70 protein-coding genes, 2 tRNA genes, 3 pseudogenes, 1 riboswitch and 1 other annotated feature (1 of these 77 running past the window's edge) are annotated in these 80,899 nt (G+C 33.4%); of the genes and pseudogenes, 17 read left to right on the forward strand and 58 right to left on the reverse strand.

What is annotated here, in order from left to right; translation table 11 throughout:
- The 8 genes from DWY01_RS00565 to DWY01_RS00600 form a co-directional block, all read right to left on the reverse strand.
- A protein-coding gene (locus DWY01_RS00565; protein ID WP_117992404.1) for an ATPase crosses the window boundary here: on the reverse strand, nucleotides 1-480 show its start. Its footprint begins 1,866 nt before the window's first position; the window shows 480 of its 2,346 coding nt (coding positions 1-480); the start codon lies at nucleotides 478-480; its stop codon lies off the left edge, out of view.
- Between the two features lie 26 nt (nucleotides 481-506).
- Entirely contained in the window at nucleotides 507-1,127 is a 621-nt protein-coding gene (locus tag DWY01_RS00570) for a hypothetical protein (RefSeq protein ID WP_117992405.1), read from the reverse strand.
- Between the two features lie 4 nt (nucleotides 1,128-1,131).
- The gene (locus DWY01_RS00575; protein ID WP_117992406.1) at nucleotides 1,132-1,731 is read right to left on the reverse strand and encodes a hypothetical protein; all 600 of its coding nucleotides are present in this window, start codon (nucleotides 1,729-1,731) and stop codon (nucleotides 1,132-1,134) included.
- Between the two features lie 315 nt (nucleotides 1,732-2,046).
- Nucleotides 2,047-3,492 carry a helix-turn-helix domain-containing protein gene (locus tag DWY01_RS00580; protein ID WP_117992407.1) on the reverse strand — a complete coding sequence of 482 codons (1,446 nt, stop codon included), beginning with the start codon at nucleotides 3,490-3,492 and terminating at the stop codon, nucleotides 2,047-2,049.
- A 342-nt stretch (nucleotides 3,493-3,834) separates the two neighbouring features.
- On the reverse strand, nucleotides 3,835-5,178 hold the full coding sequence (locus DWY01_RS00585; RefSeq protein WP_147332138.1) for an ABC transporter permease subunit: 1,344 nt from the start codon (nucleotides 5,176-5,178) through the stop codon (nucleotides 3,835-3,837).
- Between the two features lie 23 nt (nucleotides 5,179-5,201).
- On the reverse strand, nucleotides 5,202-6,293 hold the full coding sequence (locus DWY01_RS00590; RefSeq protein WP_147332139.1) for an ABC transporter permease: 1,092 nt from the start codon (nucleotides 6,291-6,293) through the stop codon (nucleotides 5,202-5,204).
- A 4-nt stretch (nucleotides 6,294-6,297) separates the two neighbouring features.
- Entirely contained in the window at nucleotides 6,298-7,176 is an 879-nt protein-coding gene (locus tag DWY01_RS00595) for an ABC transporter ATP-binding protein (protein WP_117992410.1), read from the reverse strand.
- A gap of 549 nt (nucleotides 7,177-7,725) precedes the next feature.
- The gene (locus DWY01_RS00600) at nucleotides 7,726-8,889 is read right to left on the reverse strand and encodes an MFS transporter (RefSeq protein ID WP_158553621.1); all 1,164 of its coding nucleotides are present in this window, start codon (nucleotides 8,887-8,889) and stop codon (nucleotides 7,726-7,728) included.
- A 503-nt stretch (nucleotides 8,890-9,392) separates the two neighbouring features.
- Between DWY01_RS00600 and DWY01_RS00605 the strand changes: the two genes are divergently transcribed.
- The gene (locus DWY01_RS00605) at nucleotides 9,393-10,613 is read left to right on the forward strand and encodes a helix-turn-helix transcriptional regulator (protein ID WP_117992412.1); all 1,221 of its coding nucleotides are present in this window, start codon (nucleotides 9,393-9,395) and stop codon (nucleotides 10,611-10,613) included.
- Nucleotides 10,614-10,793: 180 nt separating this feature from the next.
- On the opposite strand, the gene DWY01_RS00610 is transcribed toward DWY01_RS00605, so the two are convergent.
- The 3 genes from DWY01_RS00610 to DWY01_RS00620 form a co-directional block, all read right to left on the reverse strand.
- On the reverse strand, nucleotides 10,794-12,404 hold the full coding sequence (locus tag DWY01_RS00610) for an ABC transporter ATP-binding protein (RefSeq protein WP_117992413.1): 1,611 nt from the start codon (nucleotides 12,402-12,404) through the stop codon (nucleotides 10,794-10,796).
- 132 nt (nucleotides 12,405-12,536) lie between these two features.
- Nucleotides 12,537-13,634, reverse strand: a complete 1,098-nt coding sequence (locus tag DWY01_RS00615) for a helix-turn-helix domain-containing protein (protein WP_117992414.1) — start codon at nucleotides 13,632-13,634, stop codon at nucleotides 12,537-12,539.
- Nucleotides 13,635-13,726: 92 nt separating this feature from the next.
- Nucleotides 13,727-15,358 carry an ABC transporter ATP-binding protein gene (locus tag DWY01_RS00620; RefSeq protein WP_158553622.1) on the reverse strand — a complete coding sequence of 544 codons (1,632 nt, stop codon included), beginning with the start codon at nucleotides 15,356-15,358 and terminating at the stop codon, nucleotides 13,727-13,729.
- A gap of 144 nt (nucleotides 15,359-15,502) precedes the next feature.
- Between DWY01_RS00620 and DWY01_RS00625 the strand changes: the two genes are divergently transcribed.
- From DWY01_RS00625 to DWY01_RS00655, 7 genes and pseudogenes are all read left to right on the forward strand, one after another.
- Nucleotides 15,503-16,765, forward strand: coding sequence for a hypothetical protein (locus DWY01_RS00625; protein WP_117992416.1), 1,263 nt, complete (start codon nucleotides 15,503-15,505; stop codon nucleotides 16,763-16,765).
- Nucleotides 16,766-16,848: 83 nt separating this feature from the next.
- Nucleotides 16,849-17,217: a hypothetical protein gene (locus tag DWY01_RS00630; protein ID WP_117992417.1), complete on the forward strand. Its 369-nt coding sequence runs from the start codon at nucleotides 16,849-16,851 to the stop codon at nucleotides 17,215-17,217.
- Between the two features lie 39 nt (nucleotides 17,218-17,256).
- A riboswitch (TPP riboswitch) is annotated at nucleotides 17,257-17,356 on the forward strand.
- A gap of 116 nt (nucleotides 17,357-17,472) precedes the next feature.
- Complete coding sequence (thiD, locus tag DWY01_RS00635) at nucleotides 17,473-18,282, forward strand: bifunctional hydroxymethylpyrimidine kinase/phosphomethylpyrimidine kinase (RefSeq protein ID WP_117992418.1); 810 nt, start codon at nucleotides 17,473-17,475, stop codon at nucleotides 18,280-18,282.
- Nucleotides 18,279-19,442, forward strand: coding sequence for a putative hydroxymethylpyrimidine transporter CytX (gene cytX, locus DWY01_RS00640; protein ID WP_117992419.1), 1,164 nt, complete (start codon nucleotides 18,279-18,281; stop codon nucleotides 19,440-19,442). Before thiD ends, cytX begins: the two co-directional genes overlap by 4 nt.
- Nucleotides 19,443-19,553: 111 nt before the next feature.
- Nucleotides 19,554-19,792, forward strand: a binding site (T-box leader).
- Between the two features lie 41 nt (nucleotides 19,793-19,833).
- Nucleotides 19,834-20,340, forward strand: a pseudogene (locus tag DWY01_RS00645) (branched-chain amino acid transport system II carrier protein); the annotation flags it as partial.
- 10 nt (nucleotides 20,341-20,350) lie between these two features.
- A complete protein-coding gene (locus DWY01_RS00650; RefSeq protein ID WP_243001928.1) occupies nucleotides 20,351-21,247 on the forward strand; it encodes a site-specific integrase in 897 nt (298 codons plus the stop codon).
- Nucleotides 21,210-21,542 (forward strand): hypothetical protein, encoded by a 333-nt coding sequence (locus tag DWY01_RS00655; RefSeq protein ID WP_040466342.1) that lies wholly within the window; start codon nucleotides 21,210-21,212, stop codon nucleotides 21,540-21,542. Before DWY01_RS00650 ends, DWY01_RS00655 begins: the two co-directional genes overlap by 38 nt.
- A gap of 641 nt (nucleotides 21,543-22,183) precedes the next feature.
- Here the strand turns inward: DWY01_RS00655 and guaA are convergent.
- The 12 genes from guaA to pyrE form a co-directional block, all read right to left on the reverse strand.
- The gene (guaA, locus tag DWY01_RS00665; protein ID WP_117992422.1) at nucleotides 22,184-23,731 is read right to left on the reverse strand and encodes a glutamine-hydrolyzing GMP synthase; all 1,548 of its coding nucleotides are present in this window, start codon (nucleotides 23,729-23,731) and stop codon (nucleotides 22,184-22,186) included.
- Between the two features lie 48 nt (nucleotides 23,732-23,779).
- Nucleotides 23,780-25,279 carry an HAD-IA family hydrolase gene (locus tag DWY01_RS00670; protein ID WP_117992423.1) on the reverse strand — a complete coding sequence of 500 codons (1,500 nt, stop codon included), beginning with the start codon at nucleotides 25,277-25,279 and terminating at the stop codon, nucleotides 23,780-23,782.
- Between the two features lies 1 nt (nucleotide 25,280).
- Nucleotides 25,281-26,402, reverse strand: coding sequence for an Mbeg1-like protein (locus DWY01_RS00675; RefSeq protein WP_117992424.1), 1,122 nt, complete (start codon nucleotides 26,400-26,402; stop codon nucleotides 25,281-25,283).
- A 52-nt stretch (nucleotides 26,403-26,454) separates the two neighbouring features.
- A complete protein-coding gene (locus tag DWY01_RS11465; RefSeq protein ID WP_158553623.1) occupies nucleotides 26,455-27,411 on the reverse strand; it encodes a GNAT family N-acetyltransferase in 957 nt (318 codons plus the stop codon).
- 8 nt (nucleotides 27,412-27,419) lie between these two features.
- A complete protein-coding gene (gene tsaD, locus DWY01_RS00685; protein WP_117992425.1) occupies nucleotides 27,420-28,421 on the reverse strand; it encodes a tRNA (adenosine(37)-N6)-threonylcarbamoyltransferase complex transferase subunit TsaD in 1,002 nt (333 codons plus the stop codon).
- Between the two features lie 9 nt (nucleotides 28,422-28,430).
- On the reverse strand, nucleotides 28,431-28,865 hold the full coding sequence (rimI, locus tag DWY01_RS00690; protein ID WP_117992426.1) for a ribosomal protein S18-alanine N-acetyltransferase: 435 nt from the start codon (nucleotides 28,863-28,865) through the stop codon (nucleotides 28,431-28,433).
- Complete coding sequence (tsaB, locus tag DWY01_RS00695; RefSeq protein ID WP_117992427.1) at nucleotides 28,862-29,455, reverse strand: tRNA (adenosine(37)-N6)-threonylcarbamoyltransferase complex dimerization subunit type 1 TsaB; 594 nt, start codon at nucleotides 29,453-29,455, stop codon at nucleotides 28,862-28,864. The genes rimI and tsaB overlap by 4 nt, the downstream gene beginning before the upstream one ends.
- On the reverse strand, nucleotides 29,448-29,900 hold the full coding sequence (gene tsaE / locus DWY01_RS00700; RefSeq protein ID WP_117992428.1) for a tRNA (adenosine(37)-N6)-threonylcarbamoyltransferase complex ATPase subunit type 1 TsaE: 453 nt from the start codon (nucleotides 29,898-29,900) through the stop codon (nucleotides 29,448-29,450). The genes tsaB and tsaE overlap by 8 nt, the downstream gene beginning before the upstream one ends.
- Nucleotides 29,901-29,999: 99 nt before the next feature.
- On the reverse strand, nucleotides 30,000-31,343 hold the full coding sequence (locus DWY01_RS00705; RefSeq protein ID WP_117992429.1) for a replication-associated recombination protein A: 1,344 nt from the start codon (nucleotides 31,341-31,343) through the stop codon (nucleotides 30,000-30,002).
- A 56-nt stretch (nucleotides 31,344-31,399) separates the two neighbouring features.
- Nucleotides 31,400-32,752 carry an MATE family efflux transporter gene (locus DWY01_RS00710; RefSeq protein ID WP_117992430.1) on the reverse strand — a complete coding sequence of 451 codons (1,353 nt, stop codon included), beginning with the start codon at nucleotides 32,750-32,752 and terminating at the stop codon, nucleotides 31,400-31,402.
- Nucleotides 32,753-32,927: 175 nt separating this feature from the next.
- Nucleotides 32,928-33,494 (reverse strand): AAA family ATPase, encoded by a 567-nt coding sequence (locus DWY01_RS00715; protein WP_117992431.1) that lies wholly within the window; start codon nucleotides 33,492-33,494, stop codon nucleotides 32,928-32,930.
- Nucleotides 33,495-33,838: 344 nt separating this feature from the next.
- Nucleotides 33,839-34,498 carry an orotate phosphoribosyltransferase gene (pyrE, locus tag DWY01_RS00720; protein WP_117992432.1) on the reverse strand — a complete coding sequence of 220 codons (660 nt, stop codon included), beginning with the start codon at nucleotides 34,496-34,498 and terminating at the stop codon, nucleotides 33,839-33,841.
- 112 nt (nucleotides 34,499-34,610) lie between these two features.
- Here pyrE and DWY01_RS00725 point away from each other — a divergent pair, with 112 nt between their 5' ends.
- From DWY01_RS00725 to DWY01_RS00740, 4 genes are all read left to right on the forward strand, one after another.
- On the forward strand, nucleotides 34,611-35,033 hold the full coding sequence (locus DWY01_RS00725) for a CBS domain-containing protein (protein WP_003865459.1): 423 nt from the start codon (nucleotides 34,611-34,613) through the stop codon (nucleotides 35,031-35,033).
- Nucleotides 35,034-35,179: 146 nt separating this feature from the next.
- Entirely contained in the window at nucleotides 35,180-36,370 is a 1,191-nt protein-coding gene (locus tag DWY01_RS00730; RefSeq protein ID WP_117992433.1) for a hemolysin family protein, read from the forward strand.
- On the forward strand, nucleotides 36,339-36,911 hold the full coding sequence (locus tag DWY01_RS00735) for a xanthine phosphoribosyltransferase (protein WP_117992434.1): 573 nt from the start codon (nucleotides 36,339-36,341) through the stop codon (nucleotides 36,909-36,911). Before DWY01_RS00730 ends, DWY01_RS00735 begins: the two co-directional genes overlap by 32 nt.
- A gap of 31 nt (nucleotides 36,912-36,942) precedes the next feature.
- A complete protein-coding gene (locus DWY01_RS00740) occupies nucleotides 36,943-38,691 on the forward strand; it encodes a DUF885 family protein (RefSeq protein WP_158553624.1) in 1,749 nt (582 codons plus the stop codon).
- A gap of 19 nt (nucleotides 38,692-38,710) precedes the next feature.
- Here the strand turns inward: DWY01_RS00740 and DWY01_RS00745 are convergent, their stop codons facing one another.
- The 3 genes and pseudogenes from DWY01_RS00745 to DWY01_RS00755 all read right to left on the reverse strand — a co-directional run bounded on the left by DWY01_RS00745 (nucleotide 38,711) and on the right by DWY01_RS00755 (nucleotide 41,806).
- Nucleotides 38,711-40,024 carry an ATP-binding protein gene (locus DWY01_RS00745; protein ID WP_117992436.1) on the reverse strand — a complete coding sequence of 438 codons (1,314 nt, stop codon included), beginning with the start codon at nucleotides 40,022-40,024 and terminating at the stop codon, nucleotides 38,711-38,713.
- A gap of 424 nt (nucleotides 40,025-40,448) precedes the next feature.
- Nucleotides 40,449-40,775: pseudogene (locus DWY01_RS00750) on the reverse strand (glucuronate isomerase); the annotation flags it as partial.
- 35 nt (nucleotides 40,776-40,810) lie between these two features.
- Nucleotides 40,811-41,806: a LacI family DNA-binding transcriptional regulator gene (locus tag DWY01_RS00755; RefSeq protein ID WP_117992437.1), complete on the reverse strand. Its 996-nt coding sequence runs from the start codon at nucleotides 41,804-41,806 to the stop codon at nucleotides 40,811-40,813.
- A 486-nt stretch (nucleotides 41,807-42,292) separates the two neighbouring features.
- On the opposite strand from DWY01_RS00755, the pseudogene DWY01_RS00765 reads away from it, so the two are divergent.
- Nucleotides 42,293-42,616 (forward strand): annotated as a pseudogene (locus DWY01_RS00765) (sugar kinase); the annotation flags it as partial.
- Nucleotides 42,617-42,775: 159 nt separating this feature from the next.
- On the opposite strand, the gene DWY01_RS00770 reads toward DWY01_RS00765, so the two are convergent.
- The 7 genes from DWY01_RS00770 to DWY01_RS00800 all read right to left on the reverse strand — a co-directional run bounded on the left by DWY01_RS00770 (nucleotide 42,776) and on the right by DWY01_RS00800 (nucleotide 49,643).
- Nucleotides 42,776-43,666, reverse strand: coding sequence for an ROK family protein (locus DWY01_RS00770; RefSeq protein ID WP_117992439.1), 891 nt, complete (start codon nucleotides 43,664-43,666; stop codon nucleotides 42,776-42,778).
- Nucleotides 43,667-43,739: 73 nt separating this feature from the next.
- Nucleotides 43,740-44,609, reverse strand: a complete 870-nt coding sequence (locus DWY01_RS00775; RefSeq protein WP_117992440.1) for a ketose-bisphosphate aldolase — start codon at nucleotides 44,607-44,609, stop codon at nucleotides 43,740-43,742.
- 22 nt (nucleotides 44,610-44,631) lie between these two features.
- Nucleotides 44,632-45,486: a class II fructose-bisphosphate aldolase gene (locus tag DWY01_RS00780; protein ID WP_117992441.1), complete on the reverse strand. Its 855-nt coding sequence runs from the start codon at nucleotides 45,484-45,486 to the stop codon at nucleotides 44,632-44,634.
- Between the two features lie 34 nt (nucleotides 45,487-45,520).
- Complete coding sequence (locus tag DWY01_RS00785; RefSeq protein ID WP_117992442.1) at nucleotides 45,521-46,615, reverse strand: PTS fructose transporter subunit IIC; 1,095 nt, start codon at nucleotides 46,613-46,615, stop codon at nucleotides 45,521-45,523.
- A 28-nt stretch (nucleotides 46,616-46,643) separates the two neighbouring features.
- Nucleotides 46,644-46,961 carry a PTS fructose transporter subunit IIB gene (locus tag DWY01_RS00790; RefSeq protein WP_117992443.1) on the reverse strand — a complete coding sequence of 106 codons (318 nt, stop codon included), beginning with the start codon at nucleotides 46,959-46,961 and terminating at the stop codon, nucleotides 46,644-46,646.
- 254 nt (nucleotides 46,962-47,215) lie between these two features.
- Complete coding sequence (locus tag DWY01_RS00795; protein ID WP_117992444.1) at nucleotides 47,216-47,665, reverse strand: PTS sugar transporter subunit IIA; 450 nt, start codon at nucleotides 47,663-47,665, stop codon at nucleotides 47,216-47,218.
- 13 nt (nucleotides 47,666-47,678) lie between these two features.
- Nucleotides 47,679-49,643 carry a transcription antiterminator gene (locus DWY01_RS00800; RefSeq protein WP_117992445.1) on the reverse strand — a complete coding sequence of 655 codons (1,965 nt, stop codon included), beginning with the start codon at nucleotides 49,641-49,643 and terminating at the stop codon, nucleotides 47,679-47,681.
- 283 nt (nucleotides 49,644-49,926) lie between these two features.
- On the opposite strand from DWY01_RS00800, the gene DWY01_RS00805 reads away from it, so the two are divergent.
- Nucleotides 49,927-50,250 (forward strand): acylphosphatase, encoded by a 324-nt coding sequence (locus DWY01_RS00805; protein ID WP_117992446.1) that lies wholly within the window; start codon nucleotides 49,927-49,929, stop codon nucleotides 50,248-50,250.
- A gap of 41 nt (nucleotides 50,251-50,291) precedes the next feature.
- Here the strand turns inward: DWY01_RS00805 and DWY01_RS00810 are convergent, their stop codons facing one another.
- Entirely contained in the window at nucleotides 50,292-51,311 is a 1,020-nt protein-coding gene (locus DWY01_RS00810) for a sugar kinase (RefSeq protein ID WP_117992447.1), read from the reverse strand.
- A gap of 133 nt (nucleotides 51,312-51,444) precedes the next feature.
- Between DWY01_RS00810 and ftsH the strand changes: the two genes are divergently transcribed.
- Nucleotides 51,445-53,313: an ATP-dependent zinc metalloprotease FtsH gene (ftsH, locus tag DWY01_RS00815; protein ID WP_117992448.1), complete on the forward strand. Its 1,869-nt coding sequence runs from the start codon at nucleotides 51,445-51,447 to the stop codon at nucleotides 53,311-53,313.
- A gap of 15 nt (nucleotides 53,314-53,328) precedes the next feature.
- Here the strand turns inward: ftsH and DWY01_RS00820 are convergent, their stop codons facing one another.
- The 4 genes from DWY01_RS00820 to DWY01_RS00835 form a co-directional block, all read right to left on the reverse strand.
- Nucleotides 53,329-56,532 (reverse strand): PAS domain-containing hybrid sensor histidine kinase/response regulator, encoded by a 3,204-nt coding sequence (locus tag DWY01_RS00820; protein ID WP_117992449.1) that lies wholly within the window; start codon nucleotides 56,530-56,532, stop codon nucleotides 53,329-53,331.
- A 110-nt stretch (nucleotides 56,533-56,642) separates the two neighbouring features.
- Nucleotides 56,643-57,674 (reverse strand): 3-deoxy-7-phosphoheptulonate synthase, encoded by a 1,032-nt coding sequence (locus DWY01_RS00825; RefSeq protein WP_199519810.1) that lies wholly within the window; start codon nucleotides 57,672-57,674, stop codon nucleotides 56,643-56,645.
- 60 nt (nucleotides 57,675-57,734) lie between these two features.
- Nucleotides 57,735-58,244, reverse strand: coding sequence for a GNAT family N-acetyltransferase (locus DWY01_RS00830; protein WP_117992450.1), 510 nt, complete (start codon nucleotides 58,242-58,244; stop codon nucleotides 57,735-57,737).
- Nucleotides 58,231-58,731 (reverse strand): nitroreductase family protein, encoded by a 501-nt coding sequence (locus DWY01_RS00835; RefSeq protein ID WP_117992451.1) that lies wholly within the window; start codon nucleotides 58,729-58,731, stop codon nucleotides 58,231-58,233. Before DWY01_RS00835 ends, DWY01_RS00830 begins: the two co-directional genes overlap by 14 nt.
- Before the next feature lie 107 nt (nucleotides 58,732-58,838).
- Here DWY01_RS00835 and DWY01_RS00840 point away from each other — a divergent pair, with 107 nt between their 5' ends.
- The gene (locus DWY01_RS00840) at nucleotides 58,839-60,335 is read left to right on the forward strand and encodes a carboxypeptidase M32 (RefSeq protein ID WP_117992452.1); all 1,497 of its coding nucleotides are present in this window, start codon (nucleotides 58,839-58,841) and stop codon (nucleotides 60,333-60,335) included.
- 38 nt (nucleotides 60,336-60,373) lie between these two features.
- On the opposite strand, the gene DWY01_RS00845 is transcribed toward DWY01_RS00840, so the two are convergent.
- The 15 genes from DWY01_RS00845 to DWY01_RS00915 all read right to left on the reverse strand — a co-directional run bounded on the left by DWY01_RS00845 (nucleotide 60,374) and on the right by DWY01_RS00915 (nucleotide 72,443).
- Complete coding sequence (locus tag DWY01_RS00845; RefSeq protein WP_371412807.1) at nucleotides 60,374-60,613, reverse strand: hypothetical protein; 240 nt, start codon at nucleotides 60,611-60,613, stop codon at nucleotides 60,374-60,376.
- A gap of 283 nt (nucleotides 60,614-60,896) precedes the next feature.
- Nucleotides 60,897-61,796: a ketopantoate reductase family protein gene (locus DWY01_RS00850; RefSeq protein WP_117992453.1), complete on the reverse strand. Its 900-nt coding sequence runs from the start codon at nucleotides 61,794-61,796 to the stop codon at nucleotides 60,897-60,899.
- Entirely contained in the window at nucleotides 61,786-62,370 is a 585-nt protein-coding gene (locus DWY01_RS00855; RefSeq protein WP_117992454.1) for a VanZ family protein, read from the reverse strand. Before DWY01_RS00855 ends, DWY01_RS00850 begins: the two co-directional genes overlap by 11 nt.
- Nucleotides 62,371-62,424: 54 nt before the next feature.
- Nucleotides 62,425-62,835, reverse strand: a complete 411-nt coding sequence (locus DWY01_RS00860; protein ID WP_117992455.1) for a gamma-glutamylcyclotransferase family protein — start codon at nucleotides 62,833-62,835, stop codon at nucleotides 62,425-62,427.
- Between the two features lie 35 nt (nucleotides 62,836-62,870).
- The gene (gene trxA, locus DWY01_RS00865) at nucleotides 62,871-63,179 is read right to left on the reverse strand and encodes a thioredoxin (RefSeq protein WP_117992456.1); all 309 of its coding nucleotides are present in this window, start codon (nucleotides 63,177-63,179) and stop codon (nucleotides 62,871-62,873) included.
- Between the two features lie 28 nt (nucleotides 63,180-63,207).
- The gene (locus DWY01_RS00870) at nucleotides 63,208-64,092 is read right to left on the reverse strand and encodes a Cof-type HAD-IIB family hydrolase (RefSeq protein ID WP_117992457.1); all 885 of its coding nucleotides are present in this window, start codon (nucleotides 64,090-64,092) and stop codon (nucleotides 63,208-63,210) included.
- A gap of 2 nt (nucleotides 64,093-64,094) precedes the next feature.
- Nucleotides 64,095-65,474: an amidophosphoribosyltransferase gene (gene purF / locus DWY01_RS00875; protein ID WP_117992458.1), complete on the reverse strand. Its 1,380-nt coding sequence runs from the start codon at nucleotides 65,472-65,474 to the stop codon at nucleotides 64,095-64,097.
- 61 nt (nucleotides 65,475-65,535) lie between these two features.
- Complete coding sequence (locus DWY01_RS00880) at nucleotides 65,536-66,642, reverse strand: AI-2E family transporter (protein WP_117992459.1); 1,107 nt, start codon at nucleotides 66,640-66,642, stop codon at nucleotides 65,536-65,538.
- Nucleotides 66,643-66,690: 48 nt separating this feature from the next.
- A complete protein-coding gene (locus tag DWY01_RS00885; protein ID WP_117992460.1) occupies nucleotides 66,691-67,410 on the reverse strand; it encodes a sugar isomerase domain-containing protein in 720 nt (239 codons plus the stop codon).
- A 95-nt stretch (nucleotides 67,411-67,505) separates the two neighbouring features.
- Nucleotides 67,506-67,581 (reverse strand) — tRNA-Thr (locus DWY01_RS00890).
- Between the two features lie 10 nt (nucleotides 67,582-67,591).
- Nucleotides 67,592-67,677 (reverse strand) — tRNA-Leu (locus DWY01_RS00895).
- A gap of 65 nt (nucleotides 67,678-67,742) precedes the next feature.
- Nucleotides 67,743-68,987 (reverse strand): peptidase T, encoded by a 1,245-nt coding sequence (gene pepT / locus DWY01_RS00900; protein ID WP_117992461.1) that lies wholly within the window; start codon nucleotides 68,985-68,987, stop codon nucleotides 67,743-67,745.
- 85 nt (nucleotides 68,988-69,072) lie between these two features.
- Nucleotides 69,073-70,743 carry a formate--tetrahydrofolate ligase gene (locus DWY01_RS00905; protein ID WP_117992462.1) on the reverse strand — a complete coding sequence of 557 codons (1,671 nt, stop codon included), beginning with the start codon at nucleotides 70,741-70,743 and terminating at the stop codon, nucleotides 69,073-69,075.
- Between the two features lies 1 nt (nucleotide 70,744).
- Nucleotides 70,745-71,977: a phosphoribosylamine--glycine ligase gene (gene purD, locus DWY01_RS00910; RefSeq protein WP_117992463.1), complete on the reverse strand. Its 1,233-nt coding sequence runs from the start codon at nucleotides 71,975-71,977 to the stop codon at nucleotides 70,745-70,747.
- Nucleotides 71,978-72,119: 142 nt separating this feature from the next.
- On the reverse strand, nucleotides 72,120-72,443 hold the full coding sequence (locus DWY01_RS00915) for a cyclic-di-AMP receptor (RefSeq protein ID WP_117992464.1): 324 nt from the start codon (nucleotides 72,441-72,443) through the stop codon (nucleotides 72,120-72,122).
- 196 nt (nucleotides 72,444-72,639) lie between these two features.
- On the opposite strand from DWY01_RS00915, the gene DWY01_RS00920 reads away from it, so the two are divergent.
- Nucleotides 72,640-74,013, forward strand: coding sequence for a polysaccharide deacetylase (locus DWY01_RS00920; protein ID WP_117992465.1), 1,374 nt, complete (start codon nucleotides 72,640-72,642; stop codon nucleotides 74,011-74,013).
- 45 nt (nucleotides 74,014-74,058) lie between these two features.
- Here the strand turns inward: DWY01_RS00920 and DWY01_RS00925 are convergent, their stop codons facing one another.
- The 5 genes from DWY01_RS00925 to uvrA form a co-directional block, all read right to left on the reverse strand.
- Nucleotides 74,059-74,550 (reverse strand): PocR ligand-binding domain-containing protein, encoded by a 492-nt coding sequence (locus DWY01_RS00925; protein ID WP_117992466.1) that lies wholly within the window; start codon nucleotides 74,548-74,550, stop codon nucleotides 74,059-74,061.
- 82 nt (nucleotides 74,551-74,632) lie between these two features.
- Nucleotides 74,633-75,547 (reverse strand): thioredoxin-disulfide reductase, encoded by a 915-nt coding sequence (trxB, locus tag DWY01_RS00930; protein WP_117992467.1) that lies wholly within the window; start codon nucleotides 75,545-75,547, stop codon nucleotides 74,633-74,635.
- Nucleotides 75,523-76,980: a prolipoprotein diacylglyceryl transferase gene (gene lgt, locus DWY01_RS00935; RefSeq protein ID WP_117992468.1), complete on the reverse strand. Its 1,458-nt coding sequence runs from the start codon at nucleotides 76,978-76,980 to the stop codon at nucleotides 75,523-75,525. The genes trxB and lgt overlap by 25 nt, the downstream gene beginning before the upstream one ends.
- The gene (gene hprK, locus DWY01_RS00940; RefSeq protein ID WP_117992469.1) at nucleotides 76,961-77,920 is read right to left on the reverse strand and encodes an HPr(Ser) kinase/phosphatase; all 960 of its coding nucleotides are present in this window, start codon (nucleotides 77,918-77,920) and stop codon (nucleotides 76,961-76,963) included. Before hprK ends, lgt begins: the two co-directional genes overlap by 20 nt.
- On the reverse strand, nucleotides 77,898-80,747 hold the full coding sequence (uvrA, locus tag DWY01_RS00945) for an excinuclease ABC subunit UvrA (protein ID WP_117992470.1): 2,850 nt from the start codon (nucleotides 80,745-80,747) through the stop codon (nucleotides 77,898-77,900). The genes hprK and uvrA overlap by 23 nt, the downstream gene beginning before the upstream one ends.
- Between the last annotated feature and the right edge of the window lie 152 nt (nucleotides 80,748-80,899).

Below are 80,899 nucleotides of genomic sequence, written 5' to 3' on the forward strand. Positions count from 1 at the left end.
TCGTGGAAATGATTTGTCAAAAGTACAATGTGACTGTCCTCCATGAGGCAACATTAAATAATCATATTTATCAAATGACTTAGAGATTTCTTCTAAACTAGGTATATAATCATTACCTGTAACCATACATTTATTTTTGTATAATGTCTTAAGAATGCCGTTTATTGAATCAATGTTTTCTAGAATGCAATCTCGAGATATATCGAAATAAATATGGCAATGGTATGGTTTGCATTCCGGATAATTTCTTACATGCAATTCCACACCCAATAATACATTAATATCACTGCTATTTATTAATTTTGTATAGGCATTTTTGTTAACCACATTATGATCCGTTAATGAAATCAATATATCTGTGCATTCAACTCCACTATATGTTTTTATATGTTTAATTAAGGTATCTACATCATAATTCGAATTTAACTTGTCAGCATTTTCAGATGTATGGATATGTAAATCTGTATATATTGCATTCACGTGAAATCCTCCTTCCAGTGCGAAAACTATTTTAGCTTGTCAGCTTGTTCTATTTGAACTTGATCAACTTTAGAATAAAAATTATTTGTATAATTATAAATACATTTGTTTATAGATGCTATTTCTTTTTCTTCATTATTGAATGATAAACCTACTCCAACAATACCATTTTCTTCTAATAAGATTGCCCAATCTAAAATTTTGTTTCTTACAGCACATAAAATTCTGTTTAATTCAGATTTTGATGTCTGCATACAATACTTTGTTTGACCATTACAACTTTTATTTAGAAATTGTGTAACTATGCCGTTAAGTGTTAGTGATATATTTCCATCGCTATTTTTGTAAGCATCTGATATAGATGCAATTGATGTACCTATTGGCATAGTGGATAATATATCTTTAAATTCTCCATTCATAATTACTGGCACCCAACCATGATATGGATTCCAACCGTAAATTTCTCCATGAATCATTCTATAATCGGGGACCTTACTTTTATATCCATTCTGTTCTTCTAATATCCATTTCTTAAAATCTTCTAAATTTAGTTTTCTAGCTACTAAAAAAGCTTTTCTTAATAGTGTTTCAATATCAATAGAGTCATCTAATGCATCCTTTTGAAGTTGTATAACAATTCCTTCCATATGTTTACACCAAGGATTGAATAGCTTGTATAACCCCAGCAGCTATTAGGCTACCACTTGCATTAACAAATACTTCTTTTATAAAATGCAGAATTTCTTTTGATTTTGAAATATTATCTTCTTGATTGCTTTGTTGTAGCTCGCTAATTTGATTTCTGATTAAATCAGCATTTTTTTGACCAATATCTTTTTCTAAAATAGAATCATATTCTTTTAATTTTAAAATTAAATCATCTATCTTCCTGGTATATTCTAAATTATTATTAGTTACAACTTGATTAGAATTAGAAGAGTTTTGTTGGATTTGAGCATTAGTTACTGTTCCATAGAAGTTATTTGTGAATATATTTTTTGATGAGTCATCATAAAGCTTTTTCTTATTAAAATATGTTTGCCAGTTAGATAATATTTCAATATGGTAGGGGATATTGTCAGCCCAATAGACTTTTATTAAGTTTGCATCTACTAATTCCTTAAATAAAGTTCTTAATGCAATATCTTCAGAAGAATTAAGGGTTTCAAAACGTTTTTCCCAATAAGCGTTTTTATTGATATTGTTAATTATTTCCTGAAATAATTCCTCTGCTTTTTCCGAAATCATCATAATATCTCATCTCCTATTTTCAAAAAATTTTTTTTACAATCATATGGCCTAATTTGAATTCCTGTTTGAATTAAACAGTAGTTATCACTCGGAAGAGAAAGTTATAACGTAAACATTATTGTTTACTATATATACGCAAATTACACTATTTATATACAATTAACATGTATTATATATCTTTACTATTTTTATTGGTATCATTTTGGTAGCAGCTAGATACCTACAAGCAAATTTAAATATGTTTTAAATTATTTCACATGTATTCTTTTTTAAAAGCTACTATTTAAGTACTCTTCCGCATCCATTATTTTAAGATTAATATGTCAAAGTAACTTCCCAATAACCATTTTTCGGCGATCCATGTCGTATAAGAATACCAAGCTCTTTTAATTTCTTAATATTACTTTCTATATTTCGACTGGCAATGCCTATTCTATCAGCCAGTTTAATAGCTGATAATTGATTATCTTCCAAAAGCAGTTTAATAATCTTTTGCTGCGTATCGTTAAGTTCTATTTGTTTTTTTATTCCCGATACTTCTCCGATGCTTCTCCGATGCTTCTCCGATGTTTCTCCGATGTCTCTGCTTTCTTTCATCATCGGAAATGAATTACGGAATAATTCTACACGAAACATATTATCGAACTCCTGAAATCTAGGTTTCGGAAGTCCATACTCTTCAGCAGCGTTCAGGATTCTTTTTATTCCACTTCCCCATGCCTCAACGAGTCCCATTTGGCTAAATATATTGGCAATGCCTTTATTACGAATTTTCGAATGACCATTCATGACTTCCTCATAAGTCAATCCGTTATATAAGCCTCCCGGAGATGTCACTTCCAACCTGTCATCATAAATTGCAACCTGAATACAAGATTCATCCAACAGGTTACGATGGCAATGGGCATTAATGATCATTTCTCTGATTGCTTCCGGTGGTAGCTCATATCTCTCTTTTCGCACCAATCCGTCGATCGTTGCTCCGAGTCGAATGTTTCTCAATACAAAATCTACAGCTTCTTCGATTTGTGTATAAATCGGTCCTTTAAGTTCTCTCTTATCCAAGAATACCGCACGATCTGTTCCTTTGAACACCGCACATTGCGTTTTTGAAAACGAAAAATAATCTGATGTCAACAATGCATAAGCATTTGTTGCCAGAAGTTGTCCCTCACTCTGCTTTAAGATTTTCCAATTTATAAGTTGTTCTTTATTTACAGAATGATCCGGCATTCCTGCTTTTTTTCGGAACCTTTCAATATCCTGACAAAGCTTCTCCGTAGCATCTTTTGAAACAGGATAACCTACACAGGTAAGTTCATCCCATGAGATTCTAGCACCTTCCATTTCCAGCTCTTTTATCTTCTCCGGAAATGCCAGTCTTGATGTACCTGCCACACGTATATAAGTACCATTGTCTTTTCCCTTTGATTTCAGATAATACGGTCTGTTTTTCCCCGCTTCTACAGATACAACAACAACTGTTTTGCCATCTACTGTCTGTGGCTCAATATCAGGAATAATCTGAGGCACACAGGAATCAGAAACTGCATTAGCAATTCCATCCATCAATTGAAACAACACATCATTTTCAACACCAACAATTTGATGTGTTTTATCATCCACTCCAACAATCAGCTTACCACCTTGGGTATTGGCAAAAGCTACGATTGTCTTCATGTACTTTTCACTTTTATCTGGTAAAGTAACTTTATATTCAATATTTTTCGATTCTCCCGAAAATATAGTGTCTTTCACCATTATTTCACTCCTAATCTATACTCACACCATTGGTGCGAATAATTCTATTTCCAGAGTAAATTTCTCTGTATCATCAATATCATTATACGTTCCAGCCTCCTTTCCTAGCAAGTAAGAAAAAAACGTTTGTATTTTCAATTATGCTCATGGCCGATCAACATATAGTGTACAATTACCACATATTTTGCACTCGTTTTGGAGTCATTGTGAGTACATATTGAGTACAAGAGTGCGTCAGTTTAACACAATTCGATGAATTATTAGTGTCATTGTTTGATTATAATGCAAATATGTTTTTTTTATACTGCAACAAGAATGGATAATAATTCATTATGTCATAATCTATTTTACATCACTTTTATTAAATATCACCAAGGTTGCACAATACATTAGAATAGACCATACTACTAACATTAATACTGCATTTAGTGATGTCTGTGTTCCATTTCCTACTATCACAGTTAGACTGGCAAGAATACTAAATGGATTTAACATAGGAAAGAATTCGATTGAATATGTTATTTGTTGAGAATATATGTGAATAAGCACAATGAATAATCCTAATGCATAGCTAACCCATGATTTTCTGACAGAAATTGAGCACAACAATCCTAAATTTACTGTAAATATTATTTTCATCATCCCTAACCCCAAAGATAGAATTAAAGGAATAAAAATATATGTATTCTCCATATTAATAGGCACATAATTATCCATCGAAATAAGGTGCTCATAAAACATAGAATTTGCATATCCATAATTGTAAGAAGTCAGATTTGTTTTAAAGCCAACAAAATTATTCCAGTCAATCAACATATATGAGTTTAGCCCATCAAATCCATGTCGAAATCCTAGAATCAGCGCAGGAACAAACAAAGAGATAAATATTATCAGGGTATAACTGATTCCTATTTCTATAATTCTTGATAGTAAAAATCTGTTTGAGCTTCTTGAATTCAAATAGGATAACTCAAAACTTTTACTTTGCTTTTGCTGCCAAATAACAATTAATGTATAAAAAACACCAATTGGAATAACCATCAATGAAAATAGACTCCCTAGACGTAATTGGCGGCACAAATACATCCATGGACCTTGCGCAATATTCAATATATTTTTATTGTTTGCTGTTGCTATTTCATGAAATGCATTCTGAAGATTCATATAGGTATGATGATATGCATCTTCATAATCTCGGTTAAAGAACTTTTGCATGTCATTTAATAACGATGCATCAAAAGATATATCAGGATATCCTATTTTAGCAAGTTCATCTTTAAACACCACTTGACTTAACTGCTTATCCGTTTTTGCGAAACAATCCATTTCAAACATCTGATTCCACAAGTCATACTTCTTTATATCAGGATAATTTTCAAATCCTTTAACGCCCTCTTTTTTTAAACAATCAATTGCTTCATTTGCATTTTTACTCTTCCAATTTAAATATTCTTTATAATTATTTAACACTTCAACCTGTTCAGGTTTTATTGTTTCACCCAATTGTTTTTTTATAACATCGATTTGAGAAATTGAGTTTTGACTCTCTGCAATCAATTGCTCATTATAAATGATATTCCTTTCCACATCATTCTCCAGGTTTAAAAAGTTCATTGAAAACATATTTACTATCAAAAAGATCAATAAGCATACTAAGCTAGCTTTGCTCCTTAAAATACTTTTCATCTCATATTCCATATCTTTTTCTCCTAATTTGCCCCATTTAGATCGATTCTTTCTAAATATTTAACCATACAAAAATGAATGATTACGATTAATAAAATAATAATCCAAAGAATCAAAGAATTTATTGAGAAGATAGAACTAAATAAATTAATGTCTGTTAATAAAACGAGCAGACATAGACAAGGAACTAATAGACTTATACCACTGTTTTTTGTAAGAAGTGAAAGCACTTGAATCATAGTTGATAGAAAAGCTAGTAATACGATTGTTATCATTAAATTATTCATACACCATATGCTAATAGGCACGAATGTGTTTTTAACTATAACAAATACTTCATCTCCTAAGCCATAAGCGAAATATCCTAATACAAATAAAATACTGATCATCATCAAACTCATAATCATTGTAGCTATTGATGTTACAATTGTTCTTGATAAATAAATTTTCGTTCTTGAACCCGTCATTGTGAACAGTAATTTATAAGTATTTGATTCAAAATCTTTAGACCAGCAGTCAAAATTAGATAATATGACACATGCAAGTATTACAATAATTGGGATCCCACCAAAAACAAAAAAATTAGATAACATATAATATGCTGTTGGCATTTTTTCGTATACAAAATCGTAGAATTGATTTTTCATATACATATCTTGAAGTTTGATTCGATTTTTTAGATCTCTTTCATCATTACGCAGCATGATTGAATATGATGAAAGATCTCCACCTTCATCAATCACTTTTTGAAGGAGCTTATCTCTTTTTATCATTGTTTCAGCGATACAATGTGCGTTTTCATGTTCAAGATTATAAGACACCAGTCTGCAATTTTCTAAATCTGCCTGCCAAAAATCTCTGGATTTTTCTAGTTTCTCTGTGTCTTCACCAATTTCTTTCATCCTATTAATCTGCTCTGTTATTATTTTAGATCTAGTTGCATCTGAAGTCACCATTTGCTCGTAATAATGAACTTGACTCGAAATATAATTATTGTGCTTTGGCACAAAGTAGAAACAAAAAATCAAAATCATAGAAAGGCATCCTACGATAAAAATGCCTATATTTCTTTTTGAAAAGAAAATACGGATTTCATTATAAATCAACGTTTTCATATGCTTATCCTTGGTATAAATTTTGATAATATTTCTCCAGATCTTCTCCTTTGTCTTCAATCGAATAAATAGAAATATTATTTTTAACTAATAAGTTGATTACGTTAGAAAAATCATTATCTGAACCACATTCTAATCTTATATATTCGTTATCGTTCGTTACAATATAGTCTTTTAAAATCTTTTGTGCATATTGATTATCTGAAGTTTTGATACACGAAATATGTTTTTGATGAAGCTCGTCTATTGTCTTATGTGCAATAAGCTGACCATCTTTTATAAAAATAATTCGATCTACTAACTTATCTACTTCACTTAATTGATGACTCGATAAAAGAATACTTGTACCATCATTACGTATATCCAGAAGTTTCTTTCTTAAATCAATAATAGCCTGTGGATCCAATCTATTTGTCGGCTCATCCAATATAAGCAGTTTGGGCTTGGTCATCATTGCCAACGATAAAATCAAACGTTGTTTCATACCCATGGAATAATGCCTAACTTCTTTTTTCAATTCACTATTTAGGCCACTAAAATCTTCCATTTCTTTAATTCTGTTTTTATCCAGTTTTTTCCATTTTGCGACCATTTTAAAATGATCCTTACCTGTAAGATTGGGATAAAGAGCTGGATACTCGATACTAACACCCATGTTAGATAAAGCATTTACCCGATCTTTATCTATGTCATATCCATTAATTGTTATTTCACCTGAAGTTGGATGATATAAACCAGCAATACACTTCATTATGGTAGATTTACCTGAACCGTTAGGCCCAATCAATCCTAATATTTCATTTTCATTAATACTGAAAGAGATATCTTTTAAAATATTTACTTTGTTTATTGATTTAAACAATCCATTTACCATTAAAACCATAGTGCACCTCCTTTGTGTATATTTTATATAAATTTATCATAACACTTTTCTAAAGTCACAAATATAACAAATCATTCTGTTTCAATCCATCTTCATTAAATTCAAAATACATCATCATAGGCTATACTCCTTCTTAAGGTAATTCTATTTTATCATGGATCAGCTGGCATATTTTTGAACAAGAGAAATAATAAAATGAGTGCCTTTTCATACCTTTTACGTACCTCAAGGTATTAAAAAAGCTAGAATGTACTTTATATAAAGCACTTCTAGCATATATTCTTTATTCAAACTCAATTTTGTGTACTTTTAAATCCATGCAACTTATACATTATATGGTTATTTATACAATTATTTCTTGTATTATTTTATATTCCAAATCTTTTATGTATATTTTGTACTCATTTTGGAGTCACTGTGAGTACATATTGAGTACAAGCATTTTAATATCTAGTACTATCACCATTAAAGAATGGGAATGAATCAGCCTAACACAATAAAATATGCAATGGTCAAAAAATTATCAAATATCCGTTGTTTAAAGAAAAATCATATTTTTTTGGCCAAAATAGAAGTTATAAATAACAAACTCAAACAAATCATTCCGCAGTATAAAAATGTTGTAGAGAATCCATATATATCAGAAAAATGTCCAACCAATGGAGAAATAAGCATGCCTGTTACAGCAATCAATAAACTACGTAAAGAAAGAATCGTACCACGATTTGTATCTTCTATACTTTTTTGAAGACATGAATTGTATGAAATATTATTAATGCTCATTAAACTTGCACAACAAACATAAAGTAGCCAGGATAATAATATATGTCCTTGAAAAATAGACATTATTATAAATAAAGCAACTATAATAAAAGGCAGTTTTCTAACACTAAAGTCATATCCTAATTTAGAATTGATTTTTTGAGCACAAATTCCAAATACCGATTGTGAAAACATTACACAACTGAACATAAAACCAATTACGTTTTCAGTGATGTTATGTGACTTTAGTAATACAGAATAATAATCCTCATAAGGAAGGAAGCATATTGCTAAAATTGCAGGTAACAGAATCAAATATATAACTTTGTAATTTAAAAAATCAAAACCACGAAAAAATCGAAAACACTCTTTATGTTCTTTTATCTGATTGTTATTGAACATCCGTGTTTCTTTAAATATAAATATAAAAATAAAGCTTATAATTTGTATAGCGATATCAAAGTAGAATACAGTAGCATAGCTATATCTAGCCAAAAAGCCACCAATTATACTAGACAATCCAATACTACAATAGAACAATATTTTATCAATGCCCATATAGTAATCCATTTTATCTGGACAACATTTTAAAATAGACTCACTAAAAATACAGTCAGTAGTTCCGGATAAAAACGCAAAAGAGATTCCTCGTATGATAGAAATCAATAATAAGGAGTTATATGAACGTGTAATAAGAGTAGAGATCAAAAAAGCAATTAGTGAAAACTGCCCAATAAAAGCACATGTTTTCCTACCATATTTATCAGAAAAAACACCACTCGGAATCTCAAAAATAAGTTTTGAAATCTGATAAGCTGAAATGATAAATCCGATTTGTGTTAAAGATATGTTTTGTTGCTTAAGAAAAAGCGCATAAATAAAGCTTAATGGTGATAAATTCGTTAAAAAATCAAATATTAAGAATAAACATATATTTCTTTTATACTCCATTTGCATTTTCCTCCAATAAATTCTTTATAAACAATTCTATTAGGTTAATAATTTCTTTTTGGCTTGATTGATTGTTTTCAATGGCAACCACTACCACATGTTGGTTTAAGTAACATGATTTACATATATAATCATTCGTATAATATGCTACTTCAGCATTCTATCAATCATTTTCACCGTTAATATTTTTAAAATATTTTCCAATATCAATCTTATTTATACACGCTTTAAACAAATATTTTAAGAAATGTTTCCTTATTTATGCTTTTTAAATTATTTTCAAATTAGCAAAAAAGCGCTAACAGCATAAAATCAATAATACCTTTCAATTTTATAAGTATTAAAAATGACTTTTTTGATTATGACAAGCGACTCTTTTGAACATTTCAAAAAAAAAAATAGTTTTTCATTGATAGTAAAATATTGAAATTCAATTTTTTGAAAAGCAGATCTATGATAAAATCGAATATATATTATAAATATTTTTTTGGAGATGAATGTATATGGTAAATTACGGTAAATATATAAAAATCAATCGATATCTACAGAAAAAATCAATCTCAGAATTATGCGATGGAATATGTACCCCTTCAACATTGAGTAAAATAGAAAATAACAAAAGTAATATTAATCCTAAGATTATCAATCAAATATTAGAAAGGTTGAGTAATATAAATATTGATATTTTAGAGTCAAATACAAATCGTCTTAAACCTGTAACAGAGTTATTTATACAAAGACTTATGTTAAATTTGGATAGATCAAATTTAATGGCAAAAATAGAGGAGGAGCAATTTAATTATCTTCATTCGGAATATATTCTCTTTTTTTATACTGCAAAACTCTTTTCTAACTTTGATTTATATCATATAAATAATCAAGATATTGATGAGAAAATCTTAGATTTGATAAGCGAAGTGATTGAGTTTGGGGATTTTAACGAGTTATATTTTTATAATTTATTAAAAATTATAAGATACAAGAATACCAATAATAGACTCAGAGATTTTGAAAAAATTATTGATGGAGACAGATATGGATGGTTGAACTATTTTTATTGTGATACCTTATTTCATAGTGGGAACATAAACGAATCTTATATGGGCACAAAAAAATGTTATGAATTGGCTTGTGAAAACTGTAATATCAATCTAATGTATGGCTGTCTACTTCTCTTGGGACTATGCTCTTTGGAATTAAGCAATACTAATGAATCTGTAAAGTATTTTAAAAAGCTTGAAAATCTTGCTCCATTTATGAAATATGATATTAATTTTGTCATCAATTATAACTTGGGAGCAACTATGCTTGAAAAGAAAAACATAGAAAAAGCAAAATATTATTTAGAAGCATTAGAAGCAAATAAGTACAATTATTCGCTAAGCTCTTTTTTTGTAGTTCATAAACTTGGATATCTATATACCGAATTAAAAAAATATGAAAAAGCAAATTATTATATTAATTGGATAAATGAATTCGCCTCAAAGCAAGATAGTAAAATATCAAATCTTTTAAAGAAGATATCAGATTCATTGACTATTAAGTTAAAAGAGCCTAATTATTTATGTAATAAAAAATACCAAGAAGATATTGAGTTTATTTTTCAAAATAGCCAAAGTATATTTTCATATGGATTTCAAAAATTTTATCTAGCTGATCTAGAGGAAGTGTACTTAATTCAAAGAAGATATAAGGAGCTTTATTACATATATAAAAACAGATAAAAGTCATGTGCATCAATCATTACCAAAACTTTAATTTTTTTATAATTTTGGTAATGATTTTTATGTTTCTGAATTATTGAATATTCCATAGTGGCAGAGTCAACACGAAATATTCAGGTAGCAGGTAGATACCTGGAAATAGATTTAAATACGTTTTAAAATACATGATACTTATTCTTCTTAAAAGCTACTATTTATATATTCTTCTACATCCATAGATACAATCTTTTTGTTTTCAAACAGTAAGACTTTATCGTATAAAGAAACTGTTACTTTATGTTCAATAGATAGTACTGTAAGATCTGGATTGGATAAAATGAATTGATGTATTCGATCTGAATTTGTTTTATCGATTGCAGAAAAAGCCTCATCCAAGAAAAGCCATTTTTTATTTCTGTACATTGCTCTTGCCAAACAAATACGTTGCTTCTCTCCACCGCTTAAATTCAAATGTTCAAAATCAAGATTGTCTCTTTCCTTATCAAATATTGATTCTAAATTAAATATAGTTACTAAATCTTTCAAGGAATATTTACTCATTTTCCTTCCTAAAGTAATATTTTGTTCAAAGGAAAACGGTAATAAGTCATTGTTTTGATTCACATAAGAAAACTTATCGGCATATGTGCTAAATTGAACATCCTTCAAATCCTTATCGTTCACATAAATGCCATCTGCTTTCTTCTGCTTTGTTAAAATGTCTAAAAACGTACTCTTACCATCTCCACTTTTTCCAATGACTAAATACTTTTTTCCCTGATCTATTACCAAATTATTTAAATCCAATATTTGACGAACACCATAAGAATAACTTAAATGCTTAATCTTAATGTGATGAATTTGTTCATCAAAAACAATGGGTTCATTTTCTTCATAACATATTGAATTATCCAACAGTTTTTGTAGAACCGGCTTAGAAGATTGAATCATATTTCGAAGATTTGCATAATTAACGATTGGCATGATCACCATATTACTAGCTTGTGCAATTCCTAATAATTGTCCAACTGTTAATCGATTATAATGTATTAATACAATGCCAAAGAGCAATGTCAAAAAAAACATGGCTTGAGAAATAAAAGAATTTATAGAAGTAAGTATTTTTATAAATCCATTATTTTTTAGAGTACTTTGTTCTAAATTCTTATTTTCAATGTCCAGACCGTCACAAAATACTTTTTCCAAATTTAAAATCTTTATATCATTAAAACAACGACACAGATTTTTAATAGAACAAAGCCATTGCTTCATTGAATCCAAATAATTCATTTGATTCTTCTTTAAACTGTTTTTAAAAATACTATTTATAAAAATCGTTATAAAAGCACAAAAGAGCAGAAACATTAATATTTCTACACTTAGATTTGCGATATATAGACTTCCCAATATCAATGAAATGGTTAATGAGAACACATTTAATTTTGAAGAAACATAATTATCAATTACCACATTCACTTCATTATTAAATTCATTCAATATCTCACTGCTATCCTTTTTTTGAAACGATTCTATATTTCTGGAAGCATACGATTGATACAAATTTTGATTAAAACTATAACGTATTTTATTCTTCAACACCTCAACTACATATTGTTGCAAAGAGGAAACAATTAAATAGACACCTAAAAATACCAATACGATCACTATAAGGCTTGAAATTGAATTTAGAAGATGATCATCAAATATATAGCTCATTAAGATTGATTTCAATAGATCCACTACTGAATATGAAACAATGAGAATAAGCGAAATAAAATATAATACTTTATGATTCTGAACAAGTTTAAACATAAATAACCCCTTTTCCTTATGGTTATTATTTTTCAAGACAAAAGAAAAGACAAGAAACTGTCATTGAGAAATAAAGGAGTTTCTTGTCTATATTAAGTTCAATTTATCGTGTGATCTTGCACAAAACTAATATTAAATAAAATTATTTGCGACACAAATCTCTTTATATTTATGCAAGTATTCACAATTTTTTATGAATAAAAATTTAAACAAAGAAGAATCATTCTTTAATTCTTTTAATCGATTCTGATAGTCTAAATTCAATTGATAATCCTCATTTAGCATCATAGAGAAAACATCAATATAGCTAGAATCATCTAATTCTTTGATTAATCTTTTTGCGTCGAGTATATTTTCTTTTAGAATTGTATATACAAATAAAGCCTCTTTATATTTGACTGCAAAAAAGGCATCCGTACATGATTTTAATCCTTTCTTTAAATATTGATTTCCCTTTTCCATACAGTCCTTATGCTGTATCATAGTTGCTCCTAGATTAAAAAAAGCCAACATTTTATATTGTGAGTCATACTGAGCCGCACTTGTATAATATTTTTCAGCTTGATTTAAATCTATATCAAGACAAAGCCATCCTAATGAGCAAAGGATTTCCGCAATCAATTTTTTATTACCTAATTCCACCGCATAATTTAAACATGTTTTGTACAGATCATATGCCGCAAAAGTCTTTTTTTGATACGCATATAGATTGGCTTTGGCCTTCAACTTTCGTATAAATATCCATTCCTCATTATCAGATAGTTCCATATTTCCAGAAGATAATCTAAACAAATTTAAATATTCTCTTTGCGAATCATCCATGTATGAATAATACGCTTCCACTTCAGCAAGTGATATATTGATTTGAGAATTCATTTCGGAAGCATACAGTAAAAACAATTGATATTGAACAAATAAACAGGATGACACAACCTCATCTTTATATTCCAACAATTCATCCATTACCTTAAATATTTTTGAATCCGATGACATAAAGTATTTAAAGAAAAGATCCAACATCTGTTTAATTTTTTCTTCTTTAATTGTATCCATCGTAGAAATCCCTAATTTTTTAAACAACAAATTGTATATATCATCATTTGCGACCAAGATATTATTTTCAATTTTAGAAAGATATGAAGGAGAACAAACCCCATGTGATAAAGCTTCTAATGATATGTCTAACTCTTTTCGTTGTTTCTTAATCAATAATCCTCTGTAATCATTCATGCACTGCCCACCTACTAATCCAAAAAGTAATTCATTATTTGTTCCTAATTATATCACGAATTGAACCTCATCACTGAATGTTGAAAGAGGTTCTAAATACGTCCCTTGTTTTTTAAGCTAAAGAAGTCCCCTTTATTTTTCATAAGTTCTTCAAATGATCCCTGTTCAACAATCCGTCCTTGTTTAAATACAAGAATACAATCAAACTTCTTTAGTGTTTCGTCAAAATATTTATGTGTTACATATAATACAGTTTCTTCTTTTAAATCCAATATTCGATTTTCAATTTCGATGGCCGTCTGTGCATCTAGACTTGCTGTTATTTCATCACACAAAAGTACCTCTTTTAAATGTGCGATCGTACGCGCAATCCCTATTCGTTGAACTTGCCCACCAGAAAGATTACTTCCATCCTCACAAATATTCTGGTCTAATTTAAATTCTGGTAAATCTACAAATTCCATACATTTTAACAGTGTTTCATCTGTTTGTACAAGCTCCATATTCAAGTTATTTCGGATTGTGTCATCAAATATATGACTTTCCTGATGAATCATAGAAACATTCTTAGAATCCAAAACACTCACATTTCCTTTTTGAACTGGATAATATCCTAAAATCATTTTTAAAATTGTAGATTTTCCAGAACCACTCGGACCAACAATCGCATACTTTTTCCCCTTTTCAAATTTGAAAGATAAATCATCAATAATCATCTTACTTTCAGTATAGCCAAAAGATACATGTTCCAAATAGATATTTCCATCATAGTTCGACACAAACTTATTTGCCTGTCCATGAGAATCGATAATATTCAGTAATTTCGAATTCACGTCCGACACCGACTTAAATCCAGCAAGATTGCTTGAAATATCATTTAAATTCGAAATAAAATTATTAGAAACATTTACAATTGGCATCATATATATCATATCTAAATGTCCATATAATATCATCAATCCAATCACCAACATGAAAATCAATTGAAAAGTGGCCGCAATACAATTAGCCCAGTTTCCCGTCAAAGATATTGCCATATTTACATTTCTTTGTTTATATTCCATGTTTTCAATCCATTCTTTTCCTTTATCCACGAACTGTTTTAGAACGCCCAAATCCAATATGATATCGAAATTTTGAAATATCTCCTTTAATTTTGAATTATATATACCTGAATAAGAAGACAATTGGTTCGAATACTTTTTCAATCTTTTTTCCATCATCTTCGGCACCAAAAGTGTTGCTACTGCAATCACAACCATCATGAGTCCTACAAATACATGAATACGAAGAATGTATATTAAAATAATAACAGACACAATGATATCGACAATCATACTTAATATTGGATAAAAGTAATATTCATCTACCATTTTTATATCATTGGTAAATAGAGATAACTGATTTCCTATCTTCTCTTTTTTAAACGTAGAATACGATTGATTCATCAAACTAGAATAGAGCTCTTCACCCAAATCTGTTTTTAATTTTTTCCTATAAGTTGACTTCATTATTGAATTAATAGAAGTCGTCATCAATGTATATACAAGAAATAAAACACTTGCAAAAAGACATGTACCTGCTTTTTCAAAATGATTATTAAATGCAACATCCGATATTAATTGGATTACATACGCCAAAAACAAAGGTACGACACCCGCAAATAAACTAGTACACAGTGTACCTATAAAATATTTTTTATTTCTCAATATATATCGACACATTCTCATCCATCCTCTACTTATTTAATAGTATATACCTACCACATCCCGTTATCTTTCTTTTTTAACAATTTGCTTCAACAATTGATTCTTCTATACATATATGAAAAGTGTTAAAATTAAGTGAATTATGAAGCGAGGAATACTATGCATTATTTAAAAATCAACGATTCCGATAAGAAGAAAATTGGATACCTAATCCATCTATATCGAACTCAACAATTTAAACATCTATCGCAGAATTCTTTTTTGTTAAATGAGTATAATGAGCCAATATGCACTCGACAAACACTTAGTAAAATAGAACAGGGTATTATTATTAAAAACGACTCTATTTATGAAGAATTACTAAAAAAGGTGAATCTAAAATTCAATACAGATTATTGTATTGAAGAATTCCTACCAACTTCCATTTTTTTCGATTTATTAAATGCTTGCGATTATTATAATTTAGAAAAGCTTATATCCATCTCTGAATCCTATATAAAACAATTAAATCCATTCAAAGAATACATTTTCTTTCATGAATACTACGAGTGTTTCAAATGGATCTACACCTATTATTCCTCATTTGAACTTCCGACTCTTCAAAGTACTGAATATATTATCTCCCTAAAAAACATTATCAATTCTAACCTCTATGAGGTCATGATGGATCTAGTTTTTAAAAAACGAACAATTAGTGGAATTTATGATTTTTCCTATTTTGATTTTAAAAATTCAAACAGCATGATTAATCGTGGAAACCATATGATGATTTTATATAATCAATCCAAATTGTCTGAAATGCTTGATTATTGTCAAGATTTAGAAGAGGAATATTCCAGTAAAAACAATTACATTCGTCTTCTCGACATTTATTCTCTAAAAGGATTTGCCTTTTCAAATACAGAAAAAGAAAAATTTGAAAAATTAGTTTCTCAAATAAATCATACAGTAGAAGCACACAATTCAAACATACCTAAAATTAAAATATCTCAACTTCTAAAGAATATCGGTCTACAAGCCTTTAGAATTGATATGTACGATATAGCCATAAATTATCTTGAACAATATATAGCTATGGATTCACCTTATGCGAATATTGTAGGTATCGATTTATGCATTTCTTATCAAAAGACAAATAAAATCAATCAACTTAAATCCTTTATACAATCCAAAAAAGTATACAAAGGTGATAGCCAATACGAAAATCTTTTGAACTACTTCATTTTGAAATATAAATATCAAACTGACAATGATGAACTATCCTATTTTATAGTGAATAAAGTACCTATTATAATCGATAATACTATGGGGAAATATAAACAATTCTTTTATGAAGAACTAAGTATGCTTGTCGAACAAACCAAGCGTTATAAAGACTTGAAAACATATTTAGATTCAACCAGTGATATGTTACCAATTTGAAAAAGGAGCAGCAAAGAGGTAATGATTGTATTTTCATCAGTGGGCATAATGAACATGTTGCAAAATGGGGAAGTTATGACTCTATGGGGAAACTGTTATCAAATCAATATAGATATTATGTGATTGGAACAAACTTCTATAAGACAAGATGCAATTTACCTGAAGGAAATCATAAACGTACCATACAGACATTTTATTCTCATGATCCACTTGCAAAAACAGCGAAATTAGCCGGCTTTAAAATGTGCTGGATTGATTTTTCTTCTCTTGAAGAAGGTACAGAAATTAAAAGGCGTGCAGATGCATATACCTATATGGGAACGCTAGGAGAACGCTACTCTATCATGAATCGCTTTCTGCCTCCTAGCTATCGCATGTTTCAGCCACCCACAACGCTTTATGACAGTATGATTTATGTCTCAAATGCATCACCAACAAAGATTATTGAATGATTATTGATTTACATGTTACAAAGGAACTATAATAAACATGTTGAAAAAATGGGGAGCTGAGTGGCTGAGAGTAGGTTCGACCTTGACCCTGAAACCTGATTTGGATAATGCCAACGTAAGGATGATATCTTTATTGTATGTTAGCTGCAGATTAGGTTTTTCTGCAGCTTTTTGTTTTTTGATCAGAATATGGCGGCAAATTGGGGGCACCACCTTATGTCGCATTAAAAAAGTAATGCAGGAAGGAGATAGAAAATGAAAACAGCATTAACAATCGCTGGAAGTGATTCCAGCGGAGGCGCTGGTATCCAGGCGGATATCAAAACAATGTGCGCAAATCACGTATTTGCGACGAGTGCAATTACAGCACTAACGGCACAGAATACATTAGGTGTTACAGGAATTATGGAAGTAACGCCAGAATTTCTTGGAGAGCAGCTGGATGCAGTCTTTACAGATATTTATCCAGATGCTGTGAAGATTGGAATGGTTTCTAGTTCTGATCTGATTCGTATGATTGCTTCAAAACTGCAGGAATATAAGGCAGCTAATATTGTTGTGGATCCGGTGATGGTCGCAACAAGCGGCGCAAAACTTATTAGTGATGATGCAATTGAAACATTGAAAAAAGAATTGTTGCCTTTAGCAACAGTCATTACACCAAATATTCCAGAAGCAGAAGTTCTAGCGGATATGAAGATTGCAAATGAAGAAGAAATGATTATCGCTGCTGAAAAAATTTCTAAGAAATTTGGATGTGCAATTCTGGTAAAAGGTGGTCATCAAATCAATGATGCAAATGATCTGTTGTATAGAGATGACGCATATACATGGTTTCATGGAAAACGTATTAACAACTCTAATACACATGGAACAGGATGTACATTATCCAGTGCTATCGCATCCAATCTTGCAAAGGGATATGATTTGGATACATCCGTAAAACGTGCAAAGGATTATATCTCTGGAGCATTGAATGCAATGCTTGATCTTGGTAACGGATCTGGACCAATGGATCATTCATTCGCAATTGATAATGAATATGCAAAGGAGAATGTTCAATGAAGAAAACTTCTTTGTTTGAAAATGCATTGATCTGGTTTGGTGCAGGTGTTTCTATTGCAGAAATACTGACAGGTACATATCTTGCACCTTTAGGATTGAAAAATGGTATTTTAGCCATTGTGGCTGGACATGTCATTGGCTGTATCTTATTGTTCCTGGCTGGTGTTATTGGTGGGAAAATGCGCTTAAGTGCGATGGATTCTACAAAGATGAGCTTTGGACAGAAAGGTTGTCTTTTGTTTGCGGCATTAAATGTACTGCAGCTTGTTGGATGGACAGCAATCATGATTTATGATGGTGCACTTGCGGCAGATGGTATTATGCATACAGGTGCATGGATCTGGTGTTTGATTATTGGTATCTTGATTCTTGTATGGATTGGTGTTGGTATTACAAACCTTGGAAAAATCAATACAGTTGCGATGGTTGCTTTATTTGTTTTAACTTTAATGCTTAGTAAATTTATCTTCTTTGATGGAAACAGTGCAGTTGTATGTACAGAAGCAATGACGTTTGGTGCGGGTGTTGAACTTGCAATTGCGATGCCTTTGAGCTGGCTGCCTTTGATCAGTGACTATACACGTGAAGCGGAAGATCCTGTGAAGGCTAGTTTAGTTAGTAGTATTGTGTATGGAATCGTTAGCTGCTGGATGTATTTGATTGGTTTAGGTGCGGCTTTATTTACAGGAGAATATGATATTGCACAGATCATGTTGAAAGCAGGTTTGGGTATTGCGGGATTATTGATCATTGTATTCTCTACAGTTACAACAACATTCCTGGATGCTTATTCTGCAGGTATTTCTAATGAATCTATCGTGCCAAAGTGGAATGGAAAACACGTAGCAATGGTTGTAACTGTTGTTGGTACAATTGCGGCAATTGTATATCCAATGGATAATATTACTGATTTCCTGTATTTGATTGGTTCTGTATTTGCTCCTATGATTGCAATCCAGATTGCTGATTTCTTTATTCTAAAGAATGATAAAAGAAATGTAGAATTTGATGTACTGAATCTTGTATTATGGCTTGTCGGATTTGTTGTGTATCGCTGTTTTATGCAGATTGATACACCTGTTGGAAATACAATTCCATGTATGATCATTACAATTCTGTTAAGTGTTGTAATTCACAAGATTACCAAAAAGAACAATTAAAATATAGATTTATGAAAAAATGAAAAAGGATGGAATGGAATTCTTGAAAATGGACTTTATTCGATCCTTTTTATATTGACGGTACATATTTGCTTCAGTATAGTTGAAGTATCAAAGGCAATGACGAAGAGCACTGTTTTGCTAAGAAACTAATAAGAGAGTCCGACATTTGGTGAAAGCGGATAGTGGAAACAAAATCAGTAAATCACTTCTGAGCTTGTGTGCTGAAATATAGTAAGTATACACCTAATAAATCACGTTACAGGTTTCGGACTTGTTGGAGTCTAGTAGAGTGGCATAGTTTTCTATGCAAATTGAGTGGTACCGCGGATATCAGATTCGTCTCATGATTTGGGATGAATCTTTTTTTGTGTGCTGGAGGAAAAAAGAAATGAAATTAAGCAAAAAGAATATGGTGGTTATCAGTTTTATGTTGTTCTCACTGTTCTTTGGAGCTGGAAATTTAATCTTTCCACCATTCTTAGGACAAAATGCAGGAGAACATACGTTTACTGCGATGGCTGGTTTTTTATTAACAGCGGTTGTATTGCCAGTGCTTGGTGTCATTTTTGTTGCTAGATTTGATGGATTAGATAAGTTAAGTGGAAAAGCTGGAAAACGTTTTGCATTCATATTTACAGTATTGATTTATCTTTCTATTGGACCTGGTCTAGGTATTCCGCGTGCAGCTTCTGTTCCGTTTGAAATGGCAGTTTCACCATATTTGCCAAACGATGCAAATCGTACGCTATGGATGGTTTTATACTCTGTTCTTTTCTTTCTTGTTGCGTTATGGCTGTGTTTGAATCCTGGTAAACTTGTGCAGCGTATTGGAAGGGTATTAACACCTAGCTTATTGATTTTGCTTGTTCTTTTGTTTATCAGTTTTGTGACAAAAGGAAATGTCAATGGAACATCGTATTAAAGAAAATACGTTGATGACCAAACAAAATATCTTTTATCATCATATCGTTCCCTATCTTGGTGAAATGAAACTAGATGAAATTACTCCAAAAGATATTATCCATTGGCAAGATCAAGTCATGAAAGATAACAACTATAAACAGACGTATCTTAAAACGATCCATAATCAACTCAGTGCTTTATTTAATTATGCTGTTAGATTTTATGGATTAAAAAACAATCCTGCTAGACTTGCCGGTAACATGGGTAAAGAAGAAGTTAGTGAAATGAAGTTCTGGGCTAAGGAAGAACATCTTACTTTCTCTAGAGCAATGATGAATAAAGAAGAAAGTTATCATGCATTTGAAATCTTGTATTGGTGTGGCATACGTCTTGGTGAGCTGCTTGCCTTAACAGCTGAAGATTTTGATTTTGAAAAGAAAACTTTAAGAATTAACAAATCCTATCAGCATATTAAAGGTAAAGATGTTATCACAACGCCTAAAACTAGAAAAAGTAATCGCGTATTAACACTTCCTGATTTTCTATCCGATGAGATGCAAGATTATATCTCTAGACTCCTCTACTTAAAAGTTGATGATCGTATCTTTACAATCACTAAATCCGGTCTTCATCATGAAATGGATCGAGGATGCAGAGAAACCGGTGTTAAAAGAATACGTGTCCATGATTTAAGACATTCCCACGTATCTATGCTGATTGAAATGGGATTTAGTGCTGTAGATATCGCAAATCGTGTTGGACATGAAAGTGTTAAAGTAACCTATCGATACGCGCATATGTTTCCTAATAAAGATCTAATGATTGCTAAAAAATTAAACATTTCAAGAAATGGTGAAAAAGATGAGCAAGAAGAACCTGGATCAAAATGGGAGACTTAGAAACGTAGTTGTAGGATTTAGAATGTCTGAAGAAGAAGTTGATCTGCTAAATCGTAGAGTTCTAATTTCAGGACTCACAAAGCAAGAATTTATAATCAACTCTATACTAGGAAAAGAAGTAACAGTTTATGGCAATCCATATGTATTCAGAAGTCTACAAGATGAACTTATTAAGTTTATCAAACTTTATGGCAAAGGATTGGAAGATGAAAATGATGATGAAATGCTTGAATTAACACTAAAAACGATACTTGCGATGCGAAAAAAAGGAAAGACAGAAGTTTATCCTGTGTAAGCAAACTCTCACGAAAGCCTTATTTTAAAGGCTTTTTTAATGTTTTTACGAACCTGTAAACCGTGGTTAACCTCCGATTAACAAGTTGGGCTATTTTTAACCAAAATCACCCTATTTTGACTCAAAAAGCAGTCAATTTTCGTGATTTTTGCCTGAGCTTTTGAAAAAACGTCAATTTTGGACCCTTATGAAAGCCTTTAGTTAAGGCCCTAAATACAAAATACGTTTTCAAAATGTTTTCAGCACCACTTGAGACATTAAAAAAAGCCCTTGAATAAAGGACTTTTTCAACTTTTGATTGATCATTTGTAGCCGATTCCCCGTATTTTTCGTAAATATCCTCCCGCCATATTCGTTGATTTAACACCAATTTTTACTTTCTTTTTTCAGTATTTTTTTCGATAATTATCTCAAAGGTTTCGTATAGGATAATTTACTTTTATTAACGGAAAACCGCATAAACACAAGGCTTCTCGATACTTTCTTTTGTTTTTTTACCAAACAAAAAGACCCTGCATTTTTTCAACGCAAGGTCTCATTTTTTATTTCTTATTTAGTTTTCTAAGTAGTTCTTAGATCAGTTCCCATGGAAAATGAAAATTACATATTCGTGGGGATTGATGTTGGATTCTACATTGATATTATTCGAACTCGATTGTTCCAGGAGGCTTACTAGTAAGGTCATACATTACACGGTTAACCCCACGAACCTCATTGATAATACGAGACATAACTTTATTTAATACTTCATATGGAATCTGAGCAGATTCAGCAGTCATAAAGTCAATTGTATTAACGGCACGTAAAGCGATGGCATAATCATATGTTCTTTCATCACCCATAACACCTACTGAACGCATGTTTGTCAATGCTGCAAAGTATTGACCGATTGAACGATCCAATCCAGCATTTGCGATTTCTTCACGATAAATGGCATCTGCATCTTGGACAATTTTTACTTTTTCTTCAGTAACTTCACCAATGATACGAATTCCTAAACCAGGTCCTGGGAAAGGTTGTCTGAATACTAAGTATTCAGGAATACCTAATTCCAAACCAGCTTTACGAACTTCATCCTTGAATAAGTCACGTAATGGTTCAATGATTTCCTTGAAATCTACATGATCAGGAAGTCCACCAACGTTGTGGTGAGATTTAATTACAGCAGATTCTCCACCTAAACCACTCTCAACAACATCTGGATAAATTGTTCCTTGAACTAAGAAATCCACTTTTCCAATTTTCTTAGCCTCTTCTTCAAATACACGAATGAATTCTTCACCAATGATCTTACGCTTTGCTTCTGGTTCTTCAACACCCTTTAGCTTTTCATAATATCTTTGTTGCGCATTTACACGAATGAAATTTAATTCATATGGACCTTCTGGACCAAATACAGCCTCTACTTCATCCCCTTCGTTTTTACGAAGTAAACCATGATCAACAAATACACATGTCAATTGGTTACCAATTGCTTTTGATAATAATACAGCTGCAACAGAAGAGTCTACACCACCACTAAGGGCACATAAAACTTTTCCATCTCCAACCTTTTCACGAATAGCTTTAATTTGTTCTTCAACAAAGTTATCCATTCTCCAGTCACCACAGCATCCACAAACACCACGAACGAAGTTGTATAACATTTTTGAACCTTCTTGTGTATGTAATACTTCTGGATGGAACTGAATAGCATATAATCCTTTTTCTGCATTTTCACTTGATGCACAAGGACAATTATCTGTATGAGACGTAATTTCAAAACCAGGTGCTACCTGTGAAATATAGTCAAAGTGTGACATCCAGCAAATTGTTTTTTCAGATACACCCTCAAAGATTTTAGAAGAAGTCTTATCCACAAGAACCTCTGTCTTACCATATTCACGGTGATCTGCTTTTTCTACTTTTCCACCCAATACATGCATCATCAATTGTGCGCCATAGCAAAGGCCAAGAACTGGAATACCCAATTCAAACAATTCTTTTGAATATGTAGGTGAATCTGGTTCATAACAACTATTTGGTCCTCCAGTTAAGATGATTCCCTTTGGATTCATAGCTTTGATTTTTTCTAAATCTGTTTTATATGAATAAATTTCACAATATACATTGCACTCACGAACACGACGTGCAACCAACTGATTATATTGTCCTCCAAAATCAAGAACAATGACTAATTCTTTTTTCATTGCGTCCTCCTAATGTTTCCCTAAACAATATTATAAAGTAGCAACCAATTATTTACAACGCTTTAAATAATCAATTACCCCATTTAAATCCTTACACGAATCTTGAATATATTCCTTCATCTCGTCATCTGGCGCAATCTGATCTTGAATAAAGATGGAATGCATCTTCGCATTGGCCGCTGCCATAATTCCATGCTTACTGTCCTCTAACACTAAACAATTTTCTGGTTCCATCCCTAATCTTTCAGCAGCTGCCAAGAAAACATCTGGAGCCGGCTTTGATTTATATCCCTCTTTAGAAGAAACAATCACATTTGGACTTAACACAAAACCAGCATGCGACAAGAACTTTTTGATAGCCTGAGGATGCGAACTAGAAGCAACCGCATAAGGAATCTTATTCTCTTCAATATACTCAATTAGATTCTGCAAGCCAATCATGTTAGCACTACCTGGCTCTTTAAAGTATTTAAAGAAATAATCCACGCGCTCTTCTTGAATTTCTTCCATAACTCTTGTCACACCTGGATACATCATTTCAAACTCTGCAACCTTTCTTGAATCACAACCAATTAATGGCTCTGGAAAATAGTCTGGACAAGAAACACCCAATTCTTTAGCCTTCTCTTTAAATTCATCCTTAAACATAATTTCCGTATTAAACATCAAACCATCCATATCAAAGATGACCGCTTTAATTTTTGGCTTTCTAAAAAACTCAATCAAACATTGCGTACCCAAATCTGCCATGCCACGATCCATTAAATCCACATATTCTTCGATAACACGATTTACACCATACAAAGGAAAGCTTGCCTCTTGTACCGCAATCTTTAAATCCTTCACAAAATGCTTCACATAAAAACCAGGCGCATAATCATTTTCTAACATCTTCTTACCTTGAAAATCCAATTGTTTAGATCCCGCTGCTCCATTACGCAAGAAACGATATACAAAAGATTCATCCACATCTTTACAATTCAAATATGACATGGCTTCACAAATACCTTGTAGCGTATTCGCAATCATAATTTGATTTGCCATCTTGACATGTTGTCCACAACCTGCCAAACCACAATATTCAATTTGTGTTCCAAACGCTTCAAAGATTTCTTTATTCGTTTCAAAATCCTCTTTATCTGCACCAACCAATACAGTTAAAGTACCATTCTTAGCTCCCGTATCTCCACCAGTGACTGGCGCATCCAATACATGAACACCCGATTCTTTACCTTTTGTATATAATTCTTTAGCTAATTTTGGACTTGAAGTTGTAAAATCAATACAAGTTTTACCCGCTTCAATACAACCAAAAATCACATCATATACTTCTTTAACATCACTAGGAAAACCGACCATTGTACAAACTACATCTACATTGGATGTCAAAGACTCAATCGATTCTTCTAAAATAGCACCTGCATTTTTAGCTTGTTCTACCCTTTCTGGATGTCTTGCGTATACATGCACTTCATACCCCTTATTCAACAAATGAATCACCATTGGCTGGCCCATAATGCCAGCACCTATCCAACCTATTTTTCTCATTTTACTTTCTTCCCTTCACTAATATTGGAGCGGATTGCACCGCAATAAATTTTACAACTTCCAACATAAACTTAATTTCTTCTGCATTCAATTGACGAATCTCCTTAATTCCAGATAACGCCTGTTTAAATGAAAATTCAGTTAAATCCGCAATTGTACGAATTTCCATACGATCAAATAATTCCCCAATTAAATGACAATAGCGTTCCTTCTCTTCAATTGAGCGATTTAATAATAGTTTGTTTAAATATTCTAACATATCATCACTTTCTTTAGTAAGAGAATCACAATAATTAAAGTCTTTTACATCCACGCTCCACATCAGTGTATCATGCTGAACTAGACCAGAACCTTGGGCATCCATGATTTTCGTTTGTTCTCGATGATGTAAGACACGCCCCACTATACTATCCTTAGGAATATAGTTTGTGATTTTAGATACATCCTCATCACCTTGCCAAAAGCCATCCACAAAGCCAGGCCCATCAAAACTTTTCACACCTTCAATATATCTTTGTAATTCTGGATTTTTTAAAAAGGCATACATCGCCAGATTTCCACCCTTCGAATGCCCCGTTAAGTATATCTTTGGATATACCTTTTTCTTTTTCAATCCAAACAAATAACTTGTTTCAGGAATATTCTCAATGGTTTCTTTGACATAATCTTTAGCCAATTTTTGACAAGGAAGATCCGATTTATATGTCATCATCAAATTTTCTTTCCAACCCGTAATACTGCCATCTGTACCACTAAAAGAAACAACGAATGATCCATCTGGCAATACAAGTGTTACAACATTAAATTGAATCACGTCTTCATCGCTATAAACTTTTTTATAGTTCTTCAACTTTATACTTCCATAACGAATCGTATCTTGCAACGCATCAATCAAATGTGGAAGATTCATTGAAAATGTGTACTTACTCTTTAATTCCTCTTCACTATTTAAAGAAAGATATTTACGACATGCTTCCTCTAAAGAAACCTCTTCCTTATCCACAATGCCATCCCAATCCACATAAGATAGATCGGCACATACTAACATATCCACCTCGTTAAAGGGGCGAACAGAGAAGTCAATATCTCTTCTTAAATGTGCATAATTTAATAAGTTTTCCATAGTCAACCTCACTACAAAGATTTTACAATATATAAAAGGATCAGCCAAATGACTAACCCAATTTTTTCGATAATTTTATATAATGTTCTGCATTTGAAAGAATGTCAGAAATCTGAGATTCTGAAGTCTTCTTAATGATCTTAGCTGGCACTCCAACCACAACACTCCTTTGTGGAATCACCATGTTTTCAGGCACAACACAACCCGCACCAATTACACTATGCTTTCCTATATGGGCTCCATTTAAAACAACAGCCCCCATACCAATAAGCACCTCATTCTCAATCGTACAACCATGCACAATGGCCCCATGACCAATCGTAACACGATCACCAATTTTTAATGGATAGCCACAATCCGTATGCAAAACACACTGATCTTGAATATTGGTTTCTTGCCCAATTTCAATCGTTTCTTCTTCACTACGAATCACGGCATTATACCAAACACTTGAACCTTCACCAATTGAAACATTGCCCAAGATGGTTGCATTACTTGCGCAGGTAAAATCGTTTTTAACTTCATCCAATCTCTTACAAAGCCAAACTACACCATGCCATGCATCAAATTTCATACCACAAGATGGTAGTGCCCCATACATTGTAAATCCATGCTTTTTATGAAAAGCTATACTTTCTTCATTCGAATCTGTTATGCATGAAATGATCCAACGCACGTTTAGCTTTCTACAATCTGCTTCAAGCTGATCTAACATTTTTGAAGGCAAACCATAATGTTTTCCTTCTTTAAAATAAATAGTAAGTTCTACACAATACTTATACGCTTCCTTTGAAAAAGCCGGATGCACATATCCATAGCCAATTAAAACATTGTCATAAAGTGCCACATAAAATGGATGCGTCTTTGAAATTTTCATCATATGTTCTTTAAATACATTAAAAGAATCTGGCACAAGATCAAAAATCGCAACACTCGTTTTTACATAATGTACATAGATAGGATACATACTTTCTAAATCTTTTTCTTGAAGTAAACGTAACTCTTGCATAAAACCTCCTATTGGATTTCTAGACTTGAATCCGCTGTTAAACTCGCATCCCCTCTTCTGCCAGAAAGATACGCAATCGTTCCAGCAACACCGATCATGCTTGCATTGTCTGTACAACAATACATTGGAGGTACAGTAAATTCGACTTCTGGATATTCATTCCTTAATTCTTCTACTTTTTCACGAAGTCTTGAGTTGGCACTTACTCCACCACCCACTACAAAGTGACGAATATCTTTATGATCATCTAGTACGGCTCTTACTCGAGAGAAAATTTCATCCAATGCACATTCTTGGAACGAACAAGCTAAATCAGCCATGTCAAATGTCTTGCCCTGTCTTTCCATACGCTTTGTAAATTGTAGAACACTACTCTTCAATCCAGAAAAGCTAAAATCATAACGTCCCTGTGTCTTCGGTTTTGCGAGTTCATATACCGGCTTTCCTTCTCTTGCCAATTTATCAATTTTAGGACCACCCGGATATCCAAGACCCAATACTCGAGCCACCTTATCAAAGGCTTCTCCTATCGCATCATCCTGCGTTTCTCCTAAGATTTCAAAACTTGTCTCATCCTTCATATAAACAAGTTCCGTATTTCCTCCAGAAACAACAAGTGCCAATACAGGATACTTCATATCCACCACTAATTCATTGGCATAAATATGTCCTGCCAAGTGATGTACAGGAACTAATGGTTTGTGGTAGGCAAAAGCCAAAGTCTTCGCTGCCTGCACACCCACATGTAAACATCCAATTAAGCCAGGGCCCTGCGTAACAGCAACGGCATCCACATCTTCCATAGTGATATTGGCATCCTTCAATGCTTTTTCAATACAATACGAAATATTTTCTACATGAATACGGCTCGCAACTTCGGGTACGACCCCACCAAATTCTGTATGTACATCAATTTGGCTTGCGACTACACTCGATAATACTTCCTTCTTATCTTTAACAACCGCAACGGCTGTTTCATCACAACTACTTTCAATTCCGATAATAATCATATAATCCTCCTACAATGCCAATGTCATCACAATGGCATCTTCTCCATCCGGATAATAACTCCTAGATACATTGACTTGAATAAAGCCCATTTTCTTGTATAAATTCAATGCTGCCTCATTACTGGCACGAACCTCTAATGTCATAAACTCACAAGCTACTTCTCTTGCTCGATCAAACAAATGCATCATCAATTCTTTTCCATATCCTCTTTTTCTTAAGTTTGGATCGACTCCAATACGAGCTAACTGCGCCATTTCAAAGGTTTCCCATAAAAACGCATAGCCTACAATTGCATCTTCATCTTCTAAGATCCAACCATGAGAAAAAGGATTCTCATTCAATTCATATAAACAGTCTTTTTCGAGCCAAGGCTGTTTAAAACATGCTTGTTCAAGTTCTAAAACACGACTTAGATCCGTGTCTTTCATTTCTTTAAAAATCATGCTTTATAAGCATCGCTTTCTTTTAAATATTGAGGAACTAAGGCATGTACATTTTCAATTGTACGACTTGGCACTTCAATAAAATTCTTCAAGAAATCACAACTTGCAGCTTCTTGATTTACTAAATAGCCATCCCCATATAATGTCCCAGGATGTTCATTTAAGAAATCTTCTAATTGATCGACTTCTAAAATTTGTGTTTCACCAACCACAACACCCTTTTCTAAGTGTGCTACATAGGCTCTTTTACTACGCGCATCCAAAATAACATTAGCACTTTCATCCATGCCCGCAAACAACTGCATTGTACTAATGCACTTTAATGTTTTATGCATCTGTGTACAGAATACTTTCGCAATTGTCATCGCAATACGAATACCCGTATAAGATCCAGGACCATCTGTGATAATCACTTCATCGACATCTTTATAGTCTAAACCTGTCTTTTCAAACAATTGATTTAATTCCACAAAGATTGTTTCACTTTGTTTTTTAAATGCTTCAATAGATACACCATCAATCAATGTTCCTTCTTTATATAAACCTAACACTAATGCTTTATAAGCACTATCCATACATAAACTAATCATGATATGCCTCCACAATACTCTTTGATACAGGACCCGTATATTCTAATGTCACTGTACGATTTTCATCGATACCTTCTTCAAAAGAAATTTTAATATGGTCCTGAGGCAATTGTTCCTCAATAAATTCTGACCATTCTACTACAGTAATTCCTTCATCAAAACAATCTTCAAAACCTAAGTCCTGACATTTTCCTTCTAAACGATACGCATCAATATGATGGAAAGGGACTCCACCTTCTTGTTTATAATCCTTTAAGATTGTAAAAGTTGGTGAATTGATCACATTCTTTACACCCAAAGCTTTCCCGAAGCTCTTTGTCCAAGTTGTTTTACCTGCACCCAAATCTCCATCTAATGTAATAACTAATTGTTTATTTCTACAAAGATCTGCCATTTTAGTAGCAAATTCCTGTGTTTCTTTTAAACTATGAATCTCTATTTTCATGTAATCCTCCAAGTTTTGTTTGTATCTCATAAAGTGGTTTCCACTTTAACACTCCTTTATTTCATAAAATACACTATTCTTAATTCTAGTTTTTTTCAACTACTTTTTCTTCATCATACGATTTCTATGCACCATTGCCTTGATTTGTTTGATCTGCGCAAGACGATTTCGCACCTTCACTTCAGATCCTTGATCACTTGGTACATAATATTCTTTACCAACTAAAGCATCCGGAAGGCACTGCATATCCGTCATATGGTATTCATAATCATGTGAATACTCATATCCTTTACTGTAGCCTAAATCTTTCATTAACTTTGTTGGTGCATTACGAATATGTAAAGGCACTGGCTGATCTAATGTTTTTAGCGCATCACTTTTCGCATTATTATAAGCCACTTCTAAAGCATTTGATTTTGGTGCTAAAGCCAAATAAACAGCTGCATGTGTTAAGTGTACGTTACATTCTGGGACACCCAAATAGTGACATGCCTGATAGGCTGCCACACAGATTTCTAAAGCTCTAGAATCTGCCATACCAATATCTTCACTTGCCATACGAACAAATCTTCTTGCGATATATAAAGGATCTTCTCCAGCCTCTAACATACGTGCTAACCAATATACAGCGGCCTGTACATCGGAGTTTCGTACACTTTTATGTAGAGCCGAAATAATATTATAGTGTTCCTCCCCTTTTTTGTCATACAATAACGACCTTTTTTGAAGGCATTGCTTCAATATATCCTGCGAAACATGAATCCCATCCAATTCACTTGGACTATTATAAACAACCATCTCTAGTGTATTTAAACAAAAGCGGGCATCTCCACCTGAAAATGCGGCAATTGCTTCAATATCTTCATCCTTAATATGTATTTTTAAATTGCCTAATCCTTTTGAGCTGGAAATAGCACGAATAATCAAATCCTTTAAATCCTCCGTATTCAAACTGTTTAGTACAAACACTCTACACCTAGATAAAAGAGCGGAATTGATCTCAAAACTAGGATTTTCTGTTGTAGCACCAATTAGAATGATACTTCCCTTTTCAACATAGGGTAAAAACGCATCTTGTTGAGCCTTATTAAAACGATGGATTTCATCTACGAATAGAATTGTTCTTTGTCCCAAGGCCCTACGCGTATCTGCCTGCTTCATAACTTCCTTGATTTCTTTTATACCACTTGTAACCGCAGAAAAATCTACAAAATAACTCTTTGTCTGATGTGCAATAATACGTGCCAATGTCGTTTTTCCAACTCCAGGTGGCCCCCAGAAAATCATCGATGTCACTTGATCATGTTCAATCATTTGCCACAAAAGATTTCCTTTGGCAACAAGCTGTTTTTGTCCCACATATTCATCTAATGTTTCCGGGCGCATACGATCCGCTAAAGGCCTTGTATCTTCTTGTATTGAAAATAGAGAATCTTGTTCCATATGTTTCCTCCATATGTATTTTATTATACACCACACAAAAGAAAAAGTGTTTGACCTTAATCAAACACCATCTTCTTTTTCTCAATTCGTCTTAAAAATACCCATCCCACAATACAAGATAAAACTTCCGTAATCACAAATGCATACCAAATCAAAGATACATCCATATCATATTGAATGACAAGTTTTGAAAATCCCCAAGCCAAAGGTAAAATGAAAATGGCTTGTCGAAGTAAGGATACAATTAAGGATTCCATACCTCCATTCAAAGCTTGATACACACCTTGAAATGCGATATTCACACCCGCAAACACAAAACTGATGGAAATGATTCGAACAGCACTGATAAAATACATTCTAGATTGTCCCGCATTAAATAGTGTGGCAAAGAAATTTGGGAATAGTTCTGTAATTAGAGTGCCCAAGACCATTAATACTATAGTATATATTAAGCCATATTTAATTCCATCTTTAACACGCTTCTTATTTTGCATACCATACGAAAAGGCAATGATTGGTGTAATCGCATCTCTTAAACCGAATGCCATAAATAATACAAATTGTTGCACTTTATAGAAAAGGCCATAGGCCGTTTGTGCAGATGCATCAAATTTTAGAATTAAGTTCATCGCATACACCATAAATGACATCAATGCCTGAGCAATAATGGCTGGAAGTCCGATCGAATATATTTCTTTGATAATACGCTTATTTGGTTTTGTATAAGTAAGACCATGATCAAATTCCTTATTAAAACGCATATGAAACACAAATAATAATAAAGCCGACAATATTTGTCCAATGACTGTCGCATAAGCCGCTCCTTGCACACCTAAATTAAAGCCATAAATCAAGATAGGGTCTAGAATCATATTGATTACGGCTCCTGTAACTTGTCCAATTGTAGAATATAAGGAGCGTCCTGTAGCTTGGAGTAGTTTTTCAAATATAGAAAAGAACACAACACCAAAAGATAATAGGCAACAAATTCTTAGATAATCGATACTCATCGATAACACAAGAGCATCACTTGTTTGAGAAGATATATAGGCTTTAATACCAAACAAACCGAATAATACGCAAATAATATAAATAACTGTAGCTAGAAACAAACCATTTCCGGCTACTTTAGAAGCTTTTTCACGATTTCTTTGCCCTAAAGTTCTTGCTAGTAAGGCATTAACTCCAACGCCTGTACCAATAGCTAAGGCCACCATCAACATCTGGATAGGGAAAACTAAGGTAAGTGCATTTAATGCGGCTTCACTTCCTTCTTTCATATTTCCTACAAAGGCACTGTCCACAATATTATAGACAGCTTGCAAAGCCATAGATAAAATCATAGGCACACCCATTTGAAGCATCAACTTATTGACTGGCTCATTTTTCATTTTGTTGTTTTCTTCCATTCTTTACCTCCATAAAACACAAAAAAGTGCATTGCCTACATAAGTTGGACTTACGCTTTTAAGCAACACACTTTACAAAAATATAAAAAAGTAGCAGAAAACTGGATTTACGCTGTTTCTGCCACTCGTTACGAAGTGATTATATTTTTATTTTTTTTAATTTGTCAAAGTAAAATTACATGGCTTTTTCAATTAATTCCACACACTTATCAATACCCAAAACACCACTGTCTAAACACAATTGATAGTTTTTAGCATCCGCCCATTTACGATCTGTGTAATATTTATAGTAAGCAATACGACGTTTATCTTTGTCCTTGATTCGTTTGTCTGGCGCAAATTCATTTTGTCCATAAACCGAAACAACACGATTCTTTCGATATTCAAAGTCTGCATGAATAAATACATTCAATACGTCTTTACGATCACGAAGAATATAGTCTGAACATCTTCCTACAATAACGCAGTTGCCTTTATCAGCCAATTCGCAAATAACGTTTCTTTGTGCAACATAGAGTTCATCCGATAAGTTATATCCATAATTATTCCAAATAAAACCAAATGTACTTGTGCTTGATGCATCTTCCCCATTTTCTTCAATATACTCTTTCGCAAAACCACTTTCTTGAGCAATTTGTTGCACAATTTCATAATCATAATAAGCATAGCCTAGTTTTTCAGCTAATTTCTTGGCAATGGTTCTTCCACCACTTCCAAATTCACGTGTAATTGTAATTATCATAAGATACCTCCTAATATACAAAAATCGAGCCTTCTACAACTGGAATTATATCCCGTAAGAAGACTCGTTGTTGTAGACATTTTACCAAAATTATAAATTTTTTGTAAGAATTATTATTTGTCTTTTCCTTAAAGTCATGGTACAGCATATTATATACACCATCACCTCGCTTTTATATACTGCACTATCTACTTCTATTTTAGTTCAGAACAAGTGAAAAGTAACGTGAAATGTTGCATTTTAACACAAGAAAAGCAGAACGTTTAAATTTGTTTTATATAAAGCACTTATATATACATACCGCAGTGCGCAAAGTAAACAAAAAAGAATAGAATCTTTCGACTCTATTCCTTAGCTCCATATTCTTCATAATATGCATCAATTCTAGATTTTAATTCAGGATCTAATTTATCTCCTAAATATTCAATCACTTCTGGCATGGATACGATTGCAGCAGTAGGGAAACCATATAATTCACTAACTTCAGTTAATGCAGTTTTTTCACCTTTTCCCTTTTCATTACGATTTAAAGAAACCATCAATCCAACAATTTCAACATTTGCTGCACCACGAACCTTTGGTACTGTTTCTTCCATTGATTTTCCAGATGTCGTAACATCTTCAATCATAACGACACGATCTCCATCTTGTAGTTTTGTTCCTAAGAAACTTCCCTTGTCAGCTCCATGATCTTTTTCTTCTTTACGATCTGAACAATAACGAACTTCCATTCCATATAAATTATCTAATGCGATTGTCGTCGCAACAGCCAATGGAATTCCCTTATATGCAGGTCCGAATAATACATCGAAGTCTTTACCATATTTATCAACGATTGCCTTTGCGTAATATTCGCCTAATCTTTTTAACTGATTACCTGTAACATATCCACCAGCATTCATAAAGAATGGAGATTTACGTCCTGATTTTAGTGTAAAATCACCAAATTTTAATACTTTAGATTCCAACATGAAATCAATAAACTCTTTTTTATATTGTTCCATTTTCTTGCCTCCACTTTTATAGAAATTCTATCATACTTCTGCACAATTTCCCATAATTGTATGATTTTTAAATGATAATTATTATGATATTATTACGTTGAGGTGATAGACAATGCAGGAAAATGTTTTCTTTTTTCTGAAGGCTAAAAATAGTGTTAAATATTTATACGATAATATCAGTGTTGAAGATGGGCTTGCCCTCATGCGCAAGCACAAATATACAGCCATGCCCATTATTAATAAGGAAGGAGTTTATGTAGGAACCATTACAGAGGGGGATTTTCTTTGGTACTTATTAGACCATCCTTCAATTCATAAAGAAGATCTAGAACAAATGGAGATTCGTGAACTAATTCGTGGAGACTTTACGCCACCAGTTCAAATCGATGTTCCAGTCGATCAATTGTTCGCTCAATCTTTGAAACAAAACTTCGTACCCGTAGTCGATGATCGCCAGATTTTTATTGGTATTGTGACACGACAATCCATCATTCAATATTTAATGAATAATGCCGATAAATACATGCAACAATAAAACAGCCGGACTTATTCTGGTTGTTTTCTTTATCACATTGAAAAAAGCCTTTAAATTGTGTATGATAATGGGTATTAATGAAGGAGTGATAGTTTCATGAATCCGGATGATTCAGTCCCGTTACAGTATAGTTTAGGAGGGTTAATATGAGCCTTCCCATCTTAATTTTATTTACATTTATTCTAAACATCTTGTTTTCAATGACAAGCAGCATCGTTTCTACAAATAAAGAAATCGAAGATGATTCTTATAAATACCAAGCTACATTAAAATGGTTATCCCTATGCATGGAAGTATTTGGCATTGTGATGAGTGTAATCTATTTACAACCCATGATCCATACTCCATTACTTTATGTAGTCGTACTTCTATTGGTGTATGTATATATTTTATTGAGTGATTTATTACCAAGAAAATTTGCGAATGTACATAAGAATCAGTTTGAAAAACCATTTATGTCCATTGCGAAAGGTGTTCAAACCTTATTCACACCATTTACTTTCTTCCTTCGCTTTGAAGTAGAAAAAGAACAGGAAGACTATTCCGAAGAAGATATTTATGAAGTAATCAACGGTGGTGGTGTTGAACCAAGTCAAAAAGAATTTATCGAGAACTTATTTGAATTTGATGATACACCTGTTGAAGAAATTTGTACGCATCGAAGTGAAGTTGTTTGTCTATATCTAAATGATGATAAAGAAACTTGGAAACAAACCATTCTAGAAAATCGCCACACATTATATCCTGTATGTGATGAGGATAATGATGATGTCGTAGGTATTCTAGATACACGTGATTATTTCCGTTTAGATTCGATTGAACAAGATAACGTCATCAATAAAGCAATGGATCAGCCTTTCTTTATTTCACAAAATATGAAGGCCGATGTTTTATTGAAAGAAATGAAAATCAAAAAAGTATACTTTGCGGTTTTACTTGATGAATATGGAGGAATGACCGGTATCGTGACTTTACACGATATTATTGAAACCCTTCTTGGTGAAATCCAAGAAGATGATGATATTGATGAGCCAGATCCAATCCAACAAATTGATGCAGATCAATTTCGAATTTATGGCTCTGCCGACATTGAAGATGTTGAAAAAGCTTTAAACATTTCATTAGAAAACGAGGATTGTGACACATTTGGAGGATACATCCTAAATCATTATGGACAAATTCCTGATGAAGGTTCACATTTTAAAGTCAGTCTAGACTTAATGGATGTATATGTTAAGGAAGTAAAGAATCATCGTATCGGACAAACTATTGTACAAATAAAGCGAAAAGAGGAAGGAAAGCAAAATGAAAGCACTGAAAAACGCAATCGAGACTAGAGGACATTTTATTAATGATGAGGTATTAAAGGTTGATGCTTTTTTAAATCATCAAATCGACTGTTCTTTAGTAGATGAAATGGGAAATGAATTTTATGAACACTTTAAAGACAAAGGCATCACAAAAGTAGTAACCATTGAATCTAGTGGTATTGCCCCAGCCTATGCGACTGCCATCCGTTTGAATGTACCATTGATTTTCATCAAGAAAACACAGCCGAGCACAATGATCGATCCTGCTTTTGCGGAAGTCTTCTCTTTCACAAAGAATAAAACATATCCAATTTGTATTGAAAAAGAATACTTAAAAAAAGGCGATAAAGTATTATTCATTGATGACTTCTTGGCAAATGGTGAAGCGTTCAAGGGAACAGAAAACTTAATTGCGCAGGCACAAGCTGAAATTGTTGGTGTTGGAATGGTAATTGAAAAAGCTTTCCAAAAAGGGCATGCATATATTGTTGAAAAGGGATATGACCTTTTGGCATTGGCATCTATTGCAGGTGTTAAGAATAAGAAAATTACATGGGCTGATGAATAATCAGTCCTTTTTTGAAAATAAGGGGATTCTCATGAAAAATACATTCAAAAAACTATTTATTAGCTTTACCGTATTATCACTCACTGCATGTGGCTCAACGACTATGCAAGATAACACGTTTGCAGCTAAAGAAAACAAGGACTTCACAAAATACACAAACCAGTTAGTTGTTGAATATGCCGAAAACGACTATACAACGATGCACCAATTCTTTGAACATCCAGAAGACTATGGTATTGATATCAATAAAGTAGAGGTAAGTCTTGGCGAATTTTATACGGACAATACAGAAGAAATCAAAGAAGATCAAAAGAAATTAAACAAGTTTAATCGCAGTACTTTAGACAAGACACAACAAACTATCTACGATGAATTAAAGTATGAGAATGAATTGAGTTTAAAAACAGAAAACAAGAAATTTCAGTATTTGAATAATTGTTGGAGCACAATGAGTGGACTTCACCAAAACTTGATTTCTGTTTTTTCAGAATACATTTTACGCAGTGAAAAAGACATCCAAGATTTGATTACACTCATCAACGATGTGCCTCGCTATACAAATGATGTGTTGGAATACACAAAAGAACAAGCAGATAAGAATACGTTACAATTTGACTATGATTCTGTTACACAAGACATTCAAGACGTAATCAATAATAAAGAGAATAGTTCAGTCACAAGTGCATTATATAATGCGATTGAAACTTTAAATCTGGATGAAGAAAAAACAACATCTTATAAAGCACAAGTCAAAGAAGCTATGGATACAAATTTCTTTCCAAGTTATCAGGCTATGTTAGATACGTTAACTCCTCTTCAATCCAAAGTACAGCCATTACAAGGATTATCCAACTATAAAAATGGTAAGAAATACTATGAAGTATTAGTTGAAAATGCGACAAGTTCTACTGATTCTATTTCTACAATTAAAGAGAATACACAATCCGCAATCAATTCGGCCATCACTAAATTCCAAAAACTATATAAAGCCAATCCCATGATTGCGTATGAACTAGACTCTGCTTCAACGGATTTTACAGATGTAAATCAAATTCTAGAAAGCCTTCAAAAGAACTATAAAAAGGATTTTCCAGAAGTAGAAACCATGAAATATGATTTAAAGGCACTACCAGAAGATCAATCTGTCAGTGGAATTGTTGCCTACTTTATTACACCCGCATTGGATTATTCACAAAACTATCAGATGCGCTACAACAAACGTGATTATGGCGATGATCCATCCAGCTTAACACTTTATCAAACATTGGCTCATGAAGGTATTGCCGGACATATGTATCAAGCGCAATACAATAAGGAACATTTAAAATATCCAATTCAATTCTTCTACAACAATCTAGGTATGTCTGAAGGATGGGCTACTTATATGGAAAGCATGTCTTTACATTATTTAGATAATAATGAAGATTTATTAGAAGCCTATAACTTAAACAATATTCTTACCAATCTATACATTGTCTTAATGGATATTAGCATTCATTATGATGGTATGTCACTCAATGATTTTAAAAATGAATATGGTGATATGTTTGGTTCAGACGGATTAGAAAGTATTTATAATCAATTGGCAGACAATCCAACTGTATTCTTATCTTACTATTATGGATATCTTCAAATCGTAGATTTAAAGAGTACAGCCAAATCTAGATTAAGATCTAAATTTGACAATGTAGACTTCCATAATGCCCTACTACAATATGGTGAAGTCAACTTCAATATTGTCAAACAAAGCGTAAATGAATATATCAATGAAAACAGGTAGAACCTAAAAAGATGTTGGTTTAAATTTCCAACATCTTTTCTTTATACATTAATATCCATTCATCCACATCATACAAAGGAATATTTATGATTTGTTTAAAAGTACGATATGAAGACATTGAAAATTTCCACCCTTCCATATCCTCATTCTCATTTAATAATGTATTCATACTTTTTGATTTTAAATTCTCTTCTGCCTTAACCTCAATTGGATATACATTTCCTAATTGAACTACAAAGTCAATTTCATTTGTTGAATTTTCATTATTATAGTATTTTGGAGTTACATTACAAGCCACTATTTGTTGAGCAACATATTGCTCCGTAAAAGCACCCTTATATTCTTTAAAAACGTTATCTCCTATTAAAATGTTTTTTGCGGGAGCATCCACCATTGCGCCAAGAAGTCCTAGATCGAGCAGATACAGTTTAAATGCATTGAACTCCTCATAAAACTTAAGTGGCATACATACTTTATTTATGCGATTTACCCTAAACACCAAGCCTGCATCCACAAGCCATTGAATCGCATCCTCGAACTCTTTTGCACGCCCACCCTTTTTTAGCATTCCATATATAAATTTTTTGTTTTCCTTTGCCAATTGTGCAGGAACAGAATCCCACACTAAATTTACTTTGGTCAATAAATTTCCTGGTATATGTTTTGAAAAATCTTGTCGATAGTTTAAAAGAATTCTATTTTGTATTTCGCGAACATGAAATATTTCCTTGGTTTGAGCATAATATTTAACAACTTCAGGCATACCACCAACATAATAATATTGCCTTAAATAATTCTTTAACTTTTCATGGAACACATCCATCTCTTTCCAATTATGGTGTTCCATCTGTTCTACCAATATATCTTCATTTAAAGCCAACAAGAATTCTTTAAATGACATGGGATACAACGTTAATTGATCCACTTTTCCCACTGGAAATCCTGTTGATTGGTGTAAAGTGATACCTAATAAGCTTCCTGCCACAACAATATGATATTCCGAGGCTTCTTCTTGGAAATATTTCAATGCCGTTAATCCTAATGGACATTCCTGTATTTCATCTAAAATAATCAATGTATTTTCTTTTTCAATTCGCGTATTTGTAAGAGCTGAAAAGCTTAAGATCAAACGATTCACATCGAAATCATAGAACATTTCTTTCATCTCATTATTATTGTCACAATTAATATACACTACATTTTTATATTCTTTTTTCCCAAATTCATTTAAAATCCAAGTCTTTCCCGTTTGTCTTGCACCATTTAAAATCAAAGGTTTGCGGTAGCTATTATTTTTCCATTCGACTAAATCATTATATATATATCGATACATAGAATCTTCCTCCTTTAATCTGATTTTACATTTTTCTAGGGGAATATTCCACTGTATTTAACACTTTTCTAGGGGAATATTTAAATAAAATTACATTTTTCTAGGGGAAACATGAAGATGAGTTTAAATCACACAATTTTTTAGCATGCTCAAAATCCAAAAAAATGCCATAATTTCAAATATTGAATCATTTCACTTCTTTTTAAGCATGTTTTGGTTCAAAATTTTAAATTTTGACTCATTTCACTACTTTTTTAGCGTGTTTTGGTTCATAATTTCAGATTTTGACACCTTTTTATGCTTTTTTACCCCGTTTTGAGTCAGACTTGACTCATTTTGACTTCATTTCAATAGAAAAAGTGTCATATTTTTAAATTATGACACTAAAAAAGAGAACCTTGAATCAAAGTTCTCTCAAAAACTATTATAAATCAAATCCAAAATAACGAACGGCATTGTTGTAAGAGATACCCTTAACGATTTCAGTTAAGTTTTCTTTATCATAAGGATACTCTCCATTTTCTACCCATGTACCAATTAAGTTACACATGATTCGACGGAAATATTCATGTCTTGAATAAGACAAGAAGCTTCTTGAATCTGTCAACATACCTAAGAAATTACCTAATAATCCTAGGTTTGCCAAAGACGTCATTTGTTTTTCCATACCTGTTTTATTGTCATTGAACCACCATGCTGATCCTTGTTGAATCTTTCCAATCGCATCACTATTTTGGAAACATCCAAGTACTTTTTTATTCGACTTCACAGTAATCCTCTTAATATTTAGAACTGTGTTGTATTTCGCCTAAAAAATATACATGGAATCTCCATTTTTTGTCGAACTGATTTTCCCGCAAGAACTTTAATAAGCGAATCAACCGCAATTTCACTTAATTCTTCTTCTTGTGAATCAATAGAACTCATTTCAGGATTGCAACAAACACATAGTTCTGAGTTGTTGAATCCAACGATATTGACATCTTCAGGAATCGACTTATTGATTTGATGCACATATTTAAGTGCACCAACAGCCATCGCATCATCACTGGCAATCACGGCATCAAAATCCAATTTTTTCTTTGCCAATAAATCTCTTGCCTTTAATACATTATTTGGCATAAGCACCTTGTATTCTTCCTGCACCTTTAAACCATTATCAATCAGTGCATCTTGATATACCTCTAATTTTTTTGTTGTGCTGTACGAATTGGCATCATACAAAAACACAATTTTCTTCCTTCCAACTTCGATTAGATTACATACAGTATCATAAACCGCTTTATAATTATCTGTTAAAACACAATATACACCCGGTACACGAACGTAACCATTCATAAGTACGACAGGAACTTTTTCGGCAGCATCCTGTAGGTATTGAATATCATCCTGTCCACAATCTCCTGCATAATGTGATCCAACCAATATCATCGCATCGATTCTTCGATCCAATAATATTTTTACAGCTTCTACTTTTCCTTCATAATCAAAGCCACTACACATCAAAATTGAATCATATCCATACTTGCGTAAATTCTTTTCTAAATACGCAATTGCACTCGCCATATAACGATCGGATACATCTGGGCAAACTAGCCCAACCGTTTTAACCGAATTTAAACCTAAACCTCTGGCAAATACGTTGGGTGTGTAATCATACTCATTCATAACGTCCCAGACTTTCTTTTTTGTCTTTTCTGAAACCTTAGGACTGTTATTGATTACACGCGATACAGTCGCAATGGATACGCCTGATAATTTGGCAATGTCATAAATATTCATATTTGTTTCACTCCTCAACCCTATTCCAACATGTTGAGAATTGCAAGTACTTACATCATATTTCTTGTTGTAGCCACTCACATTTCATAAGTCAAGTTTTTTTTGGAATCGTTTTCACACTTGTATTTAAGGGGTTATTATCTCTTTTTCTATATTTTATCAAAAAACAGATATGAAACATACTTATTTGTAAGCTTTTTAAATTTTTCTATTGCTTTATTCAAAAAACAGGGTTGTTCTATGTAAGTACTTACATCTAACATTTAAAATATAGTCAGGTAGAAATGGTGCAAAAATTTATAAGATTCATTTTAACGACTTGGTAGCTGTTGCACTATATTCTCTAGAAAAAGGGACTATATGTAATGTCGATGGTCAAGAGACTACACTTATTGAAGATATTGCCCAAGGACATAAATTTACGTTGAAAGATATTAAAAAGGATCAGCCTATTATTAAATATGGATATCCTATTGGAATCGCGAAGGATATAAGGAAGTAGCTATCACATTAAGAGAGTCTATCAATGCGAATATCAACAACTGGTCAGCCATGTTGTATGATGGAAAAGATTACTATTTCTCAAAAAGATATAATATGCAGATTGTAGACAGAGTCAGTAGTGGAGATAGCTTTGGTGTTGGATTGATTGCAGCCAGTCTAGAAGGATATGATGCAAAGTCAATAATCGAATTTTCGGTAGTCGCAAGTTGTTTAAAACACTCTGTCGAAGGTGATTTCAACATGGTAAGCATGAACGAAGTGTTGAAGTTAGCTGGTGGAGACGGTTCAGGCCGCGTTCAAAGATAAACCAATTATTGGTAGCAACAGATTACTATCATGTATTTATTTCTCCTATTCACAACAATATACTTACATTAAAATGTCTAACTTTTAGTCGTCTGTTACTATATATAACAAAATGACCGATATTTCACTCCCACTGAATATCGGTCATTTTATTGTGTATTAACTATTAAATGCTAAACAAGCAGCTCCTAATAGTCCGCTATCTTCATTTAGAGTTGATTTTCTTACTTTTACTAATGGTTCAACTACTGGATATACCTTTGTCTTCACTAAGCTTTCAACTTCTTCTACAAATCCAGGAATCTTTAAAGCTACAGATCCACCAAGAATTACGATTTCTGGATCAATAAATGCTTGAATACCGGCAATAAAGTTTGCCAAATACAATTTAGCATCGTCCATAATCTTTTGTGCTTCTAAATTTCCTTTTAAAGCTAAATCATTAACTTCTCCTGCATGAGCTACAATTAATCCTGCATTTTTTGCACGTTGCTCAATGGCAGTTCCACTACAGATAGCTTCTACGCCGCCTGGATAAATACTTCCGTGACTTGGTCCATTATTCCATAAACATACATTGGCAACTTCATTCGCAAATCCATGAGCTCCTTGGAATACTTTTTTATTAATAACAAGTCCTGCTCCAAGTCCTGTGGAAACAGTTAAGTATTGAACAATATTATACTCTTTTCCTTCCCCAATTATAGCTTCTGCAAGAGCTGCAAGATTTGCATCATTTTCTAAATAGACTGGTTTATGAATCAATTTTTCTAATTCTTTTGTGATACAAAGTCCATGCCACTCTCCGTGTAGATTTGGTGTAGTTAAAATTTTTCCTTCAATCAAATCCAATGGACCTGGGCATGACATTCCTACTCCAACAATTTCTTTATCAAAGCTATCGATGGCCTGTTTAATTTTAAATAGGGTAACCTCTGGATTGTCGGCATCCGTAGAGAATTGTGCTCTTTCCTCAATTTTATATTTTTCATCAATCAACGCTACTCGTGTATTGGTTCCTCCAATATCAATTGCGACTGCATATTTCATTTTATATTCTCCATTCTATAGAAAAAGGAAACTCAAGGTTTCCTTTTATACGTAATTATCTGCTACTTTACTATTATTCGTAATAACATTTAACTTTGTCTTGAGAGTTAAATAATCTAATTTTGTCAGCACATACTTTTCCACATGCTTCCATAGCTGCAGGATAGATTTCTAATGGTTCTCTGTATCCTGGATTTTCATTTAATGTTTTACGTGCTTGTTCGTAGAATGCAACTTTAATATCACTTGAAATATTGATTTTGCAGATACCGTTCTTAACTGCTTCAGCGATTTCTTCATCTTTATTTGATGATCCACCATGTAATACTAATGGTACTGAAACTTGGTTAGTGATGTCTTTTAAGATATCAATACGTAATTTTGGTTTCATATCTTTTGGATAGATACCGTGAGCTGTACCAATAGCACATGCGAATGTATCAATTCCTGTATCTTCAATGAATTGTTTTGCTTCTTCAGGAACTGTGTAGATAACACCTTCTGTTCCACCTTCAATAGAGTTACCTGTTGTACCAATTGTACCTAATTCTGATTCTACTGAAACGTTAGCAATGTGAGCTGTTTCAACAACTTTTTTAGTAATAGCAACGTTTTCTTCGTAAGGAAGTTTAGATGCATCAATCATTACTGATGTCATACCTGCTTGGATGGCACGTACTACAGTTTCATATGAATCACCGTGGTCTAAGTGAATACATACAGGAACATCTGTATGAGCTGCTTCGTAAAGCATAGCTTGAATTTGTGCATATCCTACGAAATTGAATTCATCTGGACTCATTTCCAAAATAACTGGTGATTTCAATTCTTTCACAGTCTTCATAACTGCTTTTAACAATTGGTCAGATCCAATGTTGAATGCAGGTACTGCAAAGTGGTTCTTTTGTGCTACTGTTAGCAAATCTTTCATGTTCATTAACATAATATGTTACCTCCTATATAAACTATAAAGATTTTCCTTCTGATCCGGATAAGCGGATATAGTGTTTAACTAATTCTTGACTTTCTTTTTCAACCTGGTGCATCATAACCCAGAAATTGATGTCTGGATCTGCTGCTAAGTGTTTTTTGATTGCTTCTGTATTCGCATTCATAAAGTCGCAACCAACATTAATTTTGTTGATTCCATATTTTACTGATTTCAAGATGTTTTCATCACCTGAACCAGATCCACCATGTAATACAAGTGGCATTTTTGTAAGTTCTTTAATTTCTTTTAATCTTTCAAAATCAAATTCCGGAACATATCCTTCAGGATAATTTCCATGACTTGATCCATATGATACAGCTAATGCATCAATACCTGTTTCTTGTGCAAATCGTAATGCTTGCTGAGGATTCGTTTTCATCTGATCACTAGTGAATTCTTCTCCTTCAGTGGCTCCCATGCATCCTATTTCACCTTCAACTGATGCGTCAAATTCTTGAGCAAACTCAACAATTTCACGAGTCATTTTAATGTTACCTTCCAAATCATATCTGGAAGCATCTACCATTACACTTGAATATCCATCGTGCAACGCCTTCTTTAATAAAGGCACCTCTTGCCCATGATCGAAGTTAAGTGCAACTTCCACACTTGCTCTATTTGCCAATTTCTTTACAATTGGAGCAATTAAATCACTATCACAATGATTGACCATGTGTTCTTGCACAATGTTAATAATGATTGGTGCTCGAAGCGACTGTGCAGCTTCAATGCATGCACGAGTCGTTTCGATGTTAAAACAATTTATAGCCATCACTGCGTAGTTTCCTTGGTTTGCTCTTTCAAGCATTCCTTTCATTGAAACATACATATTTTTTTATCCTTCTTCTTAAACTTTAATTTTTTTATTCGAATGAGATTCCTGATAAATCTACTTCAGCTTCTTCTTCTTCAACAGATCCGCCAACGTATTCTTCATCAGTTAATTTTTTCTTCAATACATTTAATAAGATTGCTGTTACACAGCTTCCTGCTAATAATGCAACTACTGCAATAAATGGATTTGACATTGCTGGAATTACGAATACTCCACCTGATGGAACTTTAGATCCAACACCGAATGTAAAGCTGATTGCTCCACAAACACCACATCCAATTGAAGTTGAAGCAACTGTACGAAGTAAGTCGTTCATTGCGATAGGGATAACACCTTCAGAAATCATACATAATCCCATTGGGAATGCAACTTTGATTGCATCTTCTTCTTGAGCTGTAAAGATTCTCTTCTTCAATGCTTTTGATAACAACCATCCAAAAGTTACACCAATTGGAGGTACCATAGCAGCTAATACTTTGATTGCTTCTGGTTCTGTAATTCCATCCAATAATAAACCATCACAAATTAAGTTAGGAACTTTACTGATTGCTCCACCGAAGTCAATACATCCGATGAATCCAATAATGAATCCGTATAATGTTTTTTGAGATTGGTCTAATCCAGTTACGAAGTTATTCAATCCGTTAGTCATAGCAGTGATTGGTCCACCTAATACGAAGTACATTAATAATCCACCAATCATAGCTGTTAATGTTGGGATAATCATCATTGGCATTAAAGCTTCAGCCCATTTAGGAACTTTTACATATTTACGAATAGCTAATGCAATATAACCAGCAACGAAACCACCAATCATTCCTCCAAGGAATCCTGCTCCTAAGAATGATGCGATTTGACCCATTAAGAAACCTGGGGCAATACCTGGACGGTCAGCGATAGAATAAGAAATGTATCCACCAATGAATGATGGTAATAATCCCATACCTAGAACACCAAGTGAAGTGAATGCGCTAGGAACAGTCATCTTACTAAGATCTGTTACAACCTCTCCTCCCATTAAGTTACCAACGGCAATTAACAAACCAGATGCAACAACTAGTGGCAACATGTAAGAAATCGCTGTTAGCAAGTGCTTTTTAATTTCTGCTAATGCTTTTTTCATTTTTTACTCTCCTTTTTTATTATTAAGCTTATTTAGTTTTGTTTAATTCTGCTTCTACTTTTTCAAGCAATTGTTTAGGCGCTTTAGTTACTAAGCTAGTTCCAACTTTAACAACCTTTTTGTCTTTGAAACGTTCTGTACCAGTGATCTGAATATCAACTGCAAGAATAACAACATCCGCTTCTTGGATTTGTTCTGGAGTTAATTCATCTTCAGTTCCAATAGTACCTTGTGTTTCCACGTGGATCTCGTGTCCTAATGCTTCAGCGGCACGGATCAATTTTTCTTTAGCAATATAAGTGTGCGCAATACCTGATGTACAAGCAGCAACGGCAACAATTTTCATATTACTATCTCCTTTCTTTAGGACTTATGTCCTCTCTTTAACTGTCTAAATGATACAACGGAAAGCGCTTTCTTACACATTAATAGAGGGCATTTTATTGTGGTAATTTATTCCGGAAAATAAAATGGAAAGACTTTTTAATGTGGTACTTTTTCAAATGTCCGTATTAAATTTCCGGATTTAATTGTGGTAACTTTTATTTGTTAATCACAGAAAAAAAGCAGACCCACAAGATCTGCTTCATCATATACCAATTAGTTAAATACTTCTTTTAGTTCTTCTACTGTTTTTGCGTTTAATAATTTTTCGATGTTTTCATCATTTCCTAATTTACCAGCAATCTGTGCCAATAACTTCATATGATTTCTTGCATATTCATGATCATTGCTTACGGCAAATAAGAAAATAAGTTTTACGCCTTGGCCATCTAATGTTTCCCACTCGATTTCATTGTTTAATTTACCAATCGCAATTCCTACCTGTGTTACAGAATCACTTTTTCCATGTGGAATCGCAACAAAGTTTCCAATACCAGTAACACCTTCTGATTCACGAAGATAGATATCTTTTACAAATTCATCAACATCTCCAATATAATTGGCATCTTTTAATTTGGCAGCCAAATGACGAATTGCTTCATCCTTATTTTTTGCCTCCATGTTTAAATCGATAATTCTTTCATCTAATACGTCTTTTAATTCCATTTCCTTCTACCTCCTATTGAATTAAAAATTTATATAAATCTATGTTTGATTTCATTGATTTAATTTTTTTCAAATTTTCTTCTCTTTCTATAATTGAAATGTATTCCTTATAGAAACACTGGATTCTTTTGATATCTTCTGGAGTTGTCATTTTAAATCCTAACAAGAATACAAGATCAACTTCATCATCATTCCAGCGTATTGGTTTATCTAATACGGCAATTGATAATTTAGGTTCAATCACTTCGCTTTGTGCACCATGCGTTACACTAATATTGTTTCCAATCGAAGTTGTTGTGGCTTTTTCTCTTTCCATTAATGTTTCAAAGAAATTTGTTGAAACATATCCACGTTTTGCCATTGCCGATGACATAAAACTTAATAGTGATTCTTTATCTTCATATTTTTGATGTACAAAAATCAAATCTGGATCCAATAATGGATAACACTCTGGAGAAAATGATGTTACTTTTTCATCTCTGCTTTTTAGTACCACATCAATTTGTTCTCTTAGACTTACGATTCCACTATCACTAAGTAAGTTTGGAATCACAATAATCCGAGAATCCTTTACATCTAATTCCTTTTGCGTGATAATCACATCGCTTGTTTTATCCCCATATAATTTAAAGTCATGCGCGCTCATAACACGAATCTCTTTGATTTCTGAAATTGATTTTTTTAATCGTTCTGTCAATAGTTGTGCATGTCCTCTTGAAAAATCAGCAATTAATAATACATTGAAATGACGTTTGATTCTTTCAAGTGCTGATTGTATATAGAGAACAATGTAACCTACTTCATCCTCTGTTAATTGAAGGCCATAATATTCTTCAAACATAATACTTATGGACATCGTAGCTCTAAATACCGTTTTATATTCAGACTTGATGAAATGTACTAATGAATTTGTTTGAGATAAACCCATACGAATTCTAAATATCGTTGGTCTTAAATGTATAATCAAACTTTCCTTTAGTTTTTCATCCTGCGATAAATCAACATCCAAAATATTACCAACAACATGAAGCGACATATCTACAAATTCAATTAATTTATTGTCATATTTCTGTACCTGTTCAAGTGTTTCATCTACAGCTGAAATACCAATGAATTTTGAACACATCATTTGAATGGCTAAAAATAACACTTCTTCATTTGAAAAGAATACATGTAGTTTTTCCTGTAACTTCTTAAATATTGCCACTGTGAATGGATATTCATTGTATTTTTGTAAGATTTGGATTTCTCCTCGATCTTCAACCTTTGGCGATTCAATCTCTCTACGCTGATATGCAATACAACAATAAATAAAGATTTCATAAAATGACTCATCGGTAAATCGATAATTCCATTCATTTTCAGTTTCAATAATTGATTTTTGAATCAACTTCGTATCCATGTTATAGAAAAAATAATCCATGTTAGATTTGATTTTTTCGTTATCAAAATCACTCATGATAAAATCCTTCATTGCGACACGATATTCATTCTCATTACAATCTAAGCGATAACCTCTATTCTTTTCATTAGCAATTTTCACTTTATATGGAGCTAACCATTTTTCACATTCGCGAATAATCTTCAACACGGTAGGTGCACTCAAATACAATTCTTCCGTTAGCCTTTGTGTAGTAATTGTTTCCCATGGTCTTAACTTAAAGAATATTTTTAAAAGCTCCATTACACGATCGTTATCATCATCTTTGACAACTACCGTATTTCGATTCATTAAAACCGACTGTAATTTTTGTTTCTGCTCTTCCGTACATTCTAACCACATTCCAACACGAGGCTTTTTCTGAATGATACCCATATCGTTCTCTTGAAGATATTCATTAATATCAAAAATTTTATTTCGGATAGATTTTTCAGACATACCAACCGCATCTGCAATTTGCTGCGTTGATACAACATCTCCATCAATAAGACAATTTAGTATTTCTGTATTATAGTATTGTTTTTTTGCTTCTTTCATACTCACCTCATCACCTTACACTAAAAAAATAACATAAATTGTATACGCTTACGTAAAAACTCACGCCTTTTTAATGTGGTAATTTTCTTGATAATCAAAAATTTTTTACCACATTTAATGTGTTACTTTTTAATATCTGTGTAAAGCTTACTTCCTTAGATAGACTCGCTATCCTTATAAGTATACCACAAAGGAAATTTCTGGTTATCTTATAAATAACTATAACTATATTAGAATTTTTTACGATAAGACCTTATAATGTATATAGAATAGGATACTAATTATGTTTAAATTTTTTAAAAAGAAAGAGAAAATAAAAAGAGAATTGCCACCAGGGACAATTCGTAAAGAATTTCATTTTGAAGGAAATGTTCAAAACATTGGTTTTCGTTTTGAAGTACAAAGCCATTCTAAACCATTAGGTATTACCGGTTATGCCAAAAATAATGATGATGGTAGTGTAACCGCGCAATTGCAGGGAAACTTAGAAAGTATTAATAAAGTCATTTTATCTCTTCAAAACATTGAGCGTATTCAGATTGATTCGATTACTGAAAAAGAGATTCCACTTGATTATTATGAGAATGATTTTTACATTCAATACTAGAAAGAAAGATACCAGTTCACTATGAATTGGTATCTTTTACTCTATCTAGATAAGTTTGTATTCTTAGAATTCATGATTTTAAATACATCTTCTTGTGTTACCACATTAAAATCATGTTGAATCATAAGCTTTAATACACTAGCACTGATTGCGAAATCGACTGTTTTCTGTGGATCAAATCCATTGATTAGTCCATGCACAAATGCAGCACCATAGGCATCTCCTGCCCCCACAGCTTCTAAACTATGTACTCTATGAATTGGACTTTGGTAGAACTTTCCATCTACATAATAGATGCCCATCCAATCTCCTTCTTCTACAGTATACATATTTCTTAATACACTAGTCACACTCTTCACATTTGGGAATTGACGAGTAATTTCTAACATACCTTCTTTATAAGTATCAATCTGATCAATACCTGTAGATAAGTTACCATCAAAGGCATGAATTCCTAGTGTTGCTTCAAAATCTTCATCATTGGCAATACATACATCTACATTCTGCATTAAATCACGCATGACAACTTGTGCTTGTTCTTTAGACCACATTTTTCCACGATAGTTCAAATCACAAATAACTTGAATATCATTTTCCTTACAATACTTCAAAGCACTTCTTACTGTATCCTCAACATATTTAGATACAGCTGGAGTAACGCCTGAAAAATAGAAAACATCTCCTGGCTCTAAGATATTTTCCCAATGATATTCACTTGGCTGAGATAATGAAAAAGCACTAAATGCACGGTCATATACAACGTTTGTACTACGAATATCACTTCCTTTTTCAAAGAAATAAATTCCTAAACGATCGCCTCCACGAAGCATATACTCCGTATTTACACCATAATGACGAACTTCACTTAATGCAGACATTCCCACTGGATTGTTTGGTACTTTAGATACAAAAGCACATTTATCTTCATACATTGCTAAGTTCACTGCAACATTGGCCTCTGCACCACCATAACTCGCCTCAAAACCATCACTTTGCATAATACGCAAGTTTTCTGGTGTTTTTAAACGAAGCATGATTTCTCCAAAAGTTACTACCTTCATAATATAGCTCCATAAACATTTCTATTATATCATTTTCTTTTAAATTATGTGGAATTATGGAACACGTAGCACTCCACTTGCGAAAGTGCTAATAAGGTGTATAATGTAATCAATTTATTAAGGAGGAACATTCATGAATAAACAAAAGAAGCCTTTATACAGATATTACACAATTATATTAATTGTTATTATGGCTTTAAACTTTATCGTATTCCCTATGTTTCAACAATCAAGGCTTGAAACCACAAACTACTCAGATTTCTTAAATAAAATTGAAGAAAAGAAGATTGATACCGTTCAAATTGAAGATCACAATATTTATTACACTTTAAAGAAAGACTCAACAGACAAAACTTATAAAACAGGTGTTATGAATGATTCAGATTTAGTCAATCGATTAGATAAATCCGGAGCTAAATTTGGACAAGTTTATCAAGAACAAATGAATCCCATTCTATCGAGTCTAATTTCCTTTTTCTTACCATTAATCATTTTTTGGGCATTTGGATCATGGATGTTTAAGCGTATGCAAAAGAAAATGGGTGGAGATGATCAAATGTCATTTTCACAAGGTTCTGGTTTTGGCTTAGGCAATCTAGGAAAGAGCAATGCCAAAGTCTATGTTGGTGAACAAACAGGAAAAACATTCAAGGATGTTGCTGGACAAGAAGAAGCGAAGGAAAACCTACAAGAAATTGTGGACTTCTTAAACAATCCAGCTAAATATAAAGAGATTGGTGCCAAAATGCCTAAAGGAGCCTTATTAGTAGGTCCTCCTGGAACAGGTAAAACATTGCTTGCTAAAGCTGTTGCCGGTGAAGCTGGTGTTCCATTCTTCTCTATTTCAGGTAGTGAATTCGTAGAAATGTTTGTCGGTAGAGGAGCTGCTAAAGTGCGTGACCTATTCAAACAAGCTCGTGAAAAAGCACCATGCATCGTATTTATTGATGAAATTGACACCATTGGTAAAAAGCGTGATGGTGCAGGCATGAATGGTAATGATGAGCGTGAACAAACATTGAACCAGTTACTTGCTGAAATGGATGGATTTGATGGTTCCAAAGGCGTTGTATTGCTTGCCGCAACAAACCGTCCTGATTCACTAGATCCTGCTTTAACGCGTCCTGGTCGTTTTGATAGAAGAATTCCTGTTGAACTCCCTGATCTTGCCGGTCGTGAAGCCATTCTTAAATTACATGCTAAAGACATCAAGTGCTCAAACAACATTGACTTTAACGTTATCGCTAGAGCTAGTGCAGGTGCCAGTGGTGCCGAACTTGCCAACATCATTAATGAAGGTGCTTTATTAGCCGTTCGTGACCATCGTAAAACAGTGGTTCAAAAAGACTTAGAAGAAGCCATTGAAATCGTTATTGCGGGTGAACAAAAGAAAGGGGCTGTGATTTCAAATCGAGAAAGAATGATTGTTTCTTATCATGAAATAGGACATGCTCTAGTCGCTGCCAAATGTAAAAATACGGCTCCCGTTCATAAGATTACAATTATCCCTCGTACAAAAGGGGCTTTGGGATACACTATGCAAGTAGAAGAAAATGAACAAAACCTATTATCAAAAGAAGAAGCTTTCCAAAAAATTATGGTGTATACAGGTGGTCGTTGTGCTGAAGAATTAATTTTTAATTCGATCACAAGTGGAGCGAGCAACGATATTGAACAAGCCACTAAACTAGCCAGAGCCATGATTACACGATTAGGAATGTCTGATGAATTTGGTATGACAGCTTTAGAAACAGTAAACAACCAATATTTGGGTGGCGATACATCCTTAGCTTGTTCAAATGAAACAGCTACTAAGATTGATGAGGCAACCATCGCATTAATTAAAAAAGCACATGACGAGGCTTATCAAATTCTAGAAGACAACAAGATGAAGTTACATGAACTCGCCAAATTCTTATATGAAAGAGAAACTATTACAGGCGAAGAATTTATGTATATCTTAAATAAGCCAGCTGAAATATCAACAAAAGAAGAATACTAAGACAAAGGATGAAGATTATCTGAAATCTTCATCCTTTTTACATTGTTTTAAAGCTTCAATCAGCTTTGTTTCATCCAAAGGCTTAGCCAAATGCATATTCATACCTGCTAATTTACTATTCATTATGTCTTCTACAAATGCATTCGCACTCATCGCAATGATTGGAATTGTCTTTGCATCCAATCGTTTTAAAGCACGAATCTTTCTTGTCGCATCTAAACCATTTATTTTTGGCATCATGATATCCATAAGAATAAAATCAAATTCATTTACTTCACTCTTTTCAAATAAATCTATTACTTCTTGACCATCTTTTGCACATACAACCTGAATACTATTACGTTCTAACATATATTCAACGATTTCCATATTCAAGTCGTTATCTTCTGCCACTAGCACGCATAAACCTTCTAACGATATTTGTTGATTCCTATTATTTTTGTTTTCAATTGATTTTCCTAACTTAAAAGGAATCTGAATATAGACAGTTGTACCTACTCCCTTTTCACTTTCCAATTGAATATTTCCATGCATATACTCCACAAGCTTTTTGGCAATAGACAAACCAAGACCTGTACCTTGATATGTGGATTTACTAGAACTATCTTCTTGCGCAAATAAATCAAAGGCATGTTGAATAAAATCTTGACTCATTCCGATACCATTATCTTTACATCTAAATTCTAAAAGCGATGTCGAATCATCTAAACATTTCTCATTCATCCATACATGAATTTCTCCATTTTCTGGTGTAAATTTAACGGCATTTTGTACAACTATCGATAATATTCGTGAAAGATATATTGGAAATCCCCTAAAACTTGAATGACTCAATTGACCTTCATACCAATCCAAAACATATTGAATATTCTTTTCTTGTGCCAATTGTTGTGCATCAATATTCATGTTTCCTAATAATTTAGTAATATCAAAATCAACTTCTTCCTCTGTAAAATTATCACTTTCTAAATCATTCATATCCAAAACATCATTGACTAAAGAAATCAAATAATTTAACGACTGATGAATCTTATTTCGAGTAATTTTTTGTAATTCTAAATCCTTTGGATTTTGATCTGCAATATGAAGCATACCCGCAATACCATTTAATGGCGTACGCATATCATGAGACATACTCTGTAAGAATCGCGTTTTTATTTTTGCCTCACGCTTTGCCTGTTCTGCTTCAAAGAATAAATTTAATTCTTTACGCTTTGTTTCACTAATTATACGAATTGTCGCAATGGCTTGAATCGCTTTTCCGTTCGCATTTCTTTTGGAAACAATAATACGCAATTTATGCCAGTTGCCGTCCGCCATTCGATATTCAGCCAAAACATCTTCTTCTTTTTCAAGTTGTGAAGTTAATGTTTCTATATTCGCAAATTGATGGATGATATTTCGATATTCTCGTGCAACATCCTGTTCACATACATCAAACATTTTTTCAGATGCACACCCCGTTTTAGGAATAATGTCATTTCCTGAAATTTTTTCATATGTATCTGTTTCAAAATCAACTTTATAAATTGAACTATAACTTTTCGCAATTGTAGAAATCGTTTCATTACTCCTTTTTATTTCCTCTAAGGCATTCTGCAACCTTTTCTGCGTTGCTTTTTCTTTTTTGATAATATCATCAATATAACGGAACCCAAGTAATGCGTGACACGACTTTTCATCTTCACTTACCTTAACAACTTTCGTTTCAAAATATTGATGATTTTGCGCATTTGGATAACAACGATAATTCTGCGTTAGACTCACTTGTGTTTTTAACAAGGATTTTAAATTATCACGAGAAAACCACCATAAAAACTCAGGCTGCTCATCTTTAGGAATATAACGCATCGCATATTGATAAGCATATTCATAAAAATCTTTATACTCTAAACAACTTTTTATTAATTCACTCGCATTGGTTTCATCCTGAATATGAACAGATTCAAATTTACCACTGTTAACTTCCAAATAATAGATAGCCGTAAAGTCAGAGCTTAGACTTTCTAGAATTTGTTTTTCTTCTTCCAATCGATCATTTCTTTCTTTTTCATGCTCAACAATGTCATTCACCAATTTAAAGCCCAATACAAAATCATCTGTCTCTTCCGATATCTGCGCAAAACAAGCCTGGAAATAATCTATTTTTCCATTAAATTTTCTTTGAAAAACAACCGGATATACTTTTTCTGTCTTGATTCGTTCCCGAACGACACGATAATTCACATTTCTTAAAAAATCCTCTCGATCTTCTTCACAAACATATTCTGAAGCATATTTCTCCATGCTCTTTTGATAATTATTTTCTTTGGCAAACTCCTCGATTGCTTCTTGAGCAATATGATCACCTTTTTTTGTTTGTTGATACAACTCAATCGTTAAATCATGATTGATCACCCATACCGTGACATATTCATAACTCAAACCAGAAATAAAACGCTGTTGAAGAAGGTTTTTTTCCTTATGCTTTTGAATATCAATAAGGAATCCACAAACACTTACTATCTTTCCTTTTTCATTTAAAACAGGCTTTCCAATTGCACGATACCAACGATACTGTTGTTCTTTGTTTTGAAGTCGAAATTCCGCTTCATAGGTTGCCTCAGGATCTTTAAGTATATGTATCTCTTTCAATTCTGCTCTTACACTATCCACATCTTGCGGATGCATATGCTCCCACAATCTCACAAATGGAATTCGCGCCTCATTTGTTAGTCCATAAAGCATTTCAGACAGACTTTCACTACTTATAAACTCTACTGGTTTTTCATTATTATCAAACCGAATACGATAACGAGCCTCACCTAATTCTCCATATAGTGCATCTTCACTGTCTTCATTTGTATAAACCCATATAGAAGTATTCTCATCATTATCTGAATACCGATCAATTTTCAGACGAATCAAGGTACCATCCTTTTTACGATACGTAACATTCACTTGATTTCCAGAAGACAAAATATTATATACATAATCATAGTCCAAGACTCGATCAATCACTTCTTGATAATCACAAGCTACATAATAATCTCGATATAATCGCATCGCCTCTGAATAGGAACCTTTTGTGTCTTTGGCAAAAGCACGAAATGCTTCTGGAGCTAAAATATCACGAAAAATATCTGTACTTCGATCTAAAATATAAACCGCTGCATATTTAGGTGCTATTAATCGCAAAAAATTTTCGGCATCTCTTTTTTCTTGAAGAAGTTGATTCATTGAAATACCTCCCTCATATTGATACTTTAATTATAAATGACTATTTAATTTTTGCCTATTTTAAAATAAAAAATCTAACCAAAAAAGAAAAGAAGCAAAATTTGCTTCTCTTAATCACATAGATTATATAAATCTAAAATCAACTGTTCTGTTTTTTCCCAGCCAAGACAAGGATCTGTGATTGACTTTCCATACACATCTCCATCTGTTGGCTGATTTCCGTCTTCTAAATAACTCTCAATCATCAAGCCCTTCACTAGCTTTTTGATATCTTCCGATTTACTTCTAGAATGCATAACATCCTTGGCAATACGAATCTGCTCTAAATATTGTTTATTTGAATTCGAGTGATTACAATCTACAATGCAAGCCGGATTTTTTAAATCAGATTTTTCATATAAGTGAATCAACTCCATCAAATCTTCATAGTGATAATTCGCATGCGCATGATTGAACTTATCCACATATCCTCTTAAAATCGCATGAGCCAATGGATTTCCATCTGTCTGTACTTCCCAGCCACGGTATACAAATCTTTGATCGGCTTGCGCTGCCACAATAGAATTCATCATAACTGTAAGATCTCCACCTGTTGGATTCTTCATTCCAGCAGGAATTCCTACACCACTAGCCACAATACGATGCTGTTGATTCTCCACACTTCGTGCACCTATCGCAACATATCCTAATAAATCTGATAAATACGCATGATTTTCTGGATACAACATCTCTTCTGCACAAGTAAAACCAGTTTGTGTTACAACATCTGTATGCAGCTTACGAATCGCAATGATTCCCTTCAACATATCCTCTTTGGAATGTGGATCTGGCTGATGCAACATTCCCTTATATCCAACACCTTTTGTACGAGGTTTATTGGTGTAAACACGTGGAATCATAAAAATCTTATCTTTAACTTTTTCTTGTAATACAGCCAAACGATTCATATAGTCTAAAACCGCATCTTCGCGATCTGCACTACAAGGACCAATAATTAAAATTAAACGATCATCTTTTCCAGTAAAAATATCTTCAATTTCTTGATCTCTTTGTTTCTTAATTTTCTGCACCTTATAAGGCAAAGGAAATTCCTTTTTCAAATCTTCTGGAGTTGGTAACTCCTGTATCTTCTTCATATCCATATTCAACATCCCTCTTTAATCACCCTTTGACAATATCATATTCTTGCATGTTTTTCAAAATTAGATACGATTTAATCGATATTCCAAGATGTAATCATCCATGATGAAGTCATTTCCTATATCTGTCTGTACAGAATCGATCCATTGAAAGCCAAACTTCTCATATACAGCTAGACTATGTTTATTATATTTGTTGCAAGTCAAATAAATAGATGGGTAACAATACTTTTCTGCCTGTTTCTTTACATACTCAAACATTTTAGATGCATAGTGCTTTCCTCTAGCTGAATCCTTTAAATACAGCTTTGACAAGAATAAACGATCCGGCTGATTCTGCAAACCAATATATCCAACTAACTCATCACCTTCATACACCTTATGATAATGATACTGCTGATGTTTTACTTGGTCTTGCATGGCATCAAAACTCTGAAACTTATCTACCATATAATCAATTTGTGCTTCTGAAATGATTCCAGGAAAAAATTCATGCCAAATCTTTTCGGCAAGAATAGCTACTTCTTTTAAATCTTTTTCATTCTTACACTCTACAATATTAATACTTTTCATAATGCACCTTCGAACTATCAAATTTATCTTTTACAGCCTCTTCTTGATCAATATATCCAAATGAAATCATCCACATTGGAACAATTCCCTTAGGCAGTTTAAAATATTGGTTTAAAGCCAAATAACGCTCTTCGTTCGGATACACACCCAGCCAGCATGAACCAATACCCAAGCTTTTTGCTTCAACCAACATATTCTCTGTAGCTGCTGCCAAATCTTGTTGACAATAATCCAAACTATCATTCTTATTTTTATCCGCACAAACAACCATTCCCATAGCTGCATCTTTTAGAAAGGATGCATAGGGTGTCATTTGACTTAAATCCTTTAATGTATCTTTATTCTCAACAACAATAAACTGCCAAGGCTGACTATTTCTAGCACTAGGAGCACTAAATGCCGCCTTTAAAATTAAATCAATCTCTTCTTTCTTTAATGATTCTTGTTTATATTTTCTTATACTTGTACGATTAAAAATTGCGTCCATACTCTTTACTCCTTTTTATGTATTATATCATCATTTTGAAAATTCGCTTTCATTATATAATGACTATTTTTTTCTTTGTGTTACAATACAAGCAGGAGGATTTAACCATGTTAAAATTTGAACCATTCTATCAAGAATACGAAAGAACATTAGATGCCTTCTCATTGGCATTCTCAACAATCTATTTTGAACAAATGACAATTGCGCCAAAGAAAGGAATTCCTTATTCAAATGAAATGTTGTCTAGACTATCTAAACAAGCATTCATCATTGAAAATAATCCAGAAACAATCAAAAAGATCAAGGAATACGCAAAAACATTGCCAGAAGGAAGTTTGGAAAAGAAAGAAGTCGACTATCGTCTTGAATCCTTAGCTCAATCTGAAAATATTCCTAGTGATGTATACGCAAATTATGTAAAAGTTAAAGCCGATAGCGAATTAGCTTGGCACGAAGCTAAAGAAGCGGATAACTATGAACATTTCAAACCTCATTTACAAGCAATCATGAAAGAGACTTTACACCTTTTAGAATATGACCCTAAGTTTAATGGAAACAATGCATATGATGTATTGTTAGACCGTTACGAAAAAGGAATGACACAAGAAAAATATGACGCATTCTTTAATAATGTAAAAGAAAAATTGGTTCCATTAATTCATGAAATTCAAAACAAGCCACAAATCAATGATGACTTACTTCATGAAACTTATGCAGTGGATCGCCAAGAAAAATTTATGGATGTTATTTGTGACTTCATGAAAGTAGATTTTGGTAAAGTATACCTTTCAACGACAGAACACCCATTCACAGATTTCTTCTCAAGCAACGATACTCGTATCACAACACACTACTATCCAGATCAATTCTTAAGTGCTATCCTTTCAACTGTACACGAATATGGACACGCTCTTTATGGACTACAAATGGATCCTGCCTTTGAAGGAACCATGCTAACGCAAGCTGTAGGTTCGGCTGCACACGAATCGCAATCTCGTTTTTTAGAAAACCACGTTGGTAGAAGTCACGCATTCTGGCAAGCCAATTATGATCAATTAGTAAATTTATTCCCAGAATTCAAAGATGTGTCTGTTGACGAGTTAGTAAACATGATCAACAAGACAGAATGTGCTTTGATTCGTACAGAAGCGGATGAATTAACATACCCATTACACATTATGATTCGTTATGAAATCGAAAAAGAAATTGCGAAAGGCAACATAGACTATGATAAGCTACCAGAACTATGGGCCGATAAATACGAAGAATATTTAGGTGTTCGTCCTGCAAACTATAAAGAAGGTGTCTTACAAGATATGCACTGGTCTACAGGCTATTTAGGATACTTCCCAACATACGCATTGGGTAGTGCTTATGCCGCACAATTGTATGCAACAATGGAAAAACAATTTGATGTAGAAGAAGCCCTATTAACAAATCACTTTGAAAAAATCACAAACTGGTTAAAAGACAATGTACACCATTATGCCGCAAGTAAATCTATGGCTGAAATAGTAGAAGAAGTAAGTGGTGAACCATTCAATCCAGACTATTACACAGATTATTTAATCAAAAAATACAAGAAATTATACAATCTAGACTAAGAAGAAGTGAGTAACATCACTTCTTTTTCATTCATTTATTATTCCTTTGAAAAATCCGACAAATCAATAGCCGAAGAAACATCTCCACGTTTAAAATTACTTACTGCACGGTCCATATCTGCCAAAGTTCTAGATGAAATGCTCTTTGGCACTGACAATTCACGAGGTTCGAGAATAATACAACCATTTCCATATTCTTTAACATTGTAATATTGATAAGTCACTCCTCTAAGAGTAATTCTTTTTTTGTTATCCAAATGCGCAACATAATCCTTCATTATCAACACCTCCAATTCAAACATCAACATAAGCATTCCCATCTTTTATTATTAAAATATGCAATATTCTATTCTCTGTCAATCTTCTTTTACTTGTTCATTATCATTAAGAAGGATTGTATGCAACAATAAGAAAACAAATTCATTTATTGATTAGTATGGGTAGAATGGTTAAAAAAAACTGATCAAATAGAATGAAAAAAGAAGGTCAAATCAGTCAACATGGTAAAGGTAAATATACATTCTATATACTAAAAGAAAAGAAGTGATTATTCACTTCTCTTTATTGATACTCAAATAAACCGTCATTTTTTTCTTCCATAGCCTTGATGATATGATATACAAATTCATTATAAGGCGTTGGAATATTTAATTCTTTTCCCATCTTTATTATCACCCCTGAAAACATATCAATTTCCGTATGTCTTTTGGCATCCAAATCCTGTAGCGTAGAATACCTGGCTGTTTTAGGCACTGCACTACCACGTGTAGCACTTGGATCAGCCTTCGACATATCAATACCTTTAGCTTTTGCGATAGCCTCTAATTCATCCTTTAATCCAGACTGTATAGCTTTCACATGATCACTATCCGAGTAACATCCAACACCAGCTCCAAGAATGGCTTGAGGTAAGTTTTTCGTTACATTTAAACGAAACTTACTCCATATTTCTTCCTGAATATATGAAGTTGTTCGATAGCGTAAATTGCTTCGACTAAACAATTCATCGATTTCCTTATTTTCTTCCAACACAATTCCAATCGTTGTTTCTGGATCAAATACATATCCTAAGTCTTCTTTATGACTTGCAACTTTAATCAACGAATACACCATATGTTGCATACCAACCTGATTCCCAATAATTTGTTCACTATCCACACCATTCATTAAAGACATCACTAAAGTATGTTCATCCACGATTTGTTGAATATCTTCTAAAGCATCTGGTAAAGCATTATATTTTAAACATACAATGAGTAGATCTACACCATGTGCTTCTTTGGGCGTTAATACTTCTGGATGATAAGTGACATTGTTAATTAAACACCCATTCCTTTTTAATCTCTCATTTCGTTCATCTCTTGCGATGACACTTAATTGTATATCGCACTTTGATAAACCATAAATACAATAGGAGCCAACAGCTCCCGCACCGAATATCGCTACCGTTTTAATTGTCATGTACTTCACTCTTTTCTTTTAAATGGACACGGTACTTTTCTTTTACATAAATTCCCAACAAGATTCCAACTACATATAATGAAATGTCCCCTAAATCAAATACGCCTCTATGAAAGATCAGCTGCATAAATTCACATAGAAAACTAATGAATACAGAAACAATGAAATTTTCTTTGTTTGAGCGAATAAATAGTCCATTCACCCATGGCATGAGCATAAAATAGCCTATATTAAATGCGAATACGATCCATTCTGCCCAAGATCCATAATAGATTTCTCTAAGACAGGCAAAAGGATTTAATTGAATAATACTAATGCCCTGATCGTATCGAATCAATAGAGCGATTATCAAAAATAAGTAATACGCAAAGAAAAACATCGCTCGATGTTTTACATTCCAGTTTTTTGTAAAAAACATTAAAGCATCATATATAACCACTAGTTCAATACACAATACGACAAATTGAATTGGATACCAGTTCATACCAAAGATGTCCATTAAAACAGATGTGATGTAATAATGAATAAACAAGGATAAAACCAAGCTTAAAATTAAGTATCTCCAGTTTTTCATTTTAAAAGTCCCCTTATTTTCTTTTTATTATTGCACATCAAGCTTTAAAATTCATTAAAAATCTAAAATTGAATCATCCCAGCCCATATCTCGATATCCTTGTTTACAACGTTCCATATAAGAGTCACTCGGTTTACATATTGGAAAATGATCATACATTTGGTAGATAAAACCAGTGATTGTTTTATTATTTTCTAATGATACCTTTTCTTCAAAACAATTATACAAATATGGATAGTCTTCATATTCATCTAGACTCTTCTTATCACTTTCACTCACATCCCATACAGCTACTCGTACAAAGTCACCTTTTTTCTTATCTACCGTTAGATAAGCTCTTCCAGGATTTCCACGATATGTAAGTGTATAATCCTCAAGTCTTGCCAAAGATACAAACTTCGCATCATTACAACGATTTCTCATTTCTTCTTTGTTTAAATTACTTCCGTATGCGATATAATACATATTTCCCCCTAAAGAAAATAGGATGACGAATCATCCTATAGTTTACTTTCAATATTTTGCATCAACATTTGTTCAGGCATATATCCTGAGAATGCTGCAGCTTGTGTTCCTTTCTTAAATAGAATCATTGTTGGAACAGACATGATACCAAATCTTTGAGCTAAATCTGGACTTTCATCCACATCCACCTTCACGATTTTTACCTTTCCATCCAATTTATTTGCGACTGATTCAAGAACAGGAGTCAACATTTTACATGGTCCACACCATGTAGCAAAGAAGTCAACTAAAACTGCATCTTCATTCATCAATGTATTAAATTCTTCTGTATTTACAATTTTCATACAAGGTTCCTCCTTATCTGCTTCTATTTTATAATAAGCCCTTGCGTAAGTCCATTTCTTTGCCCGCCAACAATGCATCAATAACTTTTCCAATACCATTATTCATATTGGTATCTGTAACAACGGTTGCCGCGTATTTGGCTTCATCCATCGCATTCCCCATGGCTACACCAATTCCGACTTGTTGAAGCATCTTCAAATCATTTTGTGCATCTCCAAAAGCCATGACCTCATTCATGCTGATTCCAAGTTTGTCACAAATCTTCCATAATGCACTAGCTTTGTTGACATGTTTAGGCATGATTTCCAACCAATCCGGACCTATCAACAATACATCATAGTCACTAAGAGCTGCTTTAATTCCCTCGAAATTCTTTTCAAAAAATCGTGGTGTATGTACCATAATCACTTTATTAATATCTTGCGTTAAGCGAATTTCTTCAAAAGGCAAATCAATAAAATTCCGGTTTTCTTTACCATCCTTTAAGCCATAATCATCCGGCTCACCTAAAATGGCATTTATGACTTTTTTCTTTACACGATTCAATGAAGATATGTAACTATAAAAATCATATCCACATTGAAAAATTCCTTCGACCCCAAATTCCTTACAAACTTTCTGAATCTTAACTCCATCTTCTGCCGTTAATACATCATCCAAATCGTATTCCTGATTTTCAAAATCATATACGATTTGTCCATTTACTAATGCCAAAAAATGATTCCCATTCTCTAATCCCAATGGTTCATACACAAACTTGCATCCATTTTTATCACGCCCTGACGCAATCACGATATGAATACCTTGATCCATTGCCCTTTTAATGGAGTCAACAGTTCTTGGATCCATCTTCTTGGATTCGTCAAGAAGCAAAGTTCCATCTAAATCAAAAGCCAAACATTTTATAGTCATATTTATTTATCCAATTCTTCTTGATACGAGAACAGTTTTGTACAATATTCTCCATTAAAGCATGCTAGACATAATCCAACATCTTGTGTTGCTTCCTTCATTTCTTCTTCCGTCATAAAACGCAAAGTATCGGCATGAATATAATCACGAATTTCTTCCACACTCATATGAGCACCAATCAATTGATCCTTTGTAGAAGTATCCACACCATAGAAACATGGACTTGTGATTACAGGACTTGCGATACGAACATGAACCTCAGTTGCCCCGGCATCCTTCAACAACTGTACGATTCTTCTAGATGTCGTTCCACGTACAATAGAATCATCGATCATAACGATAGATTTTCCTTTTACGACGCTTGATACAGGACTTAATTTCAATCGAACACTACGATCACGCATAGCCTGTGTTGGTTGAATAAATGTACGTCCTACATATCTATTTTTTACCAATCCTGTTTCAAATGGAATTCCTGCCTCTTCTGCATAACCAATAGCCGCTGATAAAGAAGAATCTGGAACACCAATAACAATATCGGCGTGCAAATCCTTATCCTCCCTAGCCAAAATAGAACCTGTTGCCTTACGGAAAGCATGTACGTTAATACCTTCTACCACACTATCTGGTCTTGCGAAATAAATGTATTCCATGGCACACATATGGTTATCTGTATTTGTTGAATAAAATTCATGTTTAACAATACCTTTATGGAATTCTACGATTTCACCTGGTTTTAAATCAACACTTTCATAGATTCCCATAACCTCGAAAGCACATGTTTCACTACTAATTACATAGCCATCTTTACTTTTGGCATAACTTAAAGGTCTTAAACCATGACGATCACGAACTGCATAAATTGTATCCTCATTCATAACGATAAAAGAGAAAGCTCCCTCAATACAATTTGCGGTCTTCATAACACGTTCTTTTAAAGTACCTTTTTGTTTCTGAATCAAGTGAAGAATAATTTCACTATCACTCGTTCCCTGGAAGATAGCCCCTTCGTTTTCAAGTTCAATACGAAGTTCTTTCTCATTCACAATTTGTCCATTATGAACAATAGCTAAGCTGCCATTATGCCCTTTTGACACAATTGGCTGGATATTTTCGTTCTCTTGACCACCTGCTGTACTGTAACGAACATGGCCAACAGCTAATCTTCCGACCATAGAATCTAATTTTTCTCTTTGAAAAACATCTACAGTCAACCCTTTACCTTTTTGTAAAGTAATATTTTCCCCATCTGAAACGGCAATACCACTTGCTTCCTGACCTCTATGTTGCAAGGAATGCAAACCATAATACGTAATACTTGCTGCATTATCTACACGATACGCACCAAACACACCACACTCTTCATGAATTTCATCAAACATAACTGATCTCCTTTGCCACAATATTATATCATGCATATAAGAAAAAATGGACGACTTTTCGTCATCCATTCATTTCTTTTAATCGCTCTTTTCGTTCTAAATATAAAACACCAATCTTATATACACTTGCCATTGTTGGAATCCCTAAAAACATGCCTGGAATACCGGCTAAAGAGCCGAAAATCACGACGGTCATCATAACGTAAATTCCAGGAAGTCCTACTGAATTTCCAACAACATGTGGATAGATCACATTACTTTCAATTTGTTGAAGAATGCATAAATATAATAAGAACCAAAGTGACATTATTGGACTTACAGTAAATACCATAAACATACCAATCGCCCCACCAATATAAGCTCCAATCATAGGGATAATATTAATAACACCTACAAGTGTTCCTATCATCGCAGGATATGGCATACGTAGTATAATCATGCCCAATGTGCATAGTGCCCCTAAAATTGTTGCTTCAATACATTGTCCACCTATAAAAGCACTAAATGTCTGATTAATAATTCGTAAACATTTATCCATTCGACGTTTTATAGTTTCACTCAAGTAAAGCTTTGTCAGGCGATGATACAACTGAATAAATCTTTCTTTCTCTAATAAAACATAGATTGCGAAAATAAACATCAACACAAAATTAAATACACTATTCACTATGACTGTCACAATATTAAATGTCGTACCTACAACATTGGTAACACCAGTTGAAAGAACATTAATACCAGATTGAATCAAATTCTTCCAGTTGATATCTAAGTTATTAATAGAATCCGCAAGCTGTGGATTATTCTCAAATAAATTCACCAAAAATTTCTGGGTATTCTCAAAATACTTTGGCAATGCCTGTACAATTACACCAATCGCTTCACTTAATGATGGAACAACAAGTGTAATTAAGAAATACACAAAAAGAAAAATTAAAATCAAAGAAAGAAGTAGACTTGTTGCACGCTTTCCTTTCTTCATAAAGCCCAAGCGTTTTTCGATCTTAACCATAACTAAGTTGATCACAAAAGCCATCATAGCTCCAAATACTAAAACTCTACATGCATTCCATAATATAGATATCATAGAAATCAATGTATCTAATTTAATCAATCCAATAATAATGATTGTGATTCCAAATATATATATCCATAAACTTTTTTTCTTCATACACACCTCACCCTCCTATTCTAACACAAAAGACACCCTTATGAGTGTCTAATACATACGTGTATACTTTTTAAATAATTTGTCATTTCTTTCTTCCGTACCATCACAGTTTAAAGAGGAGAAAACCGGTACTTCTACATGATTTTGAATCAAATACTCTGCACACGCCACATTTATGCATTGTGCAATGAAGGCATTAGCTATACTCGATGTTGGACAAAGCTTTGCATCTAATCCATCAATAGATAAAGCACAATCTCCAACTTCTCCACAATTATCAATGACAATATCTGCAATTTGGTACAAATTCTTTCCACAAGAATGACGAGAAGCTTGAGCAGTTGTATGTTTCATACTTGTGATGGCAACTACATGTGCACCACGACTTTTAGCTTCAAGTGCAAGTTCGATTGGATAGGCATTACGCCCAGAATTAGATGCGATCAAAACGACATCACCACAGGACACCCCATATAAATCCACCAAGATTTTGGCGTAACCACTTAGTCTTTCAATGTTTGAACTTTTTGTCGGATGCTCCGTCATCGTAAGTTCACTTGTCAAAATAGGAACCACAAAAGCTAAACCACCTGCACGAGCATACATCTCTTCGGCCATTGTATGTGAGTGGCCACTTCCACTTACGAAAAACTTATGTCCTCCCATAAAAACTTGGGCCATTAAATGGCCGGTTTGTTCTAATTTTTCAGATTGTGTTTCTTGAATCTTTTTAATGATATCAAGACCAACCGCAAATACTTCTTTCATATTATTATTTCTCCTTGATATACATATTTCTTTATATTTATTATACAACAAGAAGAAAAATAAAAAACAGCCATCAAGGCTGCATATTGTTTAAGTGGTGCCGACTATAGGAATTGAACCCACAACCTACTGATTACAAGTCAGTTGCTCTACCAATTGAGCTAAGTCGGCATAATATATATGGTGCAGAGAAAGGGATTTGAACCCTCACGCGATCTCTCGCACTGCCGCCTGAAGACAGCGTGTATACCGTTCCACCATCTCTGCGACTGGAAATATTATACTAAAAAACGTAAGACTTCGCAATAGAAAATTTAAAAATGTGACCTTTTTTAACAGTCACATTTCGCATATATATCAATTAAATTTAATAAGATCTCCACATTCTTTTCCATCGACTGAATAGGCACGTATTCAAAGCGTCCATGCGCATTCTCATATCCCGCTGATAAGTTAGGACAAGGAAGCCCTCTATGAGATAAGGCTGAGCCATCGGTTCCTCCTCTAAATGGTTCTGTTTGAGGTGTTAATCCTACACTTTCAATGGCTTGTTTCAAATATGGAATCATAAAAGGCACTTGATCAATCACTTCTTTTAAATTGCGATATTGAATTCTTTGTGAAATATTTACAGTACCTTGTCCATACTCTTTATTTAACATGTCCACAATCATTTTTAATGTGTTATTGCGTATATCAAACTGTAAGCTATCATGATCACGAACATTGATTTCAATCTTGGCATATTCGCAATCCCCATTAAAACTAACCACATGATAAAACCCTTCTCTTCCTTCGGTATATTGTGGCTTTTCTAATGCCGGTAATTTATTTAAGAATTCATTTCCAATATCCACCGCATTTTTCATAATTCCCTTTGCGGTAGCTGTATGTACTGAAATACCATGAATTTCAATCGTTGAAAGACTCGCATTAAATGTTTCGTCCATATAATATCCTAAATGATCCCCATCCAAAGTATATGCGATTGGAGATTTAAATCGTTCTAAATCCAAATCTTTTGCGAGTCCACTTACTTCTTCATCTGGAGTAAAAGCTACAGAAATAAAGTTATGTTTAATTTCAGGATGTTTAACTAAATATTCCAACAGTGTCATAACAACTGCAATACTTGCCTTATCATCGCCACCAAGTAGTGTTGTACCATCGGTTAAAATCAAGTCCTGCCCAATATATTGTTTCAGATTTGGAAATACAGATGGTGACATAATAATGTTTTTTTCTGCATTTAAAACAATATCATTTCCATCATAATTTTCTAGCACCCAAGGCTTTACATCTTTACCACTCGCATCTGGAGCTGTATCCATATGTGTCACAAAGCCAATGGCTCTACCCGTTTCTATATTGGCTTCAAGCGATCCATATACTACACATGTATCTTTATCATAATATACATCTGTAGCACCAATTCTTTGAAGCTCTTCATAGATGACTTTAGCTAAATCATGTTGACAAGATGTGGTTGGAACACTTGTACTGTGTGGATTGGATTCTGTATTAATTCTTGCGTAGCATATCAATCGTTCTTTTACTTTTTGATAAAATTCTGTCATAGGAATTCTCCTTTTTTGATTATTTTATTCTTTTTCGATAAAAATGAAAAGAAAAAGACTGGAATTTTTCATCCAATCTTTGACATTAGAATAATCCTACGATTTTGCCATCTTCATCTACATCCATGTCTAATGCACTTGGATGTTTTGGAAGTCCTGGCATTGTTAATACTTTTCCTGTTAGCGCAACAATGAATCCTGCACCTAAGCTTGGGCGTAATTCACGAACTGTAATTCTAAATCCTGTAGGACGTCCCATAACCTTACCATCGTCCGATAATGACATTTGTGTTTTAGCCATACAGATTGGTAATTTATCCCATCCTAATTCATTGAATTTTGCGATTTGTGCCTGCGCTTCTTCTGTAAAATCAACACCATCTGCACCATATACTTTCTTGGCAATGGTTTCTACTTTTTCTTCAATAGTCTTATCTAAATCATATAAAGGCGCATAATTGTTTTCTTGATCACATAACGCAACTACTTTGTTGGCTAAATCAATAGCGCCTTCGCCACCTTTTGCCCATACTTGAGATAATGACATTGGGTGGTTGTTATCTTCACACCATTTTTCTAATGCAGCTACTTCAGCCGGTGTATCTGTCGCAAATTCATTGATTGCAACAATATATGGCAAGCCAAATTGTTGTACTGTATCAATATGCTTAGCTAAGTTTTCACATCCTGCAAGCATTGCTTCTACATTTTCTTCTTTTAAATCTTCTAGGGCAATTCCACCATGTTGTTTTAATGCACGAATTGTCGCAACGATTACGACTGCATTGGGTTTTAAATTAGCAAGTCTACATTTGATATCTAAGAATTTTTCAGCTCCTAAATCTGCACCAAAACCAGCTTCAGTTACTGTATAATCAGCAAGCTCAAGACAAGCTTTCGTTGCGATTACGGAGTTACATCCATGGGCAATATTAGCGAAGGGACCTCCATGAATCAAGACTGGATTGTGTTCAAGTGTTTGAACAATATTTGGCAATACAGCATCCTTCATAACCATAGCCAAGGCACCTTCAATACCTAAATCATGTACATATACCGGTTGATCATCATAAGTATATGCCACAAGCATTTTTCCAAATCTTTCTTTAAGATCCATTAAATCATCAGCTAGACATAAAGCGGCCATGATTTCACTCGCAACTGTAATATTAAATCCGTCTTTACGTTCTACACCATTGGCTTTTGCGCCACAACCAATTGTGATATTACGCAAAGTACGATCATTCATATCTAAACAACGTTTGAAAGTTACTTTTTCAGGATCAATATTCAATTCATTTCCTTGATGAATCGCATTATCCAAACATGCACTTACTAAATTATTAGCCGTTGTGATCGCATGCATGTCTCCTGTGAAATGAAGGTTGATGTCTTCCATTGGTACGACTTGGGCATATCCTCCACCTGTAGCTCCACCTTTTAATCCAAACACAGGTCCTAAACTTGGTTCACGTAAAGCCATCATTGTTTTCTTACCTAAGCGATTTAAAGCATCGCCTAAACCAACAGTTGTAGTACTTTTTCCTTCTCCTGCTTTAGTCGGGTTAATAGCTGTTACTAGTACCAATTTCCCGTGAGGATTGTTTTCAATAGATTTTAAATAGTCAAAAGACAATTTAGCTTTATATTTTCCATAATGTTCCAAGCTATCTGCAGGAATACCAATTTTTGCAGCAACCTTTTCAATTGGTTCCATAACACATTCTTGTGCAATCTCTAAATCTGTTTTTGCCATTTTACATATCCTTCTTTCCAATATCGTTTCTGTGGAATAAATCTTTACAGTGAATCTTTTCTAATTCTGCATATGTATGATCAAATGCAGTCTGTAAGTCATCTTCTAGAGTAACAACCATTAAAACACGTCCTCCATCTGTGACTAATCCTTCATCTGTCATTTTTGTACCCATATGGAATACCAATCCATCTACATTTTCAACGCCAGTAATCAAAGAACCTTTTGTTGAGCTTGCGGGATAGTTTGTACTTGCCAAAACAACACCGTGACTGACTTTATCTGTCCATTTTAATTCAACTGGTTTATTATTCATTAAATCCAACACAGCTTGTACAAAATCACTTTCTAAACGAGGCAAAATAACTTCTGCTTCAGGATCACCAAAGCGAGCATTGAATTCAATTGTTTTAATACCATTTTCTGTTAACATCAATCCACCATACAAGAATCCGGTAAATGGAACGCCCTCTTTTACCATTGCGCTTGCCATTGGTTTCATAATTTCATTCATGGCTTCATCTATAATTTCTGGAGTAATCTTTTTAACTGGACTATAAGATCCCATTCCACCTGTATTTGGGCCTTTATCTCCATCAAATACGCACTTGTGATCTTGAGCTACTTCTAAAGGAACAACTGTCTCGTTATGTACTAAACAAATTAAAGAAAATTCAAATCCGAATAAACATTCCTCAATTACAACTGAGTTATTTTCAATCGCAAAAGCAATATCCAAGGCTTCTTTTGCCTGTTCTAAAGTAGAAGCTACCGTAACACCTTTTCCAGCTTTCAAACCATCTTCTTTAATAACAATAGGAGCCCCTTGTTCTTGTACGTATGTCCATGCCGAATCTAAATCATGGAATGTTTTATAGGCTGCTGTTGGAATATTATATTTTGCCATGATATTTTTGGCAAAATCCTTACTTGATTCAACTTGAGTCGCCTTTTTATCTGGGCCAAAAATTTTTAACCCCTCTTTTTTAAACGCATCTACAACACCTAGAGCTAAAGTTGCTTCAGGACCTACGATGGTTAAATCTACATTTCTTTCTTTTGCCAAAGCGACAAGACCTTCTACATCATTGTCTTTCACATTGACACATTCTCCAATTTTTGCCATTCCAGGATTGCCTGGTGCACAAATCAACTCATCACATAAAGCTGAACGTTTACATGCATACGCAAGTGCGTGTTCACGTCCGCCCTTACCGATAACTAGTATTTTCATTGCGTTTTAATCTCCTTTTTTCTTTACTCATCAATCATAACAGAAAAAAGCCCCAAATGGGTCTTTATTCATAAATTTTATTTCTTTTTTTCTACACACAGACAGAAAAAGGGTAGAAAATACATTCCACCCTTGTGTTTTTCTAAACTTTTAAGAATTGAGCTACTTCTAGCACAAAAATTGTCGCTCCTCCAACTGTCACTTCTACTGGAAAACTTGCATAGCGTCCAATATCATAACTAGCTGTACTAGGTACAATTTCCGTTCGCTTACTTGAATATTCCTTGATGATATCAATAGCTGCTTCCACCTTTTCGTCTTCACAACCAATAATCAACGTTGTATTGCCTGCGCGAAGGAAACCACCGGTTGTTGCTAATTTAGTAACAGAAAAACCATTCTTATTTAGTGCATTGCTTGCCACTGGACTATCGTCATTTGATAAAATTGCTAGGATAAGTTTCATAGTGCTTCCCCCACCTTTCTAAAGGTATTATATAAAAATTTATACATAACTACAACACCAAAAAAGATTCATATTCCTTATAACAATACCAAATATTTCATGTATAATATGGATGTATTAAAGGGGATTATTATGATAGGGGAATTTTATTTTTATAAACACAAAAAGACAAACCAACATCTTTTGAGATTAAACAATGCCTAGAAAAAGAAGGAAAAATAGATTTGGAAATCATTTACTGACTTTTTTATTTATTTGTATTATCTTTCTTTTATTCTATGCATTTAAAAATCCAATTTTATTGTATTCATCAAATCCAGTAATTGAAATCAATCAGGATTATGATCCAAGCTCAAACATTCAGCAGGTGTTTTATCATGCAGATTCAGATGTAAAAATTTCTGGAAATGTTAACACAGCCAAAGTGGGTGAGTACACCATCACATATCAATTAAACAACTATAAAAAAACTTGTATAATTTCTGTTAAAGATACACAGGCACCTGTATTGAAGGTGAAATCCTACAAAACAGATTTAGTAGAGGATGTAAAGCCGGAAGCTTTTGTGAAAAGTGTAAAAGATGATTCAAAAGTAGCTTTATCCTTCAAAGGAAAAGTTTCAAAAGATACAGAACAGACTGTGACAATCGTTGCAAAAGATGTATATGGTAATTATTCAATGAAGGACGCAAAGCTTACTTTGGTTGAAGATCACAAAAAGCCTGTAATTGAAAAGAGTACAATACATGTATATACTGGTTCAAAACCAAATTATAAATCTTATCTCAAGATAACAGATGATTTGGATCAGAAACCAAAAATTAAAATAAATTCATCGAATGTAAACACCAAAAAAGATGGCACATACAAACTTTCTGTCACAGCAACGGATCGTTCTGGGAATAAAGCAAAAGCGAAAATTAAAGTGATTGTTGAACAACCTAAAAAAGTTGTTTATATGACGTTTGACGATGGTCCAAGTGAAAATACAGATAAAATACTTAAAATACTAAAGAAATATGATGCGAAGGCCACTTTCTTTGTAACTGGAAATAACCAGAAGTACAACTCATCTATCAAAAAAGCATATAAACAAGGTAATACTATTGCACTTCATACATATACGCATGATTATGCTACTGTATACTCATCAATAGATGCTTATTTTGAAGATTTACAAAAAATCAGTGATATGGTAAAAAACATTATAGGAAAAGCACCAAAATACATACGTTTCCCAGGTGGATCCAGCAATATGGTTTCTGCCAATTATTCAGATGGAATCATGACAAAGCTAGAAAGTATGGTACGAGAAAATGGATATGAATACTTTGATTGGAACTGTTCAAGTGGGGATGCAGCATCAAATTCAGTTTCTGCTCAAACCATCATTGATAATTCAACCAATTGTAACTATGACCAAATCATGATTTTATTCCACGATTCGAGTCCAAAAACAACAACAGTTGAGGCTTTACCTAAAATTATTGAAAACTATAAAGAACGTGGTTATGTATTCAAAGCTATTTCAAAGGATACGCCTGAATTCCATCATGATGTTAACAACTAGTCAGCATTAAGTTGCTGGCTTTTCTTGTACAAAAAATCGAAGGAATTATCCTTCGATTACTGCTTTATAGTACTTTAACAAGTCTTGCATCAATTGAATACTTTCTTCAACCTGCTTTTCATTCATCACAACAACTTTTGTATAATTATGCAAAAGTATTGGTCTTGATACATTATAAGTTTCTGCCAAATGATTTACCCAATCCTCTGCTTCTAAGCCTTGTTGTTTTGTGATAACTCCTTCAGATACGATGACACCCTTTACACCATTAATAGAAACAGGCACACTCCATTTTACAAGTCCAGCATGACAAGCATACTTCTGAACTTTATTTGATTTTAACGCTCCTGTATAATTTTCAAATGTACATTCATCACATTGACGCAATGCAGATGAGCTTGTTTTCAAGCATTTACAAAAGAAATTTTTCTCCTTTGCACTACTAATTTCGGTCTCATCCTGCACAAAATAGCATCTTAATCCTGTAATCTGATGATATGCATCCATTACTTTTTTTATTGCTTCTTTAGGCAACATATTATAACACCTCAAATCCTTTTCTTGATTTAATTAAATCACTTTCAGTTGTCGATTTCAAGTGCTATGTAAGCCGTTTCAATCAAATACCTTTGATTCTATGAAATGCATGTTGTGCCGCAATCGCACCATCATTACAAGCCGTCACTACTTGACGTAACTCTTTCTCAATTACATCTCCTGATGCATAGATTCCTGCTATTTTTGTTTGACAATTCTTGTCCACAATTACATATCCTCGCTCATTTAAGATACCTAAATCTTCTACGCAAGCCGTATTTGGATCTTGTCCCACATATGGGAAAATACCTGAACATTCAACAACTTGTTTTTCATGTGTATCCACATTTTCAAGCTCAATTCCAGAGACTTTGCCTTCTGAACTTAAAATTTGTGTAGGAATATGTTTTTTGATTACACGAATGTTAGCATTTTCTTCTATTTGCTTTTGAATATGTTGCTCTGCTCTAAAAACATCTCTTCGAATCACAATCGTTACGCTACGAGCAAGCCCTGCTAAATAAATAGATTCTTCTAAAGCTGAATTGCCACCGCCAATCACGACAACATCTTTATCTCTAAAAAATGCTCCATCGCACACTGCACAAAAGGAAACCCCATGACCAAGATTTTCCTTTTCTCCAGGAATATTTAATAAACGCTCTTTTGTTCCAGTCGCAAGAATAATGGATTCTCCATGAATGCTAGTTCCATCGTTAAGATATACATTCTTATCCTCATCAATTTTATTTACTTCTCCATATGCATATTCTGCATTAAAGGATGTAGCCTGCTCAAACATATCCATCGCAAGCTGTGTTCCTTCCATCGTTTTTACACCAGGATAATTACTGATTTTATTTGTTTTTATAAGTTTTCCACCTGGTGCTCCACTCTCTAAAATTAAAGTCTTTAATCCCGCTCTTGAACCATATAATGCTGCACTTAACCCTGCAGGGCCAGCACCAATAATTACCAAATCGTATTGTCGCTCCATACATGATCCTCCTTACATAATGGTACTAACTGCATTAAATCATTGATGATTTTGCATGGATGTGCTTTTTCTAAAGCCACACGCTGTCTTTCGTCTACACTAAATCCAACTGAATAAGCAGCCATTTTTTTTGCAGCTAAAATATCCGACACATTATCACCAACATAAATACAATCATCACGTCCAGTATGTAATAAATTACACGCTTCAATCAAGCCAGATGCACTTGGTTTTGGCTCAGGCAATAACTCTTTACCTAATACCACTTCAAAATACGTATCCAAGCCAGCTTGTTTCAATCCTCTTTTTACAATCTCAATCCGCTTATTCGAAACAACTGCACACTGTATGCCTTCCGTTTTTAATCCTTCTAACATTTCCTTTGCGTGAGGCATTTCTTCTAAAAAATCCTTGTGCAATTGCTTATTAATAGCTTGATAACGGTCAATAATACTTTCTATTTGATCTTCGGGAAAATATTTTGAAAAAGTCACTTCCAATGTTGGGCCAAAAAACGAATATAACTCTTCATTAGATAATTCATAATCCGGTTTATATTCTTTAAATACTCTTTTAAAGGTTTCAAAAACCAATTTTTGAGAATCAATCAATGTACCATCTAAATCAAATAATACCACTGGCTTTTTCTTCCAATGAAATACTTTATGAAAAACACCTGTTAAGCCTAAAATACCTATAACCATTAAGGCAATCGATACAAGTTGTGCAGTACGAAGACCGATTACCATTAATGAGTCAGTGCGCATTCCTTCAATCACAAAGCGCGTAACTCCATACCACACCATGTACATAAATCCGCAATCTCCACGTCTTTTATAAAGGTATTTACGGAAAATAATTGTAATAAACAAAAATCCAAATATGTTACAAACACTCTCAAACAAGAAGGTAGGCATGCGATAAGCACCATCAATAAACATTTGATTTTTTATAAAAGCTGGATAATGAGCAAAAAAGCTTTCTGATACAATACCTCCATAAGCCTCTTGATTCATAAAGTTACCCCATCGACCAAACGCTTGTGCCAACAATACGGTTGGCATAATCAAATCAAACATTCTTAAAAATGATATGTTTTTGTGTTTAAAATAAAATAAACTAAATAAGAATCCTGCAATCAATCCACCATGAATAGCTAATCCACCATTCCATATGGCAATAATTTCATTAAGGTGTTGAGAGTAATAACTCCATTCAAAAATAACATACCATAGTCTTGCCCCTAAAATTCCTATAAACAACATAGGTACTACATAATCATCTAATACTTCAGGTGCATAGCTCCATTTCTTCATTGTTCTTTGACACAATAAATAGGCACATAAAGCTCCCGTAAGAATCAAAACGGCATACCATGCAATCTGCAAAGATCCAAAAGAAATAAAAACTCGACTATTTGGAAATAGATGCATCTACTTCTTCCTCCTTATTCTCAGATATTTGTGATAAAACACGTTCTTCAAATTCCTTAGCTGAATCTAATCCATCTTTCAACAACAAGAAATTTGTAACCGCTGTTTCAATCACACTCGACATTGGTCGTCCTTGAGAAACTGGTATTGTCATCTTTAGTATTTTAATTCCTAAAATTTCATTATATTCTTTTTCTTCAATTCCAACTCGATCATATTCATATGAATCATTAAATGGTTCTAGGTCTATTTGAAATTCAATTTGTGTTTCATGAGCAACGGCACCTACACCATACATACGAGAAACATTAATAATTCCTACACCTCTTAGTTCCATAAAGCCTTCTAACATTGGTGTTGTTCTACCAACTAACTCATCGTGTATTTTATAACAATCAATGCGATCATCTCCCACTAGCTGGTGACCACGTTTGATCAATTCCAAAGCAATTTCACTTTTACCCATACCACTTCTACCTGTAATCAATACACCAACACCAAATACTCGAACTAATTCTCCATGAATGATTACGGATTCAGCTAAACATTCATCCAAATAATTAGTAATACTAACAATCGCATGTGATGTTTGATGTTCTGTTTTAAATACAGGAAAATTTTTACGTTGTGCAATTTCCTTTAGGATTGGAGGACACTCATGACCATGTGCAATCACAATACAAGGTGTTTTTTCCCCAGTTAAAAATTCAAATGAACGACGCTGTGAAATTTCGTCCATCTGTTCTACAATATACCCTATTTCTTTATCACCTAATACAACCAGTCTTTTTGTCTGTGTATCTGGAAAATACCCAGCCAATTCTAGACCAGGTCGATTTGTATCTGCTAAAGTCAATGGTCTATTTAAAGAATTTGAATCCCCACAAACAATAGTCCACATGAATTTTTTTGCTAAATCACGAACAATTACTTTTGCCATGGCTTACTCCTTTTTCTAATAATGGTTTTAAATACTGGCCTGTATAGCTTTCTTTACATTTTGCAACTTTTTCAGGAGTACCCGTACAAATCACTGTACCTCCTCCTTGCCCACCTTCAGGGCCCATATCCACAATTTGATCTGCACATTTAATTACATCTAAATTGTGTTCAATCACTAATACTGTATCTCCATGCTCAACAAGTCGTTGTAGCACTTCAATTAATTTCTTAACATCATCACTATGTAATCCTGTTGTAGGCTCATCTAACACAAATAGTGTTTTACCTGTTGCCTTTTTCTGTAATTCACTGGCAAGCTTTACACGCTGTGCCTCTCCACCAGATAATGTGGTAGCACTTTGTCCTAGCTTTATATAAGATAAACCAACATCATTTAAGGTTTGTAGTTTATGTTTAATTTTGGAAACATTACTAAAAAATTCTAATGCTTCTTCTACAGTCATATCCAATACATCTGCAATTGTTTTCCCCTTGTAGTGAACCTGTAATGTTTCCTCATTATAACGTTTTCCTTGACATTGATCACAAGGAACATAAACATCTGGTAAGAAATGCATTGAAATACGCAAAATGCCATCCCCTTGACAGGCTTCACAGCGGCCGCCTTTTACATTAAATGAAAAACGTCCTTTATCATATCCTAACATTTTTGCTTCTTTTGTTTGTGCAAACAAATCACGAATATCGTCAAACACCCCAGTATAAGTTGCTGGATTCGAACGTGGTGTTCTACCAATTGGATCTTGTCCAATCTCTACAATTTTATCAATATTCTCAATGCCCTGAATCTCTTTACAAGCACCAGGCTTAATTCTTAAACGTCCTAGCGCGTGTTGTAAACCATGGGTCAACACTTCTGTTACCAATGAAGATTTACCACTTCCTGAAACTCCAGTCACAACTGTAAATGTACCTAATTTAAATGTTACATTAACATTTTTCAAGTTATTTTGACTTGCCCTGACAACTTTTAATTTTTTTCCATTTCCATTACGACGCACGGATGGAACCTCTATGCATTTTTTACCGCTTAAATATGCACCTGTAATCGAATTTTCATTTTTCATGATTTCTTCCGGTGTTCCAGCCGCAACAATTTGTCCTCCATGGACACCAGCTCCAGGTCCAACATCTACGATATAATCACTCGCACGCATTGTATCTTCGTCATGCTCTACAACAATTAATGTATTCCCTAAATCACGCATTTCTTTTAATGCACCAATTAATCGATCATTGTCTCTTTGGTGTAATCCAATGCTTGGTTCATCTAGAACATACATAACTCCTGTTAAACGAGATCCTATCTGCGTGGCCAATCGGATACGCTGTGCTTCTCCTCCAGATAATGTAGAGGCTAGACGATCTAAAGTTAAATAGCTTAATCCAACGTGATTCAAAAATGAAAGTCTATTTTTTATTTCTTTAACAACTAATTCTGCAATTTTTGCCTGTGTAGGTGTTAATTCTAAACGATCCATAAATTCAATAGCTTCACTGATACTCATTTGGGTCCATTCATAAATGTTTTTGCCACCAACTAAAACAGACAAAGCTTGCTTATTCAAACGAGCTCCATGACACTTTGGACATTGTGCATCTGCTAAAAAAGAACCATACCATTCACGTGACATTTGAGATGTTGTTTCCATATATCTTCTTTCAATCATTGGACAGACGCCTTCAATATATTCTAATTTTGTAGAAACGATTCCTGAACGAGAATTCAATTGATATGCGATTTGCACATCTGACCCATATAATAGATAATTTAATTTTTTCTTAGGTATATCTTTGATTGGAATATTCATATCAATATCATAATATTCAATCAACGCATGAATTCTTTGCCATTCTAAATTTTCCGTATTCACAATATTTTTATAATAATGAATACCGCCTTGCGCAATTGATTTTGAAGGATCCGGTATAAGTAATGATAAATCCACTTTTTGTGTGATACCTAAGCCTTTACATTCGGGGCATGCTCCAAAAGGTGCATTAAAAGAAAATAATTTAGGTTCTAATTTAGGTACAGAAAAACCACATACTTTACAGGCGTAGTTACTTGAAAATAATGTTTCAGAATCATTTGTTAAAAGTATGGCTAATCCATCACTCAACTTTAATGCCGTTTCTAATGAATCATGAAATCGAGATCGATCATCAGTCTTTACAATTCGATCAATAACTACATCAATTGAATGTTTTTTATTCTTGTCTAATGGATCAAGCTCCTCTAGATATTTAATTTCTCCATCTATACGAACACGAATATACCCTTCTTTGATTAATGTATCAAATAAATCCTTATGAGTACCTTTTTTCCCTTGCACAATTGGACTTAAGATTGTACATCTAGTTTTATCTGGTAACTCCATAATTTTATCAATCATTTCTTTAATAGTATTCCCAGTAATTGGGATATGATGATCGGGACAATAAGGAACACCTATACGTGCATATAATAAACGTAAATAATCATAAATTTCAGTAACTGTTCCAACGGTTGAACGTGGATTATTAGATGTCGTTTTTTGATCAATTGCGATTGCTGGTGATAATCCATCAATTTGATCAACATCTGGTTTTTCACTATTTCCTAGAAATTGTCTAGCATAGGCAGATAACGATTCCATGTACCGACGCTGCCCTTCAGCATATATAGTATCAAAAGCTAAAGAAGTTTTTCCACTTCCTGAAACTCCAGTCATAATAACTAATTTATCTTTAGGTATTTTTAAACTTACATTTTTAAGGTTGTTTTCACGAGCGCCTTGTATTGTAATATACTTTTGGTCCATAATAAACCTCCTTATGATAATTATTATACCATAAACAAATGTTCAAGAATTGTGAAATGAATATGTATAATATATCTTATGACTTATGTCATCAGAAAAGGCAAAAAAAAGGACCCGGCAGCTAGCTATCTTCGCAGGGGCAAGCCCAACTA

Source organism: Eubacterium sp. AF22-8LB, from assembly GCF_003458715.1.
Classification (GTDB): domain Bacteria; phylum Bacillota_I; class Bacilli_A; order Erysipelotrichales; family Erysipelotrichaceae; genus Holdemanella.

Coding starts and splice junctions, on each gene's coding strand:
- DWY01_RS00570 (WP_117992405.1), bottom strand. CDS start 1,127: ATGGAAGGAATTGTTATACAACTTCAAAAGGATGCATTAGATGACTCT.
- DWY01_RS00575 (WP_117992406.1), bottom strand. CDS start 1,731: ATGATGATTTCGGAAAAAGCAGAGGAATTATTTCAGGAAATAATTAAC.
- DWY01_RS00580 (WP_117992407.1), bottom strand. CDS start 3,492: ATGGTGAAAGACACTATATTTTCGGGAGAATCGAAAAATATTGAATAT.
- DWY01_RS00585 (WP_147332138.1), bottom strand. CDS start 5,178: ATGAAAAGTATTTTAAGGAGCAAAGCTAGCTTAGTATGCTTATTGATC.
- DWY01_RS00590 (WP_147332139.1), bottom strand. CDS start 6,293: ATGAAAACGTTGATTTATAATGAAATCCGTATTTTCTTTTCAAAAAGA.
- DWY01_RS00595 (WP_117992410.1), bottom strand. CDS start 7,176: ATGGTTTTAATGGTAAATGGATTGTTTAAATCAATAAACAAAGTAAAT.
- DWY01_RS00600 (WP_158553621.1), bottom strand. CDS start 8,889: ATGGAGTATAAAAGAAATATATGTTTATTCTTAATATTTGATTTTTTA.
- DWY01_RS00605 (WP_117992412.1), top strand. CDS start 9,393: ATGGTAAATTACGGTAAATATATAAAAATCAATCGATATCTACAGAAA.
- DWY01_RS00610 (WP_117992413.1), bottom strand. CDS start 12,404: ATGTTTAAACTTGTTCAGAATCATAAAGTATTATATTTTATTTCGCTT.
- DWY01_RS00615 (WP_117992414.1), bottom strand. CDS start 13,634: ATGAATGATTACAGAGGATTATTGATTAAGAAACAACGAAAAGAGTTA.
- DWY01_RS00620 (WP_158553622.1), bottom strand. CDS start 15,358: ATGTGTCGATATATATTGAGAAATAAAAAATATTTTATAGGTACACTG.
- DWY01_RS00625 (WP_117992416.1), top strand. CDS start 15,503: ATGCATTATTTAAAAATCAACGATTCCGATAAGAAGAAAATTGGATAC.
- DWY01_RS00630 (WP_117992417.1), top strand. CDS start 16,849: ATGGGGAAACTGTTATCAAATCAATATAGATATTATGTGATTGGAACA.
- thiD (WP_117992418.1), top strand. CDS start 17,473: ATGAAAACAGCATTAACAATCGCTGGAAGTGATTCCAGCGGAGGCGCT.
- cytX (WP_117992419.1), top strand. CDS start 18,279: ATGAAGAAAACTTCTTTGTTTGAAAATGCATTGATCTGGTTTGGTGCA.
- DWY01_RS00650 (WP_243001928.1), top strand. CDS start 20,351: ATGGAACATCGTATTAAAGAAAATACGTTGATGACCAAACAAAATATC.
- DWY01_RS00655 (WP_040466342.1), top strand. CDS start 21,210: ATGAGCAAGAAGAACCTGGATCAAAATGGGAGACTTAGAAACGTAGTT.
- guaA (WP_117992422.1), bottom strand. CDS start 23,731: ATGAAAAAAGAATTAGTCATTGTTCTTGATTTTGGAGGACAATATAAT.
- DWY01_RS00670 (WP_117992423.1), bottom strand. CDS start 25,279: ATGAGAAAAATAGGTTGGATAGGTGCTGGCATTATGGGCCAGCCAATG.
- DWY01_RS00675 (WP_117992424.1), bottom strand. CDS start 26,402: ATGGAAAACTTATTAAATTATGCACATTTAAGAAGAGATATTGACTTC.
- DWY01_RS11465 (WP_158553623.1), bottom strand. CDS start 27,411: ATGCAAGAGTTACGTTTACTTCAAGAAAAAGATTTAGAAAGTATGTAT.
- tsaD (WP_117992425.1), bottom strand. CDS start 28,421: ATGATTATTATCGGAATTGAAAGTAGTTGTGATGAAACAGCCGTTGCG.
- rimI (WP_117992426.1), bottom strand. CDS start 28,865: ATGATTTTTAAAGAAATGAAAGACACGGATCTAAGTCGTGTTTTAGAA.
- tsaB (WP_117992427.1), bottom strand. CDS start 29,455: ATGATTAGTTTATGTATGGATAGTGCTTATAAAGCATTAGTGTTAGGT.
- tsaE (WP_117992428.1), bottom strand. CDS start 29,900: ATGAAAATAGAGATTCATAGTTTAAAAGAAACACAGGAATTTGCTACT.
- DWY01_RS00705 (WP_117992429.1), bottom strand. CDS start 31,343: ATGGAACAAGATTCTCTATTTTCAATACAAGAAGATACAAGGCCTTTA.
- DWY01_RS00710 (WP_117992430.1), bottom strand. CDS start 32,752: ATGGAAGAAAACAACAAAATGAAAAATGAGCCAGTCAATAAGTTGATG.
- DWY01_RS00715 (WP_117992431.1), bottom strand. CDS start 33,494: ATGATAATTACAATTACACGTGAATTTGGAAGTGGTGGAAGAACCATT.
- pyrE (WP_117992432.1), bottom strand. CDS start 34,498: ATGGAACAATATAAAAAAGAGTTTATTGATTTCATGTTGGAATCTAAA.
- DWY01_RS00725 (WP_003865459.1), top strand. CDS start 34,611: ATGCAGGAAAATGTTTTCTTTTTTCTGAAGGCTAAAAATAGTGTTAAA.
- DWY01_RS00730 (WP_117992433.1), top strand. CDS start 35,180: ATGAGCCTTCCCATCTTAATTTTATTTACATTTATTCTAAACATCTTG.
- DWY01_RS00735 (WP_117992434.1), top strand. CDS start 36,339: ATGAAAGCACTGAAAAACGCAATCGAGACTAGAGGACATTTTATTAAT.
- DWY01_RS00740 (WP_158553624.1), top strand. CDS start 36,943: ATGAAAAATACATTCAAAAAACTATTTATTAGCTTTACCGTATTATCA.
- DWY01_RS00745 (WP_117992436.1), bottom strand. CDS start 40,024: ATGTATCGATATATATATAATGATTTAGTCGAATGGAAAAATAATAGC.
- DWY01_RS00755 (WP_117992437.1), bottom strand. CDS start 41,806: ATGAATATTTATGACATTGCCAAATTATCAGGCGTATCCATTGCGACT.
- DWY01_RS00770 (WP_117992439.1), bottom strand. CDS start 43,666: ATGAAATATGCAGTCGCAATTGATATTGGAGGAACCAATACACGAGTA.
- DWY01_RS00775 (WP_117992440.1), bottom strand. CDS start 44,609: ATGTTAATGAACATGAAAGATTTGCTAACAGTAGCACAAAAGAACCAC.
- DWY01_RS00780 (WP_117992441.1), bottom strand. CDS start 45,486: ATGTATGTTTCAATGAAAGGAATGCTTGAAAGAGCAAACCAAGGAAAC.
- DWY01_RS00785 (WP_117992442.1), bottom strand. CDS start 46,615: ATGAAAAAAGCATTAGCAGAAATTAAAAAGCACTTGCTAACAGCGATT.
- DWY01_RS00790 (WP_117992443.1), bottom strand. CDS start 46,961: ATGAAAATTGTTGCCGTTGCTGCTTGTACATCAGGTATTGCGCACACT.
- DWY01_RS00795 (WP_117992444.1), bottom strand. CDS start 47,665: ATGGAATTAAAAGACGTATTAGATGAAAGAATTATCGATTTAAACATG.
- DWY01_RS00800 (WP_117992445.1), bottom strand. CDS start 49,643: ATGAAAGAAGCAAAAAAACAATACTATAATACAGAAATACTAAATTGT.
- DWY01_RS00805 (WP_117992446.1), top strand. CDS start 49,927: ATGTTTAAATTTTTTAAAAAGAAAGAGAAAATAAAAAGAGAATTGCCA.
- DWY01_RS00810 (WP_117992447.1), bottom strand. CDS start 51,311: ATGAAGGTAGTAACTTTTGGAGAAATCATGCTTCGTTTAAAAACACCA.
- ftsH (WP_117992448.1), top strand. CDS start 51,445: ATGAATAAACAAAAGAAGCCTTTATACAGATATTACACAATTATATTA.
- DWY01_RS00820 (WP_117992449.1), bottom strand. CDS start 56,532: ATGAATCAACTTCTTCAAGAAAAAAGAGATGCCGAAAATTTTTTGCGA.
- DWY01_RS00825 (WP_199519810.1), bottom strand. CDS start 57,674: ATGGATATGAAGAAGATACAGGAGTTACCAACTCCAGAAGATTTGAAA.
- DWY01_RS00830 (WP_117992450.1), bottom strand. CDS start 58,244: ATGAAAAGTATTAATATTGTAGAGTGTAAGAATGAAAAAGATTTAAAA.
- DWY01_RS00835 (WP_117992451.1), bottom strand. CDS start 58,731: ATGGACGCAATTTTTAATCGTACAAGTATAAGAAAATATAAACAAGAA.
- DWY01_RS00840 (WP_117992452.1), top strand. CDS start 58,839: ATGTTAAAATTTGAACCATTCTATCAAGAATACGAAAGAACATTAGAT.
- DWY01_RS00845 (WP_371412807.1), bottom strand. CDS start 60,613: ATGAAGGATTATGTTGCGCATTTGGATAACAAAAAAAGAATTACTCTT.
- DWY01_RS00850 (WP_117992453.1), bottom strand. CDS start 61,796: ATGACAATTAAAACGGTAGCGATATTCGGTGCGGGAGCTGTTGGCTCC.
- DWY01_RS00855 (WP_117992454.1), bottom strand. CDS start 62,370: ATGAAAAACTGGAGATACTTAATTTTAAGCTTGGTTTTATCCTTGTTT.
- DWY01_RS00860 (WP_117992455.1), bottom strand. CDS start 62,835: ATGTATTATATCGCATACGGAAGTAATTTAAACAAAGAAGAAATGAGA.
- trxA (WP_117992456.1), bottom strand. CDS start 63,179: ATGAAAATTGTAAATACAGAAGAATTTAATACATTGATGAATGAAGAT.
- DWY01_RS00870 (WP_117992457.1), bottom strand. CDS start 64,092: ATGACTATAAAATGTTTGGCTTTTGATTTAGATGGAACTTTGCTTCTT.
- purF (WP_117992458.1), bottom strand. CDS start 65,474: ATGTTTGATGAAATTCATGAAGAGTGTGGTGTGTTTGGTGCGTATCGT.
- DWY01_RS00880 (WP_117992459.1), bottom strand. CDS start 66,642: ATGAAGAAAAAAAGTTTATGGATATATATATTTGGAATCACAATCATT.
- DWY01_RS00885 (WP_117992460.1), bottom strand. CDS start 67,410: ATGAAAGAAGTATTTGCGGTTGGTCTTGATATCATTAAAAAGATTCAA.
- pepT (WP_117992461.1), bottom strand. CDS start 68,987: ATGACAGAATTTTATCAAAAAGTAAAAGAACGATTGATATGCTACGCA.
- DWY01_RS00905 (WP_117992462.1), bottom strand. CDS start 70,743: ATGGCAAAAACAGATTTAGAGATTGCACAAGAATGTGTTATGGAACCA.
- purD (WP_117992463.1), bottom strand. CDS start 71,977: ATGAAAATACTAGTTATCGGTAAGGGCGGACGTGAACACGCACTTGCG.
- DWY01_RS00915 (WP_117992464.1), bottom strand. CDS start 72,443: ATGAAACTTATCCTAGCAATTTTATCAAATGACGATAGTCCAGTGGCA.
- DWY01_RS00920 (WP_117992465.1), top strand. CDS start 72,640: ATGCCTAGAAAAAGAAGGAAAAATAGATTTGGAAATCATTTACTGACT.
- DWY01_RS00925 (WP_117992466.1), bottom strand. CDS start 74,550: ATGTTGCCTAAAGAAGCAATAAAAAAAGTAATGGATGCATATCATCAG.
- trxB (WP_117992467.1), bottom strand. CDS start 75,547: ATGGAGCGACAATACGATTTGGTAATTATTGGTGCTGGCCCTGCAGGG.
- lgt (WP_117992468.1), bottom strand. CDS start 76,980: ATGCATCTATTTCCAAATAGTCGAGTTTTTATTTCTTTTGGATCTTTG.
- hprK (WP_117992469.1), bottom strand. CDS start 77,920: ATGGCAAAAGTAATTGTTCGTGATTTAGCAAAAAAATTCATGTGGACT.
- uvrA (WP_117992470.1), bottom strand. CDS start 80,747: ATGGACCAAAAGTATATTACAATACAAGGCGCTCGTGAAAACAACCTT.